The 110,671-nt window shown below is 72.7% G+C and carries 106 protein-coding genes, 1 tRNA gene, 2 pseudogenes and 1 riboswitch (1 of these 110 only partly in view); of the genes and pseudogenes, 35 read left to right on the top strand and 74 right to left on the bottom strand.

The window, feature by feature from the left end:
- Positions 1–170, bottom strand: partial view of a PadR family transcriptional regulator gene (locus ACFWW8_RS07700; protein ID WP_386525014.1) — the 5' end (the start) only. 385 nt of this gene lie to the left of the window's left edge; 170 of the gene's 555 nt are visible here — the first part of the coding sequence; its start codon is at positions 168–170; its stop codon lies off the left edge, out of view.
- Between the two features lie 225 nt (positions 171–395).
- Positions 396–1,571 carry an MAB_1171c family putative transporter gene (locus tag ACFWW8_RS07695; protein ID WP_386525011.1) on the bottom strand — a complete coding sequence of 392 codons (1,176 nt, stop codon included), beginning with the start codon at positions 1,569–1,571 and terminating at the stop codon, positions 396–398.
- A gap of 463 nt (positions 1,572–2,034) precedes the next feature.
- Here ACFWW8_RS07695 and ACFWW8_RS07690 point away from each other — a divergent pair, with 463 nt between their 5' ends.
- Positions 2,035–3,285 carry a serine hydrolase domain-containing protein gene (locus ACFWW8_RS07690; protein WP_386525008.1) on the top strand — a complete coding sequence of 417 codons (1,251 nt, stop codon included), beginning with the start codon at positions 2,035–2,037 and terminating at the stop codon, positions 3,283–3,285.
- A 100-nt stretch (positions 3,286–3,385) separates the two neighbouring features.
- On the opposite strand, the gene ACFWW8_RS07685 is transcribed toward ACFWW8_RS07690, so the two are convergent.
- Positions 3,386–3,459, bottom strand: a tRNA-Pro gene (locus tag ACFWW8_RS07685).
- A 150-nt stretch (positions 3,460–3,609) separates the two neighbouring features.
- Between ACFWW8_RS07685 and ACFWW8_RS07680 the strand changes: the two genes are divergently transcribed.
- Positions 3,610–4,311: a transketolase gene (locus ACFWW8_RS07680; protein ID WP_386525006.1), complete on the top strand. Its 702-nt coding sequence runs from the start codon at positions 3,610–3,612 to the stop codon at positions 4,309–4,311.
- A 68-nt stretch (positions 4,312–4,379) separates the two neighbouring features.
- Positions 4,380–5,294, top strand: a complete 915-nt coding sequence (locus ACFWW8_RS07675) for a transketolase family protein (protein ID WP_386525003.1) — start codon at positions 4,380–4,382, stop codon at positions 5,292–5,294.
- A 113-nt stretch (positions 5,295–5,407) separates the two neighbouring features.
- On the opposite strand, the gene ACFWW8_RS07670 is transcribed toward ACFWW8_RS07675, so the two are convergent.
- The 9 genes from ACFWW8_RS07670 to ACFWW8_RS07630 form a co-directional block, all read right to left on the bottom strand.
- Entirely contained in the window at positions 5,408–5,770 is a 363-nt protein-coding gene (locus tag ACFWW8_RS07670) for an MmcQ/YjbR family DNA-binding protein (protein WP_386525000.1), read from the bottom strand.
- Positions 5,771–5,969: 199 nt separating this feature from the next.
- The gene (locus ACFWW8_RS07665; protein ID WP_386524997.1) at positions 5,970–6,515 is read right to left on the bottom strand and encodes a GAF domain-containing protein; all 546 of its coding nucleotides are present in this window, start codon (positions 6,513–6,515) and stop codon (positions 5,970–5,972) included.
- A complete protein-coding gene (locus ACFWW8_RS07660; protein WP_386524994.1) occupies positions 6,512–7,132 on the bottom strand; it encodes an ATP/GTP-binding protein in 621 nt (206 codons plus the stop codon). Before ACFWW8_RS07660 ends, ACFWW8_RS07665 begins: the two co-directional genes overlap by 4 nt.
- Positions 7,110–7,550 carry a DUF742 domain-containing protein gene (locus tag ACFWW8_RS07655; RefSeq protein ID WP_386524991.1) on the bottom strand — a complete coding sequence of 147 codons (441 nt, stop codon included), beginning with the start codon at positions 7,548–7,550 and terminating at the stop codon, positions 7,110–7,112. The genes ACFWW8_RS07660 and ACFWW8_RS07655 overlap by 23 nt, the downstream gene beginning before the upstream one ends.
- Positions 7,547–7,981, bottom strand: coding sequence for a roadblock/LC7 domain-containing protein (locus tag ACFWW8_RS07650; RefSeq protein ID WP_386525124.1), 435 nt, complete (start codon positions 7,979–7,981; stop codon positions 7,547–7,549). The genes ACFWW8_RS07655 and ACFWW8_RS07650 overlap by 4 nt, the downstream gene beginning before the upstream one ends.
- A gap of 35 nt (positions 7,982–8,016) precedes the next feature.
- Positions 8,017–9,951, bottom strand: a complete 1,935-nt coding sequence (locus ACFWW8_RS07645) for an ATP-binding protein (RefSeq protein ID WP_386524988.1) — start codon at positions 9,949–9,951, stop codon at positions 8,017–8,019.
- Positions 9,952–10,246: 295 nt separating this feature from the next.
- The gene (locus tag ACFWW8_RS07640) at positions 10,247–11,488 is read right to left on the bottom strand and encodes an MBL fold metallo-hydrolase (RefSeq protein ID WP_386524985.1); all 1,242 of its coding nucleotides are present in this window, start codon (positions 11,486–11,488) and stop codon (positions 10,247–10,249) included.
- A 188-nt stretch (positions 11,489–11,676) separates the two neighbouring features.
- Positions 11,677–12,462: an SGNH/GDSL hydrolase family protein gene (locus tag ACFWW8_RS07635; protein WP_386524982.1), complete on the bottom strand. Its 786-nt coding sequence runs from the start codon at positions 12,460–12,462 to the stop codon at positions 11,677–11,679.
- 175 nt (positions 12,463–12,637) lie between these two features.
- Positions 12,638–13,639 carry a LysM peptidoglycan-binding domain-containing M23 family metallopeptidase gene (locus ACFWW8_RS07630; RefSeq protein WP_386524979.1) on the bottom strand — a complete coding sequence of 334 codons (1,002 nt, stop codon included), beginning with the start codon at positions 13,637–13,639 and terminating at the stop codon, positions 12,638–12,640.
- Positions 13,640–13,641: 2 nt separating this feature from the next.
- Positions 13,642–13,817, bottom strand: a riboswitch (cyclic di-AMP (ydaO/yuaA leader).
- A 312-nt stretch (positions 13,818–14,129) separates the two neighbouring features.
- Between ACFWW8_RS07630 and ACFWW8_RS07625 the strand changes: the two genes are divergently transcribed.
- Positions 14,130–14,948, top strand: a complete 819-nt coding sequence (locus ACFWW8_RS07625; protein ID WP_386524976.1) for a tyrosine-protein phosphatase — start codon at positions 14,130–14,132, stop codon at positions 14,946–14,948.
- A gap of 24 nt (positions 14,949–14,972) precedes the next feature.
- On the opposite strand, the gene ACFWW8_RS07620 is transcribed toward ACFWW8_RS07625, so the two are convergent.
- The 15 genes from ACFWW8_RS07620 to ACFWW8_RS07550 all read right to left on the bottom strand — a co-directional run bounded on the left by ACFWW8_RS07620 (position 14,973) and on the right by ACFWW8_RS07550 (position 32,393).
- Positions 14,973–16,388 carry an aspartate aminotransferase family protein gene (locus ACFWW8_RS07620; RefSeq protein ID WP_386524973.1) on the bottom strand — a complete coding sequence of 472 codons (1,416 nt, stop codon included), beginning with the start codon at positions 16,386–16,388 and terminating at the stop codon, positions 14,973–14,975.
- The gene (hpnH, locus tag ACFWW8_RS07615; protein ID WP_386524970.1) at positions 16,385–17,416 is read right to left on the bottom strand and encodes an adenosyl-hopene transferase HpnH; all 1,032 of its coding nucleotides are present in this window, start codon (positions 17,414–17,416) and stop codon (positions 16,385–16,387) included. The genes ACFWW8_RS07620 and hpnH overlap by 4 nt, the downstream gene beginning before the upstream one ends.
- 5 nt (positions 17,417–17,421) lie before the next feature.
- A complete protein-coding gene (locus tag ACFWW8_RS07610; protein ID WP_386524968.1) occupies positions 17,422–18,087 on the bottom strand; it encodes a 1-hydroxy-2-methyl-2-butenyl 4-diphosphate reductase in 666 nt (221 codons plus the stop codon).
- On the bottom strand, positions 18,087–20,135 hold the full coding sequence (shc, locus tag ACFWW8_RS07605; RefSeq protein ID WP_386524965.1) for a squalene--hopene cyclase: 2,049 nt from the start codon (positions 20,133–20,135) through the stop codon (positions 18,087–18,089). Before shc ends, ACFWW8_RS07610 begins: the two co-directional genes overlap by 1 nt.
- A 118-nt stretch (positions 20,136–20,253) precedes the next feature.
- Entirely contained in the window at positions 20,254–21,348 is a 1,095-nt protein-coding gene (locus ACFWW8_RS07600; RefSeq protein WP_386524962.1) for a polyprenyl synthetase family protein, read from the bottom strand.
- A gap of 53 nt (positions 21,349–21,401) precedes the next feature.
- Positions 21,402–22,781, bottom strand: coding sequence for a hydroxysqualene dehydroxylase HpnE (gene hpnE, locus ACFWW8_RS07595; RefSeq protein ID WP_386524960.1), 1,380 nt, complete (start codon positions 22,779–22,781; stop codon positions 21,402–21,404).
- 238 nt (positions 22,782–23,019) lie between these two features.
- Positions 23,020–24,000: a presqualene diphosphate synthase HpnD gene (hpnD, locus tag ACFWW8_RS07590; RefSeq protein ID WP_386524957.1), complete on the bottom strand. Its 981-nt coding sequence runs from the start codon at positions 23,998–24,000 to the stop codon at positions 23,020–23,022.
- Positions 23,997–24,926, bottom strand: a complete 930-nt coding sequence (gene hpnC, locus ACFWW8_RS07585; protein WP_386524954.1) for a squalene synthase HpnC — start codon at positions 24,924–24,926, stop codon at positions 23,997–23,999. Before hpnC ends, hpnD begins: the two co-directional genes overlap by 4 nt.
- Before the next feature lie 412 nt (positions 24,927–25,338).
- Positions 25,339–26,121, bottom strand: a complete 783-nt coding sequence (locus ACFWW8_RS07580) for an ABC transporter ATP-binding protein (RefSeq protein WP_386524951.1) — start codon at positions 26,119–26,121, stop codon at positions 25,339–25,341.
- Complete coding sequence (locus tag ACFWW8_RS07575) at positions 26,114–27,043, bottom strand: ABC transporter permease (protein WP_386524948.1); 930 nt, start codon at positions 27,041–27,043, stop codon at positions 26,114–26,116. Before ACFWW8_RS07575 ends, ACFWW8_RS07580 begins: the two co-directional genes overlap by 8 nt.
- Positions 27,044–27,142: 99 nt before the next feature.
- Complete coding sequence (locus ACFWW8_RS07570) at positions 27,143–28,015, bottom strand: glycosyltransferase family 2 protein (protein WP_386525121.1); 873 nt, start codon at positions 28,013–28,015, stop codon at positions 27,143–27,145.
- A gap of 8 nt (positions 28,016–28,023) precedes the next feature.
- Positions 28,024–28,803, bottom strand: a complete 780-nt coding sequence (locus tag ACFWW8_RS07565) for a CDP-alcohol phosphatidyltransferase family protein (RefSeq protein ID WP_386524945.1) — start codon at positions 28,801–28,803, stop codon at positions 28,024–28,026.
- On the bottom strand, positions 28,781–29,842 hold the full coding sequence (locus ACFWW8_RS07560) for an iron-containing alcohol dehydrogenase family protein (protein ID WP_386524942.1): 1,062 nt from the start codon (positions 29,840–29,842) through the stop codon (positions 28,781–28,783). Before ACFWW8_RS07560 ends, ACFWW8_RS07565 begins: the two co-directional genes overlap by 23 nt.
- Complete coding sequence (locus tag ACFWW8_RS07555; protein WP_386524939.1) at positions 29,830–30,582, bottom strand: sugar phosphate nucleotidyltransferase; 753 nt, start codon at positions 30,580–30,582, stop codon at positions 29,830–29,832. Before ACFWW8_RS07555 ends, ACFWW8_RS07560 begins: the two co-directional genes overlap by 13 nt.
- Entirely contained in the window at positions 30,579–32,393 is a 1,815-nt protein-coding gene (locus ACFWW8_RS07550) for a DUF5941 domain-containing protein (RefSeq protein ID WP_386525118.1), read from the bottom strand. Before ACFWW8_RS07550 ends, ACFWW8_RS07555 begins: the two co-directional genes overlap by 4 nt.
- 470 nt (positions 32,394–32,863) lie before the next feature.
- Between ACFWW8_RS07550 and ACFWW8_RS07545 the strand changes: the two genes are divergently transcribed.
- Together ACFWW8_RS07545 and idi are read left to right on the top strand one after the other, a co-directional pair.
- On the top strand, positions 32,864–34,153 hold the full coding sequence (locus ACFWW8_RS07545; RefSeq protein ID WP_386525115.1) for a GNAT family N-acetyltransferase: 1,290 nt from the start codon (positions 32,864–32,866) through the stop codon (positions 34,151–34,153).
- A gap of 134 nt (positions 34,154–34,287) precedes the next feature.
- The gene (idi, locus tag ACFWW8_RS07540; protein WP_386524936.1) at positions 34,288–34,887 is read left to right on the top strand and encodes an isopentenyl-diphosphate Delta-isomerase; all 600 of its coding nucleotides are present in this window, start codon (positions 34,288–34,290) and stop codon (positions 34,885–34,887) included.
- A 79-nt stretch (positions 34,888–34,966) separates the two neighbouring features.
- Here idi and ACFWW8_RS07535 read toward each other — a convergent pair whose 3' ends face one another.
- Complete coding sequence (locus tag ACFWW8_RS07535) at positions 34,967–35,497, bottom strand: ATP-binding protein (protein ID WP_386524933.1); 531 nt, start codon at positions 35,495–35,497, stop codon at positions 34,967–34,969.
- A 94-nt stretch (positions 35,498–35,591) separates the two neighbouring features.
- On the bottom strand, positions 35,592–36,269 hold the full coding sequence (locus tag ACFWW8_RS07530) for an HdeD family acid-resistance protein (protein WP_386524930.1): 678 nt from the start codon (positions 36,267–36,269) through the stop codon (positions 35,592–35,594).
- A gap of 78 nt (positions 36,270–36,347) precedes the next feature.
- Between ACFWW8_RS07530 and ACFWW8_RS07525 the strand changes: the two genes are divergently transcribed.
- Positions 36,348–37,145 (top strand): enoyl-CoA hydratase/isomerase family protein, encoded by a 798-nt coding sequence (locus tag ACFWW8_RS07525; protein ID WP_386524928.1) that lies wholly within the window; start codon positions 36,348–36,350, stop codon positions 37,143–37,145.
- Here the strand turns inward: ACFWW8_RS07525 and ACFWW8_RS07520 are convergent.
- Entirely contained in the window at positions 37,132–37,758 is a 627-nt protein-coding gene (locus ACFWW8_RS07520; protein ID WP_386524926.1) for a DJ-1/PfpI family protein, read from the bottom strand. The two genes, ACFWW8_RS07525 and ACFWW8_RS07520, sit on opposite strands and share 14 nt — an antisense overlap.
- A 118-nt stretch (positions 37,759–37,876) precedes the next feature.
- Positions 37,877–38,836, bottom strand: a complete 960-nt coding sequence (locus tag ACFWW8_RS07515) for a GlxA family transcriptional regulator (RefSeq protein ID WP_386524924.1) — start codon at positions 38,834–38,836, stop codon at positions 37,877–37,879.
- A gap of 364 nt (positions 38,837–39,200) precedes the next feature.
- Here ACFWW8_RS07515 and ACFWW8_RS07510 point away from each other — a divergent pair, with 364 nt between their 5' ends.
- The gene (locus tag ACFWW8_RS07510; protein WP_386524921.1) at positions 39,201–40,838 is read left to right on the top strand and encodes an ABC-F family ATP-binding cassette domain-containing protein; all 1,638 of its coding nucleotides are present in this window, start codon (positions 39,201–39,203) and stop codon (positions 40,836–40,838) included.
- 34 nt (positions 40,839–40,872) lie between these two features.
- On the opposite strand, the gene ACFWW8_RS07505 is transcribed toward ACFWW8_RS07510, so the two are convergent.
- From ACFWW8_RS07505 to ACFWW8_RS07485, 5 genes are all read right to left on the bottom strand, one after another.
- The gene (locus tag ACFWW8_RS07505) at positions 40,873–41,652 is read right to left on the bottom strand and encodes an SDR family NAD(P)-dependent oxidoreductase (protein WP_386524918.1); all 780 of its coding nucleotides are present in this window, start codon (positions 41,650–41,652) and stop codon (positions 40,873–40,875) included.
- A 29-nt stretch (positions 41,653–41,681) separates the two neighbouring features.
- Positions 41,682–42,863, bottom strand: coding sequence for an MAB_1171c family putative transporter (locus ACFWW8_RS07500; protein WP_386524915.1), 1,182 nt, complete (start codon positions 42,861–42,863; stop codon positions 41,682–41,684).
- On the bottom strand, positions 42,853–43,353 hold the full coding sequence (locus tag ACFWW8_RS07495) for a hypothetical protein (RefSeq protein ID WP_386524912.1): 501 nt from the start codon (positions 43,351–43,353) through the stop codon (positions 42,853–42,855). Before ACFWW8_RS07495 ends, ACFWW8_RS07500 begins: the two co-directional genes overlap by 11 nt.
- 277 nt (positions 43,354–43,630) lie before the next feature.
- Entirely contained in the window at positions 43,631–46,114 is a 2,484-nt protein-coding gene (locus ACFWW8_RS07490; protein WP_386524910.1) for a Tex family protein, read from the bottom strand.
- A gap of 103 nt (positions 46,115–46,217) precedes the next feature.
- Positions 46,218–47,090: a hypothetical protein gene (locus ACFWW8_RS07485; RefSeq protein ID WP_386524907.1), complete on the bottom strand. Its 873-nt coding sequence runs from the start codon at positions 47,088–47,090 to the stop codon at positions 46,218–46,220.
- Positions 47,091–47,373: 283 nt separating this feature from the next.
- Here ACFWW8_RS07485 and ACFWW8_RS07480 point away from each other — a divergent pair, with 283 nt between their 5' ends.
- A complete protein-coding gene (locus tag ACFWW8_RS07480; RefSeq protein WP_386524904.1) occupies positions 47,374–48,903 on the top strand; it encodes a M1 family metallopeptidase in 1,530 nt (509 codons plus the stop codon).
- Between the two features lie 6 nt (positions 48,904–48,909).
- On the opposite strand, the gene ACFWW8_RS07475 is transcribed toward ACFWW8_RS07480, so the two are convergent.
- On the bottom strand, positions 48,910–49,815 hold the full coding sequence (locus ACFWW8_RS07475) for an oxygenase MpaB family protein (RefSeq protein ID WP_386524901.1): 906 nt from the start codon (positions 49,813–49,815) through the stop codon (positions 48,910–48,912).
- Between the two features lie 114 nt (positions 49,816–49,929).
- Between ACFWW8_RS07475 and ACFWW8_RS07470 the strand changes: the two genes are divergently transcribed.
- Complete coding sequence (locus ACFWW8_RS07470; protein ID WP_386524899.1) at positions 49,930–50,169, top strand: hypothetical protein; 240 nt, start codon at positions 49,930–49,932, stop codon at positions 50,167–50,169.
- A 135-nt stretch (positions 50,170–50,304) separates the two neighbouring features.
- Positions 50,305–51,294 carry a sphingomyelin phosphodiesterase gene (sph, locus tag ACFWW8_RS07465; RefSeq protein ID WP_386524896.1) on the top strand — a complete coding sequence of 330 codons (990 nt, stop codon included), beginning with the start codon at positions 50,305–50,307 and terminating at the stop codon, positions 51,292–51,294.
- Positions 51,295–51,454: 160 nt separating this feature from the next.
- On the opposite strand, the gene ACFWW8_RS07460 is transcribed toward sph, so the two are convergent.
- From ACFWW8_RS07460 to ACFWW8_RS07450, 3 genes are all read right to left on the bottom strand, one after another.
- Complete coding sequence (locus tag ACFWW8_RS07460; RefSeq protein WP_386524893.1) at positions 51,455–51,955, bottom strand: DUF4352 domain-containing protein; 501 nt, start codon at positions 51,953–51,955, stop codon at positions 51,455–51,457.
- A 532-nt stretch (positions 51,956–52,487) separates the two neighbouring features.
- A complete protein-coding gene (locus ACFWW8_RS07455) occupies positions 52,488–53,645 on the bottom strand; it encodes a bifunctional aspartate transaminase/aspartate 4-decarboxylase (RefSeq protein WP_386524890.1) in 1,158 nt (385 codons plus the stop codon).
- A gap of 111 nt (positions 53,646–53,756) precedes the next feature.
- Positions 53,757–55,598: an AMP-dependent synthetase/ligase gene (locus ACFWW8_RS07450; protein WP_386524887.1), complete on the bottom strand. Its 1,842-nt coding sequence runs from the start codon at positions 55,596–55,598 to the stop codon at positions 53,757–53,759.
- Positions 55,599–55,683: 85 nt separating this feature from the next.
- Between ACFWW8_RS07450 and ACFWW8_RS07445 the strand changes: the two genes are divergently transcribed.
- Both ACFWW8_RS07445 and ACFWW8_RS07440 read left to right on the top strand, forming a co-directional pair.
- Positions 55,684–56,412 carry a MerR family transcriptional regulator gene (locus ACFWW8_RS07445; protein WP_386524885.1) on the top strand — a complete coding sequence of 243 codons (729 nt, stop codon included), beginning with the start codon at positions 55,684–55,686 and terminating at the stop codon, positions 56,410–56,412.
- A 59-nt stretch (positions 56,413–56,471) separates the two neighbouring features.
- Entirely contained in the window at positions 56,472–57,188 is a 717-nt protein-coding gene (locus tag ACFWW8_RS07440; protein ID WP_386524883.1) for a 1,4-alpha-glucan branching protein, read from the top strand.
- Positions 57,189–57,317: 129 nt separating this feature from the next.
- Here the strand turns inward: ACFWW8_RS07440 and ACFWW8_RS07435 are convergent, their stop codons facing one another.
- The 5 genes from ACFWW8_RS07435 to ACFWW8_RS07415 form a co-directional block, all read right to left on the bottom strand.
- Entirely contained in the window at positions 57,318–59,489 is a 2,172-nt protein-coding gene (locus tag ACFWW8_RS07435; protein ID WP_386524879.1) for a 3-hydroxyacyl-CoA dehydrogenase NAD-binding domain-containing protein, read from the bottom strand.
- A 104-nt stretch (positions 59,490–59,593) separates the two neighbouring features.
- A complete protein-coding gene (locus ACFWW8_RS07430) occupies positions 59,594–60,808 on the bottom strand; it encodes an acetyl-CoA C-acetyltransferase (RefSeq protein ID WP_386524876.1) in 1,215 nt (404 codons plus the stop codon).
- 55 nt (positions 60,809–60,863) lie between these two features.
- The gene (locus ACFWW8_RS07425) at positions 60,864–62,006 is read right to left on the bottom strand and encodes an acyl-CoA dehydrogenase family protein (RefSeq protein WP_386524874.1); all 1,143 of its coding nucleotides are present in this window, start codon (positions 62,004–62,006) and stop codon (positions 60,864–60,866) included.
- 11 nt (positions 62,007–62,017) lie between these two features.
- Positions 62,018–62,197 (bottom strand): hypothetical protein, encoded by a 180-nt coding sequence (locus ACFWW8_RS07420; protein WP_386524871.1) that lies wholly within the window; start codon positions 62,195–62,197, stop codon positions 62,018–62,020.
- On the bottom strand, positions 62,197–63,423 hold the full coding sequence (locus ACFWW8_RS07415) for a CaiB/BaiF CoA transferase family protein (protein ID WP_386524869.1): 1,227 nt from the start codon (positions 63,421–63,423) through the stop codon (positions 62,197–62,199). Before ACFWW8_RS07415 ends, ACFWW8_RS07420 begins: the two co-directional genes overlap by 1 nt.
- A gap of 439 nt (positions 63,424–63,862) precedes the next feature.
- On the opposite strand from ACFWW8_RS07415, the gene ACFWW8_RS07410 reads away from it, so the two are divergent.
- Positions 63,863–65,041 carry a saccharopine dehydrogenase family protein gene (locus ACFWW8_RS07410; protein ID WP_386524867.1) on the top strand — a complete coding sequence of 393 codons (1,179 nt, stop codon included), beginning with the start codon at positions 63,863–63,865 and terminating at the stop codon, positions 65,039–65,041.
- Positions 65,042–65,095: 54 nt separating this feature from the next.
- Here the strand turns inward: ACFWW8_RS07410 and ACFWW8_RS07405 are convergent, their stop codons facing one another.
- A complete protein-coding gene (locus ACFWW8_RS07405; RefSeq protein WP_386524865.1) occupies positions 65,096–65,773 on the bottom strand; it encodes an endonuclease V in 678 nt (225 codons plus the stop codon).
- A 26-nt stretch (positions 65,774–65,799) separates the two neighbouring features.
- On the opposite strand from ACFWW8_RS07405, the gene ACFWW8_RS07400 reads away from it, so the two are divergent.
- Positions 65,800–66,099 carry a YciI family protein gene (locus tag ACFWW8_RS07400; protein ID WP_386524863.1) on the top strand — a complete coding sequence of 100 codons (300 nt, stop codon included), beginning with the start codon at positions 65,800–65,802 and terminating at the stop codon, positions 66,097–66,099.
- Positions 66,100–66,164: 65 nt separating this feature from the next.
- On the opposite strand, the gene ACFWW8_RS07395 is transcribed toward ACFWW8_RS07400, so the two are convergent.
- Positions 66,165–67,187 (bottom strand): WD40/YVTN/BNR-like repeat-containing protein, encoded by a 1,023-nt coding sequence (locus ACFWW8_RS07395; protein ID WP_386525113.1) that lies wholly within the window; start codon positions 67,185–67,187, stop codon positions 66,165–66,167.
- 493 nt (positions 67,188–67,680) lie between these two features.
- On the opposite strand from ACFWW8_RS07395, the gene ACFWW8_RS07390 reads away from it, so the two are divergent.
- Together ACFWW8_RS07390 and ACFWW8_RS07385 are read left to right on the top strand one after the other, a co-directional pair.
- Entirely contained in the window at positions 67,681–68,097 is a 417-nt protein-coding gene (locus ACFWW8_RS07390; RefSeq protein ID WP_386524860.1) for an SsgA family sporulation/cell division regulator, read from the top strand.
- Between the two features lie 225 nt (positions 68,098–68,322).
- Positions 68,323–69,963, top strand: a complete 1,641-nt coding sequence (locus ACFWW8_RS07385; RefSeq protein WP_386524858.1) for an ABC-F family ATP-binding cassette domain-containing protein — start codon at positions 68,323–68,325, stop codon at positions 69,961–69,963.
- A 166-nt stretch (positions 69,964–70,129) separates the two neighbouring features.
- Here ACFWW8_RS07385 and ACFWW8_RS07380 read toward each other — a convergent pair whose 3' ends face one another.
- Positions 70,130–70,600 (bottom strand): ATP-binding protein, encoded by a 471-nt coding sequence (locus tag ACFWW8_RS07380; RefSeq protein ID WP_386524855.1) that lies wholly within the window; start codon positions 70,598–70,600, stop codon positions 70,130–70,132.
- Between the two features lie 502 nt (positions 70,601–71,102).
- Here ACFWW8_RS07380 and ACFWW8_RS07375 point away from each other — a divergent pair.
- The 5 genes from ACFWW8_RS07375 (at position 71,103) to ACFWW8_RS07355 (ending at position 74,779) form a co-directional block, all read left to right on the top strand.
- Entirely contained in the window at positions 71,103–72,074 is a 972-nt protein-coding gene (locus tag ACFWW8_RS07375) for an acyl-ACP desaturase (protein ID WP_386524852.1), read from the top strand.
- A 72-nt stretch (positions 72,075–72,146) separates the two neighbouring features.
- Positions 72,147–72,452: a hypothetical protein gene (locus ACFWW8_RS07370; RefSeq protein ID WP_386524850.1), complete on the top strand. Its 306-nt coding sequence runs from the start codon at positions 72,147–72,149 to the stop codon at positions 72,450–72,452.
- Positions 72,445–73,578 carry a hypothetical protein gene (locus tag ACFWW8_RS07365; protein WP_386524847.1) on the top strand — a complete coding sequence of 378 codons (1,134 nt, stop codon included), beginning with the start codon at positions 72,445–72,447 and terminating at the stop codon, positions 73,576–73,578. The genes ACFWW8_RS07370 and ACFWW8_RS07365 overlap by 8 nt, the downstream gene beginning before the upstream one ends.
- Positions 73,579–73,718: 140 nt before the next feature.
- Entirely contained in the window at positions 73,719–74,195 is a 477-nt protein-coding gene (locus ACFWW8_RS07360) for a hypothetical protein (protein WP_386524844.1), read from the top strand.
- Positions 74,192–74,779 carry a hypothetical protein gene (locus tag ACFWW8_RS07355; RefSeq protein ID WP_386524842.1) on the top strand — a complete coding sequence of 196 codons (588 nt, stop codon included), beginning with the start codon at positions 74,192–74,194 and terminating at the stop codon, positions 74,777–74,779. The genes ACFWW8_RS07360 and ACFWW8_RS07355 overlap by 4 nt, the downstream gene beginning before the upstream one ends.
- On the opposite strand, the gene ACFWW8_RS07350 is transcribed toward ACFWW8_RS07355, so the two are convergent.
- Positions 74,780–75,037: a WhiB family transcriptional regulator gene (locus tag ACFWW8_RS07350; protein ID WP_386524839.1), complete on the bottom strand. Its 258-nt coding sequence runs from the start codon at positions 75,035–75,037 to the stop codon at positions 74,780–74,782.
- Between the two features lie 155 nt (positions 75,038–75,192).
- Here ACFWW8_RS07350 and ACFWW8_RS07345 point away from each other — a divergent pair, with 155 nt between their 5' ends.
- Positions 75,193–75,855, top strand: a complete 663-nt coding sequence (locus ACFWW8_RS07345; protein WP_386524837.1) for a TetR/AcrR family transcriptional regulator — start codon at positions 75,193–75,195, stop codon at positions 75,853–75,855.
- A 123-nt stretch (positions 75,856–75,978) separates the two neighbouring features.
- Here the strand turns inward: ACFWW8_RS07345 and ACFWW8_RS07340 are convergent, their stop codons facing one another.
- The 4 genes from ACFWW8_RS07340 to ligD form a co-directional block, all read right to left on the bottom strand.
- Positions 75,979–76,563 (bottom strand): MFS transporter, encoded by a 585-nt coding sequence (locus ACFWW8_RS07340; protein ID WP_386524834.1) that lies wholly within the window; start codon positions 76,561–76,563, stop codon positions 75,979–75,981.
- A complete protein-coding gene (locus tag ACFWW8_RS07335) occupies positions 76,473–76,763 on the bottom strand; it encodes an MFS transporter (protein ID WP_386525111.1) in 291 nt (96 codons plus the stop codon). The genes ACFWW8_RS07340 and ACFWW8_RS07335 overlap by 91 nt, the downstream gene beginning before the upstream one ends.
- The gene (locus tag ACFWW8_RS07330; RefSeq protein WP_386524831.1) at positions 76,673–77,977 is read right to left on the bottom strand and encodes an alpha/beta fold hydrolase; all 1,305 of its coding nucleotides are present in this window, start codon (positions 77,975–77,977) and stop codon (positions 76,673–76,675) included. Before ACFWW8_RS07330 ends, ACFWW8_RS07335 begins: the two co-directional genes overlap by 91 nt.
- Positions 77,978–78,234: 257 nt before the next feature.
- On the bottom strand, positions 78,235–79,254 hold the full coding sequence (gene ligD, locus ACFWW8_RS07325; protein ID WP_386524829.1) for a non-homologous end-joining DNA ligase: 1,020 nt from the start codon (positions 79,252–79,254) through the stop codon (positions 78,235–78,237).
- Positions 79,255–79,329: 75 nt separating this feature from the next.
- Between ligD and ACFWW8_RS07320 the strand changes: the two genes are divergently transcribed.
- Positions 79,330–80,421 (top strand): ATP-dependent DNA ligase, encoded by a 1,092-nt coding sequence (locus tag ACFWW8_RS07320; protein WP_386524825.1) that lies wholly within the window; start codon positions 79,330–79,332, stop codon positions 80,419–80,421.
- Positions 80,422–80,798: 377 nt separating this feature from the next.
- Here the strand turns inward: ACFWW8_RS07320 and ACFWW8_RS07315 are convergent, their stop codons facing one another.
- The gene (locus tag ACFWW8_RS07315; protein WP_386524822.1) at positions 80,799–81,269 is read right to left on the bottom strand and encodes a hypothetical protein; all 471 of its coding nucleotides are present in this window, start codon (positions 81,267–81,269) and stop codon (positions 80,799–80,801) included.
- A 453-nt stretch (positions 81,270–81,722) separates the two neighbouring features.
- Between ACFWW8_RS07315 and ACFWW8_RS07310 the strand changes: the two are divergent.
- Both ACFWW8_RS07310 and ACFWW8_RS07305 read left to right on the top strand, forming a co-directional pair.
- Positions 81,723–82,129, top strand: a pseudogene (locus tag ACFWW8_RS07310) (DUF4262 domain-containing protein).
- 386 nt (positions 82,130–82,515) lie between these two features.
- The gene (locus tag ACFWW8_RS07305; RefSeq protein ID WP_386524819.1) at positions 82,516–83,193 is read left to right on the top strand and encodes a hypothetical protein; all 678 of its coding nucleotides are present in this window, start codon (positions 82,516–82,518) and stop codon (positions 83,191–83,193) included.
- 209 nt (positions 83,194–83,402) lie between these two features.
- Here the strand turns inward: ACFWW8_RS07305 and ligA are convergent, their stop codons facing one another.
- Positions 83,403–85,451, bottom strand: a complete 2,049-nt coding sequence (ligA, locus tag ACFWW8_RS07300; protein WP_386524816.1) for an NAD-dependent DNA ligase LigA — start codon at positions 85,449–85,451, stop codon at positions 83,403–83,405.
- Between the two features lie 167 nt (positions 85,452–85,618).
- On the opposite strand from ligA, the gene ACFWW8_RS07295 reads away from it, so the two are divergent.
- Positions 85,619–86,602, top strand: coding sequence for an ankyrin repeat domain-containing protein (locus ACFWW8_RS07295; protein ID WP_386524815.1), 984 nt, complete (start codon positions 85,619–85,621; stop codon positions 86,600–86,602).
- Positions 86,603–86,756: 154 nt separating this feature from the next.
- Here ACFWW8_RS07295 and ACFWW8_RS07290 read toward each other — a convergent pair whose 3' ends face one another.
- The 8 genes and pseudogenes from ACFWW8_RS07290 to ACFWW8_RS07255 all read right to left on the bottom strand — a co-directional run bounded on the left by ACFWW8_RS07290 (position 86,757) and on the right by ACFWW8_RS07255 (position 92,549).
- The gene (locus tag ACFWW8_RS07290; RefSeq protein ID WP_386524812.1) at positions 86,757–87,653 is read right to left on the bottom strand and encodes a LysR family transcriptional regulator; all 897 of its coding nucleotides are present in this window, start codon (positions 87,651–87,653) and stop codon (positions 86,757–86,759) included.
- A gap of 96 nt (positions 87,654–87,749) precedes the next feature.
- A complete protein-coding gene (locus ACFWW8_RS07285; RefSeq protein ID WP_386524810.1) occupies positions 87,750–88,136 on the bottom strand; it encodes a hypothetical protein in 387 nt (128 codons plus the stop codon).
- Positions 88,133–88,585 (bottom strand): AMP-binding protein, encoded by a 453-nt coding sequence (locus ACFWW8_RS07280; RefSeq protein WP_386525109.1) that lies wholly within the window; start codon positions 88,583–88,585, stop codon positions 88,133–88,135. Before ACFWW8_RS07280 ends, ACFWW8_RS07285 begins: the two co-directional genes overlap by 4 nt.
- Positions 88,586–88,766: 181 nt before the next feature.
- Positions 88,767–89,246 carry a cobalamin B12-binding domain-containing protein gene (locus tag ACFWW8_RS07275; RefSeq protein WP_386524808.1) on the bottom strand — a complete coding sequence of 160 codons (480 nt, stop codon included), beginning with the start codon at positions 89,244–89,246 and terminating at the stop codon, positions 88,767–88,769.
- A 106-nt stretch (positions 89,247–89,352) separates the two neighbouring features.
- Positions 89,353–89,766, bottom strand: a complete 414-nt coding sequence (locus ACFWW8_RS07270) for a cupin domain-containing protein (RefSeq protein WP_386524805.1) — start codon at positions 89,764–89,766, stop codon at positions 89,353–89,355.
- Complete coding sequence (locus tag ACFWW8_RS07265) at positions 89,759–91,273, bottom strand: vanadium-dependent haloperoxidase (protein WP_386524802.1); 1,515 nt, start codon at positions 91,271–91,273, stop codon at positions 89,759–89,761. The genes ACFWW8_RS07270 and ACFWW8_RS07265 overlap by 8 nt, the downstream gene beginning before the upstream one ends.
- Positions 91,274–91,396: 123 nt before the next feature.
- A pseudogene (locus ACFWW8_RS07260) lies at positions 91,397–92,034 on the bottom strand (HD domain-containing protein).
- A gap of 71 nt (positions 92,035–92,105) precedes the next feature.
- On the bottom strand, positions 92,106–92,549 hold the full coding sequence (locus tag ACFWW8_RS07255; RefSeq protein ID WP_386524800.1) for an HPP family protein: 444 nt from the start codon (positions 92,547–92,549) through the stop codon (positions 92,106–92,108).
- Positions 92,550–93,149: 600 nt separating this feature from the next.
- Here ACFWW8_RS07255 and ACFWW8_RS07250 point away from each other — a divergent pair.
- Complete coding sequence (locus ACFWW8_RS07250) at positions 93,150–93,530, top strand: DUF6192 family protein (protein WP_386524797.1); 381 nt, start codon at positions 93,150–93,152, stop codon at positions 93,528–93,530.
- On the opposite strand, the gene ACFWW8_RS07245 is transcribed toward ACFWW8_RS07250, so the two are convergent.
- Both ACFWW8_RS07245 and ACFWW8_RS07240 read right to left on the bottom strand, forming a co-directional pair.
- The gene (locus ACFWW8_RS07245) at positions 93,435–93,731 is read right to left on the bottom strand and encodes a hypothetical protein (RefSeq protein ID WP_386525134.1); all 297 of its coding nucleotides are present in this window, start codon (positions 93,729–93,731) and stop codon (positions 93,435–93,437) included. The genes ACFWW8_RS07250 and ACFWW8_RS07245 overlap by 96 nt on opposite strands.
- Before the next feature lie 59 nt (positions 93,732–93,790).
- Positions 93,791–94,885, bottom strand: coding sequence for an NAD(P)/FAD-dependent oxidoreductase (locus tag ACFWW8_RS07240; RefSeq protein WP_386524794.1), 1,095 nt, complete (start codon positions 94,883–94,885; stop codon positions 93,791–93,793).
- A gap of 290 nt (positions 94,886–95,175) precedes the next feature.
- On the opposite strand from ACFWW8_RS07240, the gene ACFWW8_RS07235 reads away from it, so the two are divergent.
- The gene (locus tag ACFWW8_RS07235; RefSeq protein ID WP_386524791.1) at positions 95,176–95,679 is read left to right on the top strand and encodes an NUDIX hydrolase; all 504 of its coding nucleotides are present in this window, start codon (positions 95,176–95,178) and stop codon (positions 95,677–95,679) included.
- Positions 95,680–95,815: 136 nt separating this feature from the next.
- Here ACFWW8_RS07235 and ACFWW8_RS07230 read toward each other — a convergent pair whose 3' ends face one another.
- From ACFWW8_RS07230 to ACFWW8_RS07220, 3 genes are all read right to left on the bottom strand, one after another.
- Positions 95,816–97,798, bottom strand: coding sequence for an MDR family MFS transporter (locus ACFWW8_RS07230; RefSeq protein ID WP_386525106.1), 1,983 nt, complete (start codon positions 97,796–97,798; stop codon positions 95,816–95,818).
- 176 nt (positions 97,799–97,974) lie between these two features.
- Complete coding sequence (locus tag ACFWW8_RS07225; protein ID WP_386525103.1) at positions 97,975–99,330, bottom strand: 6-phospho-beta-glucosidase; 1,356 nt, start codon at positions 99,328–99,330, stop codon at positions 97,975–97,977.
- A gap of 119 nt (positions 99,331–99,449) precedes the next feature.
- The gene (locus tag ACFWW8_RS07220) at positions 99,450–100,439 is read right to left on the bottom strand and encodes a helix-turn-helix domain-containing protein (RefSeq protein ID WP_386524788.1); all 990 of its coding nucleotides are present in this window, start codon (positions 100,437–100,439) and stop codon (positions 99,450–99,452) included.
- A gap of 217 nt (positions 100,440–100,656) precedes the next feature.
- Here ACFWW8_RS07220 and ACFWW8_RS07215 point away from each other — a divergent pair, with 217 nt between their 5' ends.
- From ACFWW8_RS07215 to ACFWW8_RS07205, 3 genes are all read left to right on the top strand, one after another.
- Entirely contained in the window at positions 100,657–101,325 is a 669-nt protein-coding gene (locus ACFWW8_RS07215; protein ID WP_386524785.1) for a helix-turn-helix domain-containing protein, read from the top strand.
- A gap of 64 nt (positions 101,326–101,389) precedes the next feature.
- On the top strand, positions 101,390–101,947 hold the full coding sequence (locus ACFWW8_RS07210; RefSeq protein WP_386524782.1) for a toxin-antitoxin system, toxin component: 558 nt from the start codon (positions 101,390–101,392) through the stop codon (positions 101,945–101,947).
- On the top strand, positions 101,944–103,134 hold the full coding sequence (locus tag ACFWW8_RS07205; RefSeq protein ID WP_386524779.1) for an MAB_1171c family putative transporter: 1,191 nt from the start codon (positions 101,944–101,946) through the stop codon (positions 103,132–103,134). Before ACFWW8_RS07210 ends, ACFWW8_RS07205 begins: the two co-directional genes overlap by 4 nt.
- A 76-nt stretch (positions 103,135–103,210) precedes the next feature.
- On the opposite strand, the gene ACFWW8_RS07200 is transcribed toward ACFWW8_RS07205, so the two are convergent.
- The 5 genes from ACFWW8_RS07200 to ACFWW8_RS07180 all read right to left on the bottom strand — a co-directional run bounded on the left by ACFWW8_RS07200 (position 103,211) and on the right by ACFWW8_RS07180 (position 107,320).
- Positions 103,211–103,987: a hypothetical protein gene (locus tag ACFWW8_RS07200; RefSeq protein WP_386524776.1), complete on the bottom strand. Its 777-nt coding sequence runs from the start codon at positions 103,985–103,987 to the stop codon at positions 103,211–103,213.
- A 76-nt stretch (positions 103,988–104,063) separates the two neighbouring features.
- On the bottom strand, positions 104,064–104,669 hold the full coding sequence (locus ACFWW8_RS07195; protein ID WP_386524774.1) for a hypothetical protein: 606 nt from the start codon (positions 104,667–104,669) through the stop codon (positions 104,064–104,066).
- A 433-nt stretch (positions 104,670–105,102) separates the two neighbouring features.
- Positions 105,103–105,534: an STAS domain-containing protein gene (locus ACFWW8_RS07190; protein WP_386524771.1), complete on the bottom strand. Its 432-nt coding sequence runs from the start codon at positions 105,532–105,534 to the stop codon at positions 105,103–105,105.
- Entirely contained in the window at positions 105,531–105,737 is a 207-nt protein-coding gene (locus ACFWW8_RS07185; protein WP_386524768.1) for a hypothetical protein, read from the bottom strand. The genes ACFWW8_RS07190 and ACFWW8_RS07185 overlap by 4 nt, the downstream gene beginning before the upstream one ends.
- Positions 105,734–107,320, bottom strand: a complete 1,587-nt coding sequence (locus ACFWW8_RS07180) for a PP2C family protein-serine/threonine phosphatase (protein ID WP_386524765.1) — start codon at positions 107,318–107,320, stop codon at positions 105,734–105,736. The genes ACFWW8_RS07185 and ACFWW8_RS07180 overlap by 4 nt, the downstream gene beginning before the upstream one ends.
- A 558-nt stretch (positions 107,321–107,878) precedes the next feature.
- Here ACFWW8_RS07180 and ACFWW8_RS07175 point away from each other — a divergent pair.
- From ACFWW8_RS07175 to ACFWW8_RS07165, 3 genes are all read left to right on the top strand, one after another.
- Positions 107,879–108,226 carry an STAS domain-containing protein gene (locus ACFWW8_RS07175; RefSeq protein ID WP_386524764.1) on the top strand — a complete coding sequence of 116 codons (348 nt, stop codon included), beginning with the start codon at positions 107,879–107,881 and terminating at the stop codon, positions 108,224–108,226.
- A gap of 66 nt (positions 108,227–108,292) precedes the next feature.
- Positions 108,293–108,751 (top strand): ATP-binding protein, encoded by a 459-nt coding sequence (locus ACFWW8_RS07170; RefSeq protein ID WP_386524762.1) that lies wholly within the window; start codon positions 108,293–108,295, stop codon positions 108,749–108,751.
- Between the two features lie 105 nt (positions 108,752–108,856).
- Entirely contained in the window at positions 108,857–109,279 is a 423-nt protein-coding gene (locus ACFWW8_RS07165) for a DUF6003 family protein (protein WP_386524759.1), read from the top strand.
- 59 nt (positions 109,280–109,338) lie between these two features.
- Here the strand turns inward: ACFWW8_RS07165 and ACFWW8_RS07160 are convergent, their stop codons facing one another.
- Positions 109,339–110,268, bottom strand: a complete 930-nt coding sequence (locus ACFWW8_RS07160) for a helix-turn-helix transcriptional regulator (RefSeq protein ID WP_386524757.1) — start codon at positions 110,266–110,268, stop codon at positions 109,339–109,341.
- Positions 110,269–110,671 lie beyond the last annotated feature (403 nt).

Here is a 110,671-nt window from a genome sequence, read left to right as displayed (position 1 = left end):
TCCCGGACCTCGACCCAGCCGTCGGCCTCCATGCGCTTGAGGACGCGGTAGATCTGCTGGTGGGTGGCGGTCCAGAAGTAGCCGATGGACCGGTCGAACCGGCGGGCCAGCTCGTAGCCGGAGCCCGGCTGCTCCAGCAGGGAGACGAGGATCGCGTGCTCAATCGCCATGCCCCGATCCTTCTATGCAACTCGGTGCATAGACAAGCGCCACCGCCCCGGTGAGACGCGGCTCACCCGGGACGGGTGGCGTCCGGGGCAGCGCGGACGCGAGGGGAACGGGAGGGCCGGGGGGAACCGACGTGATCAGGTTCTCGGGGGCGCCGCGGGCGGGCCCCGTCGCGGAGGGGCGATGCCCGCCCGGTCTGACGGGGGATGCAAACCGGGCGGGAGCTCTCAACTCGCGCTGTGGAGCTTACTGTAGGCGGTCGCCACTCGGGTGAGCCAGGCCACTTCCGCGGTGAAATTGTCCGTATCGCGGTCCTCGAAGTCGCCGGCGTCCTGGCTGCCGTGCGGGATGCGGCCGGTTCGTTTGGCGACCAGGGCCCGTTTGATCCGGACCGCTTCCGCGAACGCCTGCCGCGACTCCCCGCTCGGCTCCCGGCGGCCCGCGCCGTCTCCCCCGCGCGGCTCCCCGCCGCCCTCGGCCGTGCGGTCGATGTACGGGCGCAGGTCCCGCCAGCCGTCCCGTATCTCGACGATCCGCCGGTGGAGCCGGTAGTCGAGGTCGGAGAACGAAGCGCCCGGCGGCTCCAGCGCGATGTCCGGGCAGGACTCGTACAGGTCCCGCCACAACGGGTAGAGCGCCCGGTAGGACCGGTACGTGCGGACCCACCCCAGGAGCCGGGCGGCGGACGGCGCCCAGGACGGCATCGCCAGGCTCAGCGAGAGGGTGACGATGCCCAGCGCGTTGAGCACCGAGGCGACGGTCTCCTTGCGCGCCCCGATCTCGACCCCGGCGGCGATGGTGAGCACATTGACCGTCCTGACCAGGCCGTACAGGAGCAGGATCGCCGCCGCGAGGGACAGCACGCGCAGGGCCCGCCGCAGCGGTGCGTTCGCCGTCATCCGGATGCAGGGGCCGCACTGGCGGAACATCGAGACGCACGGGACGGCTTGCGAGGCGATGAAGGCCAGGAGGTACGCGAGGAGCAGCGGATCGCCGCTGCCGTCGAAGTCCAGCGGGGCCCGGCCGGGGCCGTCGGCCAGGAAGAACAGGGCGGTCAGGAGCACTTCGAGGACGATGCCCGTGAGGACCCAGAACCGCGTCTTGCGCACCGCCTCCTCGCCGACGGCCGCCCACCGCAGCAGGATGATCTGCGCGCTGACGCAGAACGCGACCGCCGCGAGGTGCATGAGGAGGATGGCGAGGTTCCCGACGCCGAGCAGGCGCGCGTCCTGCATCGCGACGGCGCCCATCGTGAAGGTGAGGCACTGGAACAGCAGGGTGGTGATCAGGGTGCGGTAGCCGATGTCCCGCCAGCTGCGCCGTCCCTGACACAGCCGGTAGGCGAGTGCGGCGTACGACGAGAGTGCCGCGATGACGAAGCAGAGGGTTCTGGTGGTGTTCAACGTCCTGGTTTCCTACGGGTACAGCACGAGCGGCGAAGCGAGCGGCGAACGGTCGGGCGGGCGGGCCGGAGCGGCCGGACGGGGCGGCGGTGACGGACATGGGCAAGGTCGAAGGCGGAAACGGGGGCGACACCAACATGGAAGTATGACTGATGCCGTTTCCCGACCCTCCGGAATCGGCGCGCTGACCGATGTCTTCGACGCCGCGTACCGCGGCGAGAGCCCCTTGGCGGAGACGCCGGCGCTGCTCTCCGCGGCGATCGAGGGCATCCCCGCGCACCGGCCCGACGGCGACCGAGCGGCCCGCGAACGTGCGCGCCGCCCCCTGCGCACCGTCCCCTGCGCGCCGCCCCCCGCGCACCGGACGCGTCCCCGCAACCGGACGGCCCGCCTCGCGAGCCGGCGGGCACCGGCCTACGCTGGTTGCCGTTGCCCGGGTCCGCGGACCACAGGAGGCCATGCCGTGAAGCCAGCTCCCCTCCGACTGCGCCGGGCCTGCACGGCCGCCGCCGCAGCAGGCGTACTGCTCGCTCCCGCGATCGCGGGTTCCGCGTACGGAGCGTCTCCCGCGACGCTGTCCGCTCCCGCGTCCACCACGCCGTCCCCGACCACCACGCCCTCACCGGCGGCCGACACCGAATTCGTGCGGCTCACGCCGGCCGTCGCGGCGCGGCTGGACGCGGCCGTGCTGCGCGTCATGCGCGAGGCCCGGGTTCCGGGCGTCACCGTGGGGCTGTGGGCTCCCGGCAAGGGGAGCTACGTGAAGTCCTTCGGCGTGGCGGACAAGGCGACCGGCGCTCCGATGACGACCCCGCTCCACGTGCGCATCGGCAGCGAGACCAAGACGTTCACGGTCACCGCCCTGCTCCAGCTCGTGGACCAGGGAAAGGTCGGCTTGGACGACCCGATCGGCCGGTACGTCACGGGAGTTCCGAACGGGGACCGCATCACCCTGCGGCAGCTGGCGGGCATGCGCAGCGGTCTCTTCAACTACAGCATGGACGACGGGTTCATCAAGACGTTCGAGGCCGATCCGCACCAGACCTTCGCGCCGCGGCAGTTGCTCGACTACTCGTTCAAGCACCCGGTGCAGTTCCAGCCGGGCGCGGAGTTCGACTACTCCAACACCAACCTGATCCTGCTCGGCCTGGTGGTCGAGAAGGTCACCGGCCGGCCGCTCCACGAGGTCGTGACGCGGGACGTCGTGGAGCGGGCCGGGCTCCGCAACACGGTCTTCCCCACGAGCCCGGACCTGCCCGCCCCGTACGCCCAGGGCTACACGGACCAGACGGCCTCCGGCAGGACCGAGGACTCGACCCGCTGGAACCCCTCGTGGGCCTGGGCCGCCGGAGAGATGGTCTCCGACCTCCAGGACCTGCGCAGCTGGGCCCGCACCCTGGCCACCGGCACCCTGCTGACGCCCGCGACGCAGGCCGAGCGCCTGAAGACCGCGCCGATGAACATCCCGGGGACCGGCTACGGCCTCGGCATCTTCGACGTACAGGGCTGGATCGGCCACAACGGCTCGATCCCCGGCTACGAGGTCCTGCCGGTCTACCTCCCCGAGGCACAGGCGACCATGGTCATCCTCCTCAACACCGACACCCAGTACGAGGGCCAGGAGCCCAGCACCCTCTTCGGCGAGGCGGTCACGAGCATCGTGTCCCCCGACCACGTGTACCCGGGCCACAAGCCGCTGGCCCCCGCGAAGTAGCGGCCAGACAGCCCGGCCCGGGCCCGCCCGACCGCGGAAACGACCGAGGGGCCGTTTCAGATTGCTCTGAAACGGCCCCGCGATCTGCGACTCTTTCGAGTCGGGACGACAGGATTTGAACCTGCGACCCCTTGACCCCCAGTCAAGTGCGCTACCAAGCTGCGCCACGTCCCGATGCCCGTTGACCTGGGGTTTTCCCCTGGTTGAACGTGCAGGAGAACAATACCGCACTTCACGGGGTGATCGCGCTCCCCTTTCACCTTTCCCACCGCACCGGAGGGACGGGCTTGACCTCAAGTTGACTTGAGGTTGCACGATCGGTGCATGACGCAGGCGACCGCGGACACCGAGTTCCGCCACGAGGACCTGGGCCGGCTGATCGGCCTCATGACCGGGGCCGAGAAGCACGGGCCCGCCGCCACCTCCACGCTCGACGTGCTGTGGGTGCTCTACGACCGCGTGCTGCGGGTGGCGCCCGGCACCGCCCGGGACGCCGGGCGGGACCGGTTCCTGCTGTCCAAGGGGCACGGGCCCATGGCGTACTACGCCGTGCTCGCCGCGAAGGGGTTCTTCCCCGTCGGCTGGCTCGGAGGTTTCGGCTCCTACGACTCGCCGCTCGGCCACCACCCGGACCGCACCCTGATCCCCGGCGTGGAGATCGGCAGCGGCTCGCTCGGGCACGGCCTGCCCCTCGCCGTGGGCAGCGCGCTCGGGCTGCGCGCGCAGGGGCTCACCGAGCCGGCCGTGTGGGTGCTGATCGGCGACGCGGAACTGGACGAGGGCAGCAACCACGAGGCGCTCGCGTACGCCGGTTCGGCCGGTCTGGAGCGGCTGCACACCGTGGTGATCGACAACGACTCCGCCACTCACGGCTGGCCCGGCGGCATCGCCGCCCGCTTCGAGGCGGCCGGCTGGTCCGCGGCGACCGTGGACGGGCGGGACCACGCGGCCCTGCTGGCGGCCTTCACCGCGCCGCACCCCGGGCGGCCGCACGTCGTGGTCGCCCGCGTCGAGAAGAAGCAGTAGCAGGGGCAGTGGCAGTGGCAGTGGCAGTGGCAGTGGCAGTGCAGAGCGTCAAAGGGGCAGGGACAACCATGGACACCATGCGGGAACGTTTCATCTCGGTCACGTCGCGCCTGCTCGACGAGGATCCCCGGCTGGCCGTCGTGCTGGCCGAGGTCACCATGGACGGGTTCCGGCCCGCCCAGCGGCGCCACCCGGACCGGGTGATCAACGTCGGCATCAGGGAACAGCTCCTGGTCGGCGTCGGCGGCGGGCTGGCCCTGACGGGGCTGCGGCCCGTCCTGCACACCTTCGCCAGCTTCCTCGTGGAGCGGCCGTTCGAGCAGGTCAAGCTGGACTTCGGCCACCAGGGCACCGGCGGCGTCCTCGTCAGCGCGAGCGCCAGCTACGACTGGCCCGCCGGCGGGTTCACCCACATGGCACCGGGCGACGTGGCGCTGCTGGACACCCTGGACGGGTGGACGGTCCACGTCCCGGGCCACCCCGACGAGGCCGAGGCGCTGCTGCGCCACGCCTACGCCGCCGGGGACGACAAGGTGTACGTACGCCTGTCGCAGCAGTCGAACGCGGCAGCCCGACCGGTGCACGGCCCGGGCCTGCGGACGGTACGGGAGGGCCGCGCGGGCGTGGTGGTCGCCGTGGGGCCGCTGCTCGACAACGTGCTGGCCGCCACCGAGGGGCTCGACCTGACGGTGCTGTACGCGGCCACGGTGCGGCCCTTCGACGACGCGGCGCTGCGGGAGGCCGTCGGGCGGGCCGCGCCCGCCGTGGTCCTCGTCGAGCCCTACCTCGCCGGCACCTCCGCGGCCGCCGCGGGCGGAGCCCTGGCCGACGTGCCCCACCGGGTGCTGGGGCTGGGCGTGGGCCGGGCGGAGCTGCGGCGCTACGGCACGATGGAGGAGCACACCGCCGCCCACGGCCTGGACCCGCACGCCCTGCGCGAGCGGATCAGCGGCTTCCTGACACCGGCCGCGGCGGCGCGCTAGGCCGCGCGTCGCGTACGCCCGGCCCGGCGCGCGCAGCGGGTACGGCGACGACGCGGGCACGGCCGGACGGCGTCAGCCGGGGTGCGGCCGGGGCCCGACCGGGTCCCGGCCCCTCAGCCCTCGCCTCCGCGCAGTTCCGGATGGGCCGCGGCCAGCCGCTTCGGCGCCGCCTGGAGCCAGGAGTCCGTGAGGATCGTGCGCAGCTCGGCCGCGTCCGCCACGGCCGCGAGGCGCACCCGGAGCCACGCGTAGTTGTCGTCGTGGCCCTCGCGGAGGAAGAACTTCTCCGGCTCCGCCGCGATCAGCTCGGCCCGGTCCTCCTTGGGGCACTTGATCCCGATCGAGGTGTCGTCGTCCGCCAGGGCGGCGAAGACCTTGCCGCCCACCCGGAAGGTGGGCATGCCCCAGGCGAGCTTCTCGCTGCTGTCCGGGAGCGACAGTGCGATCGTACGGACGTGCTCGGCGGTCGTGGCCATCCCCGCGGCTCCTCTCCAGGTCCGGTTCCGGACGCCCGGGGCGCTCCGTACCGGCTTCCAGGCGGGGGACGCCGGAGTCCGGCATCGGGTGGAACCCGGCCCACCGACGGTAGACCCCGGCACTGACAACCGCACGCAACCGCCCGCATCGCCCGCGTCGGCCCCGCATCGGCCTCGCGCCGGCCCCGCGGCGCGCGCCTCAGACCCGCCGGTCCTCCCGTTCGTGCACCAGCGCCACCAGTTCGGCCGCCAGCTCCTTGACCGCGGCGAGCCCCTCGGTCCCCCAGCGCCGCGGCACCACGTCCACCGCGCAGACCGTGCCGAGCACGATCCCGCGCCGGTCGGTCAGCGGCGCGCCCAGGTAGGTGCGCACCCCGCTCTCGTCGACGACCGCGTTGCCCGCGAAGCGCGCGAAGTCCCGTACGTCCTCCAGCACCAGCGCCCGGCGGCGCACCACCACGTGCGGGCAGTAGCCCTGGTCGCGGGCCAGGACGCGCGCCGGGTACCCGCTCTGCGGGGCGTCGGGCGCGTGGTGCAGCCCGGCGAAGAACTGCCGTTCCTCACCGACGAAGTTGACCCCCGCGAACGGCACCTCCAGGTCGTCGGCGACCCGCCGGGCGAAGGCGTCCAGTTCGGCGTCCGTCCGCTCTCCCAGGCCGAGTTCGCGCAGCCGGACGGCGCGCGCGGGCGCTTCCCGGTCCACGGGCGTGAGCAGCAGGTGTCCGGTCGATTCGTAGTACGTCATGACGGTTCCCCCGACTCCGAAGACGATGATCTGGCCGTGGACGTGCACAGGAGGTGGCGGACGAGGGCGGCCAGCGTCCCCGTCCCGGAACTCGTCAGCCGGGCGTCGCAGCGCACGACCGGCACGTCGGGCCCGAGCCCCACGGCTTCCCGCACCTCGTGCGGCGCGTAGCGGTGCCCGCCGTCGAACTCGTTGACGGCGACGACGAAGCCGATCCCCCGCCGCTCGAAGAAGTCCACGGCCGGGAAGCAGTCGGCCAGGCGGCGGGTGTCGGCGAGGACCACCGCCCCGAGGGCGCCCGCGCACAGTTCCTCCCACAGGAACCAGAAGCGCTGCTGCCCGGGGGTGCCGAAGAGGTAGAGGACGTTGCCCCCGTCGAGGGTGATCCGCCCGAAGTCCAGCGCGACGGTCGTCGCCGTCTTCGCCTCGACCCCGTCCAGCGGGTCGGCGGACTCGCCGAGGTCGCTGAGCAGCTCCTCCGTGCTCAGCGGCTCGATCTCGCTCACCGCGCCCACGAAGGTGGTCTTGCCCGCCCCGAAGCCCCCCGCGACCAGGATCTTGAGGGTCGCGGGTGCGGGCGCGGGACGGGTGGTGTCACAGACGCGTACGGAGGCCATTGAGCACCGCTCGCAGAAGGGACTGGTCGTCGGCGGCGAGCGGGCCGTCGCGGCCCGGGAACCGGGGCGCGCGGGCCACGAGGGCGCCGTGGTGCATCAGGTCGGACAGCAGCACCTTCACGACCACTGCAGGCAGCCGCAGCTGGCCCGCCACCTCGGCGACCGTGACCGCGGCGGCGCCGGCGCACAGGCGCAGCGCGAGGGCGTGCTCGGGCCCGAGCGCGACGCGCGGGCGCACGCCGGTCGCGGTGACCAGCGACAGCAGGTCGAGCGCGGTGCCGGGCCTGGTGCGCCCGCCGCTGGCGGTGTACGGGCGCATCACCCGGCCCGCCGAGTCGTCGAGCCAGGGTGCGTCGCGCGCGGCGCCACTGCCGTACGGGCGTCCCGGCGCGCACGCCCCCGTCGTGCGGGTGCTCATCGCCCCGGTTCGGCGACGGGCCGCCGGGGCGAAACCGCCAGGTACGGCCGTACGCTCTTGACGAGCATCGCCATCTCGTAGCCGAGCACCCCCGCGTCGGCCTCGCGGTCGGCGAGGACCGCCAGGCAGGTGCCCGCGCCGGCCGCCGACACGAAGACGAGCGCGGTGTCGAGCTCGACCACCACCTGCCGGACCTCCGCGCCGTCCCCGAAGCGGGAACCGGCGCTGCGGCCCAGCGAGTACAGCCCGGACGCGAGCGCCGCCATGTGGTCGGCGCTGTCGGGGTCGAGGCCGTGAACGCAGCTCACGAGCCCGTCGGCGGTGAGCAGTACGGCGCTGCGCGTGTAGGGCACGCGCTGCACCAGGCCGCTGAGCAGCCAGTCCAGGTCCGAGAGCCGGCCGCCGGTCTGCGTCGCCACTTCGCCTCCCATGGGGGTGCGCTCCTTGCTGGGGTGAGGGGTCGGGATCATGCCTGGTCCTCCGACTGGGCCTCGCCGAAGCCCCGTTGGAAGGCGGCCATCAGGCCGGGGTCGTGCAGGGGCTGTTCGGTGGCGTCGTCCCGGCGCGCGGCCGGGGCCTCGCGCAGCTGGTGGACGAGGTGCTGCTGGGCGCGGCGCCGGGGCAGTGACGGCCGGTCGCCGCCGTCGCGCGCGGCGGGCACGGTCTGCGCGGCGGGCACGGTCCGTACGCCCGGGCCGCCGGTCGCCTCCGGCGGCCCGGCGGGCCCGTACGGCGGCTCGGGCAGCGTTCCGGGCAGGTACGCTCCCACCTCCTCGGCCCGCCCGTAGGGCGCTTGGGCCGCGACCCCGGCGAGGGGCTCACCCGGCGAGCGCGACCCCGCGGAGCCGGACTTCCACAGCGCGGAGCCGGAGTCCCCCGGCCCGGGACCGGCCGGGCCCCACGGCGCCGGCTGCTCCGCCACCCACGGGTCCGGTGCGGCCGCGCCCCACGCCCCGGCCCGGTCCGCCTCCCACACCTCCGGCCCGGCCGCGGCCCACCGCTCGGGCTCGGGCGCGGCCCACCGCTCGGGCCCGGCCGCACCCCGCGGCTCGGCCTCCCGCACCGGCTGCGCCCGCACCGCGTCCGGGGGCTCCCGGCGCGGCGGCGCCAGCCGTACGGGCTCCAGGGGAGGCTTTCCCGTACCCTCGCCGGTCCCCCAGGAGGTGGCGCGGGAACCGCCCGCCGCGTCGGCGGCGCTCGGCGCCTCCGCGCCCAGCAACTCCTGCGGCAGCACCAGGACGGCCAGCACGCCGCCGTAGATGTTGGACTTGAGCTCGACGGCGATGCCGTGCCGCCGGGCCAGGGCCGCGACCACGAACAGGCCGATCCGGCCGTCGGCGAGCAGGTTGCGGACGCTGATCTGGTCGGGGTCGCCGAGCAGGGCGTTCATCCGGTGCTGCTCCGCGGCCGGCATGCCGAGGCCCCGGTCCTCCACCTCGACCGCGATCCCGGCGGTGACTCGTTCGGCCCGCAGCACCACGTCGGTGTCCGGGGCGGAGAACACGGTGGCGTTCTCGACCAGTTCGGCCAGCAGGTGCACCACGTCGGCTACGGCGTGGCCGCGTACGCTGCCGCCCGCGGGCGGCACCACCTTGACCCGGGTGTACTGCTCGACCTCCGCCACGGCGGAGCGCAGGACCTCGCTCAGGTCGATGGGCCGGGTCCACTGGCGGCGTGAGGCGGCCCCGCCGAGGACGGCCAGGTTCTCGGCATGACGGCGGATGCGGGTGGCGAGGTGGTCGACGTGGAAGAGCTCCTTGAGCAGGTCCGGGTCCTCGACCGTGTCCTCCAGGTCGTCCAGCAGCGAGATCTCCCGGTGGACGAGGGACTGCAGCCGGCGGGCGAGGTTGACGAAGACCTCCACCTTCCGCTCGCTGTCGGACGGGGCGACCGGTCGGGCCAGCCGTACGAGGGTGCTGTGCGCCTGTTCGCGGGCGCCGCGCAGCTCCTGCGAGAGCAGCCAGAACTCGTCCACGCCCCCCGGATCGCCGCCGGGCGGCGATCCGGTGGTGCCGCCGCGCACCGGCCGCGCCGGGGCCTCGCCGCGCTCCAGCCGGTCGGCGGCCGCCCGCAGTTCCTGCCGGCCGCGCACGCTGGAGCGGCGCAGCGCCTCGCAGCGGTCGCGGACCGCCTTGGCGGAGCGCTGGGCGCCGAGCAGGGCCGCTGCGAGGGCGCCCACGACGAGCAGCGCGCATCCGGTCAGTACGGGCCACAGCCGCGCGTCCCGCTCGCCCGCGCCCCCGCCGAGCTGAAGGGTGAAGATCACCGCGGCGGCGCCGCTGAGCCCGGCGGCGAGCGCGGGCAGGAGGGCGGCGCGGAGCAGCTGGGGCCTTATCTGCCGTGCCGGACCGGTGACGGCGTGTCTCGACGGGGAGTGACGGGCGGCGCGGGGTCCGGACATCTGGGTCCTCGGTACGTGGGGCCCGGCCCCCAGCGTTCCCGGGGTCCGGTGTTGATCACCGGTTACCCACGCTAGACCGCACCGTCACACCCCGGACGGCGAGTTGGGGAACTTGGGCGGGGTGCTTCCCGCTCCCGGTGGAGCGCTCGCACACCCGCCCGAATCCCCCGGACCGCCCCACGGCCGCCCGCGCCGGGCACCCGCCCCCGGACGCCCGGCATCCCTCGCGCGCACCCGCCCCCGGACGCCCCGGCCGGGGCCGGGACGGCCGAGGGCTGTCGCTCGACTCCGCCCGCTACGTCCCCACCCGCTCCTGCTTCTCCTGCCCGCCCGCGGTCGCGGACCCCTTCCGCGCCGCCACCCCGGCCACGCCCCCCGCCTCGGCCGCAGCCACGGTGGAGGGGCCTTCGACGGGACCGGCCGTCAGACCCCGGGCGACGAACGGCCTCCACCAGGGTGCGGAGGGAACCCCGTCCGCGCCGGGCTCGAAGGGCTCGCCCGGGACGGGGAGGGCGATGGCGGCTCCCGCCTTCGCCGCGGCGGCGACGGTGCCCTCGCCCGGCTCGTCCCACGGGTGCGGGGCCAGGTTGAAGGTGCCCCAGTGGATCGGCAGCATCGTGCCGTGCGGGATGCCGCCCTGGAGGTCGAGGTGGGCCTGCATGCCCTCCTCGGGTGTCATGTGGATGTCCGGCCAGTACTCGGAGTAGGCGCCGATCTGGATCATCGTGGCGTCGAACGGCCCGTGCTCGGCCCCGATCTCCCGGAAGCCGGGGAAGTACCCGGTGTCACCGCTGTGGTAGATCCGGTGGTCGTCGCCCGCTACCACCCAGGAGGCCCACAGGGTGTGCTGCTGGTTGCGCAGGCCGCGCCCGCAGAAGTGCCGGGCGGGGGTCGCCGTGAGCGTGAGCCCGGCCACCTCGGTGCTCTCGTTCCAGTCGAGTTCGCGCAGCCGGTCGGCCGGAACGCCCCAGCGCTCCAGGTGCGCGCCGACGCCCAGCGGGACCGCGAAGAGGGTGTCCGTCCCGGCCAGGCTCTTGATCGTCGGGAGGTCGAGGTGGTCGTAGTGGTCGTGCGAGATCACCACGACGTCGACGTCGCCCAGTGAGGCCAGCGGCACCGGCACCGGGTGCAGCCGCTTCGGTCCGGCGAACGGGAAGGGGGAGCACCGGTCGCCCCAGACCGGGTCGAACAGCACCCGGCGCCCGTCGATCTCCGCGAGCACGCTGGAGTGGCCCATCCAGGTCACGCGCAGGCCGCTCGCGGGCGGCTTGGCCAGTTCCGCGAGGGTGGTCGGGTACACGGGGATCGGGGCGCCGGGGTTACGGCGGAGCCGCTGCTCCTTGCGGAAGTAGATCTTGGCGAACTCCCGCATCGATCCGGACGGCCTGGTCCGGGCGCCGACCGGGTTCTGGAAGATGCCGTCGGCGAAGTTCGGCGAGCGGCGGATGCGCTCCAGCCGGGCGCCGGACGGGTCCGCGCCGAAGGCTTCGGGACGCAGGGCGCGCAGCCGTGGACGCAGGGGACGGGAGCCGGTCAAAGCGCCTCCTGGGAGGATGGGTCACGCGGTTCGTGGACGTCTACCCCCATCCCAACGCACACGGGCCCCGAAGGATTCCACTCCCGGCCGGGTGGTCCCCCGTGTCGCAGGCGCCCCGGCCGCCCCCGCCCCTCTCCCCACTCCCCTGGCGGCGCGCCGTGCGTCCCGGCGCTCCCGCCCCCGCCCGCCTACAGCGGCAGCAGGTCCGGCCGCTTCGCCGCGACGTGGTCCCCGGAGGACTCCCCGCGCAGCCGGCGCCCGATCCAGGGGACGAGGTGCTCGCGGGCCCACTGGATGTTGTCCCGGGTGGTGTCCACCGAGCCGCGCGGCCGCTGCGGCGGCCACGGCTGGTCGGGGTCGGTCGGCACCGGGATCCCGAGGACCTGCGCGGCGCGCAGGGCCACGCGCGTGTGTCCCTCGGGCGAGAGGTGCAGCCGGTCGCCGTCCCAGGCCCGCCGGTCCTGTACGGATCTGAGGGACCAGAGGTCGAGCACCGGGCAGTCGTACCGGTCGGCGATCGCGCGCACGTGGGCGCTGTACGTCGCCACCTTGCCGCGGAGGTGCCGCAGGACGGGCACTCCCCGAGTGTCGAAGCCGGTGGTGATCATGACCTGCCCCACGGACCCGGCGAGGTCGGCCACGGCGGCCTCGAACCGCTCCGCCACGTCGTCGGGGTCGCTGCCGGGCCGGATGATGTCGTTGCCGCCCGCGCAGAAGGTCACGAGGTCGGGTGCGAGCGCCTTGGCCCGCGGGACCTGCTCGGCCACGATCTGGTCGAGGAGCCGGCCGCGTACGGCCAGGTTCGCGTATCGGAAGTCGTGCTCGTCACGTCGATCGGCCAGGAGCACGGCGAGCCGGTCCGCCCAGCCGAGAAACGAACCCCCCGGTCCCGGGTCCCCCACACCCTCGGTGAAGCTGTCCCCGATCGCCGCGTACGAGCCGATGGTCTTGAGTGTCGTCGTCGTCGCTGCCACGACGCACCATCCTTCACCCCCGCGGGCAACCTACGCCAACGTAAGCAGGGGTTAACGGACCGTGATCTGTACCACGTGCGGGATAAGGAATAAGTACGCGTCAGGCCGGGACCCCCCTCGGGTCCCGGCCTGACGCGTGTCCCTGCCGCGGCGGATGCCGCCGGACGTCTCACCGTCAGACGGTGGCGCCCTTCGAGCGGAGGTAGGCCACCGGGTTGATGTCGGAGCCGTAGGACGGGCCCGTGCGGATCTCGAAGTGCAGGTGCGGGCCGGAGGAGTTGCCGGTGGAGCCGGAGAGGCCGATGCGCTGGCCGGCGGTCACGCTCTGGCCGGCGGAGACGGACAGCGAGGAGAGGTGGCCGTACTGCGAGTACTTGCCGTCCGCGTGCCGGATCACGACCTCGTTGCCGTACGAACCGCCCCAGCCCGCGGAGACGACGGTGCCCGCGCCGACGGCCTTGACGGTGGTGCCGGAGCTCGCGATGAAGTCGACTCCGGTGTGGTAACCCGAGGACCACATGGCGCCACTCGCCCTGTACTGGGTGGAGACCCCGCCGCCGACGGGGGCCACGAAGCCGGCGCCGGAGGGCGCCGCCGCGCCGGCGGAGGTCTCGCCGCCGCCCTGCGCCTTCTGCTTGGCCTTGGGCTGCGTCTTCTTGGCGGGGGCGTCCTGCTCCCCCGAGGCGGCCTTGCCGGAGACCGGGGCCTCGGCCGGCTTCTGCTTCTTCTGGACCGGCTTCTCCGCCGGGGCCGGGGCCGGAGCCGGGGCGGCGGCGCTCGGAGCGGGGGCGCCCTTCGCGCCGAGCGTCAGCTTGAGGCCCGGGTGGATCAGCGAGGGGTCGGCGCCGACGGCCTCGCGGTTGTCGGCGTACAACTGCTCCCAGCCGCCGGCCAGGTCGCGCTGCGCGGCGATCTTGGAGAGGTAGTCGCCGGACACGACCGTGTACACGACCGGCGCGGCGGCCGGGGCGGCGACCGGTGCGGCCTGCAGCGCTACCGGCAGCTGCGGGGCCACGGCGGGCACGCTGGCCGGCGCGGCGGCCGGGGCTCCGGACGCCTGGGCGCCGGTGGCGCCCATCAGCGGCAGCGCGAGGGCCGCGCCACCGGTGCCGGCGACGGCGAAACCGCGGGAGATGGAAAGGGACTTGGGACGGCGGTGCTTACCCTTTGCGGGCATGGCGGTTTCCTCTCCGTCGCCTGCGAGGTGAGCTGTCGGGTTCGGACTGGAGATGTCCGGCCGCACACGTATGGGCACATGTACGGCTTCACCCCGAGCCGTCCCGATATGAAGACTCGGGACGGCGGCTTACCTGGTTCCCCCGCTCCTGCCGCGCGTGAATAGTCGGGTGCGGTTTTCCGGGTGGCGGCAGGATTCGGCGGTCCGCCCGGATCGATCGCGAAGGTAATCGAGTCGGGCCGCACGGAACAAGCCGCGAATTACCTGACGGAATCCCAGAGGTGAGGGATCGACGGAATTCCGGTCACCCTGCGTCCATTCCGGACCACCAACATCCGGTCTGGCTGGGCCATTCGGCTTTCGCGATCAGGCACTCACGGTCACCGTATGATCTGGCTCACGGACGGGCGCCCGATCTCGCCTCCGGATATGGCAAGTTGCTGCCAAGTAGTGCAATTCGGACACCCTACGACGACGCGGAGGAGTTCACGTGACCCAGCAGATACCCCCGACCCCGACCGGGCGGTCGCAGCCGGAGCCGAACCTGACCGGAGTGCGGAACTTCCGCGACGTGGGCGGTCTGCCGACGCGGGACGGACGGAGGGTCAGGCCGGGACGACTCTTCCGAAGCGGACATCTCGCACATGCCACCGAAACCGATGCAGAGTTCCTCAACTCGCTCGGACTCCACACCGTCTTCGATTTCCGCAACGACGCCGACCACGCCCTGGAAGGGCCGGACGTGGAGCTCCCCGGCGTGCGGAACGTCAACATCCCGCTCTCGGATCCGGCCGACGGCCGGGAGTTCTGGAAGATGGTCCGCGACGGCGATCTGGACCAGCTCCGCGGACTCCTGGGCGACGGGAGGGGCGCCGCCAGGATGGCGAACTCGTACCGCTCGATCATCGCGAACCGCACCGCCGAGCACAGCCTGGTCCTGCACGCGCTCGCCGGGGACAGCGTCCCCGCGCTCATGCACTGCGCGGCCGGCAAGGACCGGGCCGGCCTGTCCGTCGCCGTCACCCTGCTCGCCCTCGGAGTCGAGCGCGAGGCGATCGTGGCGGACTACCTGGAGTCCAACGCTCCGCACCGCCGCTACCGGCTGCGCCGCGGCAGCGACGCCCCCGAGGCCCGCTCCGCCGAGGTCATGGAGCTGCTGTCCCCGCTGTTCGACGCCCGCGCCGCGTACCTGACGGCGGCGTTCGACACCATCGACGAGACCTGGGGCGGGGTGGACGCCTACCTGGCCGAGGGCCTCGGGCTGGCGCCCGAGACCCTCGCACGGCTCCGGGCGGGACTGCTGGACTGACCCGCCGGGGCGGGCCGTCGGCGGTCAGCGGTTGCCGACGGCCTGCTTCACCAGCGTCCGGCCGAAGTCCCACATCAGCCCGGACCCGCCGTGCGCCTCGTCCATCACCTCGCGGAAGGCACCGACGAACCGGTCGACGTCGGCCTCGTCCACGACGAGCGGCGGGATGAGTTTGATCACTTCCAGGTGGTCGCCGGACACCTGGGTGAGGATGCGGTGCTTCTGCAGCAGCGGCACCACGACCATCTGCGCGAAGAGCCCCTTGCGGGCCGCCTGGAGCATCGTCCACCGGCTGCGCAGCCCCAGCGACGACGGCCGGCCGAACTCGATGCCGATCATCAGCCCGCGCCCCCGCACCTCGTGCAGCAGCTCGTACTCGTCCACGAGGGCCGCCAGCCGCCCGCGCAGCAGGTCGCCCGTGGTCCGCGCGTGCGCGACGACCTCCTCGTCCTCCATGACGGAGAGCACCGCAAGCCCGGCCGCCATCGCCTGCGCGTTGGAACCGAAGCTCGCGGAGTGGACGAGCACCCGGTCCATGGACGAGTAGACGCGTCTGAAGATCCAGTCCTTGCCCAGGGTCGCGCCGACCGGCACGTACCCGCCGGACAGCGCCTTGGCGACGCACACGAGGTCGGGCTCCACGCCCGGCTCGTGCTGGTACGCGTAGAAGTCGCCGGTGCGTCCCAGGCCCGTCTGCACCTCGTCGGCGATCAGCAGCGCCTTGTGCCGGTGCACCAGCTCCTGCGCGGCGAGCAGGAACCCGGGCGGGGCGGCGAGGACCCCCTTGCCCTGGATCGGCTCCACCACGAGGGCGGCCACGTCCCCGCGCCGCAGCTCCCGTTCCAGGGCCGCCAGGTCACCGAGCGCGATCTTCGTATCGGGCAGCAGCGGCGCGAAACCGTCCCGGAAGGCGCCCTCCCCGTTCACCGAGAGCGCCCCCGTGGTCAGCCCGTGGAAGGCGTGGTCGCAGTAGAGGACCCTGGGCCGCCCGGTGGCGTACCGGGCGAACTTCAGGGCGGTCTCCACCGCCTCGGTGCCGCTGTTGCCGAAGAAGACCCGGTCCAGGTGGGGGCTGTACGAGAGGAGCTTCTCGGCCAGCAGGCCGGGCAGCGGCTGGCAGTCGAAGCGGGTCAGGTCGGCGAGCTGGGCGTCGAGCACGTCGTGCAGCGCCCGGCGGACCACGGGGTGGTGGCGCCCCAGGCCCATCACCCCGAAGCCCGCCAGCATGTCCAGGTAGTCGTTGCCCTCGGCGTCCCAGAAATGGGCTCCCTCGGCCCGCTCGTAGACCTTGTCGAAGCCGATGGTGTGCAGCATCCGGGGCAGCTGGTGGTTGAGGTACCGGGCGTGCAGTTCGTAGCGCTCCGCGCCGCGCTCGGCCAGCAGGGCGCCGAGGTCGAAGCCCGCGCCCCGGCCGCCCCCCTCCCGCGGACCGGCGCTCATGCCGACCTGCCCCGGTTCCCGCCGATCGTCTCGCGGGCCGCCCGCAGGGACTCCTTGAGGGAGCCCATGGTGGCGAGGACGGCCGTGGGCTCGTAGCCGCAGTGCGCCATGCAGTTCGCGCAGCGCGGGTCCTTGCCGCGGCCGTACTTGCTCCAGTCGGTGTCGTTGACGAGCTCGCGGTACGTGGGCACGTAGCCGTCGCTCATCAGGTAGCAGGGGCGCTGCCAGCCGAAGAGCGAGTAATTCGGAATGGCCCAGGCGGTGCAGGGGAAGTCCGCCTTCCCTTCCAGGAAATCCAGGAAGAGCGGCGAGTGGTTGAGCCGCCAGCGACGTCGGTTGCCTCCGGAGAAGGCCTTCTTGAAGAGTTCCCGGGTCTGCTCGACGCCCAGGAAGTGCTCCTGGTCGGGGGCCTTCTCGTAGGCGTAGGCGGGCGAGATCATCATCTCGTCCACCTGGAGGTCGTCATTGAGGTAGTTCAGCACCTCGATGACCGTCTGCGGGGTGTCGGTGTTGAAGAAGGTCGAGTTCGTGGTGACCCGGAAGCCGCGCCGCTTCGCCTCCTTGATGGCCGCGACCGCCTCGTCGAAGACGCCCTCCTTGGCCACCGACTCGTCGTGGCGCTCGCGCAGCCCGTCGATGTGCACGGCGAAGGCGAAGTAGGGGGACGGCGTGAACTTCTCGATCTTCTTGCGCAGCAACAGCGCGTTGGTGCAGAGGAATACATACTTCCGCTTCGCCACCAGCTGCCGGACGATCTCGTGGATCTGCGGGTGCATCAGGGGCTCGCCGCCCGCGATGGACACCATGGGCGCGCCCGACTCCAGGACGGCGCCGACCGCCTGGGCGACCGGCATGCGCTGCTTGAGCACCCCCGCCGGGTGCTGGATCTTCCCGCATCCCTCACAGGCCAGGTTGCAGGCGTAGAGCGGTTCGAGCTCGACGATCAGCGGGAACTTCTCCCGCTTGCGGAGCTTCTGTTCGAGAAGATAGGTCCCGACCCTGATGGACTGGCGCAGCGGCATGGCCATCTGGCTCACCTCCTGGGGAGCAGCGAAGAACGGTGCCATTCATAAAAAGCGGGCAGTACGGCACGCAATACACGGAAGGCCGATATTCCACCGCGCACGGTGCCGATGCGGACGAGCTCGTGCTCCGGAGCGTCCACGATCACCCGGACGGCGGCAACGGGACGCCCCGCGGGCGCCCCGCCTCCCCGGGTTGCGGTCCACAGCGTGGCCGCGGACTCCATGTCGACCGCGACGGCGCCGGTGGCGCGCAGCCGCGCGCGCTCCTGGCCGCGGACGACGTGGTCGGATCCGGTCAGTGCGCCGAGGTGCACGGTCCGGCCGGGCGCGGCCCGGGCCAGCGCGTCGGCGAGCAGGGCCGTGCCGGTGCAGGCGACGGAACCGTGCGGGTCCCGGGTCTCCTCGGCCACCACCAGGTCCCCGGGGTGCATGCCGGGGACGAGTCCGGCGCAGAACCCGGTCGCGAGGACGGCGGCCCGGTCCATGCCCGGCCGTTCCAGGGCCCGGTGGACGGCCCGCTGGGCCGCGCGCGGTCCCATGCCGGTGCGCAGCACGGCGTACTGCTCGGGGGCTCCCCGGCCCGTGCCGCGCAGCGCCGCCCGCTCGATGCGCAGCGCGCAGGCGACGAGCAGCGGGGCGGGTTCGCCGCCGGGGCGTTCCGGCAGCGCGGCCATCACGCTTCCCCGGCGCGGACGGACGGTTCTCCGTGCAGGTAGCGGCCGAGCGCGGTGAGCGGGAACACCTGCCGGTACAGGTGGTAGTTGATGGAGAAGTCCCAGGGGAAGCCGGTCCCCGTGAAGTACGGCTCGTCCCAGGAGCCGTCCTCCTCCTGCGTGCGCACGAGGTAGGCGATGCCGCGCTCGACGGAACCGCCGTCGCGCTCGCCGGCCGACAGCAGGGCCATCAGCGCCCACGCGGTCTGCGAGGCGGTCGAGGCGCCCTTTCCGGCCCATGAGGGGTCCTTGTACGAGCGCTGGTCCTCGCCCCACCCGCCGTCTTCGTTCTGTACGGACTCCAGCCAGCGCACCGCCCGCCGGATCGCGGGGTGTCCCGGGGCGAGGCCGGCGGCGGTGAGGGCCGGCACCACCGATCCGGTGCCGTAGATGTAGTTGGTGCCCCAGCGGCCGAACCAGCCGCCCTCCGGCTCCTGTTCGGCGAGCAGCCAGTCGATGCCGCGCCGGGTCCGGGGGTCGGCGGCCCGGCCCTCGAAGGCGAGCATCTCCACCACGTGGGCGGTGACGTCGGCCGAGGGCGGGTCGATGACCTCGCCGAAGTCGCAGAAGGGCAGCTTGTTCGGGAAGGGGCTGGTGTTGTCGGCGTCGAAGGCACCCCAGGCCCCGTTCTTCGACTGCATGCCGAGGGTCCAGGACACCCCGCGGGCGATGGCCCCCTCCACCCGGGCCGGGTCGGGGTGCCTGACGCGGCGCAGGGCGAGGACGACCTCGGCGGTGTCGTCGATGTCGGGGTAGGTGTCGTTGTGGAACTCGAAGGCCCATCCGCCGGGTGCGAGCCCGGGCCGCCGCACCGCCCAGTCCCCCCTGCGCACGATCTCCTCGCCCAGCATCCAGTCGGCGGCCTTGACGAGGGCCGGGTGGTCGGCCGGCAGGCCCGCGTCCGCCAGCGCGATCGCGGCGAGGCAGGTGTCCCAGACCGGTGACTGACAGGCCTCGATCATCCGGGCGCCGTCCTCGCGCCACACCGCGAACCGGTCCAGGGACTCCAGCCCGGCGCGCATGACCGGGTGCCTGAGGTCGTAGCCGAGGAGGTGCAGGGCGATGACGGAGTACACGGCGGGCGGCTGGATCCCGCCCCAGCAGCCGTCGTTCTCCTGGCGTTCGACGATCCAGCGGCCGGCGGTGTCCATCGCCGCCTTGCGCAGCCGGCGCGGGGCGTAGCGCCGGTAGACGTGCAGCGCCTTGTCCATCCGCTGGAAAACGCCGTCCCAACTGGTGAGCGGGGACAGCCGCTTGAGCGGGTTCGGAACGCGGGCGTCGGCGTGCAGCTCGTCCAGGGCGAAGGGGCCCGGACGGACCGGACGCAGCGCGGAGACCACGGTGAGCGGGACGATGGTCTGCCGGGCCCAGCAGCCGAAGTCGTAGATGTTCAGCGGTGCCCAGGTCGGCAGGAACACCAGCTCGGGCGGGAGTTCGGGCAGGTGGTCCCAGTTCCACCAGCCGAACAGCGCGAGCCAGATCCGGGTGAAGACGCGGGCGGCGGCGATGCCCCCGTGGGCCCGGATCCAAGCGGAGGCGCGTGCCATGTGCGCGGAGTCCGGGGCGTCTCCGGCGAGGCGCAGGGCCACGTACGCCTCGATGGTGGCGGAGAGGTCGGGCGGGCCGCCGTGGAAGGTGGCCCAGGTGCCGTCGCTGCGCTGCTCGCCCCTGATGAAGAGCGCGGTGGCCGTGGTGACGGCTTCGTCGCGGATGCCGAGGAACTGCCGCAGCAGCAGGTCTTCGGCGTCCATGGTGACGTTGGTCTCCAGGTCGCCCTTCCACCACCCCTCGGGGTCCTGGCGGTCCAGGAGGTGGCGTGTCGCGCGCGCCGCGGCCTCCTGCGGCGTCCGCCGCCCCCGTCCGGGTGGTTCGGGCGGGTCGGCCACGGCCGGCTCCGGCCGGGCCGGACCCACCGACGGAACGGCCGGGTCCGGTCCCGGCCGGGGGCCGTCTTCGATTCCGCTGCCAGCGCCGGCGCTCTCCGCGCCGCCGTCGGTCGTCGCTGTCATGGCTTCCCCTTAGAACAGTGGCCTGTGCTGTGCTGGGGTCTGCCGTCGGCCGGTGCTCGCCCCGACGGGGGCGGCGCCGGCCGGCGACCGTGGCGTCATATCAGCTTGCGGGTGGCGATCACCTCTTGCGCACGACGACGAAGTCGGCGAGGGCGACCAGCTGCTCGCGCACCGTCCGCGGCATGTCCACGTCGTCCAGGGCACGGATCGCGACGGCGTGCTGGCGGCGCGCCTCGTCGGCGGTCCACCGGCGGCCGCCGGCCGCCTCGATCAGTGCCGCCCGGGCCGCGAACTCCTCCTCGGAGAAGTTCTCGAAGTCGTTGCTCTTGGCGTCGGCGGCGAGCAGCTCGGCGAGCTCCTCGCAGGCCGGCCCGCCCGCGGCGAGGGCCGCGACGACCGGCAGCGACTTCTTGCGCTGGCGCAGGTCGCTCCAGGTCTGCTTGCCGGTGGCCTCCGGGTCGCCCCAGATGCCGAGCAGGTCGTCGACGGCCTGGAAGGCGAGCCCCAGGTGGTAGCCGTACTCCTCCAGCTTGTCGGCGGTGCGGTCGTCCGCGCCGCCGAGCACCGCGCCGATGGAGACCGCGCAGGCGAGGAGGGCGCCGGTCTTGTTGCCCTCCATCTCCAGGCACTCCTCGACGCTGACGCGCTCGCGGTGCTCGTAGGAGATGTCCTGGGCCTGACCGTCGATGAGCTTGCGGCTGGCGGTCGTCAGCCGGCGGGCCGCGCGGCCCGCCTCGACGGTGCCCAGCTCCAGCAGCACCTCGTTGGCGAGGGCGAACAGCGCGTCGCCGACCAGGATCGCCAGCGCCGGTCCGTGCACCTTCCACACCGTGTCGCGGTGGCGGCGCTGCTCGTCGCCGTCCATCAGGTCGTCGTGCAGCAACGAGAAGTTGTGAACGAGTTCGACCGCGACCGCGCCCGGGACGCCGACCTCGGCCGCGGCGCCCGCGGCCTCGGCGGAGAGCAGCGCGAGGGCGGGGCGCACGGCCTTGCCTCCGTCGCCGTCCGCGGGGTTGCCCTGGGCGTCGATCCAGCCGAAGTGGTAGGCGGCGACGGTGTCCATGGGCGCCGCGAGCCGGTCGACGGCGGCGCGGAGCACGGGCGTCGACAGCGTGCGGCCGCGCTCCAGGAGGGCGAGCGTGTCCGCCTTCTCCCCGCCGGCGGCTCCCACACCGGCATCCGTGTTCTCGACGGCCGGATTCCCCGGGTTCACTGGTTCTCCTCTGGTTCCTGTACGTGCGGTGCCGGTCGTGCTGGGGGTCGTCGTCATGCCGCCTCCTGCAGAGGGTGTTCGCGGTGGCGGCCGAGTGCGGCGAGCGCGGCGTGCGCCGCGCCCAGTCCGCTCCGTACGGCGCTCTCCATGGTCGCGGGCCAGCCGGTGGCGGTCCACGCACCGGCCAGGTAGAGGCCCGGCGTGTCGGTCCGCGCGCCGGGGCGCAGCCGGCCGACGCCGGGGGTGGGGGCGAAGGTGGCCGTCCGCTCCCGGGTGACGAAGAAGTCCCGTACCTTGGCGCCGCGCGCGGCCGGGAGCAACTTCTCCAGTTCGGGCAGGTACTTGTCCCGCAGGAGCGAGACGGGCTCCTCGATGTCGTCCTGCGCGACGGACTGGGACAGGGCCAGGTACTGGCCGCCGTCGGGGAGTCCGGAGGCCTCGGTGCGGTCGAAGACCCACTGCACCGGGGAGCCGAGCGCGGCGAAGAAGGGCTGCCGGAGCACCTTGCGGTCGTAGACCACGTGGACGTTGAGGATCGGTGCGGTGCCGATGTCCAGGAGCCGGTCCGGGTCGGCGAGGGCTCCCGCCGGGAGCAGGCCGTGCGCCTCGCGCTGCGGGACGGCGAGGACGACGGTGCCCGCGGCGAGGGACTCGCCCTCGGTGTCGACCTGCCAGTGTCCTTCGGGCATACGGGAGACGGCGGTCACCCGGGCGCGCAGTTCGGTCCGTACGCCGGCCGCGTCGAGCGCCTTGCGGGCGAGCGTGTCATGCAGGTCGCCGAGCGGTACGCGGGCCCAGCCGATGTCGGCGGCGCCGTTCTCCGAGAGCAGGCCGGTCTTGAAGACCATGGCGGCCAGGCCGAGAGAGGACTGCTCCGCGGTGGCGTTGAGGGTGGCGATGCCGACGAGGTCCCACAGGGCCTCGATCGTACGGGCCGACTGGCCGTAGCGGCCCAGCCAGGTCGCGAAGTCCAGGCCGTCCAGCGCCGGGTCGGCGGGGTCGAGCCGGCGCAGCGCGAGGGCGGCGCGGCCGACGGACGCCCGCTCGGCGAGGGAGAGGTGCGGGTAGCGGGCCAGGGAGCCGGCCAGGTGCAGGGGTACGGGCAGGCGGCTGCGGCGCAGCCGGCCCAGTCGCGGGCGGCCGGGGCGGCCGACGTCGAGGACGGGGACGTCGAGCCGGTCCTGGACCGGGGCGAGGGCGGCGCCGTCCACCCGGTCCAGGAACCACCGGTAGGCGGTGCAGCAACGCAGGTACACGTGCTGGCCGTTGTCGACGGTGAGGTCGCCGCGCTTGAAGGAGAAGGCCAGCCCGCCGAGCCGCGGGCGGCCCTCCAGAAGCGTGACCCGGAGTCCCGCGTCGGCGAGTTCGAGCGCGGCGGTGACCCCGGCGAGTCCGCCGCCGACGACGACGGCGTGCCGGTCGCTGTCGCTCATGCGCCCTCCCCGGTGCTGCGGTTCCCCTGCGCGGCGGTCGCCCGCCGGGCCCGTGCGGCCGGTGCCGCGGCCGGCCGCGCGCGGCCCGCACGGAGAGACGCGCTCGGCCGGTTCCCGGTTGCCTGCGCCGCGGCCCCGCCCGGGCCGGCGGGGGCGGGCCGGGGACCGGGGCGGCGGGCCGCCGGACGGGTGGACGCGCGGCCGGGGTGCGCCGGCCGCGCGGTGCGGGTCGGGTTCATCAGATCCGCCTCCGGGCGCTCTGGCGGGAGATGGTGCGCGCGTCGAGGCCGGAGAGGCCGCGGACGGCGACGTACGCCTTCTCGTGCGTCGGCAGCGAGACGCGGCCGCGGAGCACGGCCTCCGGCTCCCGCTCGATGCGGTCGAGGAGGCGCCGGTAGATTCCGGCCATGGCGGCCACGCAGGCCCCGCTGCGCCGGTCGAGCAGGGGCAGCAGCCGGTAGCCCTCGACGAACAGGGCGCGGGCGCGGCGGACTTCGTGGTGGACCAGGCCCGCGAAGTCGGAGCCGGCGGGCATCCGCTCACCGCGGAACCCGTCCGAGCAGCCGAATTTGGCGAGGTCCTCGGCGGGGAGGTAGGTGCGGCCGTTGGCCGCGTCCTCGCGAACGTCCCGCAGGATGTTGGTGAGTTGCAGGGCGAGGCCGAGGGTGTCGGCGTACTCCCCGGCGCGCGCCGCGTCGCCGGCTCCGGGTCCGCCGGTGCCCACGGTGCCGAACACGCCGAGCGAGAGCCGCCCGATGGCACCGGCGACGCACCGGCAGTACTCCCTGAGGTCGTCCCAGGTCTCGTAGGTCTCCCCGCGGACGTCCATGAGGACGCCGTCGATGAGCTCGTCGAGGCCGCCGAGCGGGATGGGGAACCGGCGTGCGGCGTGCGCGAGGGCGACGGCGACCGGGTCGGTGTCGTCCTCGTCGATCTCCTCGGCCCGGATCCGGCCGAGCAGGGAGCGGGTCTCCTCCAGCCGGGACAGCTTCGCGCCGGGCGCGAGCGTGCCGTCGCCGATGTCGTCGACGCGGCGGGAGAAGGCGTACAGCGCGGACATCGCCTGCCGCTTGTCGGTGGGCAGCAGCCGGATGCCGTACGCGAAGTTGCGCGCCTGCGACCCGGTGACGGCCTCGCAGTAGCCGTAGGCCGCCAGGACGGGTGCGGACGGCGCAGCCGGTGACGACGCGTGTGTGGGGCCCTCCACGTTCGGGCTCACCCCTTTCTCGGCGCTTGGCGCAGGACGGCGGCCACCTCGCGGAGCAGGCCGCTCCTGGTGGGCTTGGGCGGGCCGGGAAGTACGTCGAAGCCGGCGTCGGTGACGGCTCTCAGGGCCGCGCGGCCCCCTCCGACGAAGCCCGCGAGCAGCAGCCGGAGCCTGCCGTGCACGCTGCCCACGAGCGGGGTGCCCTCATCGAGCAGCGCGGCGGCGCGCTCGCTCTCGAACGCGATCAGGGAGCGTACGGACGCGCCGGCGCTCGGGGCCTTCAGGTCGGTCTCCGTGACGTGGAAGCGCCGCATGTCCTCGCCCGGCAGGTAGATCCGGTTCCGGTCGAGGTCCTCGGCGACGTCCTGGAGGTGTTCGGCGATCTGCAGGGCGGTGCAGACGGCGTCGGAGCGGCGGATCCGCTCGGGGGTGCTGGTGCCGGTGAGGGAGAGCACGAGGCGGCCCACCGGGTTCGCGGAGAGCTCGCAGTAGGCGAGGAGTTCGCCGTACGTCGCGTAGCGGGAGACGCGCTGGTCCCGGCGGTTGGCCTCGATGAGTGCGAGGAACGGCTCGGGGGTGAGTCCGTGCGCGCGCACCACGGGCCGGAGGGCCAGCAGCAGCGGGTGGCGCGGCAGGCCGTCGGCGGCGCCGAACACCCGGTGCAGGTCGGTCTCGAAGGCGTCGAGCATCGCGGACCGGTCGTCGGCGGCGGCCGGGTCGAGGCCGAGGAGCACCGCGTCGCGGCCGCCGGGGGCGAGGTCCCCGTCGCCGATGTCGTCGACGAGGCGGGCGTACCCGTAGACCGCCGTCAGGCCTTCGCGCCAGGCGCGCGGCAGGAAGACGGGGGCGACGGGGAAGTTCTCCGTCCGGGCCTTGCCGAGGGTGGCGCGCGCGTGGTCCGTGTCGGACCCGGGCCGGTTGTCGTGCCCCGGGGTCACCGCCCGCCGCCCGGGGCGGGGACGGCCGTCGTGCCTGGGGGCCGGAGAATTCCCGTAGCCATTGCCGTCACATCTCCCGTTCTACACTGCCGACCCAATGCATCCTATTTCGGACACGCCGCCGGGGATTCCCCGGGGTACCTCAAGGCCGTTCACCTGCGGTGAATCGTCCCCTCTTGCCGCGATTCAGGACCGCTTCAGCTTACGCTGTACAGCGCCGCGAAGGCCGCTCGGGGATTCGCTCCGCCACCGAATGTCGCTGTATCCGCCGTCGAATGTCGCCGAATGCCGTCGAACAGCGTCGAATGGCGGGGAAATGCACCGGAGGCCGCCCGGCCCGGAGCACGGACACCACGAGGCCCCCGCCGCGCTGAGCGGCGGGGGCCTCGTCGTTGACGTCCGGGGGCGGACGTCAGCCGTTGGTCGCCTTCTCGTAGGCCGAGACGACTTCCTCCGTGGGCCCGTCCATGAGGAGCTCGCCCTTCTCCAGCCACAGCACGCGGTCGCATGTGTCGCGGATCGACTTGTTGTTGTGGCTCACCAGGAAGACGGTGCCCGCCTTCTCCCGCAGTTCGCGGATGCGGTTCTCGGAGCGCACCTGGAAGCTGCGGTCACCGGTGGCGAGGGCCTCGTCGATCATCAGGACGTCGTGGTCCTTGGCCGCCGCGATGGAGAAGCGCAGGCGCGCAGCCATTCCCGAGGAGTAGGTGCGCATCGGCAGGGAGATGAAGTCGCCCTTCTCGTTGATGCCCGAGAAGTCGACGATTCCCTGGTAGCGCTCCCTGATCTGCTCGCGGCTCATGCCCATGGCGAGACCGCCGAGGACGATGTTGCGCTCGCCGGTCAGGTCGTTCATCAGCGCCGCGTTGACGCCCAGCAGCGAGGGCTGGCCGTCGGTGTACACCCGGCCCTCCTCGCAGGGCAGCAGGCCCGCGATGGCGCGCAGCAGCGTCGACTTGCCGGAGCCGTTGGAGCCGATGAGTCCGATGGCCTCGCCGCGGTACGAGGTGAAGGAGACCCCCCGTACGGCGTGGACCCGGCGGACGCCGCGCGCCTCGCCCTTGCCCCGGCGGACTATTTTGCTGAGCGCGGCGGTGGCCGCGCCCTTGCCGGCTCCGCCGGTGTTGACGCGGTAGACGATGTGCACGCCGTCCGCGATCACGGTGGGGATGCGCCCCTCGGTTTGCTCAGCCACGGCCGTAACGCTCCTCAGCCTTCCAGAAGTACACGAAGCCCCCGAGGCCGATCACCACGGCCCAGCCCACGGCGAAGGCCCAGACGTGCGGCGGCAGGTTGCTCGCGCCGTAGTCGTCGATCAGGGCGAACCTGATGAGGTCCATGTAGATCGCCACCGGGTTCCACAGCAGCACGTCGCTGATCCACTGCGGCTGGTCCTTGAGGTAGATCCCGATCGGGAACATGACGCCGGAGGCGTACATCCAGGTACGCATCACGAACGGCATCAGCTGCGCCAGGTCGGGGGTCTTGGAGCCCATGCGCGCGAAGATCATGGCGAGGCCGGTGTTGAAGACGAACTGGAGCGCCAGCGTCGGGATCACCAGCAGCCAGGACAGCCGCGGGTAGTTGCCGAAGCTGATGGCGATGACGAAGACGACGATCATCGAGTACATCAGCTGCTGGAGCTGCTGGAGCGAGAAGGAGACCGGGAGGGCGGCGCGCGGGAAGTGCAGCGCCCGCACCAGCCCGAGGTTCCCGGAGATCGCCCGGACGCCGGCCATCACCGAGCTCTGGGTGAAGGTGAAGACGAAGATGCCCATCATCAGGAACGGGACGTAGACGCCCTTCGGCATCTCCTTGCCCGCTCCGAGGATCAGGCCGAAGATCAGCCAGTAGACGGCCGCGTTCAGCAGGGGGGTCGCCACCTGCCAGACCTGGCCGAGCTTCGCCTGGCTGTACTGCGCGACCAGCTTGGCCCGGGAGAACGCCATGACGAAGTGACGCCGGCCCCAGAGCTGGCGGACGTAGTCGCCCAGGCCGGGGCGGGCGCCGCTCACGGACAGGCCGTACTTCCTGGCGAGCTCCGCGGGGCTCAGCCCCGCGTCTTCGGACGGCGGCTTGCTCGTGGCGAGGGCGCCGTCGTGGGTTGTGTCACTCACAAGTTGAAACTTTCCGTCTTCAAGATGCGGCAGGAAGGATGGGCATCAGGCTGGTGGCACGAGGCCCGTGATCGCGCCATGGTCCCAGACGCGATCGGGTCAGATGACAGGTGGTCTGCCCAACCGGGTCAACCGCCAGACCGTCCGCCACCGCATGGGCCGGCGGGGGCCGCAGGGAGTGGTCCACCCCTCGCGGAATCCGCCGAACCAGGCCTTCAGTGCGGGCGCCGACGGCCTGCGGACGAGGGTCAGCAGGAGCCAGACCCCCAGGTAGACGGGGACCAGTGGGGCGGGCAGGTTGCGGCGGGCGAGCCACACCCGGTTACGGGCAACCATACGGTGGTAGACCGCGTGCCGGGAGGGGGACGTGGTGGGGTGCAGCAGCACCATGTCCGCCCGGTAGTCGATCAGCCACCCTGCGTCGAGCGCCCGCCAGGCCAGGTCCGTCTCCTCGTGGGCGTAGAAGAACTCCCCCGGAAGGGGTCCGACCTGCTCCAGCACCGAGGTGCGGACCGCGCTGGCGCCGCCGAGGAAGGTGGTGACGCGCGAGGAGCGCATCGGGTCCGAGGCGCGCAGCCGGGGCACGTGCCGGCGCTGGGTGACACCGGTCTCGGGGTCGGCGATCCGGAAGCTGACGATCCCGAGCTCCGGGTCCTCCGCGAAGGCCTGGCGGCACAGCTCGGCGGTGTCGGTCCGTTCCAGCAGCCCGTCGTCGTCCAGGAACAGCAGGGCGTCCACGTCGCGGCCGCCGGGGCCGAAGGCCTCGATGCCGACGTTGCGGCCGCCCGGGATGCCCAGGTTCTCGGGCAGGGAGACCGTACGGACGCCCTCGGGCATCCCGGTGACCTCCACGCCCTGGCCCACCACGACGACCTCGACGGGCGCACCGTCCTGGCGGGCCACCGAATCGATGAGCGCCTTGAGGTCGTCGGGCCGGTTGCCCATGGTGATGATCACGGCGCCCAGCCGCATCGGGGCGCTCACTTGAGCCTGCTGGAGGCCAGGACGGACACGAGGTGCAGCACGGTCTGCAGCACCGCGATGCCGGCCAGTACGGCGACGCCCAGCCGGGAGAAGTACAGGTCGCCGCGCATCTGGTCCAGCACGGCCAGCACCAGGATGAGCAGGGACGCCTCGATGCCGAGGACGAGGCGGTGGAACTTGAGCGCGGCCGCGGCCCGGCGGGCGACGGCCATGCCGGAGGAACGCGGCACGGCCGCCGCGTCCTGGACCACGGGCTTCCCGGCCTGGTGGCGTGCGACGCCGACCAGGTCGGTCTCGGCCTTGATCAGGATCGCGCCGAGGGCCGCCAGGGTGCCCAGGAAGGCCCACAGCCAGTCGATCCGCCCGCTGCCCCACAGGTCGGAGGCGCGCAGGCCGAAGCCGACGAGGACCGCCGCGTCGCACAGGTAGGCGCCGACGCGGTCGAGGTAGACGCCGGAGAGCGAGTACTGCTTCTTCCAGCGGGCGACCTCGCCGTCGACGCAGTCGAGCAGCAGGTACATCTGCACCGCGACCACGCCGAGGACCGCACCCCAGACACCGGGCACGAGCAGGGCCGGGAGGGCGAGGACGCCGGCGAGGGTCATCACGTAGGTCAGCTGGTTCGGCGTGACCCGGGTGGTGACCAGGAGGCGGGTGATGCGCAGGGAGATCTCGCGCATGTAGAGGCGCCCGCCCCAGTGCTCGCCGCTGACCCGGTCCTTGACGCCCGCCGGGTGAACGACGGGCCGGAGTTCAGCTACGGATGGTCTTGGCATAGTCGGCGTAAGCGTCCCTGATCTCGGCGGCGGACAGGTTGAGGTGCTCCAGGATCGTGAAGCGTCCCGGGCGGGTCTGGGGGGCGTACTCGACGGCGGCGACGAACTCGTCGACGCTGAAGCCGATCTCCTCGGGCGCCACCGGCAGGCCGTGCCGGCGCAGCACCTCCACGAAGAGGCCCGACTGCTGCTCGGCGCCGCGCAGGTGCATGGCGAAGGCGGCTCCGAGGCCGACCTGCTCGCCGTGGAGCGCGGAGCGTCCCGGGTACAGCAGGTCGAAGGCGTGGCTGATCTCGTGGCAGGCGCCGGACGACGGGCGGGTGTCGCCGCTGATCGACATGGCGATGCCGGAGAGGACCAGGCCCTCGGAGAGCACGGTGAGGAACTCGTCGTCGCCGCAGCCGCCGGGGTGGCGCAGCACGGACTCGCCGGCGGTGCGGGCCATCGCGGCGGCGAGGCCGTCGACGGGCTCGTCGTTGAGCCGGTGCGAGAGCTCCCAGTCGGCGATCGCCGAGATGTTGGAGATGACGTCGCCGATGCCCGCGCGGATGAACCGCACCGGGGCGTCCTTGATCACGTCGAGGTCGATCACCATGGCGATCGGCGTCGGCACGCCGTAGGAGCCGCGGCCGTTGTCGTTGTCCAGGATGGACACCGGTGAGCAGATGCCGTCGTGCGAGAGGTTGGTGGCGACGGCCACCATGGGCAGTCCGACCCGCGCCGCGGCGTACTTCGCCACGTCGATGATCTTGCCCCCGCCCAGGCCCACGACGGCGTCGTAGCGGCTGCCCTTTATGTCGTCGGCCAGCTTCACGGCGGAGTCGATGGTGCCGTCGACGACCGGGTACCAGTCGGCGTGCGGCAGCACGGGCTCCAGCTTGGCGCGCAGCGCCACGCCGGAGCCGCCGCTGATCGCGATCGCGAGCTTGCCGGACGCCGAGATCCGCTGGTCGGCCAGGAGGCCGGCCAGGTCGTCCATGGCGCCGCGGCTGATGTCGACGACGACCGGCGAGGGGATCAGCCTGGTCAGTACTGGCATGCGATCGTCCGGCCCTTGGCGAGGTCGTCGTGGTTGTCGATCTCGACCCACTTGACGTCGCCGATGGGGGCCACGTCGATCGTGAAACCGTCGTTGACGAGCTGCTGGTAGCCGTCCTCGTAGTAGAGGTCGGGGTCGCGCTCGAAGGTGGTCTTCAGCGCCGCGGCCAGCTCTTCGGCGGCCTCGGGCTCGATGAGGGTGACGCCGATGTACTCGCCCGTCGCGTCGGCCGGGTCCATCAGCTTGGTGATCTTCCGCACGCCCTCGCCCTCGGCGGTGACGACCTTCATCTCCTCGTCGGCCAGGCTCTTGACCGTGTCGAGGGCGAGGATGATCTTCTTGCCGTCGCCGCGGGCGGCGAGCAGGGTCTTCTCGACGGAGACCGGGTGGACGGTGTCGCCGTTGGCGAGGATCACGCCCTGCTTCAGGACGTCACGCGCGCACCACAGGGAGTAGGCGTTGTTCCACTCCTCGGCCTTGTCGTTGTCGATCAGCGTGATCGTGACGCCGTACTTGGCCTCCAGGGCCTCGCGGCGCGCGTAGACCGCCTCCTTGCGGTAGCCGACGACGACGGCGACCTCGGTGAGGCCGACCTCGGCGAAGTTGCCGAGGGTCAGGTCGAGGACCGTGATGCTCTCCTCGTCGCCTTCGGGGCCGACGGGCACGAGGGCCTTGGGCAGGGTGTCGGTGTAGGGACGCAGACGGCGTCCGGCACCGGCAGCGAGGACAAGGCCGATCATGCTGGTTCTCCTTCGTCGTGTACGGCGGGTGCTCCGGAGGAGACCCAGAAGCGGATGCTCTCCACGAGCACCACGAGTGCCACGAACACGGCGGTGGCCGTGAGCGCGACGGGGAACGCGTCGCGTGCGAGGACGGCGGCCAGGACCACGGTCAGCAGGACCCGGCCCTCGTGACCGCCGATCGACCGCACCAGCCAGTGCGGGGGCGCGCCGGTGCCACCGCGAATCCGGTACACCGTGTCGTAGTGATGGTAGGCGACCGCCGCGATCAGGCCGAATGCCGCCGGAAGGGCTCCGGGGACGTCCGCCTTCGCGGCGAGGATCAGCACGGTGGTGTACTCGGCCGCCCGGAAGACGGGCGGGACGAGCCAGTCGAGGGCGCCGGTCAGCGGGCGGGCGACGGCGGCTCCGGCGAGCAGCGCGTACACGACGGCGGCGATGACCACCTGCCGGCTGCCGAAGTCGTAGGCCCAGGCGGTCCAGAGCAGGGCGACGGAGCCGATGACGGCGGCGGCGATCCCGGCGCCGGGCACCGTGCGGCCGACGAGCCGGGCCGCGAGCTCGGCCAGCGGGCCCGAGTCGGCGAGGTCGGCGAGGGCCCGGGCCGCCCGGGCAGTGCGCTCGGCCTTGCGGGTCAGGGAGCGCAGGACGCGGCCGGCGGTGGTGTAGAGGGCGCCGAAGGCGCAGCCGACGAGCAGCGCGCAGAAGACGATCCGGGGGGTGGTGAGCGCGGTCAGCACCGCGATCATCGCCCAGCGCTCGCCGATCGGAAGAATGATCATCCGGCGGAGCCAGACGGTCCAGCCGACGCTGTCGAGCTTGTCGGAGAGCGCGGCCGTGGGGCTCGTGTTCGCGGTGGCGTCGTGGTTGGCCTCGTTGAAGGCGAAGTCGACGACGTGCCGGCAGGTCATGAGGATCATGGAGCCGAGGGCGAGGGCCCAGACGTCGTCCCCGTTGCGGGCGGCGCCGAGGGCGAGGCCCGCGTAGAAGGAGTACTCCTTCGCACGGTCGAAGGTGGCGTCGAGCCAGGCGCCCATCGTCGAGTACTGGAGCGAGTAGCGGGCGAGCTGCCCGTCGGTGCAGTCCAGGACGAACGAGACGAGGAGCAGCACGCCGGCGGCGACGTAGCCCCAGCGGTCGCCGGTGGCGGCGCAGCCGGCCGCGATCAGGGCGGTGATCAGCGAGGCGGTGGTGACCTGGTTCGGGGTCAGGCCGCGGCGCGCACACCAGCGGGCGATGTAGCGCGAGTACGGGCTGATGCAGAAGGTGGTGAAGAAGCCGTCGCGGGACTTCACGGCGGTCCGCAGCCGTACGGCCTCGTCGTCGACGGAGGCGACGGCGGCGACGGCCTCGGCCCGTTCCGCGGGGGTCGCGGGGACGGTGGCGACGAGCGTGCCGAGCTCGGGGCGCTGGACGGCGGTGCCGGCGGCCTCGACCGCTTCGGCGAGGCGGTCGGCGTACGGGACGCGGAGGGCCGGACCGGCGCCGGCGGCGCCGGGGGCGCCGCCGGTGAGCGCACCCGCGGCCGCCGCGCGGTCCAGGGCGGGGCGGGCACCGGGCTGGACGGCGAAGGCGCCCGTGACGGCGCAGGCGTCGAAGCGGGGGTCGGTCAGCGCGAGGCGCAGCGCGTGGACGTGCCCGACGAACTCGCTGTCGACGAAGGCGACCCGCTGGTCGGCCGGTACGCGGGCCAGTGCGGCGGCGGCGTCCTCGGGGTCGGTGGCGGGGCGGACGTCGAAGCCGAGGGAGCGCAGCTCGTCCGCGAGCGGTGATCCGGGCACCGGCAGGCCGGTAAGGATGACGGTCGGCAGGCGAACTCACTCCTTGTAACGAAATCCGAAGCGCGCGCCGCGTGGGCGGCGACACGTCGGCAGAGGCTATCGGATGAATGGAAGCAAGGGTTCATCACCCGTTTACGCCCCGATAAGCCGAATATTCCCGGGCCCCGGGCCCGGGCGGGATCATCATTGACGATCATGCCGAGGGATCACAAACCGCCCCGGTGTTACGGTGGACGACGACGTGTACGAGCGTCGTCCGTGCGTCCTGAATCACCACACGGTGACCGAACGGGAAAGAGGTGGGGTTGATGACCGTCGTGAAGGTCGCGGCCATGCGCAGCGAACTCCGGCACATCCCCCGTTCCTTCCGGGCATCCGGCCGGGCCTGATCACGTACTGACCGATCGGTCCCGTCGGCCGGAGCCCCCGTTCAAGGGTTCACGTTGACCGACACCGACAACACCCGCTCCAGCTCCTCCGACACCTCGTCCGGCTCGGGCCTGCCGGAATCCGGGTCCGCCGTCTCCGGCGCCGCTTTCTTCGAGGCGTTCCTCACCCTGCACGCCGGTCTGCCCCGGCAGGCCCCCGGTTCCGACGCGTCCACCCGGCACCTGCTGTCCCTGTGCGGACCGCTGCCCGAGCGGCCGCGCGTCCTCGACCTGGGCTGCGGTCCGGGCCGCAGCGCCCTGCTGCTCGCCGCCGAGGCGGGCGGGCACGGCGCCGGGGTGACCGCCGTCGACCTGCACGAGGGGTTCCTCGACGAGCTCCGTACGGCCGCCGCGGCCCGCGGGCTCGCCGACCGCGTCCGCACCGTCCGTGCGGACATGGCCGCGCTCCCCTTCGAGGACGGTTCCTTCGACCTCGTCTGGGCGGAGGGCTCCGCCTACATCATCGGCTTCGACGCCGCGCTCGCGCGGTGGAAGCGGCTGCTCGCCCCCGGCGGCGCCCTCGTGCTGACCGAGTGCGAGTGGACCGTCGCGGAGCCGTCCCCGGGCGCGCGCGCCTTCTGGGACCCCCGGTGCGCGCTGCGCACCACCGCGCGCGACCTCGCGGCCGCCCAGGCCGCCGGGTACCGGGTGCTCGGCGTGCACCGGCTGCCCGACTCCGACTGGGACGAGTACTACGGTCCGCTCGCGGCGCGGGTCCGCACCCTCCCCGGCGGGGTCTCCCCCGCCGGGGACGCCGCGCTGGCCGCCAGCCGCGCCGAACTCGACGCCCGGGCCCGTTACGGGCACGAGTACGGCTACACCGGGTACGTCCTGCGCCCGGTGACCGCCGGGGACGGACCCGCCTGGCCCGCCCGCCCGGAGACCGCGGCCGACGCGCCCGCCGTGCGGGCGGTCCACATGGCGGCGTTCGACACCCCGCTCGAAGCCGACCTCGTGGACGCGCTGCGCGCGGACGGCTCCTGGGTCCCCGGGCTGTCGTACGTGGCCGAGGCCCCCGACGGGTCGGTGGCGGCGCACGCCCTGCTGACCGCCTGCGAGGTCGACGGCGCGCGTGCGCTGGCGCTCGCGCCGGTGGCGGCGGACCCGGCGGTCCAGCGTTCGGGCGCGGGCAGCTCGGTCGTACGGGCCGTGCTCGCGGCGGCCAGGGAGCGCGGGGAGTCGCTGGTCCTCGTCCTGGGGCACCCGGAGTACTACCCGCGCTTCGGTTTCGTGCCGGCGTCGCGCTTCGGGATCCGGGCGCCGTTCGAGGTGCCCGACGAGGCGCTGATGGCCCTGGTACTGGACGATTCCGTTCCGGTGCCGGCGGGAACGATCAGCTATCGGGCCCCGTTCGGGGTCTGACGTACCGGACGCGGACGTCCGCCCCTCCCCGTCGTACCACGCGGGGAGGGGCGGACATGCGTGGATCTCCGAAGTGGGGACAAGCCGCTTTTGTACGGCAGACTGAAGGCCGGAGTCCGAAGCGAAGGATGGGTATGCCGACCACACCAGCCACCGCCGCGAACAGCGCGTCCAACGGCACCGGTACTCAAGAACCGATCATGCTCGAACTGGTCGACGAGGCCGGCAACACCATCGGCACGGCGGAGAAACTGTCCGCCCACCAGGCTCCCGGCCTGCTGCACCGTGCGTTCTCAGTGTTCCTCTTCGACGAGCAGGGCCGCCTGCTGCTCCAGCGGCGGGCCCTCGGCAAGTACCACTCGCCCGGCGTCTGGTCGAACACCTGCTGCGGTCACCCCTACCCCGGGGAGTCGCCGTTCGCGGCGGCCGCCCGGCGGACCCACGAGGAGCTGGGGCTGTCCCCGTCGCTGCTCGCCGAGGCGGGCACCGTGCGCTACAACCACCCGGACCCCGCGTCGGGCCTGGTGGAGCAGGAGTTCAACCACCTGTTCGTGGGACTGGCGCAGTCGGCGCCGCGGCCGGACCCGGAGGAGGTCGGCGACACCGCGTTCGTCACCGCCGCCGAGCTGGTGAAGCGCCACGCCGACGCTCCGTTCTCCGCCTGGTTCATGACCGTGCTCGACGCGGCGCGGCCGGCCATCCGCGAACTGACCGGGGACGCCGCGGGCTGGTAGGCCGCGGGCCGGCAGGCCCCGGCCTCCGCTTCGACCTCGCATCGGTCTCTGCATCGGCCTCTGCCTCTGCCTCGGCGGATCAGCCCGCCGGGGCCACGGCGGCCAGCGGCAGCGCCGCCCAGATGACCTTGCCGCCGGTCGAGGTGTGCTCGACGTCGCAGACCCCGCCGGCTTCCAGCGTGATCTCCCGCACCAGGAGCAGGCCCCGCCCCCCGGTCTGGCCGAAATCGGCTTCCAGGGCCTTGGGGCGGTACGGGTGGTTGTCCTCGACGGCCACCCGTACCCATTCCCGGCCGATCGCCACCTCGACCGCGACCTCCGGCGAGAGCAGGGCGGCGTGCCGGACCGAGTTCGTCACCAGTTCGGAGACGATCAGCAGCAGGGAGTACACCAGGTCCTGCTGGACCGGCACCCCCTGCCGGCCGAGGAGCTCGCGGACCGCGCGGCGCGCCTGCGGAACGGATTCTTCTACCGCGGGAGCGGTGAATCGCCACACTCCCTCGTACGCGAGGGGGTCGGCCGCGCCCTCCGGCTCCCCCTCCCCGGCCGGCGGGACGCTCCCGCTGTCGTCCATGTTCCGTCCCCCGTCTTCACGCTCGATCGTCTCCACGCGTCAAGAGTGGGGACCAGTCCGGTCCGGACCGGACGGCTGACCATAAGTCAGCGTCATTAAGACGCTTTCTGACCGTCGGCGTATGACGGAGTCAGTTGTTCGGCTGTTCCTGATCTGCTGTCGGTCGTTTCTCGGCCGCCCCGCGGGTCCCGCCCACCGCCCCCGCCTCCGGCGACACCTCGTCCTCCCTGACCAACCCCAGGATGCGCCGGGCCCCCATGCCCAGCGCCACGAGGCTCAGACCGTCGAACAGCAGGGCGAGGGAAAAGAAGGTTCCGATCACGTACAGGCTGTTGCCCGGCCAGTTGAACAGGATCAGAACGCCCAGCAGGACCCCGAAGGCGCCCTGGACGAGCGCGAGCCCGAAGTTGCTGCCGCGCACCACCAGCGAGCCGACCAGGCGGAACACCCCGCCGGTGAGGAAGAGCAGCGCGGCGAACATGGTGAGCGCCTCGGCGCTCGCCTCGGGGCGGCGCAGGATCACGAAGCCGGCCGCGATGTTGATCGCCGCGACGATGACGGCGAGCCAGAAGTAGTTGCTCCGGCGCGACTGCACGGCCTGCAGCAGCCCCACCGCGCCGCCGATGAGCAGCAGCCATCCGAAGAGGAACATCGAGGTCAGCGTGGCCACGCCGGTGTAGACGAGACCGACCAGACCCGCCAGGACGAGGATCACCCCGAGCGCGGTCAGCAGTCCGAAGCCGCGGCCCAGCTTCTTCTTCTCCTGCTGGGGCTCCCGGCCCGTCGCCTCGGTACGGTCTGCGCCCATGAGCGTGCCACCTCCTCGCACCCCCCGGGACGGACTCCCCTGATCATAGGAGCGGGCGCCCGGGATAGCATCCGGCGCATGGACGCAGCCCCGGACGCAGCCCCGGACCCAGTGCCCGGTGCGGCCCTCCGGCACTCGGTCGCCGGCGGAGTCGCCACCCTCGTCATCTCGCACCCCGCCAAGCGCAACGCCATGACGGCCGCCATGTGGCGGGCGCTCCCCCCGCTGCTGGACGGCTTCGCGGCCGACCCCGCCGTGCGGGCGCTCGTCCTGACCGGGGACGGCCCGACCTTCTGCGCGGGGGCGGACATCTCCTCCCTGACCGGGGACGACGACCCGCAGGCCCTGGCCGTGGCGGCGGAGGAGGCCCTGGCCGCCTTCCCGAAGCCGACGCTCGCGGCGGTCCGCGGATTCTGCGTGGGCGGGGGTGGCCAGCTCGCCGCCGCCTGTGACCTGCGGTTCGCGGAGGAGGGTGCGTCGTTCGGGGTGACCCCGGCGAAGCTGGGCATCGTCTACCCGGCCTCCTCCACCCGGCGCCTCGCGTCGGTGGTGGGTCCCGCGTGGGCCAAGTACCTCCTCTTCTCGGCGGAGTTGGTCGACGCGGAGACGGCGTTGCGCGCCGGCTTCCTCAACGAGCTGCTGCCGCCCGGGCAGCTGGACGAGCGGATCGCGGAGTTCACCCGGATCCTGGTCTCGCGCTCGCAGCTGACGCAGGCGGCGGCCAAGGAGTTCGCGGACGGGCGCACGGACCGGGACGCGTACTGGGCGGGCCAGGCGGCCGGGAGCGACGACACCGCGGAGGGCGTCTCCGCGTTCCTCTCCCGCCGTCCGCCCGTCTTCACGTGGACGCCGGACGCGGGCGCTACTGCGGGCTGAGCCCCCGCAGGCGCGCGACGAGCTCGGCCGGGGCCTTGTCCGGCGAACCCGCGTCGTAGGGCGGCTGCGGGTCGTACTCGGTCATCAGCTGGACGGTCTGGGCGACCTCGTCACCGGCGATTTTGCCGAGCAGGGTCAGCCCCATGTCGATCCCGGAGGACACCCCGGCGGCGGTGACGTACTTCCCGTCGAACACCACCCGCTCCCCCGTGGGCTCGGCCCCGAAGCGGGGCAGCCGGTCCAGGTACAGCCAGTGCCCGGCCGACCGGCGCCCGTCGAGCAGCCCGGCCGCGGCGAGCAGCAGCGAGCCGGTGCAGACGGACGTGGTCCAGGTGGTCGTCGCGTCGACGGCCCGCAGCCAGTCGAGGACGGCGGGGTTCTCCATCTCCGCCTCCGGGTGCGGCCCGCCGGGCACGATCACGATGTCGGGCCGCGTCACCTCCCCGAGCGCCTTGTCGGCGACGAGCGCGAGCGCTCCGCTGTCGGTGCGGACCGGACCGGGGCGCTCGGCGACGAACACGGTCTCGGCGCCGGGAAGCCGGCCGAGGGTGTCGAAGGGGCCGATGGCGTCGAGGGCGGTGAAGCGGTCGTAGAGCAGTACGGCGATCTGCATGGCTCCTCCGGAGCGGTGGGGCGGTCGGGAATTCGGGCGGTCGGATCGTCGCGCACCGGGGCCGTCGAGCGGCCGGTACGGCAGGGGGCCGGGCGCCCCCTGTACGGGGATCGGGCCGTCACGGGGTGCCGAAGCGGCGGCGGTATTCGGCCGGGGGCTGACCCAGGGTCTTCACGAAGGCCCGCCGCAGCGCCTCCGGCGTCCCGTACCCGCAGGCCCGGGAGATCTGCGCGATGCCCTCGCCGCCCTCCTCCAGGAGCCTGCGCGCGTGCTCCACGCGCACCCGCTCCACGTACCGCCCCGGCGTCACCCCCGTCTCCGCCCGGAAGGCCCGGGCGAAGTGGCGCGGCGAGAGGCGGGCCCGCAGGGCCAGGGCCTCGACGCTCAGGTCGCCGCCGGGGTGCTCGGTGATCCAGTGCTGTACGTCGCGCAGCGGCTCGCGCCGTGCCGTCTGGGCCGCCAGCTGCGCACTGAACTGGGCCTGGCTGCCCGGCCTGCGCAGGAACACCACCAGGTGGCGGGCGATCGTGAGCGCCACGTCCCGGCCGTGGTCCTCCTCGACGAGCGCCAGGGCCAGGTCGATCCCGGCGGTGATCCCGGCCGAGGTGGCCACGGGCCCGTCCCGCACGTAGATGGGGTCGGGCTCGACGGTGACGGCCGGGTAGTCGCGTGCCATCTGCTCGCAGGCGTTCCAGTGAGTGGTGGCCCGGCGCCCGTCGAGCAGCCCGGCCTCGGCCAGCAGCAGCCCGCCCGTGCACACCGACACCAGCCGCTCCGCGCGGTCGGCCCGGGCACGGAGCCAGTCGATGAGCCTCGGTTCGAAGTCGGCCGTGTACCGGCCGCCGGGAACCAGCAGCGTGGTGCCGGGCCCCGGCCGGGCGCTCTCCAGGTCCCCGTCGGGCAGCAGGGTCAGCCCGCTGCCCGTACGGACCGGGGCGCCGCCCGGGGACACCGTCCGGATCGTGTAGCCGGTCAGACCGGGGAAGCGGGACACGGCGTCGAACACCTCGACCGGTCCGGTGACGTCCAGGCTCTGCACCCCGTCGTAGAGGACGGCGAGCACGTTTCGCAGCGGCATGCACCCATGGTGTGACGCCCGACGGGTGGCCGCAATGACGGGCGTCCCACCTTTCCTGCCCTGCGGCCGGCCGGCCCCCGGGGCGAACCCGCCGGGCCCGGGCCGGGGCCGGCCGTGCTGGTCGGCGCGGACATCGGCCCGGACCCGACCCACGCCGGTTCGCCGGCCATCCTGCCGGTTCGCCGGCCATCCTGCCGGGGCGGCGGATCCTGCACGCGCACGGCGACCGGGTGTCCCTCGGGGAGTTCACCCGCCCCGGCCCGGTCACCACTCCGGCCGCCCTCGTCGGCGCCGTGGCCGCCCCGTGGGCGGGCCTGCGACTGGTCGGGGCCCGAGCTCCGGGCCCGGATAGGATCGGCAGATCATGACTGCAACCCTCGTCGCCAAGAAGCTCACCGCTGCGCACGGTGAGCGCACCCTCTTCGCCGATCTCGACCTCGTCGTCGCGCCCGGCGACGTCATCGGCCTCGTCGGCGTCAACGGCGCCGGGAAGTCGACCCTGCTGCGGATGCTCGCCGGGCTGGACGTTCCCGAGACCGGTGAGCTGCGCCTCTCCCCGCCGAGCGCCGCCGTGGGCCACCTCCCGCAGGAGCCGGAGCGCCGGCCCGAGGAGTCCGTACGGGAGTTCCTGGCCCGGCGCACGGGTGTGGCGACGGCGCAGGCGGAGCTGGACGAGGCGACGCAGGGCCTGGTGGACGGCACCCCGGGCGCGGACGACGCGTACGCGACGGCGCTGGACCAGTGGCTGAACCTGGGCGGCGCCGACCTCGACGAGCGGGCCCAGGAGGTCGCGGACGACCTCGGGCTGGCGGTCGGCCTGGACCTGCCGATGACGGCGCTCTCCGGCGGGCAGGCGGCCCGGGCGGGCCTCGCCTCGCTGCTGCTGTCCCGGTACGACGTGTTCCTGCTGGACGAGCCGACGAACGACCTGGACCTGGACGGCCTGGAGCGGCTGGAGCGGTTCGTGAAGGGGCTGCGCGCCGGCACGGTCGTCATCAGCCACGACCGTGAGTTCCTGGCGCGGACCGTCACCAAGGTCCTCGAACTCGACCTGGCCCAGCAGGAGATCAACCTGTACGGCGGCGGGTACGACTCCTACCTGGAGGAGCGCGAGCGGGCCCGCGGCCACGCCCGCGAGGAGTTCGAGGAGTACGCGGGCAAGAAGTCGGCCCTGGAGGGCCGGGCCCAGATGCAGCGCAACTGGATGGACAAGGGCGTGCGCAACGCCCGCCGCAAGGCGAGCGACAACGACAAGATCGGCAAGAACCTCCGCGGCGAGTCCAGCGAGAAGCAGGCCGCGAAGGCCCGCCAGACGCAGCGCGCGATCGAGCGCCTCGACGTCGTCGAGGAACCGCGCAAGGAGTGGGAGCTGCGCATGGAGATCGCGACGGCCCCCCGCTCCGGCTCGGTGGTGGCCACCCTGCGCGAGGCGGCCGTCACGCGCGGGGACTTCACCTTCGGGCCGGCCAGCCTGCAGATCGACTGGGCGGACCGGGTGGCGATCACCGGGGCCAACGGCGCGGGCAAGTCCACGCTCCTCGCCGTCCTGCTGGGCCGGCTGGCGCCGGACTCGGGTGCGGCGACGCTCGGCTCCGGCGTCCTGGTCGGCGAGGTCGACCAGGCCCGCGGGCTGTTCCTCGGCGGCGAGCCGCTGCTGGAGGCGTTCTGCGCGGCGGTACCGGATACCGAGCCCGCCGAAGTGCGCACCCTGCTGGCCAAGTTCGGGCTGAAGGCGACCCACGTGCTGCGTCCGGCGGCCACCCTCTCGCCGGGCGAGCGCACCCGGGCGGCGCTCGCGCTGCTCCAGGGCCGCGGGGTCAACCTGCTGGTCCTCGACGAGCCCACGAACCACCTGGACCTCCCGGCGATCGAGCAGTTGGAAGCCGCCCTGGAGGCCTACGAGGGCACGCTGCTCCTGGTCACGCACGACCGCCGCATGCTGGACGCGGTCCAGGTGACCCGCCGCCTGCGCGTCGCGGACGGCAAGGTCACCGAGTTGTAGCCGCGGCGCGGGCGCGGCGCCGCCACGGCACCCGTCAGTGCGCGGCGTCCGCCGGGGGCCGCCGCGTACGGGCCATCCTCCGGGCGACGAAGCCGCGCGGGAGGTGGCGGGCGGCGAGCGCGTACGCCTGGTAGCGGCGGCCGGTGATGCTGAGCGGGCGGCGCCGGGCGAGGTCCTTCAGGGCCTTGGCCACGACGGCGTCCGGCTCCAGCCAGACGGCGTCGCTCAGGGCGCTGACGTCCATCCCGGCCCGCGCCTGGAACTCGGTGCGGGTGAAGCCGGGTACCACCGCCAGGACCCGGACCCCGTACGGCTCCATGTCCACCCGGAGCGACTCGCTGAACGCGGTGACCCACGCCTTGGCCGCGCCGTACGTCCCGGTCGGCAGCAGGCCCGCCACCGAGGACACGTTCAGCACCGCTCCCCGGCGCCGCTCGCGCAGGCCGGGCGCGGCCGCGTGGGTGAGCCGCAGCGGGACCCTGACCAGCAGGTCGAGCATCCGCTCCTCGTCCTCGACCGGGCTGTACGGGAAGGGCGCCGGCAGCCCGAAGCCGGCGTTGTTGACGAGGACGTCCACGGGCGCCGCCCGGTCGGCGAGCCGCTCCGCGACCGCGGCCAGGCCCCGCTCCGTCAGCAGGTCGGCGGGCAGGACCTCGGCGGTCACGCCGTACGCGCGGCCGAGCCGCTCGGCGACGGCGTCCAGCCGCTCCTTGTCGCGGGCCACGAGCACCAGGCCGCAGCCCTTGGCGGCGAAGCCGCGGGCGAAGGCCTCGCCCAGGCCGGCGCTGGCACCGGTGATCAGTACGGTGGTCAAGGGGTGTCACTTCCTCGCGGTGGTGCGGTTCACGGGGTGGCGGCGGTGGTGGCCGGCGAGGCGTACGCCCGGGCCACGTCGACGAGGAACCGGGCCTCGTCCTCCAGGTCCCCGCCCTCCTCGGAGGTCTGGATCGCCGCGGGCAGTTCCAGCGCGGCCGCCTCCGCGCTCTGCCCGGGCAGTCCGGCCAGTTTGGCCCGGCGGGCCTCTCGCAGGACGCGGGCCAGCGCGGCCGCGGTGCGGCGCTGCTCGGGAACCCCGGCTCCGGCGACGTGGGTGCGGGCGCGTTCCAGGGCGCCCGGGGCGACGTGCTCCCCCAGGATCAGGATCGCGTCGCGGGTCTCGATGACCTTGCGGTAGACGAGCAGGTTGCGCGGGACGGGCGGCCACAGCAGCTCGACGACCCGGCCGGCCCGCGGCTTGTTGAGCGCCACGTGCGGGACGGCCTGGACCAGGTCGCGCCAGAGCGGCCACAGCCGCCAGGCGGTGACGACGTCGGCGGCGGTGCGCCGGAAGGTGAACAGGGTCGGCACCAGGATCGCGGCGGCGCGCAGCAGGCCGTGCAGGTTCATCAGCAGCGGCAGCGCGGGCATCGCCCAGGTGCTGCCGGTCAGGGCCTTGAGCAGGTACGCCAGCCAGAACAGTCCGGCGAGGGCCGTGCCGAGGCCGAACAGCCGCAGCCCGGCGGCCAGTCCGCGGCTCTCGGTGCGGCGGCTGTAGCGCCAGCACAGGGCGACGCAGACGGTGTTGGCGATCACGTGCGCGGAGATCAGGACCAGCCAGTACGCCAGAGAGGGCACCGGCTCGCCGACCGGCGGCATGGTGTGCGTGCCGTGTCCGGGCGCGGCGGCGTCCAGGGTGACGAGCGCGGCCAGCCAGGCGACCGTGGCGGCGCCGGAGGCGAGTTGGAGCCGGCGGCCGCGGGTGGTGGCGGCGACGAAGTAGAGCACGGCGCCGGCGGACAGCACTCCGATGAGGTTGCGGACGAGGCCGATGGTGTGCGCGTAGCCCGGGTCGCGGGCCATCGCGTAGGCGACGACGGCGGGGAGGTTCAGGGTCATCGCGGCGGCGGCGGTGGCGACGGCGAGCCACAGGCCGCGCTGGTGCGGGGAGCGCAGGGCGCCCGGCGCGCGCAGCAGGACGGCGATCCAGAGGCAGACGACGCTCGGGACGGCGAGCCAGTCGCCGAAGGCGGTCAGGTCAGCTGCCATCGTTCCCCCGCTCGTACCCCATGGCGGACTCCAGCCGGGCGAGGATGCCCCCGGGCCGGGCCGCCGACGGGGGGCCCGCGTGCACCGTACGGATGCGGATCATGCTGGCGAGCATCTCCGCCTCCTGCTCCTGGCGGGTGGTGTAGTTGGTGCGTCCCAGCACGGTGGGGGCGCCGCCGTGGGCTTCCTCCCCTTCCAGCGAGTGGTGGCCGAAGAGGATGTGGCCGAGCTCGTGGAGGACGATGTGCTCCCGGTGCAGCGGGGTGGTCTGCGCCTCGTAGAAGACGTAGTCGATGCTCGCGGTGCCCACCCAGAGCCCGCAGACCCCGGACTCCGCGGCTTCCCTGGGCAGCGGGTGGAGCCGGATGGGGCGGCCGCGCTGCTCGGCGATCCGGTCGCAGAGCGCGTCGAGGGAGAACGGACGGGTGAGATCCAGATGGCCGAGAATGTTCTCGCACCTCTTGCGCAGGCTGAGTTGCCGGTGGGGCATGTGATCCCTCTTCGGACCCTTTCTCGGGCAGCGTCGGTAGGCGTGTGCGGGCAGGGGCATGGCGTCCTGTGCCTTCAAGGCGGCCTCGGGGGAAACGGTCCTGAGGGGGGAAACGCGGAAGCCCGTTCGCCGGGTGACGAACGGGCGTTCCACCATGCCTACAGATCTTGTGCGGACGTTGGCAAGGCGCCGGAGCCCGCGGGGAGGCTATTCGGCCATTCCGTACGGGTGCCGCGGGCGCCGGGGTGGCTTCAACGGCACGGCGCGGCCGCCGCGGCTACCGCTTGCGGCGCTCCTCGGGGCCGGTGAGGCCCGCGCGGCGCAGGGCGTCGGCCATGGCGCTGTTCGCCGGAGCCGGGGCGGCGGCGCCGGGGCGCTGGCCCTGGCCGCGCTGACCCTGGCCTTGGCCCTGGCCCCGCTGGCCCTGGCCGCCCTGGCCGCCCTGGACCCGCTGGCCCTGGCCGGCCGGTACCTGGCCGCGCTGGCCCTGGCCGCCGCTCTGGCCGCGCTGCTGCGGGGGCCGGCCTCCGCCCCGCCGCTCCTCGCGCTGGCGGGGCGCGCCGGGGGAACGCTCCGCGCCGGGCTCGTCGTCGATGCGCAGGGTGAGCGAGATCCGCTTGCGCGGGATGTCGACCTCCATGACCTTGACGCGGACGATGTCGCCGGGCTTGACCACGTCGCGCGGGTCCTTGACGAAGGTCTTCGACAGGGCCGAGACGTGCGCCAGGCCGTCCTGGTGGACGCCGATGTCGATGAAGGCGCCGAAAGCGGCCACGTTGGTGACCACGCCTTCCAGGATCATCCCGGGGGCCAGGTCGCCGATCTTCTCCACGCCCTCCTTGAAGGTGGCCGTCTTGAAGGCGGGGCGTGGGTCCCGGCCCGGCTTCTCCAGCTCGCGCAGGATGTCCGTGACCGTGGGCAGGCCGAAGGCCTCGGTGACGAACTGCTCCGGCCGCAGGGAGCGCAGAACGTCGGTGTTGCCGATCAGGGCCGCCACCTCGCCGCCCGCCGTCTTGCCCATGGCCCGGACCACCGGGTAGGCCTCGGGGTGCACGGCCGAGGAGTCCAGCGGGTCGTCTCCGTCGCGGATCCGCAGGAAGCCCGCGCACTGCTCGTACGCCTTGGGGCCGAGGCGTGCGACGTCCTTGAGCCCCTTGCGGCTGCGGAAGGGGCCGTTGGCGTCGCGGTGGGCGACGATGTTCTCGGCGAGCCCGCCGCTGATGCCCGACACGCGGGAGAGCAGGGGCGCGGAGGCCGTGTTGACGTCCACGCCGACGCCGTTCACGCAGTCCTCGACGACCGTGTCGAGCGAGCGCGAGAGCTTCACCTCGGCCAGGTCGTGCTGGTACTGGCCGACGCCGATCGACTTCGGGTCGATCTTCACGAGCTCGGCGAGCGGGTCCTGGAGCCGGCGGGCGATGGAGACGGCTCCGCGCAACGACACGTCCATGTCGGGGAGTTCCTGCGAGGCGAAGGCCGAGGCCGAGTACACGGAGGCGCCCGCCTCCGAGACCATCACCTTGGTGAGCCGGAGCTCGGGGTGGCGGGCGATGAGGTCCGCGGCCAGCTTGTCGGTCTCGCGAGAGGCGGTGCCGTTGCCGATGGCGACCAGCTCGACCGCGTGCTCCTCGGCGAGGCGGGCCAGCTTGGCGAGGGACTCGTCCCACTTGTTGGCGGGAACGTGCGGGTAGATCACCTCCGTGGCGACGACCTTGCCGGTGGCGTCCACGACCGCGACCTTGACGCCGGTCCGGAAGCCCGGGTCCAGGCCGAGCGTGGCGCGGGTGCCGGCGGGCGCCGCGAGCAGCAGATCGCGCAGGTTGGCGGCGAAGACCCGTACGGCCTCGTCCTCCGCGGCCTGGCGCAGGCGCGTGCGCAGGTCGATGCCGAGGTGCACCTGGATCTTCGTGCGCCAGGCCCAGCGGACGGTGTCGGCCAGCCACTTGTCGGCCGGCCGTCCGCGGTCGTTGACCCCGGCGCGGCGGGCGATCATGCCCTCGTACGTGGAGGGGCCGGGGGTGTCCGCGTCCTCGGGGGCCTCCGGCTCCAGGTCGAGGACGAGGACGTCCTCCTTCTCGCCGCGCAGCATGGCGAGCACCCGGTGGGAGGGCAGCGCGGTGAACGGCTCGGCGAAGTCGAAGTAGTCGGCGAACTTCGCGCCCGCCTCCTCCTTGCCCTCACGGACCTTCGCGGCGAGCCGCCCGCGGCCCCACATGCGCTCGCGCAGCTCGCCGATCAGGTCGGCGTCCTCGGCGAACTTCTCGGTGAGGATGGCGCGGGCGCCGTCCAGGGCGGCCGCCGCGTCGGCGACCCCCTTGTCCCCGTCGACGAACGCGGCCGCGGCGACGGCCGGTTCGACCGACGGGTCGGCCAGCAGGCCCTCGGCGAGCGGCTCCAGGCCCGCCTCGCGGGCGATCTGTGCCTTCGTGCGCCGCTTGGGCTTGAAGGGCAGGTAGATGTCCTCCAGCCGGGCCTTTGTGTCGGCCGCGTTGATCCGCGCCTCCAGGTCGGCGTCGAGCTTGCCCTGCTCCCGTACGGAGTCCAGGATCGCGGCACGCCGGTCCTCCAGTTCCCGCAGGTACCGCAGCCGCTCCTCGAGGGTGCGCAGCTGAGCGTCGTCGAGCATCTCGGTCGCTTCCTTGCGGTAGCGCGCGATGAACGGCACGGTGGAGCCGCCGTCGAGCAGCTCTACGGCGGCCTTGACCTGCCGTTCCCGCACGCCGAGCTCGTCGGCGATCCTGCATTCGATGGACGTCGTCACGATCGGGTCCCGCCTGCCTTCGTTTGCACTGGAAGGCTGCCAATTGTGGCAGGTGGCCGCGGCAAGGGCGGGTAAGCCCGCCACACGGCGGCCCCGGGACGGGTCAGGCCTTGCTGCGGAGGTCCCCCGGGAAGGCCCCGGCGGTGACGGCGCGCACGACGAATCCGCCGCCGAGTTCCGCCAGCCGGGCCAGGCCGGCCGCGCCGAGGTGCTCGTACGGGGCGGCGTCCAGCCGGTCGGTCTCGGCCTCCAGCCGCTCGCGCACGGCGGCGCCCTCCGCGGTGAGCGCGCCGTCGGCGTCGAGGACCCCGCGCCGGCGCAGCCGGTCGGTCGCGGCGTCCAGGTCGGACTGCTCCCAGCCGCGGATGGCCTTGAGCCACTTCGGGCTCATGCCCTTGCCGGTGGCGGTGTGGCTGACCAGGGCTTCGAGCGGGTCCAGGCCGGCGGTGAGCAGGGCGGTGAGGTGGCCGTCGCCGCGGTGCTCGCGCAGCAGGGTGGCGGCGTGCCACAGGCGCAGGTGGGGCTCGGCGGGCACCGGGAGGTCTGCGTGGGCGGAGTAGAGGGTGCGGCCGTGCCGGGTACAGGCCTCGGTGGCGCGCAGGGCGAGGTCGGCGGCCTCGGCGAGCTCGGGCGACTCGACGGTCTCGGCGCCGAGGAGGCGGCGCAGGGTGGTGTCGGCGGCGCGCAGTCGGGCGGCGAGGGCCTCGGCGGGCGTGACGGTGTCCCACACGGCGGGGAGGTGCCGGGCGACGAGGTCGTGGCGGTAGTTGTAGAACGCGGCGGTCACGGCGCCCGCCCCGACGGCTCCCATGGCGGCGGACCGGTGGGCGAGGTTGACGGCGACCGGGTCCTTGACCCCGAGGGCGGCGAACTCCCTGGTGGTGTCCGGGGAGAAGTACACGGTGGAGTGCAGCGGGTTGATCGCGCCGTGCCAGGCGTGCCGGGCGGCGAGCGGGGGAAGCGTCGAAACGGTCATGGCGGCCAGGTTACCGACTGCTCAGTATGTCGGGTAGCCCGCCGGGGCAGGTGAGGCCCCCGGTGCCCGGGACACCCCGCGCGAACGGTCGTTTCCGGTCGTTCTCCGGCCCGGGTCCGGGCGCGGCAGCCCGCCCCACCGGCCCGCCGGGCCCCGGCGTGACGGCCGAATGGCGATCGTGTGAATGCAGGGGCCATGGACATGACGTGGGACGCCAGGGGTGAATACGGTCGAACGACGAGACCTTGAACCGCACTGTCTCCCCTACCACTTGGAGCCCTTCGTGCACCGCAAAGTCATCGCCCCGAGCGTGCTCGCCGCTTCCCTCCTGCTGGTGATCCCGGCGTCGGCGGCGAGTTCCGGTCCGGGCGCCCCGGGTATCGGCGATCCCTACTACCCGGCCAGCGGCAACGGCGGATACGACGTGTCGCACTACGACCTGCGCCTGCAGTACCAGCCGAAGACGGACCTCCTGGAGGGCACGGCCACCCTCCTGGCCACCACGAAGCAGGACCTCTCCCGCTTCAACCTCGACTTCGGCCTCAAGGTCAGCGAGATCCGGGTCAACGGCACGAAGGCGAAGTTCGCCACGTCCGGCGACCACGAGCTGGAGGTCACCCCGGCGAAGCCGCTGGCACGGGGCGCCTCGATCAGCGTCGTCGTCAAGTACGCCGGAAAGCCCTCCGAGTTCACGGTGGACGGCTGGTCGGCGTGGCAGCGCACGCCGGACGGCGGCGTGGCCGCGCAGGAGCCGGACTCGGCGGTCTGGTGGTTCCCGAGCAACGACCACCCGACCGACAAGGCCACCTTCGACGTCTCCGTCAACGTCCCCGACGGCACCCAGGCCATCAGCAACGGCGTGCTCCAGTCGCAGACCTCGCGGCTGGGCTGGACCCGGTACAACTGGCGCTCCAACAAGCCGCAGGCCACGTACCTCGCCACCCTCGCGGTCGGCAAGTTCGACATCACCACCGACAAGACGGCGAGCGGACTTCCGATCCTCAACGCCTACAGCAAGGACCTCGGCGACAACGCGGGCGCCGCCCGCGCCAGCGTGGAGCGCACCGGCGAGGTCGCGGAGTGGCTGGAGGGGGTGTTCGGGCCGTACCCCTTCAACGCACTGGGCGGCTACGTCCCGAACGTGACCGCCGGCTTCGCCCTGGAGACCCAGACCCGTCCGTTCTACGGCCCGCGCCAGTTCCAGAACGGCGCGAACGTCTCGGTGGTCGTGCACGAGCTGGCCCACCAGTGGTACGGCGACAGCGTGTCCGTCGAGGGCTGGAAGGACATCTGGATCAACGAGGGCTTCGCCCGCTACAGCCAGTGGCTGTGGTCGGAGAAGGAGGGCGAGGGCACCGCGCAGGAGCTCGCCGACTGGGCGTACGTCCTCCGCCCGGCCGAGGACCCGTTCTGGCAGGTCAAGCCGGGTGACCCGGGTCCGGAGAACCAGTTCCACGGCGCCGTGTACGACCGTGGTGCCATCGCCGTGCAGGCGCTGCGCAACGAGGTCGGCGACGAGAGGTTCTTCCAGATCCTGGCGGGCTGGCCGACCGAGCGGGCGCACGGCAATGCCAGGGTCGGCGACTTCGTGCGGTACGCGGAGAAGATCTCGAAGAAGCCGCTGGCCCAGCTGTTCGAGACCTGGCTCTACACCCCGGGCAAGCCGGACGTCTCGGCCCTGAACCCGGCCGCCGCCAAGGCCGCGCAGTCCCCCTCGGCGCGCTCGCTCCCGGCCGCCCCGGCCGAGCGGGTGGAGCCGAAGTCATGGAAGAAGATCGCGGAGACCAACACGGTCCACGACCACGGTCACTGAGGTCCGTCAGCGGGCGGCGGCGTGCCACCGGGCCCGCGCCGCCCGCGCGACGGGCAGGTAGCGCAGCCGCTCGGGCAGGAGCGGTACGAGGATCCGCACGGCGGTGCTGAACCGCCGCAGGCGGCGTTCCTGGGCCGGGGTCCACTCCAGGCCGACCGCGGCGCGCGCGTCGGGCGGCATGTACCCGACGGTGACGAAGGCCCGCAGGCGCAGGAACGCCGCCCGCAGCACCGGCCACGTGAGCCGCAGCAGCAGCCGTACGGGCAGCGGGCCGCCCTCGGGGCGGGGCAGCGGCACGTCGGTGGCGACGAGCTCCCCGGCGACCTTCGTCGGCTCGATCTCCTCGGCCAGCATGCGACGGTAGTAGACCCAGTACTCCTCGATGCTCTGCGGCATGTCCCGGTCGTGGAGCCCGAGGATGCGGCCCACCTGGAGCCACTCGCGGTAGAGCTGCCGCTCCTGGGCGGGCGTGAAGCGGCGCAGCAGGTAGCGGCCCGCGTAGAGGTAGACCGGGAAGCCGCTGGCGTGCACCCAGGCGTAGCAGGCGGGGTCGAGGGAGTGGTAGCGCCGCCCCCGGGTGTCGGTGCCCTGGATCTCCTTGTGCAGGCGGCGCACCCGGCGCCCCTCCTCGGCGGCGTCCTCCCCGCCGTACACCCACAGCTGGACCGAGCGCAGGGAGCGCTCGCCGCGGCCCCAGGGGTCGGTGCGGAAGACGGAGTACTGGTCGACGCCGGCGCCGATGGCGGGGTGGGCGACCTGCATGGTGAAGGCGGCGGGGAGCATCAGCAGGGTGCGGACGTCACCGGCGATCGTCCACAGCACGCCGCCGGGCGGCGGCGGCTCCGGGTCGGCGCGGTGGCGGGTGGCCGTCCTGCCCGGCGTTCCCTTCGCGGGGTGTTCCGTCGTGCTCATGAGTGCGTCCCCCAGGGTCTGGACCCGGGCCGTGTCTTCCGGATCCCCTTTCTCCCCAGTATGACGGGGGTCGCGGGGCTTCTGCCGGGGCCCCCGCCGGTGCATCCTGCGGGGATGGACCTGTCCCCCTCCGCGTGGCTGGAGACCCTCGCCCCGTACGTGCTGGCGGTCGCGGCGATCACGCTGGCCGCCGTCGCCGCGGTCGCCGTGGCGCTCCTCGCGGTACTGCACCTCGCGCTGCGGCGGCGGCTGCGGCGGCCGGGGCGGCTGCGGCCGGACCGCGGCTCCGGGGCCGCCCGTACCGCCGGAACGGGGGGCCTCACGGCGTTCACCTGGACCTCCGCCGAGGAGTGACCGGCTCCGGTCCCGCCCGCGCCCCCACGTCGTCGCGCTGCGGACAGAAAGTCTTGTCACGGGTGTTACCCCGAAGTAACCGTGGCTGCTTGGATGACGGAGCCGATCTTCCCCAGCAGGAATGATGGAGACCTCATGCTGCTCACCTCCCACCGCCGCCACCGGGCCGCCGCCGCGGCCGTCGCGGCGATAGCCGCCGGCGCGCTGGCCGCCACCACCGCGCCGGCCGCCTCGGCCGCGGAGAGCGCCGCCGCCCCGCGGCTCAGCGTCCTGTCGTACAACGTGTTCCTGATGAGCAAGAGCCTCTACCCGAACTGGGGCCAGGACCACCGGGCTGCGGAGATCCCCAAGGCGGCCTTCTACCAGGGCCACGACGTCGTCGTCCTCCAGGAGGCCTTCGACAACGCCGCCTCGGACGCCGTCAAGGCCAACTCGGCCGCGCGCTACCCGTACCAGACCCCGGTCGTCGGCCGCAGCAAGAGCGGCTGGGACGCCACCGGGGGCGCGTACTCCTCCACCACGCCGGAGGACGGTGGCGTCACGGTCCTGAGCAAGTGGCCCATCGTGCGCAAGGAGCAGGTGGTCTACAAGGACGCCTGCGGCGCCGACTGGTGGTCGAACAAGGGCTTCGCCTACGTCGTTCTGAACGTCAACGGCGCCAGGGTGCACGTGGTCGGCACCCACGCGCAGTCCACCGACCCCGGCTGTGGCGCGGGCGAGGCGGCGGAGATGCGCGCCCGCCAGTTCCGGTCGATCGACGCGTTCCTCGACGGGAAGAACATCCCGGCGAGCGAGCAGGTCATCGTCGCCGGTGACCTGAACGTCGACTCGCGCACCCCCGAGTACGCGGCCATGCTCGCCAACGCCGACCTGGCCGACACCGACAGCCGCACCGGGCACCCGTACTCCTTCGACACCGCGCTGAACTCGGTCGCGTCCTACCGCTACCCGACGGACCCGCGCGAGGACCTGGACTACGTCCTGTACCGCAAGGGCAACGCGCGCCCGGCGGGCTGGGAGAACACCGTGCTCAAGGAGCAGTCCGCGCCGTGGACCGTCTCCAGCTGGGGCACGAACTACACGTACACCAACCTCAGCGACCACTACCCGGTCATCGGCCGCTGACGACTGCGCGCCGTCCCCTCCCGTCCGACGGCGGCGCGGCCGCGTGCGCGCGCTGCGCCGGCTGCGGCGCCTTGTGGACCGGGGCCGGTGTGATCGCGGTCTGAACACTGCTGCGCCCCGCCCTCCGGCAGCAGGGGGCGGGGCGCACCGGCGTACGGGGTCAGGACACGTCGGCGCGGACGCTGTCCCCGATCAGCCCGTCGGTGTACGTCACCGACTTCGCCGTGAACGTGCCCTTCCCGGTGACCGCCCCGGTGACGTTCTCGCCAGGCGCGAGCTCCACCGTCGCAATCTGGTTCTCGTCAGCGCCCAACTCGGCAGCGTATTTCGCGCCGTTGGCGTCAGTGATCGCGAAGTACAACGGGTTCACGTTGATTGGCTTCGAGCTGTTGTTCGTGACGGTCACCGACACGGTGGTGTACGCGCCGCCCTGCGCGATGATGCTCTTCTTGAACGCCGCCTTCTTCGCTACGACTGCCACCGCGACCTTCTTCTCCGGGACCTTCGACGCCGGCGCGGACTCCCCGCCCGCGGGCTGCGACGCGACCGGCGGCTTCGACGTGGTGTCGCCGGCGTCACCGCCTACCACTGCCACGACGATGCCGAGCAGGATGAACAGGCCTAGGACACCGAGGCATCCGAACCCGACGATCTTCCCCACAGACGACTTCTTCGGCGCGGCCTGGGGCGGGTACCCGTAGCCGGGCTGGGGCTGCTGACCGTACGGGGGCTGCTGCGACATGGCGGGGCCTCACTGCGTGTTCCGGTGTGATCGCGTAAAGCTACGGGCCGGGCCCTACGCAGCGTGCGACAGTGGCCAAACCGTGACAATCGAAGGCCCAACCACCCCTCACGAACGCCGCGGTCCGCGTCACCCTGTCCCTGCCGCTCGGCGTGTATGGACCGAGTACGGCGAGGATGGAGATGGGCAAGCACGCCGGCGGTTCGCTGAAGACGCCGCCGAACCCGGGCCTGCCGCTGCCCATCCCGCCACCGACACCCACCCGTTTAGCAGCCCACCCCTGACCCTCGGACCAGGTCGGGACGTCGTGGTGTCAGGGCGCTCTGATCCCCATGCGTCCGGCCCGGCGAACCCCCCGCCGGGCCGGACGCGGCCCTGTCGGGCGTGTGGTCAGCGGCCGCTCAGCGGGTCGTGGTCGGAGAGGGCGGGTGTCGTCCGAGGCTTCGGCCGATCAGACGGAGGCCTTTGCGCGTTCCCACTCCGCCGCGTAGTCGTTGAAGATCCGCCGGAGGTGGTGGCCGATCTTCAGGTAGTCCAGGTCGTCGAGGTTGGCCAGGGAGACGCGGACGGACCACTGCGGGCCGTCGAAGCCGCCGCCGTTGAGCAGCACCACCGAGGTCTGCTCGGCGAGCCGGAAGAGCGGGTCGACCGGCTCGTAGTTCTTCTCCAGGACCATCCGGTCGATGAAGCGGATTTTCTCCGGCTCCAGGGTCAGCGTCCCGTACCGCTTGGCCAGGCGGTCCTTCTGGTCCTGCGGGAAGCCCGCGATCATCTCGTCGACGACGTTGTCGTCGTGCAGACCGATGACGCCCAGGCGCCAGCCGGTGCAGCCGTAGTGCTTGGAGTACGAGTACACCAGCAGGGTGTTGCGGGGCAGGTCGATCGCGATCGAGCGGAAGCCCGGCACGAAGGTGCCGTACACGTCGTCGGTGACGATCAGCAGGTTCGGGTTGCCGGTGGCGACGATGTCCTTCATCTGGTGGGCCATCCGCTCGCTGAGCGCCAGCGACGGCGGGTTGCTCGGGTTCACCAGGCAGACCAGCTTCACGGACGGGTCGGCGAGCTTGGCGATCTCCTCCTCCGGGTAGCGCCACTGCCGTACGCCGGTCTCGGCGAAGAGGCTCGCGGAGACGTTGACCACCTCGAACTCGAAGGTGTCGAGCTCGGGGATCTCGATGTACGGGGTGAACACCGGGGTCATCAGGGCGATCTTGTCGCCCTTGTGGAGGACGCCGTTCTTCATCAGGGAGTCGACGATGTAGCACATGGCGGCGGTGCCGCCCTCCGTCGCGAACAGCGAGAGATCGCCGGCCGGCGGCCGCTTGTCGAACATCTCGTCGCCGACGTAGCCGCGGACGACCTGCTCCGCGTGGACCAGCATCCGGTCGGGCACCGGGTAGTTGTCGCCGGTGATCGCGTCCGTGAGTTCGTGGACGTACGCGTCCTTGTCGATCTCGACGTGCGCCCAGGCCCCGACCAGCAGGGAGACGATCAGCGTGCCGCAGATGCCGCCGAGCGTGATGGGTCCGACGCGCAGCTTGCCGACGAGGTACCCGACGGCCAGGCAGAGGAAGAGGGCGAGTTCCGGATTGTCACGCAGCACGCCCACCGGCCGTCACCCGGCCTGACCCGGCGGGCGGGTGGGTGGCGATGTGTGTCGACATTCCACCACCCTGGTCCGGCGGGCGGGCGACCGCCCACCGGACCAGGGCCGTTCGGGTCAGGCCGCCGGGGCGGGGTCCTCGTACAGCCCGTCGATCAGCGCGCCGTACTTCTCGCGGATCACCCGACGGCGGAGCTTGAGCGAGGGGGTGAGCTCACCGCTCTCGGGTCCCCACTCCCCCGTCAGCAGGTGGTAGCGCTTGATCTGCTCGGTCCGGTTGAGCCGGGCGTTGGCCGCGGCCACCGCACGGCCGACCTCCTCCCGTACGGCCGGGTGCGCGGCCAGGTCCGCGGGGGAGGCCGCCTCGATGCCCTGGGCCGCGGCCCAGGCCGGAGCCAGGTCCGGGTCCAGGACCAGCAGGGCGACGAGGTAGGAGCGGCCGTCGCCGTGGACCAGGGCCTGCCCGATCAGCGGGTGCTCCTTGACGGTGTTCTCCACCAGCGCCGGCGAGACGTTCTTGCCGTTCGAGGTGATGATCAGTTCCTTCTTGCGGTCGGTCAGCCAGAGGAACCCGTCCTCGTCGAGCCGGCCGATGTCCCCCGTCGGGAACCAGCCGTCCGCGTCGGCCGCGTCCTCCAGCGAGCCGTCGGGCCGCAGGTAGCCCCCGAAGACGGTCGCGCCGCGGGTGAGGATCTCCCCGTCCGCGGCGAGCCGCAGCTCCACTCCCTCGATCGGCCGGCCCACCGACCCGAGGCGGAACGCGTCCGGGCTGTTGACCGTGCACACGCCGGAGGTTTCGGTCAGCCCCCAGGCGTCCATGATCGTGATGCCCCAGCCCGCCCAGAAGCGGACCACGTCGATGGGCATCGGCGCCGTCGCGCTGGCCGTCCAGACGAGCCGGTCCATCCCCGCCAGGCCCAGCAGCGGGTCCAGCACCCGCTCCTTCGCCGCCGCGTACGAGGCTTCGAGCGCGGCCGGCACCCGTTCGCCGCGCTCCCGGTGCGCGGCGCGGGCGCGGGCCAGGTCGTTCGCGGCCTCGATGGCCGCCCGCTGGTCCTCGGGGAGCCGGGCGAGCACGGCCCGTACGGAGGCGGCCAGCTTCTCCCACACCCGGGGCACACCGAAGAACTGCACCGGCCGCAGCTCGCGGACCGCGCCGGCCACGGCGGTGGGGTCGGCGCACAGCCGTACGTGCGCGGCCCGCAGCAGCGGCAGGTAGATGCCGAGGACCCGCTCGGCGATGTGCGCGAAGGGCAGGTAGCAGATGTGCTCGGCGTGCTCGGGCAGGTCCACGTGCCGGTCGAGGCGGATCGCCTGGAGCATCAGGTTGCGGTGGGTCAGCCGGACGCCCTTGGGGTCGCCGGTGGTCCCGGAGGTGTAGACGACGGTCAGCGGGTCCTCGGGGCGCGTCTCCCGCCAGGCCTTGTCGAAGGCGTCGGCGCGGTGCAGCCTGACCCCGCCCGCGTACAGGGAGGCGTACGTGCCGTGCGGACCGGCCTCGGCGGCCTCGGCCACCACCAGCCGCTCCAGGGGCACGTCGGGGTCGGACAGCAGCGGCTCCCACCGGACGAGCTCGCGGGCGCCCTCCACGACGGCGACCCTGGCCCCGCTGTGGCGGGCGATGTGGGCGATCTGCTCGGGCGCGGAGGTCCCGTACACGGTGACGGGGACGGCGCCGAGGTGGACGAGGGCGAGGTCGCTGAGCCAGTGCTCGGGGCGGTTGCCCATCATCAGCAGGACGTGCTCTCCGCGCCCGACTCCGAGGGCGGCGTATCCGGCGGCGAGGACGGCCACCTTGAGGCGGGCCTCGGACCAGGTCAGGGTCGTCCACCCGGCGGCGTCGGGGCCCGTGCGCCACGAGAGGGCGGGGAGCGCCCCGTGCGCGGCGGCGTTGCGGGCGAGCAGGGCGGGAACGGTGATCTCTTCGGGTCGTCCGGGCAGTCGCAGGTTCGTGGTCATGGGCAGCTCCTGGCCGTTTCACATCGTTGGTGCGACAGCAATACTGTTGAACCCAAGCTGTGGAGCAGAGAGCGAGGCGCAGACGATGGCCGACCAGGCACCCGAGCCGATGCTCACCGTGGACGAGCTGGCAGCCCGGGCGGGCGTCACCGTCCGCACCGTACGGTTCTACAGCACCCGCGGCCTTTTGCCCCCTCCCGTGATCGGCCCTCGTCGGGTCGGCCACTACGGGCCGGAGCACCTCTCGCGGCTCGCGCTGATCGAGGAGTTGCAGCACCAGGGCATGACCCTGTCGGCCATCGAGCGGTACCTCGACGCCCTGCCCGACGACCTGAGCGCGCACGACCTGGCCATTCACCGGGCCATGGTGGCGAGTTGGGCACCCGACGCGGCCCGGGAGGCCTCGCGGGCGGAGCTGGAGAAGCGGGCCGGACGCAGCCTGTCGGACGCCGATCTGCGGAGGCTGACGGCGATGAACGTGCTCGCCGCCTCGGGGGACGGGTTCCGGGTGGACGTGGGGCTGCTGCGGCTGGGGGTGGCGCTGCTCGACGCGCCGATCGCGCACGAGACGATCCTGGCGGCCCGGCGGGTACTGGTGGACCACACCCGGTCGGCGGCGCACGAGTTGACGGCGCTGTTCCGCGACGAGGTGTGGGGGCCGTTCACCGAGGGCGAGAGCGACCCCGAGCGGGTGGAGTCGATGAAGGCGCTGTCGGCGCACATGCAGCCGATGGTGGTGCAGGCCCTGGTCACGGCCTTTCAGCGGTCCCTGCGGGAGGAGCTGCGGGCGGCGTTCGTCTCGGGCGAGGACTGACCGGTCCGTACGGCGGGGGCCGCCCGCCCGGGCCGGTGGGTCCGGGTAGATTCACCGTCATGGCTGTCATCCACCGCACCACCATAACCCCGACCAAGCACGAACTCCTCGCCGCCTGGCTCCCGTTGCGTCCCTGGTACCGGGGAACCGGGGGCCCGGCGGAGCTCACGGCGGCGGATCTCACCACGGCGGGAGGGTTCCGGCTCGACGACCCCGCGGGCGAGGTCGGCATCGAGTTCATGGCCGTCACCGACGGATCCGGTGCGACGCCGGTCTCCTACCAGGTGCCGCTCACCTACCGGGGCGCCCCGCTGGCGGGCGCCGAGGCGGGCCTGATCGGTACCAGCGAGCACGGCGTCCTGGGGACGCGCTGGATCTACGACGGAGCCCACGACCCGGCACTGGTCGCGCAGTTGCTCGCCCTGCTGGCCGGCGAGACGGCGGCCCAGGCCCAGCGGGAGAGCGACGTCCCCGACCCGACGGTCCGGGCGCGCCCCGAGGGGCCGGGCGTACCGGCGGGCCTGACCTGGCGGCCCGGGAGCGTGACCGACACCGCCGACGCCAGCGTCCTCGCGGTCGGCGCGGCCGGGCGCCCCGACGCCGCTCCCCTGACTCTGAGCCTGACCCGGGTGCTTCGCCCCGGGCCCGCCGCCGGGGACGGGCTGCTCAGGCAGGTGCTGGCCCGGTGGACCGCCCCGGACGGCGCCGAGCTGCGCGGGGCCGTCGCCGTGCTGCGGGACGCGGACGGCCCCGACGGGGGCGAAGGCGGCCGCTGACCGGCTGCCGCGCGGGCGGCCGGTGACCGGCCGTGGTCCCGGGCCCGCGCGGGCCCGGGACCTGTGTACTCGGCCCGCGTACGCCTTGGTCCGCGTACGTCCCGGCCCCCGCCTTGGTCCGCGTACACCTCAGTCCGCGTACGTCTCTCCCCGCTCAGCCTTCGCCACCAGCGAGGCGGGCGGGGCGAACCGCTCGCCGTACGCCGCCTCCAGCTCGCGGGCACGGGCCACGAAGCCCGCCAGGCCGCCCTCGTAGCCGTTGACGTACTGGAGCACGCCGCCCGTCCAGGCCGGGAAGCCGATGCCCATGATGGAGCCGATGTTGGCGTCGGCGACCGAGGTCAGCACGCCCTCGTCGAGGCAGCGGACCGAGTCGAGGGCTTCCGAGAAGAGCATCCGCTCCTTCATGTCCTCGAAGGGGATCTCGTACCCGGGCTTGGTGAAGTGCTCGCGCAGGCCCGGCCAGATGCCGGCGCGCTTGCCCGCCTCGTCGTACGCGTAGAAGCCGCCCCCACCGCTGCGGCCGGGCCGGCCGAACTCGTCGACCATCCGGTCGATGACGGTGTCCGCCGGGTGCTCGGCCCAGGTGCGACCCTCGGCCTCGAAGGCCTTGCGGGTCTCGTTGCGGATCTTTCGCGGCAGGGTGAGCGTCAGCTCGTCCATCAGGGAGAGCACCTTGGCCGGGTAGCCGGCCTGAGCCGCGGCCTGCTCGACGGAGGCGGGCTCGATGCCCTCTCCGACCATCGCCACGCCCTCGTTGATGAACTGGCCGATGACGCGCGAGGTGAAGAAGCCGCGCGAGTCGTTGACCACGATCGGCGTCTTGTTGATCTGGCGGACCAGGTCGAAGGCGCGGGCGATGGCCTCGTCGCCGGTCTGCTCCCCCTTGATGATCTCGACCAGCGGCATCTTGTCCACGGGCGAGAAGAAGTGCAGCCCGATGAAGTCCGCCGGCCGCTTCACGCCCTCCGCGAGGCCGGAGATCGGCAGGGTGGAGGTGTTGGAGCACAGCAGCGCGTCGGGCGCGATGACGTCCTGGATCTCCTGGAACACCTTGTGCTTGAGGGCGGTGTCCTCGAAGACCGCCTCGATGACGGCGTCGCAGCCCGCCAGGTCGGCGGTGTCTGCGGTCGCGGTGATCCGGCCGAGCAGCTCGGCGCGCTGCGCCTCGGTCGTACGGCCGCGCGAGACGGCCTTGTCGAGCAGCTTCTCGGAGTACGCCCTGCCCTTGGCGGCCGCCTCGGCGGTGACGTCCTTGAGGACGACCTCGATGCCGGCCCGGGCGCAGGAGTACGCGATGCCCGCGCCCATCATGCCCGCGCCGAGGACGGCGACCTTGCGGACCGTGCGCGGCTCGACGCCCTGGGGGCGGCTGCGGCCGGCGTTGACGGCCTGGAGGTCGAAGAAGAACGCCTGGATCATGTTCTTGGCGGTCTGGCCGGTGACCAGCTCGGTGAAGTAGCGGGCCTCGATGGTCAGCGCGGTCTCGAAGTCCACCTGTGAGCCCTCGACGGCGCAGGCCAGGATGTTGCGCGGGGCCGGGTACGGGGCTCCGTTCAGCTGCTTCTTCAGGTTGGCCGGGAAGGCCGGCAGGTTCGCGGCGAACCGCGGGCTGGACGGCGTGCCACCCGGGATCCGGTAGCCGGGCACGTCCCACGGCTGCTTCGACTCGGGGTTCGCGTCGATGAAGGCCCGGGCCTTGTCGAGCATCTCCTCGCGCGTGGCGGCCAGTTCGTGGACCAGGCCGTTCTCCAGGGCGCGCTGCGGGTTGTACTGGGTGCCCTGCAGCAGGACCTTCAGCAGCGCGTCGGCGATGCCCATGAGCCGCACCGTGCGGGTGACACCGCCGCCGGCCGGCAGGAGTCCGAGGGTGACCTCCGGCAGGCCGATCTTGGAGCCGGGCGCGTCGAGGGCGACGCGGTGGTGGGAGGCCAGGGCGATCTCGTAACCGCCGCCCAGGGCCGCGCCGTTGATGGCGGCGACCACGGGCTTGCCGAGGGTCTCGATGCGGCGCAGCGAGGCCTTGATCGCGGTACCGGTGTCGAAGGCGAGCTGCGCGTGCTCGGGTCCCAGCCGGACCATGTCCTTGAGGTCGCCGCCCGCGAAGAAGGTCTTCTTGGCCGAGGTGTAGATGAGGCCGCGGATGGAGTCCTTCTCGGCCTCCGCGCGGTCGGCGATCGCGGCGATGGAGTCCTTGAAGGCCTGGTTCATCGTGTTGGCGGACTGGTCGGGGTCGTCGAGGATCAGGGTGACGACACCGGTCTCGTCCTGTTCCCAGCGGATGGTTCGGGTCTCGGTCATGGGTGGGTCTCTCCGTGGAGTCTCGTTCGGCGGGGCCGGGGCAGAAGGGGCCGGGAGTCGGCCCGGGCGCTACGCGGGATCGGCGCGTTCGCCGCGCCGCACGGCTACAGGCGTTCGACGATGGTGGCGACGCCCATGCCGCCGCCGACGCAGAGGGTGACGAGGCCGTAGCGCTTGTCCTGGCGCTCCAGCTCGTCGATGACGGTGCCGAGGATCATCGCGCCGGTGGCGCCGAGCGGGTGGCCCAGCGCGATGGCGCCGCCGTTGACGTTGACCTTGTCCAGCGAGACGCCCATGTCCTTGACGAAGCGGAGCACGACGCCCGCGAACGCCTCGTTGATCTCGATCAGGTCGATGTCGTCGATGGTCAGGCCGGCCTTCGCCAGGGCCTTGCGGGTGGCCGGGGCGGGGCCGGTGAGCATGATGGTCGGCTCGGAGCCGGAGACCGCCGCCGAGACGATCCGGGCGCGCGGCCGCAGGCCGCCCCGCTCCCCCGCCTCGCGGGAGCCGATGGCGACGAGCGAGGCACCGTCGACGATGCCGGATGAGTTGCCCGCGTGGTGGACGTGGTCGATCTTCTCCACCCAGTGGTACTTCTGCAGGGCGACGGCGTCGAATCCGCCGAGGTCGCCGATGTCCGCGAAGGACGGCTTCAGCCGGGCCAGGGTGTCCGCGGTGGTGCCGGGGCGGATGAACTCGTCGTGGTCCAGGACGACCAGGCCGTTGCGGTCGGTGACCGGGACGACGGACCCGGCGAACCGGCCGTCCTTGACCGCCGCGGCGGCGCGCTCCTGGGAGAGGGCCGCGTACTCGTCGACGTCGCGCCGGGAGAAGCCCTCGATGGTGGCGATCAGGTCCGCGCCGATGCCCTGGGGCACGAAGCCGGTGTCCCAGTTCGTCATCGGGTCGGCGAACCAGGCACCGCCGTCGGAGGCCATCGGCACCCTGGACATCGACTCCACGCCACCGGCGAGGACCAGGTCCTCCCAGCCGGAGCGGACCTTGGCGGCGGCCATGTTGACGGCTTCCAGGCCGGAGGCGCAGAAGCGGTTCTCCTGGACGCCCGCGACGGTGTCCGGGAGCCCGGCCGCGATGGCCGCGATCCGGGCGATGTCGGAGCCCTGGTCGCCGACCGGGCCGACCACGCCGAGCACGATGTCGTCGATGGCGGCGGGGTCCAGTCCGGGGTTGCGCTCGCGCAGGGCGTGGATGAGGCCGACGACCAGGTCGATCGGCTTGGTGCCGTGGAGGGCGCCGTTGGCCTTGCCGCGCCCGCGCGGGGTGCGGATCGCGTCGTATACGTAAGCTTCGGTGCTCACTGGTCAAGCCTTTCGCAGGATGCTGGTGGAGGCCGGGGAAGCCGGCGGGGTCGGGTCAGCCGAGGAGGGAACGGCCGATGATCTCCTTCATGATCTCGGTCGTACCGCCGTAGATGGTCTGGATGCGGCCGTCGACGAAGGCGCGCGCCACCCGGTATTCGCTCATGTAGCCGTATCCGCCGTGGAGTTGCAGGCAGCGGTCGGCGACCCGCTTCTGGAGCTCGGTCGCCCACCACTTGGCCATCGAGGCGTGGACGTGGTCGAGTTCGCCCGCGGTGTGGTCGGCGATGCACCGGTCGAGGAAGGTACGGGTGACGGCGCACTCGGTGGCCATCTCCGCGATCTCGAACCGGATGTGCTGGAGCTTGGCCAGCGGACGCCCGAAGGCCTCGCGCTCCTTCACGTACCGCGTGGTGATCTCCAGCAGGTGCTCGGAGGCGGCGATGGCCGCCATCGCGATGCCCATCCGCTCCTGCGCGAGGTTGGTCATCAGGTGGACGAAGGCGCCGTTCAGCTCGCCGAGCAGGTTCTCCTTGGGCACGCGCACGTCGTGGAAGAACAACTCGGCGGTGTCCTGGGCCTTCTGCCCGATCTTGTCGAGGTTGCGGCCGCGCTCGAAGCCCTCCGCGCCGCGCTCGACGACGAGCAGCGACAGGCCGTGCGCCCCGCCCTCGGGGGTGGTCTTCGCGACCACGACGACCAGGTCGGCGAGGATGCCGTTGGAGATGAAGGTCTTCGAACCGTTCAGCACCCAGTGGTCTCCGCGGTCCTCGGCGGTCGTACGGATCGCCTGGAGGTCGGAGCCGGCGCCCGGCTCGGTCATCGCGATGGCCGTGATGGTCTCGCCGGAACAGAAGCCGGGCAGCCAGCGGCGCTTCTGCTCCTCGGTGGCCAGCGAGGTCAGGTACGGGCCGATGATGTCGTTGTGCAGCCCGATGGCGAGTCCGGGGGCGCCCGCCCGGGTGAACTCCTCGGCGATCACGGCCGCGTACCGGAAGTCGGGGTTGCCGCCGCCCCCGTACTCCTCCGGGACGGCCAGGCCCAGCAGGCCCTGGCGGCCGGCGGCGCGCCACGCCTCCCGGCTGACGATGCCGTCCTTCTCCCACTGCTCGTAGTGCGGCAGCACCTCCTTGGCGAGGAAGGTGCGGACGGTCTCGCGGAACGCCTCGTGGTCGGCGTCGAAGATCTGGCGCTGCATGGATCGGCTCCTTAAAGCCAGTTCCTGACGGTTTCGATCAGCCGGGCCGGCTCGGGGCCGGCCGGCATGACGTTGAGCGGGGTGACGCCCGCCTCGCGGAAGGCCTCGGCGCGTGCCGGCTCCAGGGCCGCCGCCCCGTCGGCGGCGCGGCGCGGAGCGCCCGCGTCGTCGAGCATCACGGACAGCTCCATCAGCCCTCCTCCCCGGGTTGCCGCGCCGCGGACGCCCGCCCTGCGGACTGCCCTGCGGATTTCTGCTCTGCGGATTCCCGCCCTGCGGATTCCCGCCCTGCGGCCTCCGACTCCAGCAGGGCCGGCACGCCCCAGTCGGCGGCCACCGAGGCGGTGTGCGCGCCCGGCAGGGCCGGGCCGCTCGTCACGGCGCCGGGGGTCGCCGAGAACCGCGGCGCCGGTGCGGGCTGGACGATCCCTCCGAAGTCGGTGAAGGTGCCGCGGGCGGCGAGGTGCGGGTGGTCCGGCGCCTCGCGCAGCGAGAGCACGGGCGCGACGCAGGCGTCGGTCCCCTCGAAGACCGCCGTCCACTCGGCGCGCGTACGGGTCCGGAAGCGCTCGGCGACGGCCTCGCGCAGCTCGCCCCACCGGGCGAGGTCCTTGCGGGCGGGGGCCCGGTCCGCGATGCCGAGCAGCTCGGTGAACGTGTCGTAGAACTGCTGCTCCAGGGCGCCGACCGCCATGTACTGCCCGTCGGAGGTCTCGTAGGTGCCGTAGAAGGGGCAGCCGCCGTCGAGGAGGTTCGCCCCGCGCCGGTCCTGCCAGCCGCCGGCCGCCATCATGCCGTGGATCATCGCGGTGAGGTGGGCGGCGCCGTCCACGATGGCCGCGTCGACCACCTGGCCGGTTCCGGTGGCACGCGCGTGCTGGAGGGCGGCGAGGACACCGATGACCAGGTAGAGCGAGCCGCCCGCGTAGTCCCCGACCAGGTTGGCGGGAACGGCCGGGGGCGCGTCCGGATCGCCGATCATGCCCAGCGCCCCCGTCACGGCGATGTACGCGATGTCGTGCCCGGCGGTGTGGGCCAGCGGGCCGTCCTGGCCCCAGCCGGTCATCCGGCCGTACACCAGCGCCGGGTTGCGCGCGTGGCACTGGGCCGGGCCGACGCCGAGCCGCTCGGCGACCCCCGGGCGGAACCCCTCGACGAGCACGTCGGCCCGCTCGACGAGGTCCAGGACGCGGTCCGGGCCCCCGGCCGACTTGAGGTCGAGCAGGACGGAACGCTTGTTGCGGTTGGTGACGTCGTACGCGGGGTTGACCGCCAGCCCGCCGCCGCCCGGCCGGTCCACCCGTACGACGTCCGCCCCCAGGTCGGCGAGGAGCATGGCGGCGAACGGGCCCGGACCGATGCCCGCCAGTTCGACGACGCGCACCCCGGAGAGCGGGCCGTTCCCTGTCACTGCCATCGGGCCCCCAGCGTTTCTGGTCTGCGACTGTGTGACACAACTGATGTAACACCAGTGATGCTAGGAACGCGCCGCGCTCTGCACAAGCCCTTGGGCGAGCAAGCGCTTAGCAGTCTGCCCCGATCGGGGTGGACAGGGGTGGTGGACCGGGCCGAGCCCGAGAACCGGATGCCCCACCTCCCCGATCAAGCCACGTGCGGCTGGGTACAGGTGCCCCAGGCGCCCGGGGCCGGCCCGTTCGGCGTCCGGATCTCCGGCCGGACCGACGTTCCTTCCGGCGTGACCGCGGCCGCCCTGAACGTGACCGTCCCCGGGGCACGGCCGTTCGACCGCCCGCCCGCCCGCCCGGAACCGCCCTCACGGCCGCCCGTACGGGCACGCTAGCCTCGGCGGGCGACAGCAGCCAGAGGACGCGGTGCCGGACGAAGGAGTGCGCGGGATGGACCAGGAACGAACGTACGACGTGGTGCTCTACGGCGCCACGGGCTTCGTGGGGGCGCTCACCGCCGAGTACCTCGCCGCGCACGCCCCCGCGGGCTGCCGCTGGGCCCTCGCCGGCCGGAACACGGCGAAACTGGAGCTGCTGCGCGAGCGGCTCACCGCGATCGACCCGGCGTGCGCGAACCTTCCGCTCATCGCCGCGGACGCGAGCGACACCGACGCCCTGCGCGAACTGGCCGCCTCCACAAGGGTCCTGGCCACGACCGTGGGCCCGTACATCTGGTACGGAGCCGAACTCGTCGCCGCCTGCGCCGAGTCCGGGACCGACTACGTGGACCTCACCGGCGAGCCGGAGTTCGTGGACCGGATGTACGTCGAGCACGACGCTCGGGCCCGTGAGACCGGTGCCCGGCTCGTCCACGCCTGCGGCTTCGACTCGATCCCGGCCGACCTGGGGGCCTACTTCACCGTCGGACAGCTTCCCGAGGGCGTACCGCTGCACGTCGACGGGTTCGTCCGGTCCAACGCCCTCTTCTCCGGCGGCACCCTCACCTCGGCGCTCACCGCGCTGAGCCGCGGCCCGCAGACCCTCGCGGCCGCGCGCGCCCGCCGGCTGCACGAGCCGCGGCGGTTCGAGCGCCGGGCCCGCGGACCGGCCGGGACACCCCGGTACAGCAGGGAGACCGGCACCTGGGCGCTCCCGCTGCCCACGCTGGACCCCGCGATCGTGGCCCGCTCGGCCGCCGCGCTGGAACGGTACGGACCGGACTTCCGCTACCGGCACTACGCCTCCGTCAAGCACCTTCCCGTCGCCGTGGGCGGTACGGCGGCGATCGGCGCGACGGTGGCTCTCGCCCAGGTCGCGCCCGCCCGGCGCTGGCTGATGAACCGCTGGGAGCCGGGCCGCGGACCGGACGCGGAGCGGCGGGCGCGCAGCTGGTTCACGGTGCGGTTCGTGGGCGAGGGGGGCGGGCGGCGCGTGTTCACCGAGGTCTCGGGCGGCGACCCGGGGTACGGGGAGACCGCGAAGATGCTGGCGGAGTCCGCGCTCTGCCTGGCGTACGACGCCCTCCCGGACGCCGCCGGTCAGCTGACGACGGCGGTGGCGATGGGCGACGCGCTCATCCCCCGCCTCCAGAAGGCCGGAATCACCTTCCGGGTGGCGGACGCCCGCTGAGGGCGGGGGGCCGGCCGGGCAGCCCGGGCGGGCCGCCCGGCCGACAGGCCGGCCTCAGCCGGCTTCCTTCAGCGCCCGGCGGCACAGGGAATCGGCGTGCCGGGTGGTCTCCGGGATCCGGAAGCGGGGGCTGAGCGCCAGGGCGTGCGCGCAGGCGTTGTCCAGCGAGACCCGGTGCCCGACGGATACGTAGACGGGCTTGATCCCGTCCTGGGTCCGCAGTGCCCGCCCGACCTCCGCGCCGTCGGCCGCGAGCAGCGCGGCCGCGTCGCCCCGCCGGGCGCCCGGTTCCCCGTACGTGAAGGTGAACGGGTTCTTCGCGACCCCGATGGACGGGAGCCCGGTCACCACCCCGAGGTGACAGGCCAGGCCGAAGCCGCGGGGGTGGGCCAGCCCGTAGCCGTCGCAGACGACGAGGCCCGGCGCGGTGGTGAGCGCGTCCAGGGCGGCCAGTACGGTCGGCAGCTCGCGGAAGGCCAGCAGCCCGGGCACGTACGGGAAGCTGACCCGCCCGACGGCGGTGGTCTCCTCGACCACCTCCAGGGTGGCGGCGTCGAGCACCACGGCCGCGGCGGCGACCAGGTCCCGGGCGTCGTCGTAGGCGACGTCCACGCCGGCGACCAGTCCGAGCCCGGGCGGTGGGCCGGGCTCGGTGAGCACGACCTGATGGCGTAGTTCGTCCTGTATCGCCCGGGCCTCGGCCTCGTCGGCGGGGGTCTTCACACTCGTCATGATGGTGCGAGAGTAGCCTGGCGATCATGTTCGTCATGGAGCTCACCTACACCGCGCCCATCGAAGCCGTCGAGGACGAGATGGACGCCCACATCGCCTGGCTGGACGGCTACTACGCCGCCGGGATCTTCCTCGCGTCGGGCCGCAAGGTCCCGCGCGACGGGGGTGTCATCCTGGCGGGCGGTGTCTCCCGCGGGGAGATCGAGAAGATCGCCGCCGAGGACCCCTTCACCGTGGCGGGCGTCTGCGCGTACCGCATCACGGAGTTCATCGCGACGAAGACCTCGGCGGACCTGTCGACGGTCCGCGAGCACCCGGCGGTGTAGGGGGGGCGGGGTCCGCCGCCGGACCCCGCCCGATCGGACCCGCCCGGGTTACCGGCCCCCGCCCCTCACCCCCGCTCCAGGCGGCCCACCCGGCCCTTCTCGCCCGCCGCCCAGCAGCCGCCGTCGGGGGCGCAGGCGACCGTGTCGAACGACCCCGCCTCCAGCGGCCGCCAGGTGCGGCCCCCGTCCGCGGTGACGTCCGTGCCGGTCGGCCCCACCGCCAGGGCGGTGCCCGCCCCGTACGGGTACCAGGCCGCTCCCGACCGGTACGCCGGAGGCGGGGTCGACGCCTGTCGCCAGCTGCGTCCGCCGTCGGCGGAGCGGGCCGCGGCCTGCGGCGAGGCTTCGCCGGTGCGGTAGTCACCGCCGACCGCGAGTCCCCTCGTACGGTCGCGGAAGGCGAGGGCGAAGACCCCGCGCGCCGGGTCGCCGGCGGGGAGGGTGGATTCGGCGACTCTCCAGGTCAGGCCGCGGTCGGCGGAGTGCAGGACCCGCGCCGTCGCCCCGCCGCCGGTGGCCAGCCAGACGTCCCGCGAACCCGCGGCGACCAGGCACTGGCCGCTCGCGGCGAAGCCCGCCTCGCCCGGCAGCGCCTGCGGCATGCCCGTGTCCGGCAGCACCCGCCAGCTCCGGCCGCCGTCGTCCGTCGACAGGATGCGGAACTTGCCGTCCACCGGGTCGCTCATCGCCAGGCCGTGCCGGGCGTCGAAGAAGGTCAGGCAGTCGTAGAAGGCGCGCGGGTCGGAGTTGCGGAAGGTCTCGGACCAGGTGACGCCGCCGTCGTCGGTGCGCAGCACCCTGGAGGCCTCGCCCTCGCCGATGGACAGGGCGACCGCCCGCCGGGAGTCGAAGGCCTCCACGTCGCGGAGTTCCAGCCCCTCCGCGACGGCGCCCGGTGGCGAGACGTCCCGCCAGCTGCGGCCGCCGTCCACGGTGCGGAGCACCCGTCCCTTGGAACCGGCCACCCAGGCGGTGGTCCGGCTGACGGCGGCCAGCCCGCGGAAGCGGGATGCCCTCGCGCTCTCGCCGGTCTCCTTCAGCGCCCAGCCCACGCCGGGCCGGCCGTACCCGTCCGGCCCGCCTCCCACGGCCCCGGCCCCGGTCCGGCCCGCGGCGGCGGCCCTCGCCAGCTCGGCACCCAGCACCTCTCCACCGGCCCGGTCCGCACCCGCCTGCGCGGGGGCCGCCAGCACCCCCACCAGCAGTGCCGCGGCTCCCACGCTCACCCCTAATCCCAGAAGTCTCATGGCGCCGGAAGCTAACGCACCCCCGATCCGCCGTCCAGGGCGCGTCCCCGCCACCGCTCCCGCGCGCCCGCACCCGGCCCTGACCCGTGCTTGGGCCTGTCGAGTGAGCGGTAACCGGCCCTTCTCGGACCGCTCCGCGGCCCGCGACGGCCCGCGGCGTCCTTCCGCCACCTCTCCCACCTGGTCACTCTGTGCGATCACACAGAAAACTTCCGGCCAATCGGTGACACAGGTCACGTCACCCACCATGCACGGAATTGCCGATTCCGGCGTCTATCGGGTTGCCGGGTTCCACCCACAGCCCGGCAGCAGATCCGCCGCAAGGGAGTGTGCCTTGATCACTGTCATCGAGCAGGCCGTGCAGGCCCGTCTGGTCGCCACGGCGCCGAAGGTCGAGACCGTGCCCGTCACCCTCTGCTACGACCGGTCGGATCCGTTCGCCGTCCGCATGGCCTTCCCCGCCCCGGCCACGCTGGAGGGCATCGAGATCTCCTGGACCTTCGCCCGCGAGCTGCTGGAGTCCGGGCTGGACCGCCCGTCGGGCAGCGGCGACGTGCGCGTGCGCCCGTACGACGCCGACCGGACGACGATCGAGTTCCACGCGCCCGAGGGGGTGGCGATCGTCCTGATGGTGACCGCCGAACTGCACCGCTTCCTCGAGCGGGCCTCGGCCGTGGTGCCTCCCGGCCTGGAGCACCTGTACCTCGACATGGACCACAGCCTGGCCGAGCTGATGCGGGACACCTGCTGAGCTTGCGGGACACCCGCTGACCACCGACCGCACCCCCGCGCCAATTCGCTTGCGGCCGCCCCCGGCCGCCCGTAGCTTCGTAGACGCCCCATCGCCGCCGAAACGGAGCAGGACATTGCTCGTCTGAGGTTCGAGACACCGACCCGCCCTGGCGTTCGCCGCCATCGTCCGCCGACGGCTGTCTCCCCGCGTTGCACGCACCACTCACGCAACCTGGAGGCCTCCATGAGCCATTCCTCTCCCTTCATCACCTGCTCCTCCCTCTCCTTCGACTGGCCCGACGGCACTCCCGTCTTCGACCGACTGCACCTCTCCGTCGGCCCCGGCCGCACCGGCCTGATCGGGCTCAACGGCTGCGGCAAGTCCACCCTGTTGAAGCTCATCGCTGACGAACTGACCCCCTCCGACGGCGAAGTGTCCGTAGCGGGTTCGGTCGGCCACCTCCCGCAGAACGTCACCCTCGACACCGCGCTGCGCGTCGACGAGGCGCTCGGCATCCGTACCGCCCGCACGGCCCTGCACGCCATCGAGGCGGGCGAGGCCACCGAGGCGAACTTCACCGCCGTCGGCGACGACTGGGACGTGGAGGAACGGGCCGTGGCGACGCTCGACCGGCTCGGGCTCGCCCGGATCGGCCTGGACCGCACGGTCGGCGAGCTCTCGGGCGGCGAGTGCGTCCTGCTGCGGCTGGCCGCCCTGCTGCTCGCCCGGCCCGACGTGCTGCTGCTCGACGAGCCCACCAACAACCTCGACCTGCGGGCCCGCGGCCGCCTCTACGCGGCGGTCGAATCGTGGACCGGGGTGATGGTCCTGGTCAGCCACGACCGCGAGCTGTTGGAGCGGGTCGACCAGATCGCCGACCTGCGTGACGGGCAAGTCCACTGGTACGGCGGGAACTTCACGGACTACGAGGAGATGCTCGCCGCCGAGCAGGAGTCGGCCGAGCGCATGGTCCGCGTCGCCGAGGCCGACGTACAGCGACAGAAGCGCGAACTGGCCGACGCCCAGGTCAAACTGGCGCGGCGCAAGCGGTACGGCCAGAAGATGTACGAGAACAAGCGCGAGCCGAAGATCGTCATGGGCGCCCGGAAGCGGGCGGCGCAGGAGTCGGCCGGCAAGCACCGCATCATGCACGCCGAGAAGCTGACCCAGGCGCGGGAGCGCCTGGACCAGGCGGTGGAGGCGGTGCGCGACGACGACGAGATCAGGATCGAACTCCCCGCGACCCGGGTGCCGCCGGGGCGGCGCGTGCTGACCTTGAGCGACCTGCGGCCGGCCCACGGGGCAGCCGTACGGGGTGAGTGGGAGCTGCGCGGTCCGGAGCGGATCGCGCTGGTGGGACGCAACGGTTCGGGCAAGACCACCCTGCTGCGCACGATCGCCGGGCAGTTGGAGCCGATCTCCGGCGAGGCCGTGACGCACGTGTCGACACGGTTCCTGCCGCAGCGCCTGGACGTGCTGGACGACAGTCGTTCGGTGGTGGAGAACGTGGCGCGGTTCGCCCCGCACGCCACGAACAACGTGATCCGGGCGCGGCTCGCGCACTTCCTCTTCCGGGGAGCCCGCGCGGACCGGCCGGCCGGCACCCTGTCGGGCGGCGAGCGTTTCCGCGCGGCGCTGGCGGCGCTCCTGCTGGCGGAGCCCGCTCCGCAGCTGCTGATGCTGGACGAGCCCACGAACAACCTGGACCTGGCGAGCGTGCGGCAGCTGACGGACGCGCTGGATTCGTACGAGGGCTCGCTCGTCGTGGCCAGCCACGACGTGCCGTTCCTGGAGTCGATCGGGGTCACCCGGTGGCTGCTGCTGGACGGCGAGCTGCGCGCGACCACGGCGGAGGAGGTCCGGGAGGAGCTGTGGCACGGATGACCGCTGGGGGGGCGACGGCCCCCCCCCTGTTCTCGCACCTCAGCCCCGGCTCGTGGTCATGGACCGGACACGCCGCCGTCCCGGCCGCTTCGCCACCGGCATCGGGGTCACCCCGTACGGCCCGGCCCGGCGCGGTGAGACCCGGCCCGAACCGTACGGGGTGACCTCACCTCACTTGGCGGGGCAGTAAGGCCCAGGACTTGGTGCCACCGGTGGCGGTGAGGACGGGGGTGAGTCCCCAGTCCCCGCCGCAGGTCTCGACGGTCGCGGCCAACAGCCACATCCCGCGGTTGCGGCGCCTCCGGCACTCCTCGCGCGCCTCGGGCGAGGAGTGCGCCGGGTGCTGGTCGTAAACGACGATCCGCAGAGCGTCGAACTGCCAGCGAACGGTGAGTACCATCTCCGTGTCGGGTGTGAACCGGTGCGCGCACGCGACGAGTTCGGACGCCGCGAGGGCTGCGGCATCGCGCAGGTCGGTCAGACCGTGCCGGGTGATCAGGGGCCGGACCACGGATCGCGCGGTGCCCGCGCAATAGGCGCTGCCGTGCAGTCCTATCGAGTAGTTCAGCTTTTCCGCCTCGGGCGGTATCTGCAGGACCTCGCGGACCGGGCTCAGGCCACGGAGAGTGCCCGTCATCGTGCTGCTCCAAGTATGGGTGTGATCGACGGCGGTGTGATCGAAGACCGGTGCGGTCCCGGAGTGCTCGCGCAAGGCCACGGCGTCGCCCCGTGTGAGACTTGCGCTACCGACCGTAGCCCAACCTCGTTCGCAGTTCTACTACTTGTGCCCGTACTTGCTGACTTCTCATGCTATTTCCAGGCAGCTTCGAGTCCGTCCGGGTGGAGCACCCGGACGGGGGCGGGCCGAAGCGCCGGATCGGCGGTGCGGCCGACGTCGGCCACGCGGGCGACCGGGCCCCGGGGCGCGAAAAGCAGACCCGAAGTGGACGCGGAGGGTCATGTTCCGGCATGACTTTGCCCCCGGAATAGCCCATCCAGACGCGCTCACACTGCATAGATAACTAGACGTAACCGGACACACCCTCCCGTGGGGCTTGGCTCTCCTTGATGCCGCGCTTAACCTACGAGTCCGTAAGCTACGGAACCGTAGGTAATTCGCTTTGCACTCAGGAGTACCCGTGACGATCACCTCTCCCCACCTCGGCAGCTCGGAGGCGTGGACGGACGCCAAGCTGCTGTTCGCGCTGGAAGAGGTGGTCGAAAAGGAGCTCAACCGGCATCTGCAGGTCACCAAGGACTGGATGCCCCACGACTACGTCCCGTGGGCCGACGGCCGGAACTTCCCCGCGTTCTTCGAGGACGGCGAGGCCTGGGACCCGAAGCAGTCCAAGGTCACCGAGATCGGCAAGATCGCGCTGGTCGTGAACCTGCTGACCGAGGACAACCTGCCCAGCTACCACCACGAGATCGCGTCCCTCTTCGGGCGCAACGGCGCGTGGGGCACCTGGGTGCACCGCTGGACGGCCGAGGAGGGCCGCCACGGCATCGTGATGCGCGACTACCTGCTGGCGTCGCGCGCGGTGGACCCGGACAAGCTGGAAGCGTTCCGGATGCAGCACATGTCGGAGGGCTTCGAGTCCGACAATCGCCACTCGATGCTGCACTCGGTCGCGTACGTGGCGTTCCAGGAGCTCGCGACCCGCATCTCGCACCGCAACACCGGACACCAGTCCGGTGACCCGGTCTGCGACCGGATGCTGGCCCGCATCGCGCAGGACGAGAACCTGCACATGATCTTCTACCGCAACCTGCTGGGCGCGGCCTTCGAGCTCGCCCCGGACCTCACCATGCAGGCCGTGCGGGACGTCGTCGTCGGCTTCCGGATGCCCGGACACGGGATGCCCGGCTTCGAGCGGATGGCCGCGCAGATGGCGATCGGCGGGGTCTACAACCTGCGGATCCACCACGACGACGTGCTGAGCCCCGTGATCCGCTTCCTGAAGATCATGGACATCGACGGCCTGGGCCCCGACGGCCAGCAGGCCCAGGAGGAGCTCGGCCTGTTCATGAACGGCCTGGACTCCGAGGCCCGCAAGTTCGACGAGCGCCTGGCCGCCCGCGCGGCACGCATCGCGGCCCGCAAGGGCTGACCGGTTTCCGCTCGCTCGGCCGAGTGATGCCGATTGCCCTGGCAGAGCCGTGCTCTGCCAGGGTTTCGCGTCATGACCTCGCTCCAGGTGGACATCGACCAGCTGACCCGCTTGACCCGTGCCCTGGATTCCTCCCTGGTCTCCCTTCGGGAGGCCCGGCGCGCCCTGGACCACGTACGGGCCGACCAATTGGGGACCGCGGACCTGGACAAGGCCTGCGACGGCTTCCAGGAGAGATGGTCCTACGGCGCCCGTGAGCTGACCAAGCGCGTCAAGGCGGTGCGCGAGGGCGTGGACCGCAGCGCCGCGGAGTACGCGGAGCTGGAGAAGGCGATCCGCGCGGCCTTCCGCGAGGCGGCGCGGTCCTCCCGTGGCTGAGCACGGCGCGCTGGGCTTCGACCCCGCTCCAGGCAATCCGGCGGCCGTGCTCGCCCTGGCGAAGAAGCTCTCCGCCTCGGCGGCCTCGCTCGGCGAGGCGTCCCGGATCATGCAGTCGCTCGTCGCCCACAGTGCGGCCTGGCAGGGCGAGGCCGCCACGGCGTTCCGCGCCTCCCTCTCCACGGACCTCCCCCGCTACCTGGGCTCGGCCCACACCTCGCTCGCGGAGGCCGCCCGACGGCTCACCTCGTGGCACGACACCCTGGTCGCGCACCGCGCGCTGGCGGCCCGGTACGAAGTCCAGGCCGCCGCCGCGAAAACGGAGCAGACCCTGGCGGACGCCCGCCGCCTGGCCCGGGAGCTCGCCTCGGAACACGGCGCGGCCGCCCGCAGGATCGCCCAGACCCTGGACGCGGCCGCGGACCGGCTGGCGCCGAAGGAACCGGGCGCGATGGCCTCGCTCTGGCGCAAGATCACGGACGACCCGGGGGACGCGCTGTCGAACGCCTCGGCGATCCTGGGCGCGATCGGGGCCGGGGTGGCCCTCTTCTGCCCGCCGGCGGGCCTGGCGGTGATGCTGGTCGCCGGGGGCCTGTCCCTGGCGGCGCTCACGACGCACCTGGCGGATCCGAAGTTCCGCAAACCGCTGGTGGACGGGGCGACGAAGGGCGAGTTCGACGCGGACTTCTGGAAGAGCGCGGTGACCCTTCTCGGCGATACGGCGGGCTCGGTCCCGGGCGTCGCGGCGGTCGCCTCAGGCGCCAAGGCCGGCACGGCGGCGGCTCGGGCCGCCATGACGGCAGCCCCGGAAGCGAGCGCCCTGACGGCCCTCTCCCCGGGCGCCTCGGCCTTCCGCAGCACGACCTGGTCGACGGCCAACACGCTACGCGAGGTGGAGAACCCGCTCGCCGCATGGGCGTTGCGGGCATCGCCGCAAAGCACCAGAGACCGGGTGGGTGTGGGTGTCGCCAGCGTGGGCGCCATCACCGCAACCCTTGACTACACCAACGACAGCGATGCGGTCGAACAGAGTTCCACAGCAGTCGACGGTGCCCGAGGCGTCCTGGATGAGGGACCCTCGGCTGCTGCGAAATCCAGCCACTTCTGGACGGTGATGAGGCCTTGATGTGCGGGAACGACGTGCCTCCCCTGTGGTTCCGTCTACCTCCGGGATTTCATGACCTGGGACCTGAGGACCGGGCGGCCTTGGACACGATCACTCAGGCCATGGACAGCCCTGCCGCCCAACAGGAGCTCACTCAACTCATGGACGGCTTCGACCGGCTCCATGGACTCGACGTCGTGCACACTGCGATCGGGTTGCATCCGGAGGAGCCAATCGGTGTCAACACCTCGCTGTTCTCCCTGACCGCACGACTCGCAGATGAGCCCGACCCGAAAGTGGCCGTTGCGAGGACCGCGCTTGGCATCGCCCGCTCCCCCGTGTGGAACGCGGCTGCTCGGAGGTGCATCGACCTGGCTTCATTGCTTCCCTGCTATCTGATTGCGGGGATCATGACGCCGCCGGACGCGGAGCGGGAGGTGTTCCAGGCCAGGATCGCAACCATCCATCCAGGCGGCCGACATGTGCTCGTCCTGGATCTCACCAGCGCGTCAGTGCAGCATCACGAGGCGTACGCCGACATCCTTGAGGCGGTCGCCCACACGCTCGTCTTCACCGACCCACACCCCGCGCCCCCTCCCGTCGCGATGACCTCACGCATCCTGGATGTCCTCCGATGACCCTCCAGTTCACCAAAGCGGCGTGGGACCACCCGCCAACGGCAGTCGGCTACAAGAGGCTGGTCCGTCGGCGAGCCGTCGGGCTGCTGAGCCTTGTCCTGCCTTTGGCGTTCACCCTGGCTTGCCTGTGGTTCGACTTCATGAGGCAAGGCGCGCTCCTCTTCATCATGTCCACGATCGGGTTCATCACCTGGGTTCCCTGGGCGGCCATCGCCTACTGGCGTCGCCATCGTGTAGCGGCGGTCCTTCAGGCGTACCCCTGGTGCGAGCTGCCGTGCCTGCACCCAGCCCGTGCGACGGGTAGTCCCGCGACCATCGCCATCCCGTTTCGGGAGGACTTCTCGCCGACCTATCGGATCATCCCGTTTCCCATCGCGCTCGCGGAGCGGGAGAACGACCACCCGGACAGGATCTGGTTCGCGGGAGATCCGCGGTTCGGGGGGGTCGTTTCTCCCGTCGGGGGGCACTATCCCGTGCGGGTCGTGCCCGACAAGGTGCCCGCGGAGGGGTGGAGCGGTGGGGATGACGGGCTGGCGCTGCGGGTCGGGCTGGTGCGGCGCAGCGGCAAGGGGACCCGGACCTGATCAGCGGCGGCGCGGGCGCAGCATGAGGCGTTCCGACTCGGAGAGGCCGCCCCAGACGCCGAAGCGCTCGTCGTTGTCCAGGGCGTACTCCAGGCACGCCGCCCGCCCCTCGCACGCCCCGCACAGCCGCTTCGCGTCGCGCAGCGACGAGCCGGGCTCGGGGAAGAAGAAGCCCGGGCCCGTCTGAGCGCACAGCGCGAGCTCGTACCAAGCGGTGGATGTGGCGGTGGTGGCAGCGTTGGTGGTGTTCATCGACATGCCGGAGATACTGACCCGCGCGGATGGACGTCTGATCAACGACCGATCAATCCCTGGTCACGGGCCCGAATCCAGCGGCCCCGGCCAGCATCGCACCCACCACTGACACCGGTCGGCCACAGAGTGCACGACCGTGCGTTCGGTAAGATGGGTCCATGGCAGACGGACGCGTGGAACGCGGTAACCAGACACGGCGGACCGTGCTCGACCGGACGATGCGCACCGCCTCCGTGGACGGGCTGGAAGGCCTGTCCCTCGGGAAGATCGCGACGGAAGTGGGCCTGAGCAAGAGCGGCGTCTTCGCCCTGTTCGGTTCCAAGGAGGACCTGCAGCTCGCCACCGTCCGCGCCGCCGTGAGCGTGTTCGTGGACCTGGTCGTCCGGCCCGTCCGCGAGGACCCGGCCGGCATCGCCAAGGTGTGGCGCCTCTGCGAGCACTGGCTCGACTACTCGGGGAGCCGGGTCTTCCCCGGCGGCTGCTTCTTCTACGCCGTCTCCGCCGAGTTCGACGCACGCCCGGGCCCGGTACGCGACGAGATCGCCACAGCGGATGCCGACTGGACCCGGTACGTGGAAGGGGTCTTGGACGAGGCGCGGCTGGCGGGCGGGTTCCGCGACGGCTTCGGCGCGCAGGACGTCCCGCAGCTGGCCTTCGAGATCATCGCGCTGATGGAGATGGCCAACTCGCGGGCCGTCCTGCGCGAGGACCCGGTGGCGTACGAGCGGGCCGGCCGAGGCATCCTCGACCGGCTGCGGGCGGCCGCGGCCGCCCCGGCGGAACTGCCGGAGCGGCCAACCGCGTTCAGCTCCCCCGTCTGACCCCGGCGTTCCGGGCCCGCATCGAGCAGCCCGTGGCGGCCGCTCCCAGCGCGGTGACCGCCGAGAGCAGGAACGCGCCCCGCCAGTGGTCACCGGGGCCGGTCGGCAGGGCCGCCGTGGCCGCTATGCCGAGGGCGCCCCTTGCAGACGGGGCGGCACGCGGCGGCCGACGGTCGGCGCACCCGCCATCGCGAACAGCGTGCCCGGGGTGACGCCGAAACCGGCCTCCAAGACCGAGTAGTTCCACCGGGCGATGAGGTGGGAAGGCCGGGTGAAAAGCCATGCGTACATGGCGGCCCCGAACAGGAGGGCGCCGACGTTCGCGCGGGCGAAGACCGGGTCGCGCCAGAGGTCGCGGTCGACCGCCGGGGCCGGGTGGCGGCGCGCGCGGTACAGCGCGGCGGCGGCCGACAGGGCTCCGCCGCCCACGAGGGCGAGCACCGCGGGGTCGGTCCAGCCCCGTTCCTCGCCCTGGGACAGGCCTGTCACCACGCCGCCGACGCCGAGGGTGAGGGCGACCGTGCCGACGGGGTCGGGGAGCCGGCGTCCGGTACGCACGTCCCGGGGCACGGTGCGGGCGGCGGCCCGGCAGACGAGGAGGCCGAGCGGCACGTTGATCAGGAAGATCGCCCGCCAGTCCCACGCCCCGACGAGCAGACCCCGACGGTCGGGCCCACGGCGGCGGCGAGCCCTCCGGCGGCGCTCCACGCGCCCAGGGCCGCGGCCCGCCGGGCGGGCGGGGTGCGGGCGAGTACGAGACCGAGCGCGGCCGGGATCATCCCGGCGGCCGCCGCCCCCTGGAGGGCGCGGGCGAGGATCAGCAGCTCGGCGGAGGGGGCGGCGCTCGCGGCGAGGGAGGTGAGCGTGAAGGCGAGGGTGGAGCCGAGGAAGAGGGTGCGGCGGCCCAGGACGTCGGCGAGCCGCCCGGCGGCGGCCAGGAGCGCGGCGCAGATCGGGGGAAGGCCACGTTGACGACGGTGGCGTCGAGGAACGCAAGGAAGGTCGCGGGACAGGCCGACAGAAGGACCCGCCGGGCCTTTGCCCCGCCCCCGTCGGTGGAGCCCGCCCCCGGAGCCGGGGCCGGGGGCGCAACCGGGCCCGGAGAGCGGAACGAGGGGCGGGGCGAGGATGGGCGGCTTTGCGGTACGTCCTCGGAGCTCGCCGGGCCGGTGGTGGTCATCGGGTGCCCGCCGGCGTGCCGGCCTCGCGCGCTGCGCGCGCCGTGACGGAAGCCGCGGGAGGGGCGCTGGACGCGCGGGCGGCGGCCTCGGGGCCTTCGTACGGGGGCGCCGTGAGGAAGGCGGTCGTCGTCGCGATGACCTGGGGGTCGGACAGGATCCGGCGGTGGCCCAGGCCCGCGGTCTCGAGCAGGTGAGCCTGGGAGCCGCGCGGCGGCGATCTCGCGGGCCTGGGCGGGGGCGGCGACGCCGTCGTCCGTGTCGTGGACGAGGAGGATCGGCGCCGTGATGTCCGGGCTGCGCCGACTCGCGTCGAGGCGCCGCCAGATGTCCGGTTCGCCGGTGAAGATGCGGTGCTCGATGTGGTCTCGCAGGGCCCACCGGATCCGGCGGCCCAGTCGCAGCCGGGTGCAGAACTGGTTCAGGAAGTAGTCGAAGTCGGCCACGCCCCCGAGCGCGACGACGCGGTCCGCCCGTATGCCGCCGTCCCGCAGCGTGAAGAACGTGGCGAGCACGCCGAATGAGTGGGCGACGACGGCGGAGAAGTCACCGTGCTCCGCGTGCAGTCGGCCGATGACGGCCCGGTAGTCAAGGATCGTGGAGTCCCGGCCCGCGGACTCCCCGTGGCCGGGGGTGTCGAAGGCGATCACCGTACGGCCCTGCTCCAGGAGTGCTGCGACGAGCCCGGCGAACCGCGAGGCGCGGGATGACCACCCGTGCACGATCAGCACGGGCCGGTCTCCGTCTCCCCAGCGGTATGTGGTGACGCGGGTCCCCCGTACGACCAGCTGCCTGGTCTCGGCCCGCGCCATCAGGTCCGCCTCCCCGGGACGGAGCCGGGGGCGGCCCAGGGGCCGGACGAACAGCGCGAAGGCCCGGCGCCCGACCAGCGACGGGGCCAGGTGGGCGGTGACGTTGAGGCTGGTGCTCAGGAGTGACGCCATGGGATGCATGCCTGATTCTCCGGATCTCCTCAAGGTGGCCGCGGCCGGACGCCCGCGCTGCCGACCGGTTGACCGGACGAACCCGGAGGCGGCGGCCGTGCGGCGGTGACGGCCATGCCAGCGATGGCGTGGCTCGGCGGCAGGATGATGCGAAACATCAACACGATCGTTCGTGTTGTTTTTGCCTGGCGTGCAAATGCCCGCCTCGCAGGACTGCGGATCAGGCGGACACGTCCGGTCCGGGCGGGTGGCCCTCGTCAGGAATCGTGTTTGGCACGGCTCGGCTGGACCCGCTTCGGCTCGCCCGGCATTTTCGGGTAGTCCGGCGGGTAGGGCATGTCGCCCAGGCCGTGGTCGCGTTCCTGGCGTTCCGCCAGTTCCAGTGCCGCGTCGAGGACGAAGGCGTGCTCGTCCATGTCCGCGTGCAGGTCGCCCAGTTCGGCGAAGCGGGCCGGCATCGTCACGATGTCGAAGTCCCGGGGTTCCGCGTCGTCCACCTCGTCCCAGCGCAGGGGCGCCGACACCGGCGCGTGAGGGCGGGGACGGACGGAGTAGGCGGAGGCGATCGTGCGGTCGCGCGCCGTCTGGTTGTAGTCGACGAAGATCCGCTCGCCGCGCTCCTCCTTCCACCACGCCGTCGTGACCTTGCCCGGCATCCGGCGCTCCAACTCCCGCCCCAGGGCGATCGCGCACCGTCGGACCTCGGTGAACGTCCAGCGCGGTGCGATCGGCACGAAGACGTGCAACCCTCGGCCGCCCGAGGTCTTGGGCCAGCCGCGCAGGCCCAGCTCCTCCAGCAGCACCCGGAGTTCGTGGGCGGCCGCCACCGCGTGGTGGTAGTCGGTGCCCGGCTGCGGGTCCAGGTCGATGCGCAGTTCGTCGGGGCGGTCGGTGTCCTCGCGGCGCACCGGCCAGGGGTGGAAGGTGAGGCAGCCCAGGTTCGCCGCCCACAGCACGGCGGCCGGCTCGGTCGGGCAGATCTCGTCGGCCGAGCGGCCGCTCGGGAAGGCGATGTGGGCGGTCGGGATCCAGTCGGGCAGGTTCTTCGGTGCCCGCTTCTGGAAGAAGGACTCGCCCTCCACGCCGTCCGGGAACCGCTCCAGCGTCGTGGGCCGGTTGCGCAGGGCGCGCGTGATGCCGTCGGCGACCGCGAGGTAGTACTCGGCCACGTTCCGCTTGGTGAGGCCGCGCTCCGGGAAGTACACCTTGTCCGGACTGGACAGCCGTACCGTCCGCCCGCCCGCGTCCAGCTCGATCGCATTACCGGCAGCACCCATGAGCGCCACGGTAGGCGGGCCCGAGCGGGTGCGCACACCGGGCGGGCCCGGACGGGGCGACGCACAATCGGAGGCATGGATCTGCCGGTGATGCCGCCCGTGAAGCCCATGCTCGCCAAGTCCGTGGCCAGGATTCCGCCCGGCATGCAGTACGAGGCCAAATGGGACGGCTTCCGCGCCATCGTCCACCGCGACGGCGACGAGGTCGAGATCGGCAGCCGGACGGGCAAGACGCTGACCCGGTACTTCCCCGAACTGGTGGCGGCCCTGAAGGAGAACCTGCCCGCCCGTTGTGTCGTGGACGGCGAGATCGTGATCGTTCAGGGCGGGCGGCTCGACTTCGACCGGCTGACCGAGCGGATCCACCCCGCCGCCTCGCGCGTGAAACTCCTCGCCGGAACGACACCCGCGTCCTTCGTCGCCTTCGACCTGCTCGCGCTCGGCGACGAGGCGTTCCTCGACACCCCCCTCGCCGAACGCCGTACCGCGCTCACCCGGGCACTCTCCACCTGTCGGCCCCCCGTTCACCTCGCGCCCGCGACCACCGACCCCGCGCTGGCGCAGGAGTGGTTCGAGCGGTTCGAAGGCGCCGGGCTCGACGGGGTGATCGCCAAACCCCTCGATCTCCCCTACCGGCCCGACGCCAGACTCATGTTCAAGATCAAGCACGAGCGTACGGCCGACGTCGTCCTCGCGGGTTTCCGTTTCCACAAGAGCGGTCCGATTGTCGGATCACTCCTGCTCGGTCTGCACGACGCCCGCGGCGCCCTCCAGCACGTCGGCGTGTGCGCCGCCTTCCCCATGAAGCGGCGCGCCGAGCTGGTCGAGGAGCTCGCACCGCTGCGGATGCCCGACCCGCAGGGCCACCCCTGGGCCGCCTGGGCCGAGGAGTCCGCCCACGAGAGCGCCCGGTTGCCCGGCGCGCAGAGCCGCTGGACCGGCAAGAAGGACCTGTCGTGGGTGCCGCTGCGCCCCGACCGGGTGATCGAGGTCGCGTACGACACCCTTACCAACAGCGTGGACGGCGGTGAAGGAGGAAGGTTCCGGCACACGGCCCGATGGCGCCGCTGGCGCCCCGACCGGACCCCTGAGAGCTGCACCTACGACCAGCTCGAGGAAGTGGTGGGCTACGACCTGGACGAGGTGTTGGGCATCAAGGGCACGTAGACAGGGCCGGTTTCCCGTCCTCTCAACCATGATCGCCCGACCCCGGGGCCATACCGCCATAGGCGCCTTTGACGCCACCGCAGTCGGACATCCAGCCCCTCCAAGCCCGCTGAACCGCGCCGCCGGAACCACCCCGTGCTGTCCGAGGGCGACGCCGGTGGGCAGCGGCAGAAGGTCCGTCGCGGCTACCGAACGGGGTGGCTGCGTAGGTCATCCCCAAGAACGGTTGCTTGCGGCTTCCAGGAACGCTTCACGATCACCGACATCCGGATGGTCGACGAGAAACGGAACTCCTCCCCCAGGAGCTCACGAGTGCTGTAGGGCGTAGGAGACCGGCATGACCGGACGGCCAGGACGCTGGCAGTGGTCACCCTCAGTCAGCGGTTGTTGGGGCTCAGCAGCATGGCGGCCGCGGCGATGAAGGCGACGGAGGCTTCCTTGGCCGCATGCCGCCGGGCGTCCAGTTCGCTCCGGTCGACGGCCTTGCGCAGCGCATACGTGGTATCTGCGGCCTGCTGGGCCGGGCCGGCCAGCTCGGGTACCAGGACCTGAAGGCGGATGTGGGGTGCGGTGATTGCCGACCGGGTGTCGTGGGACCTGGTCTCGGCCTCCAGCTGGTGCTCCGTCCCTGCCTCGCTCAGGGCCAGACGCTCCCGATGGAACATCGCCGAGCGGTGCGCGTCCAGGGCGGCCGCGAAGTCGGTGGCGGCGTTGAGCTGGTCCTGGCGGTGACGGTCGGCGCGCTCCTCGGCGCGGGAGGTGCGTGCCGAACGGTGCTGGAGGAGTCCGGCGGTCAGTGCACCGGCGAGGGTACCGAGTACGGCAACGATCGAAGGCCATATGGACATCAGGTGTTGGGTCCTCTCGGGTGGTCGTTCTCGGTGGTGAGGTCGGCGGACAGCGAGGTACGCGGCGGCTCCCCCGGTCTACCCTGGCGGTCAGTTTGCAGCTGGGGTAGGAGATGAGGAGTCCGAACCATGATCACTTGCTCCGAGCCAACCAGTACACGGGACGGCCGCAAACAAGTACCGGCGCGCCCCCAGAACTCGGTTCTGGCACAGATCTTGGGGGACCGATCGCAGGGCAACGGTGTCGTTCGATTGAAGGATCGTCGCGAGCCCGGCTGTCCGGCTCTGACACTCACCTCGTAGCCTCCGCGCATGACTGCTGATCCGTTCCGGTGCCGCTGCGTCCTCTGTCATGACTACGGTGACCGAGACGAAGCGGACCGCATGGATCTGACGATCATCGAGAACGTGCAGCGGCATGGATGGCACGTCGTGATGGTTCCCTAGGACGACATCGGTCCTGGCTTCGCCTACACGATCGGCCTCGCGCACGCTCACAACGCATCTGAGCTCGCCATGTTCGGACTCGAGATCCACGTCATGCACCGCATTCTCAACAGGCTCGAAGGGACGTCAGCCGCGGGCGGCGTACTGGCCGACGGCCAGAAACATCCTGACGTTGTCGACGGTCACCACGTCGCGCTCAGGCAGTTGATCTGCGCTGGTACCGGGTCTTCTTCGGACAGGCCATCGGGTTCTACCGGCGGCCCCCCTTCCCTGTGCTGCAAGTCGCGTGGCCCGACGCGCATGAACGATTTCACTGGGACGAACAGGCCGAGGTGAGACATCGGGAGTCACAGCCTCAGTTGTGGCTGCCACCGGGTGAGCACCCTGTCGGGACCTGGACGACCGAACTCTGACCCCGTGCCCCCAGCGACGGAACGACACCGACGAGAGAAACTACTGGAGCAAGATCATTTTTTGGGCAGTTCGAATCCGGCCCGACCATGGAGCTGCCGCTCACTCCTCGCGCCAGCGCCCTCAGATTTCATCTTGCCGTGCCGGCGAAACCCGTAGGTGCCCACCTGTGCCTCCCCGATGGCATGATCATCCGGCGGTGGTGCGTTGATCACTTGAGGGTGCCATCGTTTGCCGACAGGCCGGGGCGGGGACCCGGCGTCCCGTCTGTGACCGCTGCACGCGGCACCATCGACGCTCACCACTCCGCCGGTCCCCCACAAACCCGTTCCGTACGTCCCCTCCCCGTGCAGGCCGAGCCCAGCACCCTCTTCATGGAGAACCCTTCATGCGGTTTCACTCTTTCCGCCTCACCCTCCTTGCCGCCTCCGCGGTCGTGCTGACCGCCGCGTGCGGAAGCGCGGAGAGCACCACGCCCCGCGCTGCCAAGCCATCGGCCGGCCTGGCCTCGGCCACTCCCGTGGCCGAACCCATGAGCGAGGAGCAGTTGTCCGCTCTTCAGCTGACCGCACAGGACCTGCCCGGTCACAAGGTCGGGGAGGCGCCGCAGGGAGGAGTCGTATCCGCCGACCGGCCGGAGTGCCGCGACCTCGCCACCCTGCTCCTCGGCGGCGTGATGACCGGCACCGGTGGTCAGGTGCACGGCCAGGCGGTCAAGGACGGCACCGTCACCAAGGTGTCCCTGCACTCCTGGTTCGGCACGAAGGCGGGCACTGTCCTCGCCGACGTCAAGGCCGGCGCGGCCGGATGCGGCAGCGGATTCGGCGCGCTCGGGGGTACCGACGCGATAAAGATCACCAAGGTGGTGGTCGACAGCACCACGAAGACCGGCGACGAAAGCGTGGCCATCACCGCCGAACAGCAGTCGGACAAGAAGACGTCGGTCATCGAGGCTGCGATGGTGCGCAAGGGCACCACCACCGCGAGCTTCACAGCACACAACGCATTCGCAGCGACCGAAAAGCCGACCGCGGTGGTCACAGCACAGATGAGCAAGCTCAACTGACCAGATGCCCGGCGGTCTCGGAGTCCGGCGTGCGGCGAACCCTGCCCGGCAGAGGCCGCACGCGTAAAGGCCCCGACCAGACCCGGGGGGCCTGGCCGGGGCGGCCCAGGCGCGCCGGGGGAAACCGGTCTGGGAGGTCAGGAGCGGAATGGGGCGACCGCTCTCCTCCCCTGCCGACGACCCGGGCCAGGGTCTGGGGTTGCCGGTGGCTAAGTGGTGGGGAGGAAGCCGGCGACGAGGACGGCGAATTCCTGGGGGTCGAGGATGCGGATACCCAGTTCTTCGGCCTTGGTGCGCTTGGAACCTGCCTTCTCCCCCGCCACCAGGAGGGTGGTGCGCTTGGACACCGACGACGATGCCTTGCCGCCGGCCCGCTCGATCAGCTCGTTCATCTCGTTCCGGGACAACACCGCGAGGGGGCCGGTCATGGAGCCGGTCACCACGACGGCCTGGCCGGCCAGCGGGCCGCCCGCCGAGTCCTCGGCGTCGCCTCCGTCGGTCGCGTCGGCCGCGGGCTTCTGCGGCTCGGTGACCTGCGTGCCGACCTGCTGGGCCTGAAGCTTGTCGAGGAGCGGGACGAGTTCGACGAGTTCGGCCGCGATGACGCGTGCCTTCTCGGTGCCGATGCCGTCGACCCCGGCCAGCATGTCCGCGTCGGCGGCGCGAATCGCGGCCATCGAACCGAAGTACGCGGCGATCCGGCGGGACATCGTACGTCCGGTGCCGCGAACACCGAGGGCGCAGAACACGCGGCTCAACGCGGCCCCGCGGGCGGTCTCGATCGCGGCCAGGAGATTGGCGGCGCTCGTCTCTCCCATGCGCTCCAGCCCGAGGAGCTGTTCGCGGGTGAGCGTGAACAGGTCGGCGATGTCGTTGACCAGACCGGCTTCCACGAGCTGGATCGCGCGCGTGCCGCCGAGGCCTTCGATGTCGAGCTGGTCCCGGCCGGCCGCGTAGATGACCGAGGCCACAGCCTGACAGCTGCGGCCCCGCACGCACCGCCACCGCTGCTCGGAGGTGTCGATCTCGTCCCCGCAGCGGGGGCAGACCTCGGGGAAGGCGATCTGGGTCTCGGCGCCGGTGCGCTGGTCGACCAGCGGTGCCTCGATGCGGGGGATCACGTCGCCGGCCCGGTACACGAACACCTGGTCGCCGATCATGAGCCCGCGGCGGGTGATGTCGGACGGGTTGTGAAGGGTGGCGTAGGTGACCGTCACCCCGTCGATGACCACGGGCTCCAGGACGGCGCGCGGGGCGATGATCCCGGTCCGGCCGACGTTCCACTCCACCGCCAGCAGGCGGGTCACCTTGTGCTCGGCCGCCAGTTTCCGCGCCACTGCCCATCTCGGGGCGCGCGAGCCGTTGCCGGCCTGCCGCTGGTCCTCGGCCGTGTCGGCCTTGACGACGACACCGTCGATTCCGAAGGGCAGGTCCGCGCGCAGGCCGGCGATCATGTCGATACGTTCCTGCACCTGCTCTACGGTCTCGCATCGCATGGGGGCCGCGGCCGTGCTGGCGGCCGTGTTCGCGCCGAGTGCGGCCAGGTTCTCCAGCAGGGCGACGTGGCCGAGGTCGTCCAGGCCGATCGCGCTGTAGGCGAAGAAGGTCAGCTCGATCCGGTAGGGGCGGTCCTTGGCCCGCAGGGTGCCGGCCGCTCCGCTGCGCGGGTGAGCGAAGGGCGTGGCCTCGTGGGCGAGCCGGATCCGGTTGGCCTCCTCGAACTGCTCGGTCGTCAGCAGCACCTCGCCGCGCAGTTCGACGTCGATCGGTGTGGTGAGGACCGGCGGCAGGCCGAGGACGGCGTCGGCGGCTTGGGTGATGTCCTCGCCGGCCAAGCCGTCGCCGCGGGTGAGGACCTGAACGAGCCGGCCGCCCCGGTACCGGGCGGCCACCGCGAGGCCGTCGAGCTTCGGCTCCACGCACCACCCGGCCACCGGGTGCCCGAGGCGCCGTTCCAGCCCGGCCGCCCACTCGGCGAGCTCGTCGGCGTCGAAGACGTTGTCGAGGGAGAGCATCGGAACCGAGTGCGGCACGTCTCCCTGGACAGCCCCGCCCGCCACCTTCCCGGTCGGAGACTCGGCAAGCACCTCGTCCGGGTGGGCCTCCTCGTAGGCCGCGATGGCGCGCAGCAGCCCGTCGTACTCGTCGTCACCGAGCGGGGTGGTCCCGTCCCCGTAGTACGCGGCCGACGCCGCCAGGGCGGTGGTCACGGCCTCTACGTAGGCGGCAGGAGAATCCAGGGCACTGTTTTCGGTCATGAAGGTCATCATCCTGCCCCGCACTGACAACGCCACCGGACCCTTCCTTGCCACGACACCGTCCTGCTGCACGGGGGGGGGACAGCAACGGATTCTCGTCTTCAGCGGCGTTTGTCAGACCCGTCTGTGAGGCTGCGCGTGCGGGGGCGTTGGCAGGAGCTGGCCGGATGCACCTACGAGGGGGATCAGTGACGGGTCGCAAGGGTGGCTGGGCGGGCATGGTCTGGGAGAGCTGGACGGACCACGACGGGGTGACGAGGCGCCTCGACGAGGGTGCCGATCCGGAGGTGTGGAGCGGAGGGCGGCCCCTGCACCGGGCGGCCTCCTGGGGGTCCCCGCGCGTGGTTACCGAGCTGGCTCGGCGGGTCGTGGACGTGGACGCGCTGGAGAACGGGACAACCGCCTTGTGGGAAGCCGTCTGGTCCGACCGGCCGGACAACGCGCGGGCCCTCGCCGCTGCCGGCGCGGATCCCTGGAAACCCCTGATCGGGGGCTGGCCACCGGGGCGTCTCAGCCTGGCCGGACCGACGCCCGGCCTGTTCGAGGCGCCTGAAGGAATGCGCGGCTTGAGTCTGGTGGAACGAACGGCCGCACGGACGGGGGCACGACTCGTCGCCGCGCTGGCAGACCTCCACTACGAGGGGACGGGTCTTGCATGCGTGGCCGGAATCGATGCCGAAGAAGCGATACGCCGCCTGGAGGCAGCCCCGGCGGACGGCGAAGAACTGCAGCGACTACGTGAAGAGCCCTGGGCGTACGACTTCGACGCGAACCTACAGATCGTGGGCGTGACCACCGTGAGGGGTGGTTGCGTCGTCACCCAACCGTGGGGTTACGCGCCGTCGATGCCAGGTGTCTTGACCCGCCTATCAGCTGGGACGGTCTGCTACGGGCTCTACGCCAACCCCAAGAGCGGCAATCAGGGCAGGGTCGCCCGGGACGGCAGCCTCGAAGCCTCGGACCTCCACCCGGGCGGCTGGCCAGACCCCGGCGACAGTCCCGAGGAAGTCCTGGCCTCGTACCTCTGCCGGCACAACGCAGCGGCCTACTCGTGCGGCTTCGCCGGACTGAGGCTGACCGATGCACGCGCCATAGCGGGGCCGCCGGATGTATGGGTCGAACTGCCGCAGCGTGACTATGGGGAACGATGACGCCGAGACCGACACCACCCGTTCGCAGTCGGCCGTCAGGTGCCCCGGTGCCGGGAACTCGGTACCGAGTGAAGGTCCTCGGAGCGCGGTCACAAGAGCCGTTACGGCCCCCGCCCGGCCGGCGCCCGGCGGGCCGGGCGGGGGACGCGGCCGCTCAGGCCCACACCTGGGCGCTGCGGAGGAGCCGGCTGTGGACCTGGGAGAGGCGGTAGTCGGCCAGGGTTCCGGACTGGACCACCAGGTAGAGGGTGTTGATGGGGGGGAGTTCCGGTTCCATGAGGGTGACCAGGGCTCCCGAGGAGAGGGCGGCGGAGCACAGACAGCGGGGCAGGACGGAAATGCCCGCCGAAGAGATGACCGCGGACATGACGGCGCGCAGGTCCGGTACGACGACGCTGGGAGCGGTCGTCGGCGTGGCGTCGAAGACGTCCTTCCAGTACTGCCGGATCAGCGGAAGCGTTTCGGCGTACGCGATGAGCGGGGCCTTGGCGACGAGGTCCACGTCCTCCTCGGTCACCCCGTGCGGGAACATCTCCTGTGCCATCGAGGGCGAGGCGGCGAGGATGAGTTCCTCGTCGGCCAGGGGCGTCGCCTCCAGACCGCGTCTGCGCGGCCGGATCGTGGAGACGACCAGGTCGAGGAAGCCCTCGGAGAGGCGGTCGAGGAGTTCGTAGCTGACTCCGACCGACGTCTTGATGTCCATTCCGCCCATGACGAGCCGGGATAACGCCGGCATGAGCCGGGCGGCGGCCAGTTCCGGTGTCGCTCCGATCCGTAACGGGCGGTTCTCCTCCCCGTCGCCGAAGTGGCGGCCGATGGCGATGCTCAGATTCTTCAGTGAGTCCTGTACGTCCTTGGCGAGGACGGTCGCGCTGGGTGTGGGCACGACCCCTCGCGGGTTGCGCTCGAAGAGCGGAAGGCCGAATTCCAACTCCAGTCCACGGACCTGCTGGGTCACGGTGGGCTGGGTGATCCCCAGCTGGCGGGCCGCCTTGGTGAACGACCCCGTGTGGTAAACGGCCATGAAGGTTTGGAGCCACAGCAGTTGCATAGAAGGCCACCCCCCGGTCGGCCCTTACGCATGGCGCGCCCTGCGGCGTGTTCCATGCTCTCTGCACCCAACCGCCGGTAACCGGCGGTTATTCCGTCACGCGGGACGGAATTCCTCACCGCCCAGGGTCCGCGCCGCGCGCAGCGCGCTGCGCTGGATCTTCCCGGAGGCGGTCATGGGGAGTTCCTCGGCGAATTCGATGACGCGGATCGACTTCTCCTCGGGGAGGTCGCGCTCGGCGTGGCTCAGCAGTTGCAGGGCGGTCGCCCGCGTCGCTTCCCGGCCGGGGGCCGTGGTGATGAAGGCCTTGGGGATCCACATGCCGATGGGGTCGGGGACCGGCACGACGGCGGCCTGCTTGACCGCCGGATGGCGCAACAGGACCGCCTCCAGCTCCAGCGGGGCGATGCGGTGGTCGAACGACTGGAACATGTCGTCGCTGCGGCCCGCGTAGCACAGGGCGCCGGTCTCGTCCTGGGTCACGAGGTCGCCCGTGTGGTAGCGGCCTCCGGCGAAGACCGCTGCGGTCTCGGCCCCGTCGCCGAGGTAGCCGCTGAGCAGGCCGGCCGGTTGGCGAGGTCCAGGCAGAGTTCGCCCGGTACGCCGGGCGGGGCCGGGGTGCCGCTGCCCGACTGGGCGACGATGACCTCGTAGCCGGGCATCGGCCGCCCCATGCTTCCCGGGCGGGGCCTGCACCCGGGGGGATTGCCGATCTGGCAGGTCGTCTCCGTCTGCCCGTAGCCGTCGCGCAGCAGGACGCCCCAGGAGGACTCGACCCGGTCCATCAGCGCGGCCTCCAGCGGCTCCCCCGCCGAGGTGGCCTCGCGCAGGGCCTGCGGCCGCTGCCCCAGGCCCGCGGCCACCATTCCGCGCCAGACGGTGGGCGGTGCGCAAAAGGTGGTGACGCCGCGTGTGCGCAGGGCGTCGAGGATGTCGCAGGGGCCGGCCTGCGGCGAGGACAGGACTCGGCGACGAGGCCCCGGCGCATCTCGGCCACGGTCGGCATGCCCATGCGGGGCTGGACGACGAGACGGCCCTGCCGCGCGGCGGTCCGGATCGCGGAGCCGAACCGTACCCGCGGGAAGGCGGGCGGTTCCGTGGGAGGGACGGTGCTCACGCCACGGGCTCCAGGGCCGCGGGCGCCCCGGTCGTGGCGAGGTAGTCGCGGAAGCCGCCGATGCCCTCGCCGTCCTCGAAGACCGCGTCGAATCCGGCGTCCATCAGCGCGGCGCCGAAGCCTTCGCCCTCGCTTCCGCGCGTGGCGAGTTTGCCGCCGGTCACGACGGGCAGCCGGGACACCGAATCGGTGCCGCGCAGGCGGGAGATCGGGCGCCTGCCGTCGAGGAATCCGTGGCCGTTGACGCTGCTGATGACGGCCACGTCCGGCTGGACGCGTTCACATTCCGCGATGAGCAGCTCGTCAGGCACGCAGGCGCCGACGTTGGCCACGTCGTGGCCCGTCTCCTCCAGCAGGATCTGCAGGAAGACGAGGTTCCACGTGTGGGAGTCCGATGAGGTGCTGGAGACCAGAACGCGTCTCTTCCGCCCTGTGGTGGTGGTGGCGGCATCCTGTGCGGGCCCGTCCAGAGTCATGTGTGTCACTTCCCAGGGAAGCCGTGATGCCGTGTCCGGTCGATGGGGCGTGCCCCGGGCGGTAGGACGCCCGGAGCACGCCGTTCCTCAGGCGGTGCGTACGGGGTCAGGACGCGACGGAGACGACCTCGCGGATGGGCTTCTTCGGCGCGCGGGCCTCGGCCGGGCGGGTGCGGATCGCCAGGACCGTGCAGCCCGAAGCGCTCGACATCTGGTGCTCGGTGCCGGGGCCTTCCACGACGAGGTCGCCCTTGACGAAGGAGGTGCCGTCGCTGTGGTCGAGCTGACCGTCCAGGACGAGCATCAGCTCGTATCCGGTGTGCTCGTGGAAGTCGCCGTGGGCGGTCGGCGGGAAGCGCAGGATCAGGCCCACGGAGTCCTCACCGGTTTCCGCGTCGGGGGCCCACAGGACATGGTGCTCGACTCCGGCCCGGCCGGGCTCGGCCCAGGTGGACCATTCGATGTCCTGCAGCTCGAACCCGCTGCGGAACACGTTCTTGATGTACTCGATCTCAGCCACCGGCTGTCTCCTGGTGCGTTCCGTTGATGTAGTGCTGGGTCTTGGCCCAGACGTCGCGGGCCAGCTCGCGGCCCTGTTCGTCGGCCACGGTGTGGTCGAACTCCCAGTGCACGCCGCCCCACAGGCGGGACTCGCCGACCTCCTGCGCGGCCTCGCTGAAGGTGTTCCACTTCAGGCCGACGTCCTGGGCGGGAGCCGCCGTCTCGATCTTGGAGCTGCCGGCCTTGATCGTCCCGGTGGCGCCGTAGCGGTCGGAGCCGGTGAACTGCTTCAGGGTCTCGGCTCCGGCGGCGGTGAAACCGCTGTGGCCCGATCCGTACGCGGCGAAGGCGGGCGTGTTCAGGTAGGGGCGCCACTGGGAGCCGTCGATGGTCTGGGTTCCCTTGCCGGGGCCGGCGTAGCCCCGGATCTGCTCGCCGGCCTTGGCGTAGCGGATCATCGTGATCGGGCGGGCGTAGTCGTAGTCGACCTTGGTCTTCCAGTCGACGACCCCCTCGTCGCCCTGCGCGAGGTTCAGCGCGAAGTACATCTTCACGTCCTCGTCGAGGGAGTGGCGGTCGCGCTTGGAGACGAAGGCCGCCCACTCCTGCGGTATCGAGGAGGAGCTGCTGCCCCGGTACTGCCAGTGCTCGGCGATGGCCTTCTGGCGTTCGGTGAGGTTCGCGTTGCGCTGGATCTGCGCGTCGATGGCCGCGTTCGCCTCGGGGGTGCCGTACTTGGGGGGCGCGGGCGGGATATACGCGGCCGGGTCCTCGATCGCGAACGGCTTGACCGTCGCGAACTGCGGAGTGATGAACGTGTGGGTCGAGCCGCCGACCGTCAGGGGGGCCCAGCGGTCCGGAGCGACCAGGGCCGCCTTGTCGAAGGTGTTGACGTCCTGCGGCGGGTTGACCGGCTCGTAGTAACCCTCGGGGGTGGCGTACGCCGGTTCCGCCTGCTGCCGGGATCCGTCCTCGTGGCGCACCGTGAGGAGCGCGTCGGTCGCCGTGGCCGCCACGGAAGCGGGCGAACCCGGCTTCGGGGCGCGGGACTTGGCCTCCGTCGGGTCGTAGCCCTGGGCACGCAGCTGCTCGTCGAACGAGGCGTGCTGGAGGGGGAAGAGGTCGCTCAGCGCGCGGTGGGCGGCGAAGCTGACCGCCTTGCGCTTGTTGGCCTCGGTGCGCTCCGCCCGGGGGCGGCGCAGTTCCCCACCGCGCTGGGTGCCCACGGCCCGGTGGTCGTAGGCGGCCCACGTGTCGAAGATCGCGGTGTGGACGACGGCGAAGGTGCGGGCGCCGACCGGGGGCGGAGTGGGGTGCGGCGAGCCCTGGTTGTTCACGTTCAGGGCGGTGGCGATCTGCCGGTTCCATATCAGGACCGCGTTGTCGCCGCCGCGGCCGTCGAAGGAGGCGTCGGGTGGGCCCGCGTAGGACGGTGAGGTGAGGGTGGTGGCGAGCAGGGCGGCCGCGATGGCCGAGGAGACGCCCCAGCCCGTTCTGCGGGAAAGAGTGGCGTGGCGAGTTGCCATGGTTCTCGTACATCCCTTGGGGAGAGTAGGTACGGATGTCATGCGGAATTCATGCGGGGCCTACGGGCCTTTCGGCGGCTTCGCTCGCTAAGGCTTCGGGCTTCGGGCTCCGGGCTCCGGGCTTCAGTTCGCCCAGGGGGATTTCTCGATGATGTCCACGAAGTTGGGGCGGACGTAGCCCTCGGTGAGGCGCTCCAGCACATCGGCCTTGATGTTGCCGAAGGTGGTGGCCGGGCGGCGGGTGATGCCGTCGTTGAACGCCTGGACGATGTTCCGCTTGAAGTCGGGGCGGGGGTGCTCCGCCACGACCGCGGCACGGACCTCGTCGGTCACGTCGTGGTAGCCGATGCCCAGTACGTCGAGTTCGACTCCGGCGGTGACCAGGGCGATCTCGGGGGCCATCCGGGTGGGGATCTCGGGGTGGTGTGCAGGGCGATCGCCTCCCACACCACCCGGGCCCGGTCCTCCTCGATGCCGTTGGCCAGGAGGAACGTGCGCGCCTCGTCGGCTCCGTCGATCTCGAAGCGCTGGTCGTTGTCGCGGTAGGGCTCGGTCAGGCCGAGGTCGTGGAACATGGCGCCGACGTAGAGCAGCTCGGCGTCGAAGGCGAGGTTGCGGTTGCGTCCCTGGAGGGAGCCCCAGAGGAAGACGCGCCGCGAGTGGTGGTAGATCAGGTCGTCGGTCGCCTCACGGATCAGCTCGGTGGCCTCCTTGGCGAGCCGGCTGTCCGGGATCTCGACGTCTGCGATACGAAGGGACATCGTCGACTACCTCTTGACTGGTTGTAAGGGGATGGGAAGGGAAGCGGTGGGACGGGACCGGGAGGTGCCTGCTACCACCAGTAGGCGGGGTACGCGGGCCCCGGGCGCAGCCGTGCGGCGAGGACGCCCACGAGGACCAACAGGGCCGACGCGAGGGCGAGCAGCGGCAGGTGGAGGAAGACGTCCGGCCCCGTGAGTGCCACGATCACGGCGGTCGCCGCCGCCGGAGAGTGTGGGGTTCGGGCGGCGATCACGGCACCGAGGGCGAGGCCGCCGACGACGGCCGCCGCCCAGAGCGAGCTCCCGGCGACCGCGTGTACGGCGAACCCCACGCAGGCGGACAACAGCTGACCGCCGATCACGCTGCGCGGCTGTGCCGGCGGCAGGGCGGGTGCGCCGTAGACGAGGGCAGCGCTCGCCGCGAGGGGCGGTATGAGCAGGGCCTGTCCCATGAGGAATCCGAGGCCGACCAGGGCGACCAGCCCCGCCACCGCCGCGGCGGTGGCGGCTGCCACCGAGGCCCACGGCGGCCGGGGCGGGAGGCTTGCCGGACAGAGCCGTCCGGTCCGCCGCTGTCGCGGTCTGGGTACTGGGCACGCTGATGACACCTCTCCCGTTTCTCGCTGGAAATGGCATGCGGAATACCGGATTCGGGTGGTTGAACGGACCGACCCGGCAGCCTCGGCCGTGATTAGGCGACCGGACCACAAGGTCCCGTCGGCTCCGGCTGTTCCGCTCCTCGAAGCTAGATCGAAAAACTGGGGGTGGGCAAATAGGTAACCCGATGGGGGGCATAGATTTTTCGGCCAGAGACTTTTCCGCGGGGCCCTGCGCTTGTCCCGATGGATCGTTCCGCTTATCCGTCACACGGCCGAAAGCTGTTCTTCTCGGCGGGGACTCGCCTTACGCATACGCCCCATGGACGACCCTGAAAACGACGACAAGGCCAGGACCTACTGCCTGAGGTCGTGGAGCCGGGCGGCCGCTCCGCGGAGCTGGCGGATCGGTTGCCGATCCTCTTCGCGGGCGCGACGGCGGTGGCTGGCTCGCCGGCCGGGCCCCAGCCGGCGCGGCGGGCGCGGGAGATGGCGGACGCGCTGTGCAGGCGGTGAGCGGTGCCCCCGGGTACACGGATCGGCGCTGCGGCCGGACTTCGCCTTACGGGCGGTGTCGGACGACACCGCCCGTCGCCAGGTCGATCATGGTCAGGTCGAGCGGGACCGGCAGGCCGCGAGGCCTTCGAGCGCACGCGTCCGCTCGCGCCGGCGGTGGGGCGGATCGAGCGCTCGGTGGAGTTCCTGGAGCTGATCAGCGCCTGCCACGCGTTGGTCGCGGCCTCCGGGCAGGTTGTTCCGGGGATGCGCGGACCGGCAACTCGGCGACGACGAGGAGGCGATCATTCACGAGCACGCCGACCGGGGCCTCGTACGCTTCGTGAACTGCTCGGCGGTCATGGAGAGCACAGGATCAGCCGCCCTGTTGTCCCACAGCGTTGATACAGCAGCGGTCTCAGCCTCAACCAGCCGGCGCGTGGGCGGACGCTCCTCGAACCAGTTCGGCTCGTGGCGCTCGCGGGCCCCGAGCCGGAGCATCTCCGAGGACACGTCGGGCAGTTCGTTCCCCAGGACGTTGCGTGCGGCGCCGATCGGGCACACCGCCAGAGCCTGCGCGAGCCGAAGGTGGCTGGAACCCGTCACGGTGGTCCGACGTCGGTTCGTACGTCCGCCCCGGTCCGGGGCCGCCGGACTCCGGCTGCCTACCCGTCTCCGCCCGCCCGGCCGGCCTTCACAGCCCGGCGCCCCTCCAGCGCCCGGCGGGTCTGCGCCTCGACCAGGTCGGTGTTGATGGCCACCGCCGCGCGCACGCCCTGGGCGGCCGCTCCCGCGAGCTTCTCCATCGGAGCGGCGACGTTGCCCGCCAGCCATACCCCCGCCAGGGCAGTGGCCCCCGTGGCCGGATCGGAGTCGACAGCGGTTCCGATCACCCGCCCGTCGCGCGCCACCGGGTGCGCGGCCAGCCCCAGGCTGCTCAGGACACCGGACCGCACGGCGAACCGCGGTGCCACCACGAGCGCGCGGCACGCGACCGAGCCCCCGCCGGCCAGCGTCACGCCGGCCAGCCGGTCGTCGTCGACGACGACTCCGGTCACCTCGCCTTCGACGATTTCGACGCCCCGTGCGGCCAGCAGTTCCCGGTCCTCGGCGGTCGGCGCGCCGGTGTGCGCGAGCAGGGTGATCCGTTCGCTCCACTGCCGCCAGAGCAGCGCCTGGTGTACCGCCGACGGCCCGTCCGCCAGCACCGCGAGCGCCTCGTCCCGGAACTCCCAGCCGTGGCAGTACGGGCAGTGCAGCACGTCCCGCCCCCAGCGCGCCCCGAGGCCCGGTACGGCCGGAAGCTCGTCCGCCAGGCCGGTGGCGACCAGCAGCCTCCCGGCGCGGACCGTGGAGCCGTCCCCACAGCGGACCAGGAAGCCCCCGTCGGGCAGGCGGTCGGCCGCGACGGCCGTGGCCGAACGGATCCGGCCGCCGTAGCCGGTCACCTCCGCCCTCCCCCGGGCGAGCAGCCCGGCGGGGCTCGCACCGTCGTGCCCGAGGTAACCGTGCAGGTGGGCGGCGCGCTGGTTGCGGGGGCTGCCCGAGTCGAGGACCAGCACCGAGCGGCGCGCGCGGACGAGCGTGAGCGCCCCGGCGAGGCCGGCGGTCCCACCGCCCACGACGATCACTTCGTACTGCTCGATCCGGTCAGTCTGCTCGTACGGTCCGGGCTGATCGGGCTGATCGGGCTGATCGGGCTGCCGGGACTGCCCGGTGCCGGGGGCCCGGTCCTTCGGCTCGACGTGTTCTTCGTCCATGCCGTGAGACTGCGCCGACACGCGCCCACTTGACAAATGATGTTGCCGATGCGGCAAATGGAACCATGGCCACCGAAGAGCAGGACCGGGAGCTCGCGGGCCCTCTCCACGCTCTCCCGGCTGCAGTCCGGCGGACGACGGCCCACCCTGGACCTGCCGCTCCCGCTCGCGCGGGCGGACGCGTGGCGCTCGACGGGTCCGCAGCCCGCCGAGTTGCTGAGCCCGTTCGGTCCGCAGGGCGGGCGGATGCACGTCGGGGCCAGGCCCACCACCCCGACGGAAGGACGCCCATGAGCACCGCCGACGAGCATCCCGCACGCCCCGAGCGCGCCGCCCCGCGGCCCAACGCCGTCGTCGGCGTCGGGCTGGTCGTGATCGCCGCGGACGGCCGGGTGCTGCTCGGCCAGGCGCACGACGGACGCTGGGAGCTGCCGGGCGGCAAGGTCGACCCCGGGGAGGGCTTCGAGCAGGCCGCCGCCCGGGAGCTGGCCGAGGAGACGGACCTGCGCGTGGCCCCCGAGGGGGTGCGCGTGCTCGCGGTCCGGATCGACGACGCGACCGGCACGACCCGGCTGACGGCCGCCGCCGTCACCACGACGGCTCGGGGCGTCCCGGCCGTCACCGAGCCCGACAAGATCGTCCGTTGGCGGTGGTTCGCGCCCGCCGAGATCCCGACCGCTCTCTACGCCCCGTCGGCGGCCGTCCTGCGCACCTGGCGGCCGGAGCTGACGGGGCCGTCGTCCGTACCCGCGTACGACTATCCGCTTCGGGCGCAGACCCCGGGCCAGGCCTGAACCAGGGGCCCGGCAGGACCAGGGGCCCGGCAGGACCAGGGGCCCGGCCCCGGCCCCGAATCCCCGGGCCCCGGGCCCCGGGCCTTGAGCCTTGAGCCTTGAGCCCTGAGTTTTGAGCACCTGGCCCCGCCCGCCGCTACCCCCGCAGCGCCGCCCTCGGCGCGAAGTTCCCGTCCCCCAGGTCCTCGGCCAGCAGCCGCTTCGCGATCGCGTCCGCCGCCACCCGCAGCTCCGCGCTCCGCGGCCGTCCCCGGTCCTTCTCCAGCTGGTCGCCGAGCCAGGCCGCCCACGCCGCGGAGATGACGTCGGCCTCGCGCCCGCCGGCCGGGGTGAGCGTGAAGAAGGATCCCTCCCGGCTGAGGAAGCCCTCCTCGGTCATCCGGTCGAAGACCGGGAGCAGCACCTCCGGGGGCAGCGACCGACGGCCCGCCATCAGTCCGAGGCTGGCGTACCCGACCGTCCGGGTCATCAGGTCGACCTGCATGACCGCCCACGCGCCCGCCATGTCGAGCCGGGTGTCGGAGGCGTGCACGATCCCGCGCGCCGTGTCCGGCCCCATGGTTCGTACGAGCTTGCCGACCGCCAGCTCCAGCAGCTTCGCGGAGTCCCCGGAGGCCGTGGCGGGCGAGGCGAAACCGTCGCCCATGTCGGTGGATCCGGCCCGGGCGCTGTCGCGCAGGTGCACCTGCTTGAGGAAGAGGGCCACGACGAACCCGACCGCCGCCACCGGCACCGTCCACAGGAACACCGTCTGCAGGGACTCCGCGTACGCGCCGATGACCGGTGCGGCCGCCTCCGGGTCGAGGCCGTGCACGCCTTCCGGGCTCTGCGCGGCGGCGCCGAGCCGCGCGGGGTCGGTCCCGGTGGTGCGGGCCGCCTCCGCGACGGCCTTCTCCAGCGCGGGTTCCAGGGTGTTGGCGTAGATCGTGCCGAACACGGCGGTCCCGAAGGCGCTGCCGAGGGTGCGGAAGAAGGTGACGCCTGAGGTGGCGGTGCCGAGGTCGGCGTAGTCGACGGTGTTCTGCACGGCGATGGTGAGGACCTGCATCGACAGGCCGATGCCGACGCCGAGGACGAACATGTACGTCGATTCCAGCCAGATGCCGGTCTGCGGGCCCATCAGGGACAGCAGGTAGAGGCCGGCGCCCATGACCAGGCTGCCCACGATCGGGAAGACGCGGTACCGGCCGGTCTTGCTCACGACGTTGCCGCTGAAGACGGACGCGATCAGCAGGCCGATGACCAGGGGCAGGGTCCGTACGCCGGAGACGGTGGCCGAGTCGCCGTCCACGTACTGGAGGTACGTGGGGAGGAAGGTCATCGCGCCCAGCATCGCGAAGCCGACGACGAAGCTGAGCACCGAGCAGACCGAGAAGACGGGGTTGCGGAACAGCCGCATCGGCAGCATCGGTTCGGCCGCGCGGGTCTCGACCAGGCAGAACAGGGCGAGGGCGAGGGCGCCGCCCGCGAACAGCCCGATGATGACGGGTGAGCCCCAGGCGTACTCGTTCCCGCCCCAGCTGGTGGCGAGGATCAGGGCGCTGGAGCCGATCGCGACGAGCGCGATGCCCAGGTAGTCGATCACCGGCCGGCCGGCCGCGCGCACCGACGGGATGGTCTTGGCGGCCGCCACCACGACGAGGATCGCGATCGGGACGTTGACGTAGAAGCACCAGCGCCAGCTGAGGTGGTCGGTGAACAGCCCGCCGAGGAGCGGTCCGATCACGGTCGCGACGCCGAAGACGGCGCCGATCGCGCCCTGGTACTTGCCGCGTTCGCGCAGCGGGACCACGTCGGCGATCAGCGCCATGGACGTCACCATCAGCCCGCCGGCGCCGATGCCCTGCACGCCCCGCCACAGGATGAGCAGGGTCATGTTGCTCGCGAACCCGCACAGGAAGGACCCGGTGATGAAGATGACCGCGGAGACCTGGAAGATCAGTTTCCGGCCGAAGAGGTCGCCGAACTTGCCGACCAGCACCGTCGCGACGGTCTCCGCGAGGAGGTAGGCGGTCACCACCCACGACATGTGGGCCGCGCCGCCGAGGTCCGCCACGATCGTGGGCAGGGCGGTGCCGACGATCGTCTGGTCGAGGGCCGCCAGCAGCACACCGAGCATGATCGTGCCGAAGATGACGTTGCGCCGCCTCCGGTCCAGCACGGGTGGCGCCGCGGCTTCGGCGGGGGCAGTGGTCACTCTCGCACTCTCACAGCGCCCCCGGGACCCCGCATGCGGCAAGCCGCCGTACGGGTGAGATGCGGCGGCGTCCCGTGCCGGGCCCCGCGCGGCGGGCCTCAGCGCAGGTAGGCCAGGCCCGGATGGACGGCGGCGTACCCGTCCAGGAGCCGCCGGGCCACCCCGACGGAGTCCACGAGGGGGTGCAGGGCGAAGGCCTTCACGGCGGCCGCCCGCGAACCGCTCGCCGCGGCCGCGAGGACCTCCCGCTCGACGGCCTTGACCGCGGTCACCAGGCCGACCGCGTGGAGTGGCAGCGGGGTGACGCCGACCGGGTGGGCGCCGTTCGCGTCGACCAGGCAGGGCACCTCGATGACGGCCTCGGCGTCCAGGACGGGCAGCGTGGAGCCGTTGCGGACGTTGAGGATGAGCGTGGCGCGCTCGTCGCGGGCGATGGCCCGCATCAGGGCGAGGGCGACCTTCTCGTAGCCGCCGGACTCCAGGTCGCGCTCGTCGCGCCCGCCGGCGCCGGCCGCCTCGCGGTTCTCGGCCATGTACGTGGCCTCGCGCTCGGCCCTGGTGCGGTCCCAGGCGGCGAGCGCCGTTCCGGCGGGCTGACCGGTCCGGCCCGCCTCGGCGTAGAAGCCGTGCTGCTGGTCGCGCAGGAAGGCGCCGCGGGTCCGTTCGGCCTCCTGGTAGGCCCGTACGGTGTCACGGTTGAAGTAGTAGTAGTGCAGGTACTCGTTGGGGACGGCGCCGAGGGAGCGCAGCCACTCGGCGCCGAAGAGCCGGCCCTCCTCGAAGGACTCCAGCGCCCCGGTGTCGGCCAGCAGCCGCGGCAGCTCGTCGCGTCCGGCGACCCGCAGCCCGCGCACCCAGCCGAGGTGGTTGAGGCCGACGTAGTCGATCCAGGCCTCCTGCGGGTCGGCGCCCAGCAGCCGGGCGAGCCGGCGGCCGAGGCCCACGGGCGAGTCGCAGATGCCGATGACCCGCTCGCCGAGCTCCTCGGCCATCGCCTCGGTGACCAGCCCCGCCGGGTTCGTGAAGTTGATGACCCACGCCTCGGGGGCGACGCGGGCGATCCTGCGGGCGATCCTGCGGGCCACCGGCACGGTCCGCAGGCCGTACGCGATCCCGCCCGCGCCCACCGTCTCCTGGCCCAGCACTCCCTCGGCCAGGGCGATCCGCTCGTCCGCGGCGCGTCCCTCCAGGCCTCCGACGCGGATGGCGGAGAAGACGAAGTCGGCGCCGCGCAGGGCCTCGTCGAGGTCGCGGGTGGCGGTGACGGCCGGGGCGTCCGGCACTCCGGCGGCCGCGGCCTGGTCGGCGAGGACGCGGGACATGGCGGTGAGCCGCCCGGGGTCGTCGTCGTAGAGCGTCACGCGGGTGACCCGGCCCTCCGCGTGGTCGCCGAGCAGGGCGCCGTAGACGAGCGGTACCCGGAACCCGCCTCCTCCGAGGATCGTCAGCCGCACGTCCGAACCGCCCTTCACCGTGGCCGGACCGCGCGCCGACCGGGGAGCGGCCGGTGCCACGATCCGTGGCATCCCCGCCGCGCGGACGCGCCGCGGGGACACCAGTCTGCCCGGGTTGGCTACTGCCCGAGCGACGGCACGGCGCGCAGGCGCGCGCCCTGCTGCTGCTGCGCGGGCCCGCTGCCTCGGACCGGACCGGCCGGCGCGCCCTGCGGGGCGGACAGGATCAGGGTGATCCGGGTCAGCCCCATCGCGTCGAGCATCCGGCTCGTTTCGGCCACCATCCGGCAGCGGACGAGACCCCGGCGGGGATCGGGGTGGCGCACGGTGCGCACCGCCCCGTCCTGTTCGGCGGCGTCCGCTCCGTGCGTGCTCAGCCAGTGCGGGACGCCGTACCGGTAGGCGGCCTCCATGAACGGGTCGCGGGCCACTTCCTGACGGATCCTGCGCAGCCCCTCGTCCTCCGGCGCCGCGGCGAGCGCGGTCGCGAACCGGGCCAACAGCGGCACGCACCAGGCCGGTTCGTGGTCCTCCAGGACGCCGGCGGCGTCCGGGTGGAACAGCACGAAGCGCAGGAAGTTGTCGTCCGGCAGCGCCGTCGGGTGCGGCCGGACGGTCTGGAACAGCTGGTCGAAGGCCGAGTTGGTGAGCGCGACGTCCCAGCGGTGGTCCACCAGGAAGCTGGGGTAGGGCACGGACTCCATGAGTGCGGCGTAGTCGCACAGGTAGTCGCGCTGCGCCGGATCCTCGGGGAGCCGGTTCTCCTCCGCGGCGCGCCACGTGGGCGGCGGGTCGCGGTCGACCATGACGCGGAAGAGCCAGAAGCACTGCCGCTCGCTCATCTCCAACGCCTCTGCCAGGGCGAGCAGTTTGCGGTCCGTCCACTCCTTGACCAGCCCGCGCTCCCAGTTCCCGTACGCACGGACGCTGATGCGCAGGCGTGCGGCGAGCTCCTCCTGGCTCAGGCCCAGTTCCTCGCGGCGCTGGCGCAAAATCTCCTTGCGTCGCTCCGACCGCACGGCGCCGCGTGCGGACTCCTCGCCCGCCAGGCGCTCCTCACCGGCTCGGGCGAGGCCATCGGACGGGCCCACCGCTGCGAGATGTAGCACCGAGAGCTCCCCCTCCTCACGGTCTGGATCTTCATTTCCGTGTGGCGATCCTGCTACCGACTTCATTCGAGTGTCAACTATCGTGGCAATTCCAGCCTTGCGACAGCTCATTCCCGCCACAGCTGTGGCACGTTCTAGCCCTTCGGGGCGAGAACGGATAGATTCCAGAAGCCGACCATGTGCCCGAACCGACTTCCGCGATCTAGGAGAACCACTGGTGACAGACGGCTTCCCGGCTCCCGTCGCGGTGGCCCACGCACCCCTGGCCGCCACCGTCACACGCGTTGCCGAACTCGCGGGCAAAATGGGCCGCGACGCGAACCAGGTATTCGACCTGCGCCGGCTCTCCGAAGCGTCCGGCGTACCGGCCGACGTGATCCGGACCCTGCTCGACGGCAGGCCCGCCGGCGAACCCGACCTGCAGACCCGCTTCCTCCAGCGCCTCGACCTCCTGCGGCGCACCCGGGTCAAACCCAACGGCCGCCGCTACACCCAGCAGGAGATCGCCGACGGCGCCGGCATGTCCCGGCAGCAGGCCGGCGCCCTGATCAACGGCGACCGCCGCCCCACGATGGAGCACTGCGACGCGATCCAGCGCTTCTTCGGGGTGCACGCCGGATTCCTCACCGCGCACGACGCGGACGCCCTCACCGATGCCCTCCAGCGCACCGAACAGCAGCTGCTCCAGGACTTCGCGGGGCGCGCGCGGGAAACATCACCCGCCGCGGCCGCTTCGGCAGGCGATCCGCTGGCAAGACTCCTCCAGAACCACGGCGTGCGGGGCATCGCCTGGCGCGCCGCCCAACTGCCCAGCGACAAGCACCGGGACAAGGTGACCGAATGGCTGGACATGCTCCTCGAAAGCGTCAAACCGAATGAATCGTGACCCAGTCGAAAGTCTGGGTCTGATCCTTGAGTCCTGATCCGGATCCGCGCCGACGGGGAGAACGGTGAGCATAGGCAGAGAGCAGCGGCGGCTGTGCGGGGAGCTGGTGGCCGGCATCCGGCTCACCGCCCCCGTGGAACCCGTGGACCTCTACGCCGCCCTCTGCGAGGGCATGAGCAAACACCGCGGCCGCCGGGTGGACTTCCGGATGGCCTCGTTCCCGCCGGGGACGGCCAGCGGCCTGTGGCTCGACATGGCGGACCGCGATCTCGTGGTCATCGAGGAACGCACCGCCCCCGACCACCAGCTGGTCATCCTGGGCCACGAGCTGTGGCACATGAAGGCCGGCCATTGCAGCCACCACGTCGACGGCGCCGCCGTCGCCGCCCGGCTGCTGTCCGACGAGGCGGACATCGGCGAAACCGTTCGCCGCGTCGCGGCGCGTACGCGCGCCGATGTCCAGGAGGAGACCGAGGCGGAGACCTTCGGCTTACTGTTGGGCAGCAGGTGCCGGACCTGGCTGGCCGGTTCGGCGGGCCATCGGGCCCCGGCACAGCGTGACCAGTTGGCGGGCCGCATCGAGGCCTCGCTCGGATACCGGGGGCACAGGAACGACCGTTGAACGGCCAGGACTACTACATACCGGCAGCCGCGATGGCGATCGCACTCGCCTTCAAACTGCCCGCTCTGCGGCACAACTGGCGCGACCCGCTCCTGCGTTCGGTCTGTGCCCTGCTGACCCTCGCCGGCGCGGTCTTCACCTTCGCCGCCCCGCCGACCATCGAGGCGGTCAACCGCTGGACCGGGATCACCAACGTCTCGGCCCCGCTCGTGTACTGCCTGATCACCGCCTTCAGCGCCTCCTGCCTGGTCCTGGTCGTCAACTGGCGGGGCGGGCCGCCCGAGCGCACCCGGCGGGTCTCGCGGCGCTGGATCATCGGCTACAGCACCGTCGTCGTGGCCCTGATCTTGCTGTTCGCCCTCGGGGACGCCCCGGTCGAGCGGCTGCGGGACTTCGACACGTACTACGCCAACACCCCGTACATGCGGCAGATGATCGCGCTGTACCTGTTGGCGCACCACGTCGCCGCGGTCGTGATGGTGGCCATGTGCTGGCGCTGGTCGCTCCAGGTGCGCGGCTGGCTGCGGGTCGGCCTGGTGATCATCGTGTCCGGCTACGTCTTCAACCTCACCTACGACGCCACGAAGATGTCGGCGGTCGTCGCCCGCTGGCTCGGCCACGACCTCGACGACCTGAGCACCTACGTCGCCCCGCCGCTCGCCGCCATCGGCGCGCTGATCAGCGCGCTGGGCTTCGTCGTCCCGCTGGTCTGCCAGCGGATGTCGGACAACTGGGAGACCTGGACGACGTACCGCAGGCTCGGCGCCCTCTGGCACGAGGTGCAGATCTCCGCACCCGACGGCACCCCCTCCGTCCGGATGTCGTGGTGGGCGGCGGCCGAACTGCGCGTGATCCAGCGCGAGTCGGACATCCACGACGGCTTCCTGAACCTGGGTCCGTACTTCGACCGGGACCTGCGCGACGACGCCTACGAGCGCGCCGCCGCGAACGGCGCCGACGAGGAGACCGCCCGCGCGGTCGCCGACGCCGCCATGGTCACCGCGGCCGTCCGGGCCCGGTCCGCCGACCCCGAGGGCAACGTGGTCACCGGAGCCGGCGAGGAGACGGTGCTCGACACCTCCGACGGGCCGCGCGACCTGCTGCGGATCTCCCACGCCCTGCGGCACTCGCCGGTGGTCCAGGCGGTCCGGCAGCGGACGGCGCAGCCCGCCGCCGGACCCGGCTGACGGGGGCGACCCGGGCCGGCGGGGCGCACCGGGTACTCCGGGTACTCCGGCGGGCAGCGGTTCAGCCCGTACCGGCTCAGCGGGCCGCGGCCACCGCCAGCGTCGGGAACAGCTCCTGGAAGGGCCCGGCGGAGTCGATCCCGTCCCGGCCGTAGGGGGCGTCGAAGCTCCACACCATGAACAGCAGGAACACGATCAGGGCGCTGAAGAGCCCGGCCAGCAGCAGTTCCCGCCCCGAGCGGCGGATCTGCAGCGTGAAGATCAGCCCCACCGTGACCACGCCTCCGACCAGCAGCCCGAACCACACCACGCCCGGGAGCGTGGACTCGTCGCTCTGGGCCCGCGAGTGCCGGGCGTCGTCGGCGGCGGCGATGTGGTCCAGCAGCGGCTGGTAGGCCTGCGCCTGGAGTTCGGTGGCCGGGCTCTGGTGGGTCAGGTCGCTGCGCAGCTTGCCGAGCAGCCGGGCGCCCTCCGTGGAGGCGCCCTCGCCCGACGCCAGCAGCGGCCAGTCCACCGCGACGGTGTGGGAGACGTACGCGTCCACCTCGCCGCGGATCCGGTCGCGCACCGGCGCCGGGTACACGTCGGCGCGCTGGGTCACCTCGTACAGCGACTGGGCCTCGCGGCGGACGCTGTCCTCGGCGGCGCCGCGCGCCTCCCAGACGCCCGCGATGGCGAGGCCGAGCACGATCGCGTAGACCACGCCCACCATCATCGTCATGTACTCGATGACGTCGGGGGTCTCGCTGGTGTCCTCGTCATCGGCGGCCCGGCGGTGCCGGATCGTGGTGATGGTGAGGACGACGGCGCAGACGAGCGCCATGGCGATGGCCAGGACCAGCCATTCGGACACGTGGATTCTCCCGGTGTGGATCGGTGGTTCAGCGGATCGGCGGACGGGTCGGCGGCGGAGGGCCGGCCGCGGCGGATCAGCCGCGGCCCTTCGACCGCGGCCGCAGGGCGGCGGCCGCGAGGACCGCCGGGGTCGTCACGACGACCATGAGCATCAGCGGGGACAGGCCGCCCGGACCGCGCCGCTCCAGGGCCACCGAGCGGTACGGGCGCACCCGGAAGGCGCTCACCCGTGCGACGGCGCCCGGCCGGAGCGGAGCGGATGCCACCGCCGGGACCGGCGCGGACACGGGCGCGGCGCCCGGTGCGGGTTCCGGCGGCTTCGCATCCGCGGCCGCGGCCTTCGGATACGGCTCCGGTGGGCTCTGCGCGTCCGGCGCGTCCGGTGGCACCGGCGGCGCCGCGGGGAGGTCGGCCCGCCCCGGGTGGTGCACGGTCGGCCGGCCGGCGCCGGGCACGGCGGCCCGTACCGGGGGCGTGGCGGAGGGCCGGGCCCCCGGGGGACGCACGGTGGGCCGGCCGGTGTGCGCGGGCCGCTCCGGGCGTTCCGGCGTGCCCGCGGGCACGCACAGGTCGACGCGGGCGCCCCGGCCGTGACCGTCGCCCGCGACCGCCACGTGGCCGTGCAGCGGGCAGAGGGCCGCCACCAGGCCGGCCCCGGCGAGGTACTGCCAAGCGGTCACCGCGTCCTCCCGATTCCGCAGCAGATGCAGGGTTACGGGTGAAGAAACGATCACGAACGCAGTTCGACACGCGGCAGACAGGTCGAGATCCCGTCTTCGAGGGTCCGCGGCCCGCCGCGGGCGGACGGCGGGCCGCGGCTCGCGGGGCCCGGAGGGGCGCGAAGCCCGGTCCTGGACGGTGCCGGGGCCTCCCTGCGGACAACCCGCCGGGGCGGTCGCCCGCGCCCCGAACCGGCGTCAGACGGCGGGGTCGTCCTGCCGGGGCACCGCGGCCGCCGCGATGCCGAGGCGCGGCGCGGCGAGCCCGGTGGCCGGCGCGAGACGGCTCCCGGACGTCATCGAGTCGGTCCCGTGCGCCCCGGGGGCCGCTACCGGCGTCTGCGCTCCCTCCGGGCCGGCGGCCGAGCCGACGGCGCGGGGCGCGTCGCCGGTGTCAGGCGCCGGTGTCCGGACAGCCGGAGCGGGCCGGTGTGGACTTCCGCGACGCGGCGGGCGATCCGTCCGTCGCACGGGCGCCGGACCGGCCCCCTGCCACGGGCCCGATGAGGTGGTCCAGCGTACCGGTGAGCCTCAGGAGCCGGTCCAGTCGCGCGGTCCGCTCGTCGAGGTGCAGGCCCACGCCCGCCGCGCCCGTGCACCGGCGGATCATCAGCAGCGTCGACAGCCCGGTGGAGTCGACGGCGGTCAGACCCGCGCAGTGCAGGCGCAGGTCGCGCAGTCGGGTCCGCTCGGCCAGGATCCGCGTGACGGCGTCCAGGAGGACGTCGGCGCAGTGGTGGTCGAGGTCGCCGCGCAGCTCGACGTGCACGGTGTCCTGCGTGTCGAGGTACGTCAGGCGGAGCGGACTCGGGGGCAAGCTGGTCATTCGGGGATTCCTGCGGCGGTGAGGGGTGCACTGGTCAGGCGGGCGGAGCCGGATCGGAGCATGCCGGCGGCGCGGGGGAAGTCCGCCAGCCCGCGGCCCAGCAGCGCCAGCGCGGGCGGGAGCGCCGGCGGGGACGCCCCGTGAGGACGCCGGCGGGCGATGACCGCCCGTGCGCCGGGGGCCGTGGTGTTCCGCGCCCTCACGCGGTGAACCTGCCCCGGGTGTGGCCGTTCACCGCACTGAGGTGGTGGGTGCGCGGGGCGGAGATCACCACGACGGCCATGTCGTCGTGGCGGCCGGTGCCGACCCACTGGGAGGCGAGCATCTGCACCCGCTCCACGACCGCTTCGGCGGGCATGCCGGCGCACTCCGACAGCGCCCGGCGCAGCCGGTCCTCGCCGAACATCGCCCCGCCCATCGGACCGCCGCGCGCCTCGGTGATCCCGTCGGTGTACAGGACGCAGCTCTCGCCCGGCGCGAGCGTCATCGCCACCGTGCCGGCGGTGATGTCGGGCAGCGCGCCCACCAGGGTGCCCTGGGTCCGGGCCTCCTCGACGCGGCCGTCCGAGCGCAGGATCAGCGGGGCGGGGTGGCCGGCGCTGGTCAGCCGCAGCCGTACTCCGTTGCCGTCGCGTGCCGCGGAGGCCAGGACCATGGTGGCGAAGCGGGCGTTGTGGGTGTTCAGGAGCGAGGTGTTGAGCAGGCTCAGGATCCGCTGGTGGTCGTCGGCCATGGGCAGCAGGGCGTGCAGGGTGTTGCGGATTTTCCCCGTCATCACCGCCGCCTCCAGGCCCTTGCCGCAGACGTCGCCGAGCACGACGAGGGAGGCTTCGCCCTCGACGGAAGCCGGGTGGACGTCGTAGAAGTCCCCGCCGATCCGCTCGTGGTCCTGCGAGGGCCGGTAGCCGCCCGCGTACTCCACCCCCGACACCTGCCGCAGCGCCGGGGGCAGCAGCTCGCGCATCAGCGTCTCGGTGAGGGCCGCCTGCTCGGCGTAGAGGCGGGCGGCCGACATCGCGGCACCGGCGCGGGCCGCGAAGAGCCGGGCGAAGACCTCCTCGGCCTGCGTGAACGCCTCCCCGCCGGCGGCGCGCAGCAGGACCAGGGCGCCCGCGGGCACGCCGTGGCCGGGCAGCGGCGTGACGACGATCGACCCCACCGGGCCGAAGCCCTCCGGGATCAGCCAGGCCGGAGCGGCGGCGGGATCGATCCATCGGGACGGGACCGGGGGGAACCCCTGAAGGGCTTCGCCCAGTCCCGGCACCTCCCCGGGGTCGACGGCGACGCGGGACAGCGAGGGCGCCCCGCCGCGCAGACAGGTGACGACCGGGAGCTCGCTGCCGCGCGAGGGGGCGATGACCAGGGCCGCGTCGGCGAGGTGTTCGGCCGCCATCTGTGCCGTGACGTCCATGCACGGGTCCAGGTTCAGCGAGGAGAGCAGCAGGTTGGACGCCCGGGTCAGGAACGCGGTGCGCTCCCGCTCCATCCGCAACGCGTCCCGGGCCAGCCGGTGGTCGGTGTCGTCCACCAGCCACCACGCGACCGTCCCGTCACCCCGCACCGTCGGATGCGCCTCGTACGACCGGTCACCGACCGGCCCCCGCACCGTCCGGTCCTCGTCGTCGGCCGCCTCCCGCTGACCGGGGAGCGTCCGGAGGCACCGCGCGTGCGCCGCGGACAACCAGGCGGGCACCGCGCCCGCGATCTCCGTACCGGGGCGGAGAGCGGGGAAGACCAGGCCGGCCGCCTCGTTGGCGGACACCAGGAGAGCCTGGGCGTCCGCCACGAGGACGGGGTACGGGGCCTCACTCCACGGACTCCCCGCCGCGGCGGGGGTGGGAACTGCCCGGGTGGAATTCACCAAACGTCGAAGGCCCGCTGCGCGAACCCCTCACCTCATCGCCTCGAAGGAAAAATCCTTGCCCTGCGGCAACCATCCCGCACGGGGCGCCCCGCTCGCAACCGAGCCCCCCTGAACGCCCCGTTCCGCACCGCGCGCGCACCGCCCGCGCCCGCCTCCTCCTCCGGCCGTGTGGCCGGGTCTCCGGCCGAGCCGCCGACCGCGTCGGCCCGTCGGCCTTACGGACCGCCGCACCGGGCCGGGCGGGCAGGCACGCGACCGCCCTGCGGGAGGCGGACCCGGCCTCCGGGTACGGCTTCGGGGACGGCCGGGACCAGGGGCGATACGGGGGGCGCGGCATCCGGCGGTGACATCACCCGGCCCGGGCCGCCACCGCGTTGACGCCCTTCGCGGGCGGTGCGTCCGGCGGCCGGACAGCTCGGTCCCCTGCCGGGAAACGCCCCGCCGGACCGCTCCCGGTCCGCGATGTAGGAAGATGTCGGGGTGATCGGAGACGAACCGGTGGTCACCACGACCACGTACGAAGGCACGACCGTCGTCCGCCTGCGGGGCGACCTCGACCAGGACAGCGCCCCCCTCCTCACCCGGGTCCTCACCGAGGCCGCGGCGAGCGGGGCCCCGCGCACGCTGGTCGACCTGTCCCGCACGCGCTTCGCCGACTCCTCCGTCCTTCACGCCCTGCTCAACGCCCACCAGGCCCACACCGCGAACGGAACGGCGCTCGTCCTGACCGGCCCGCTGCAGGTGGCGGTCCGCCGCCTGTTCGACGTCACCGGAACCGGAGCCGCGTTCAACATCGCGGACAACCTGGAGGACGCGATGACATGGTGACCCGCTTCCCGGCCGAACCGGTGCCCGGCGGCATGGACCACACGACCTGGGGCAGGCGATGACGGTATGAACCCGCCCACAGCAGCCGATGACACCCGCGGATCCCTCCGCGGCGGGGACCGCCCGTCCGCGGCCGCGCCGGCGACCGCCGCGGCACCACCGGTCACGGCGGCCGGTCCGGTCACGGCCGCCGCGGCCCGCGCGACGGTGGGCGAACTGCTGCGCCGCGCGGGTGTCGACCCGGACGGCGTCACGGCCGCGGACGCCCTGCTGGTCACGTCGGAGCTCGTCACGAACGCGATCCGCCACGGCGGCGGCATCACCGCCTTCCACGCCGAGATCGCGGACGGCGCCCTCCACCTGTCCGTCAGCGACGCGAACCCCCGCACCCCCGTGCCCCGCACCGGCAGCCCCGACCATCCGGGCGGCTACGGGTGGCCGCTGGTCCAGCGGCTCACCGAACGCATCGACATCAGCAGCCACTCCGGTGGCAAGACCATCAACACCACGCAGCGCCTGACCTGACCCGCGCGCCCGCCCCGTCCGGCCACGGCCCGGCGGTGGCGGTCGCCCCTCCTCCCGGGCACTAGCATCAGCCACCTCTGACGGCTGATTTGGAAGGCTTTCGCGATGGCCGATGACGCATACCTGTTCCTCCTACCCGACCGGCATCCGCGACGGGGGGCGGCCTTCGCCTCCGTCGGCACCCTGGAATGCGCCGAGTCGCCGGCGGTCCAGGGCTGGCTCCAGGCGCACGGGGTCGACGCGTCCTCCGAGCAGGTCCGGATCCTCCCCGCCGGATCGGAGGCGTTCGTCCCGACCGACGCCGAGCGCCTGCCGCTGCCCCTGAGCGAGGAGGAGGCCCTGCGGGTGGAGCAGGAGTGCGCGCCCCAGGCCGTCACGGACGTGGAGACCGAACTCCTGCAGTTCAGGGACACCACCCAGGACTGGGAGGGGCTCGTCCACCGGGCTCTGACGGCCGGCATCCAGGCGCCGCGGATCGTCCAGCTGACCGGCCTGGACCCGCAGGACATCGGCCGCCTGACCATGTGACCGCCGCCCCGCCCGCCCGCCTGCGGCCTGCGCGGGCGGGCGCGCGGGCGGGGCGGTGCCTACGTACGGCTGTCGCTGCGCACCGAGGGGTGGTCCGCGCCGGGCGCGGCGGAATCGGCGGACGCGCCGGCCGCCGCGCGCGCGAGGATGCGCAGGGCCGCTTCGGAAGGCGAACCGGCCTCCGCCGTGTAGGTGATCAGGCTCTGGTCGGGGTCGTCCGGGAGGTTCAGGCTCTCGTAGGCCAGGGTGAACTCGCCGACCAGCGGGTGGCGCAGATGGTAGCCGCCGTGGGTCGTCTCCCGGACCTCCTGCTCCTGCCACAGCCGGGAGAACTCCGGGCTGCGCTCGCCCAGTTCCGCGATGAGCGCCGCGAACCGCGGGTCGTGCGGGTGCCGTCCGAGGTCGAAGCGGAGGTACGCGACGAGGTCGCGCGCCTTGCGCTCCCAGTTCACGAACCGGCCGCGCACCTCGGGGTCCAGGAAGAGCAGCCAGGCCTTGTTGCGGCGCTCGGGCGGCAGCGCGCCGAAGTCCTTGACGAGGATGGCGAAGAGCGGGTTCCAGGCGAGGATGTCGGTCCGGCGGCCGACGACGACGGCGGGCGTCTCGGGCATCGACTCCAGGAGCCTGCGCAGCCCGGGCCGGACCTCCTGCGGCTCCTCCGGCGCCGGCCCCGCCGGCGCCTCCGTGCCGTCCCTGCCTCCCGCCGTGCGGACCAGGCGGGTCAGGTGCGCGGTCTCCGCGGCGTCCAGGCGCAGTGCGCAGGCGACGGCGCCCAGCACGGTGTCCGAGATGTTGCCGGCGCGCCCCTGCTCGAAGCGCGTGTAGTAGTCCACGCTCACGCCCGCGAGCTGGGCGAGTTCCTCCCGGCGCAGCCCCGGCACCCGGCGGCGGCCCCCGAAGGAGCGCAGGCCCGCGTCCTCGGGGCGGATCCGCCCGCGACGGGACCGCAGGAAGTCGCCGAGTTCTGCCCTGGGGCCTGTCTGGTTCATGCCTTCAATCCTAGGGTCGGACCCCGGTCACGGGCGATCAGGGACGATCACCGGCAGTGGCGGCCGAAGCGGAAGCGGAGGGGAGGCGGCCGTGCGGCAGCAGGCGGGCGGCGTCGCCGGCCGCCCGGGGACCCGAGGACCCGAGGACCCGAGGACCCGAGGACCCGCCCTCCAGGTTATGCCCCTTTCGTGCCGGTTCACTCGCCCGGCGCAGCCCGTCGCGCTGCACCTCCCCCTCCCGCCCCATGAGTCGGAGGGAGCACCCGGCGGACACCTCTCGCCGCGGTGACGGCGGCGGTCCGCCGGGCCCGCAGCCGGGCCCGGGTACGCCGGAGGGGGGGGGGCCGGGGCCCCCGCAGCCGCCGGCGCCGCCGCCCCCCCCGCGAGAGGACACAAAAAACAA

The organism is Streptomyces sp. NPDC058701 (assembly GCF_042715295.1).
In the GTDB taxonomy this organism is placed as follows: Bacteria; Actinomycetota; Actinomycetes; order Streptomycetales; family Streptomycetaceae; genus Streptomyces.
This window is presented reverse-complemented; position numbering and strand designations above follow the sequence as displayed.

What these genes read in the sequence shown, in the direction of transcription:
- ACFWW8_RS07680 (WP_386525006.1), top strand. Translation starts at nt 3,610, where the DNA reads ATGACGCAGGCGACCGCGGACACCGAGTTCCGCCACGAGGACCTGGGC.
- ACFWW8_RS07675 (WP_386525003.1), top strand. Translation starts at nt 4,380, where the DNA reads ATGGACACCATGCGGGAACGTTTCATCTCGGTCACGTCGCGCCTGCTC.
- ACFWW8_RS07670 (WP_386525000.1), bottom strand. Translation starts at nt 5,770, where the DNA reads ATGGCCACGACCGCCGAGCACGTCCGTACGATCGCACTGTCGCTCCCG.
- ACFWW8_RS07665 (WP_386524997.1), bottom strand. Translation starts at nt 6,515, where the DNA reads ATGACGTACTACGAATCGACCGGACACCTGCTGCTCACGCCCGTGGAC.
- ACFWW8_RS07660 (WP_386524994.1), bottom strand. Translation starts at nt 7,132, where the DNA reads ATGGCCTCCGTACGCGTCTGTGACACCACCCGTCCCGCGCCCGCACCC.
- ACFWW8_RS07655 (WP_386524991.1), bottom strand. Translation starts at nt 7,550, where the DNA reads ATGAGCACCCGCACGACGGGGGCGTGCGCGCCGGGACGCCCGTACGGC.
- ACFWW8_RS07650 (WP_386525124.1), bottom strand. Translation starts at nt 7,981, where the DNA reads ATGGGAGGCGAAGTGGCGACGCAGACCGGCGGCCGGCTCTCGGACCTG.
- ACFWW8_RS07645 (WP_386524988.1), bottom strand. Translation starts at nt 9,951, where the DNA reads ATGTCCGGACCCCGCGCCGCCCGTCACTCCCCGTCGAGACACGCCGTC.
- ACFWW8_RS07630 (WP_386524979.1), bottom strand. Translation starts at nt 13,639, where the DNA reads ATGCCCGCAAAGGGTAAGCACCGCCGTCCCAAGTCCCTTTCCATCTCC.
- ACFWW8_RS07620 (WP_386524973.1), bottom strand. Translation starts at nt 16,388, where the DNA reads ATGAGCGCCGGTCCGCGGGAGGGGGGCGGCCGGGGCGCGGGCTTCGAC.
- hpnH (WP_386524970.1), bottom strand. Translation starts at nt 17,416, where the DNA reads ATGGCCATGCCGCTGCGCCAGTCCATCAGGGTCGGGACCTATCTTCTC.
- ACFWW8_RS07610 (WP_386524968.1), bottom strand. Translation starts at nt 18,087, where the DNA reads ATGGCCGCGCTGCCGGAACGCCCCGGCGGCGAACCCGCCCCGCTGCTC.
- shc (WP_386524965.1), bottom strand. Translation starts at nt 20,135, where the DNA reads ATGACAGCGACGACCGACGGCGGCGCGGAGAGCGCCGGCGCTGGCAGC.
- hpnE (WP_386524960.1), bottom strand. Translation starts at nt 22,781, where the DNA reads ATGAGCGACAGCGACCGGCACGCCGTCGTCGTCGGCGGCGGACTCGCC.
- ACFWW8_RS07570 (WP_386525121.1), bottom strand. Translation starts at nt 28,015, where the DNA reads ATGCGGCTGGGCGCCGTGATCATCACCATGGGCAACCGGCCCGACGAC.
- ACFWW8_RS07565 (WP_386524945.1), bottom strand. Translation starts at nt 28,803, where the DNA reads ATGCCAAGACCATCCGTAGCTGAACTCCGGCCCGTCGTTCACCCGGCG.
- ACFWW8_RS07560 (WP_386524942.1), bottom strand. Translation starts at nt 29,842, where the DNA reads ATGCCAGTACTGACCAGGCTGATCCCCTCGCCGGTCGTCGTCGACATC.
- ACFWW8_RS07555 (WP_386524939.1), bottom strand. Translation starts at nt 30,582, where the DNA reads ATGATCGGCCTTGTCCTCGCTGCCGGTGCCGGACGCCGTCTGCGTCCC.
- idi (WP_386524936.1), top strand. Translation starts at nt 34,288, where the DNA reads ATGCCGACCACACCAGCCACCGCCGCGAACAGCGCGTCCAACGGCACC.
- ACFWW8_RS07530 (WP_386524930.1), bottom strand. Translation starts at nt 36,269, where the DNA reads ATGGGCGCAGACCGTACCGAGGCGACGGGCCGGGAGCCCCAGCAGGAG.
- ACFWW8_RS07525 (WP_386524928.1), top strand. Translation starts at nt 36,348, where the DNA reads ATGGACGCAGCCCCGGACGCAGCCCCGGACCCAGTGCCCGGTGCGGCC.
- ACFWW8_RS07520 (WP_386524926.1), bottom strand. Translation starts at nt 37,758, where the DNA reads ATGCAGATCGCCGTACTGCTCTACGACCGCTTCACCGCCCTCGACGCC.
- ACFWW8_RS07515 (WP_386524924.1), bottom strand. Translation starts at nt 38,836, where the DNA reads ATGCCGCTGCGAAACGTGCTCGCCGTCCTCTACGACGGGGTGCAGAGC.
- ACFWW8_RS07510 (WP_386524921.1), top strand. Translation starts at nt 39,201, where the DNA reads ATGACTGCAACCCTCGTCGCCAAGAAGCTCACCGCTGCGCACGGTGAG.
- ACFWW8_RS07500 (WP_386524915.1), bottom strand. Translation starts at nt 42,863, where the DNA reads ATGGCAGCTGACCTGACCGCCTTCGGCGACTGGCTCGCCGTCCCGAGC.
- ACFWW8_RS07495 (WP_386524912.1), bottom strand. Translation starts at nt 43,353, where the DNA reads ATGCCCCACCGGCAACTCAGCCTGCGCAAGAGGTGCGAGAACATTCTC.
- ACFWW8_RS07485 (WP_386524907.1), bottom strand. Translation starts at nt 47,090, where the DNA reads ATGACCGTTTCGACGCTTCCCCCGCTCGCCGCCCGGCACGCCTGGCAC.
- ACFWW8_RS07475 (WP_386524901.1), bottom strand. Translation starts at nt 49,815, where the DNA reads ATGAGCACGACGGAACACCCCGCGAAGGGAACGCCGGGCAGGACGGCC.
- ACFWW8_RS07470 (WP_386524899.1), top strand. Translation starts at nt 49,930, where the DNA reads ATGGACCTGTCCCCCTCCGCGTGGCTGGAGACCCTCGCCCCGTACGTG.
- sph (WP_386524896.1), top strand. Translation starts at nt 50,305, where the DNA reads ATGCTGCTCACCTCCCACCGCCGCCACCGGGCCGCCGCCGCGGCCGTC.
- ACFWW8_RS07450 (WP_386524887.1), bottom strand. Translation starts at nt 55,598, where the DNA reads ATGACCACGAACCTGCGACTGCCCGGACGACCCGAAGAGATCACCGTT.
- ACFWW8_RS07445 (WP_386524885.1), top strand. Translation starts at nt 55,684, where the DNA reads ATGGCCGACCAGGCACCCGAGCCGATGCTCACCGTGGACGAGCTGGCA.
- ACFWW8_RS07440 (WP_386524883.1), top strand. Translation starts at nt 56,472, where the DNA reads ATGGCTGTCATCCACCGCACCACCATAACCCCGACCAAGCACGAACTC.
- ACFWW8_RS07435 (WP_386524879.1), bottom strand. Translation starts at nt 59,489, where the DNA reads ATGACCGAGACCCGAACCATCCGCTGGGAACAGGACGAGACCGGTGTC.
- ACFWW8_RS07425 (WP_386524874.1), bottom strand. Translation starts at nt 62,006, where the DNA reads ATGCAGCGCCAGATCTTCGACGCCGACCACGAGGCGTTCCGCGAGACC.
- ACFWW8_RS07420 (WP_386524871.1), bottom strand. Translation starts at nt 62,197, where the DNA reads ATGGAGCTGTCCGTGATGCTCGACGACGCGGGCGCTCCGCGCCGCGCC.
- ACFWW8_RS07415 (WP_386524869.1), bottom strand. Translation starts at nt 63,423, where the DNA reads ATGGCAGTGACAGGGAACGGCCCGCTCTCCGGGGTGCGCGTCGTCGAA.
- ACFWW8_RS07410 (WP_386524867.1), top strand. Translation starts at nt 63,863, where the DNA reads ATGGACCAGGAACGAACGTACGACGTGGTGCTCTACGGCGCCACGGGC.
- ACFWW8_RS07405 (WP_386524865.1), bottom strand. Translation starts at nt 65,773, where the DNA reads ATGACGAGTGTGAAGACCCCCGCCGACGAGGCCGAGGCCCGGGCGATA.
- ACFWW8_RS07400 (WP_386524863.1), top strand. Translation starts at nt 65,800, where the DNA reads ATGTTCGTCATGGAGCTCACCTACACCGCGCCCATCGAAGCCGTCGAG.
- ACFWW8_RS07385 (WP_386524858.1), top strand. Translation starts at nt 68,323, where the DNA reads ATGAGCCATTCCTCTCCCTTCATCACCTGCTCCTCCCTCTCCTTCGAC.
- ACFWW8_RS07380 (WP_386524855.1), bottom strand. Translation starts at nt 70,600, where the DNA reads ATGACGGGCACTCTCCGTGGCCTGAGCCCGGTCCGCGAGGTCCTGCAG.
- ACFWW8_RS07370 (WP_386524850.1), top strand. Translation starts at nt 72,147, where the DNA reads ATGACCTCGCTCCAGGTGGACATCGACCAGCTGACCCGCTTGACCCGT.
- ACFWW8_RS07360 (WP_386524844.1), top strand. Translation starts at nt 73,719, where the DNA reads ATGGACGGCTTCGACCGGCTCCATGGACTCGACGTCGTGCACACTGCG.
- ACFWW8_RS07355 (WP_386524842.1), top strand. Translation starts at nt 74,192, where the DNA reads ATGACCCTCCAGTTCACCAAAGCGGCGTGGGACCACCCGCCAACGGCA.
- ACFWW8_RS07350 (WP_386524839.1), bottom strand. Translation starts at nt 75,037, where the DNA reads ATGTCGATGAACACCACCAACGCTGCCACCACCGCCACATCCACCGCT.
- ACFWW8_RS07345 (WP_386524837.1), top strand. Translation starts at nt 75,193, where the DNA reads ATGGCAGACGGACGCGTGGAACGCGGTAACCAGACACGGCGGACCGTG.
- ACFWW8_RS07330 (WP_386524831.1), bottom strand. Translation starts at nt 77,977, where the DNA reads ATGGCGTCACTCCTGAGCACCAGCCTCAACGTCACCGCCCACCTGGCC.
- ligD (WP_386524829.1), bottom strand. Translation starts at nt 79,254, where the DNA reads ATGGGTGCTGCCGGTAATGCGATCGAGCTGGACGCGGGCGGGCGGACG.
- ACFWW8_RS07320 (WP_386524825.1), top strand. Translation starts at nt 79,330, where the DNA reads ATGGATCTGCCGGTGATGCCGCCCGTGAAGCCCATGCTCGCCAAGTCC.
- ACFWW8_RS07315 (WP_386524822.1), bottom strand. Translation starts at nt 81,269, where the DNA reads ATGTCCATATGGCCTTCGATCGTTGCCGTACTCGGTACCCTCGCCGGT.
- ACFWW8_RS07305 (WP_386524819.1), top strand. Translation starts at nt 82,516, where the DNA reads ATGCGGTTTCACTCTTTCCGCCTCACCCTCCTTGCCGCCTCCGCGGTC.
- ligA (WP_386524816.1), bottom strand. Translation starts at nt 85,451, where the DNA reads ATGACCGAAAACAGTGCCCTGGATTCTCCTGCCGCCTACGTAGAGGCC.
- ACFWW8_RS07295 (WP_386524815.1), top strand. Translation starts at nt 85,619, where the DNA reads ATGCACCTACGAGGGGGATCAGTGACGGGTCGCAAGGGTGGCTGGGCG.
- ACFWW8_RS07290 (WP_386524812.1), bottom strand. Translation starts at nt 87,653, where the DNA reads ATGCAACTGCTGTGGCTCCAAACCTTCATGGCCGTTTACCACACGGGG.
- ACFWW8_RS07275 (WP_386524808.1), bottom strand. Translation starts at nt 89,246, where the DNA reads ATGACTCTGGACGGGCCCGCACAGGATGCCGCCACCACCACCACAGGG.
- ACFWW8_RS07265 (WP_386524802.1), bottom strand. Translation starts at nt 91,273, where the DNA reads ATGGCAACTCGCCACGCCACTCTTTCCCGCAGAACGGGCTGGGGCGTC.
- ACFWW8_RS07240 (WP_386524794.1), bottom strand. Translation starts at nt 94,885, where the DNA reads ATGGACGAAGAACACGTCGAGCCGAAGGACCGGGCCCCCGGCACCGGG.
- ACFWW8_RS07235 (WP_386524791.1), top strand. Translation starts at nt 95,176, where the DNA reads ATGAGCACCGCCGACGAGCATCCCGCACGCCCCGAGCGCGCCGCCCCG.
- ACFWW8_RS07230 (WP_386525106.1), bottom strand. Translation starts at nt 97,798, where the DNA reads ATGCTCGGTGTGCTGCTGGCGGCCCTCGACCAGACGATCGTCGGCACC.
- ACFWW8_RS07190 (WP_386524771.1), bottom strand. Translation starts at nt 105,534, where the DNA reads ATGACCAGCTTGCCCCCGAGTCCGCTCCGCCTGACGTACCTCGACACG.
- ACFWW8_RS07170 (WP_386524762.1), top strand. Translation starts at nt 108,293, where the DNA reads ATGAACCCGCCCACAGCAGCCGATGACACCCGCGGATCCCTCCGCGGC.
- ACFWW8_RS07165 (WP_386524759.1), top strand. Translation starts at nt 108,857, where the DNA reads ATGGCCGATGACGCATACCTGTTCCTCCTACCCGACCGGCATCCGCGA.
- ACFWW8_RS07160 (WP_386524757.1), bottom strand. Translation starts at nt 110,268, where the DNA reads ATGAACCAGACAGGCCCCAGGGCAGAACTCGGCGACTTCCTGCGGTCC.